Genomic DNA, 115,343 nt, shown 5'->3' with positions numbered 1-115,343 from the left:
CGGTTCTAGTGTAATGGTTGGACTTAGTAGAAACCCCTCTATAACATCACTACCATAAATACCAGTATCAAGTCCAATCTCACTTCTTAAAGCGATTTGGTTAGATAATTTCGCCTCATTATGCACCCAAATGCCTAATAAACCTGTTTGTATTCCATAAACAGATTTCTCCACGCTCGCATTTTGAGAGTGACCAATAAAAGTGATTGCGCAAAGCGCTAGGGTTAATACTATTTTTTTCATAAAGTTAGATATAAAATTTATAAACTAATGTTGAGATAAGTGTTTTTTAAGTTAGGGTGTTGTTTAGGGTGTTGGTGTGTTTATTGTTAGTTGCGGATTAAGCGCGAGCCAAGTAATTAATTAATATTATGTGATGTCAATGGTTAGTTATTTTCGATTTACTTTCGGATACTAATATCCGATTAAGATTCTTCATCCAAATAAGTAATTTTTTATCAAAATATTTATAAAGTGAGAAGCTTTCAATGTAATAAGTTGTGATTTTCTTACTCAAGTTGCTAATAATTTTTTATCCGGAGCTATCGTAATTATTTCTGTTTATGTAATTCAGTTTCTAACTGAATTAGATTATTCAGCACTTCTTCCACAATTAATGAATCAAAATCATCTCGGTCTGACTCCTCGTGTGTCCCCTTGTTAAGGTAGTTCCAAATTTGATTGTTAGATGTTTTAAGACCAGTGAACCACGTGAGAATGTTTAAACTCTCTTCAAAATCAGATACTTTTAAGGCAGTTAATTCTTTTCTTAATGAAGTGACAATTCCCATTAAGTCAGGTGGTAAATATGGTGCTCTTACTTTATAGCTTATTTGAAAAACATATTTTTTTGAAGCTCTACGCCATAAATCATTACTCAAATTTTCAAGAGCTCTTCTACATTCCATTAAACAATCCCTATAAGAATGTTCCTCAATATGTTCAGAAGCCTTATTTAAATATTTCTTCGTTGTTTCTATTTTTCGAACGGTTTTTGAAATTGGCTTTAAAAATGTATACAATTTGCATTCATCTTTGTATCCTTTTTTTGTAAAATGAATATTTTCAATATCCTTAATATACTCTTCTGAATGAGAAGTAATAATAATTTGTCTTTTATTAATAACTGGATTATCAAAAAGCAATTCTCTTATTCTGCCCCTATGATCATCATCTATGGCATTAACAATATCATCAAAGATTATAAATGGAAGTTTGTCTTGAACAACTTTCGCAAGTAATATTGATAGACCAAGACACCTTGTGTGTCCTTCGCTTAAAATATGCATTGCATCTAATTCAACTTCTGGCTTATCCTGAAAAGAAACTTTTACTCTATCTCCTGCATTAGATGGCAAAACAATTTGTTCAATTAACTCAAATTTACTGTCCCCTCGATTTATGAAGTTGTAAAATTCTTTGGTTAATTCATTCAAGTTTTCTACAAGTGATAAGGGTAGTTCTCTTTTGTACTTATTGAGTTTCTGTAGTAACGTGCTGTATGCTTCAATGAACTTTTTATTATCCTCTAATATTATTTTCTCTTTTGCTATGTCATCAATTAAAGCTTTATTCTTGGTGTCAAAATCTGCTACAGCTTTTTTTGCTGTGTTAATTATTTCCTGATGAGATTTTATACTTGATTTTAGGCCGTCAATTTCTTTTTTTAATTTAGTTAAAGCGGTCTTTTCATTTTCTAAGACTTTTTGATTTTCAAGATGTTTATTTGTGTTTGTATTTGAATCCTTGGTTTTTTGGTCAAACACAAGCAAAGAATCTTTTTGTGATTTTATATTCGCAAAAAGCCTTTTCACATCCTGTATATAATCTTTTTGCTCGGACTTTTCCTTTTGAAAATCTTTAAGTTGCTCTGGAACTTCTACATTAACTTGCACTTGTAATTCAGAAGCACTTTTTTTCCGACTTTCAAAGTCATTTGAAAAGCTATAAACATCAGAAACAAGTTTACTCCAAGCATTATCCCTGTCTTGCTGAATTTTCGCAATTCCCTTAAGCTCTTTTAACTTGACTCTTGCATTATTGTATGGATTTACCTTTGTTTGCTCAATAGGCGTTTCACATACTGGACATTTATCCGATATCGTTTCTTCAAAATTCTGAACCAATTTAAAAATTTCTACAAAGCTTACTTTATCCTTCTCTTGCTCAAACTTTGTGTTGTTTTCTTCAAATAGAGTTATGGTTTTTTCAATTTTTGAAACAGATTCTAATAATTCGCTTGTAGTTGTATGATTAAATAATTTCCCTTTTGGTTTTTGCAATTCGTCACCAATAAGTTCAATCCTGCCTTTTACATCTTGATTACCATTGATGTATAAATCTAATTCATCAAAAGTCTTATTCAGTTTGCTATTTTCTGCAATAGATTTTTTTTGCCCTTCAAATTCGGATTTCTTTTCCGTTGAGCTTTCTATATTTTGCTTTTGACCTGTTAATTCTTGGAATTTTCCATCAAGTTCTTTTTGTTTTAATGATTCTACAGGAATTTTCCCCGAAATATTTTCTGTAAATCCATTAATGAATGAGTTAAACTCATCCAAACCAAATAGGGTAGCTAATAAGTTCTCTTGTTGTCCTTGGGTTTTAGAAGAATATCGAGCAAAATCGATAATCCTATTCTTCTCAATAAAACAGAAATAATAACTGTCTGGACTAACTTTGATGTCAACTATTTCTCCTTTTGAATTTGCTCCTGTCAATACAGGTTGCGAAGACTTTGCAGTATGAAGATTTGTAATATATTGTTTTACGTCTATTCGTTTTGCGTCCGCTTCACTCAAATAGCCAAGTAGTGAATATTCCAATGCTTCACAAAAGCTGGTTTTTCCACTTCCATTTGGGCCATACACCAAGACTTTGGGTTTGTCAAGGTTAAATAATTCCTTAGATGCGAATCCTCTGAAGTTTTCTATTTCAATGCTATTTATTCTCGTAATATCATTAGTACTGGCTTTAGTTTCATCTTCTATTTTTGGTAAACTTTTGCTTAGTTTATCTCTATTTTGATTAATTAAATCATTTAACAATAAAGCTCTTTTTCCGGCTGCGGTGCCAACACTAGCAACTGAAACAAAATTGTCTGAAATTAAATTAATCAACTTTATTTCATAAGGTGTTAACTCATCAGGATTTAATGTTCTGATGAACTGGTTATATTGAGATTTTATTTTGTTGAATGACGTCATTGGATTTTGGATTTAGTAATATTAGGGACTTTAAAATCCTCCCATTTTGGCCAATCTTTTAGATTTCCTTTTACCCCGAAAGTTGCTTTAAGGTTGTCATCTGAATTAAAAAACTCTTCGTAGATATTTGGGTTTGTCTCACTATTAAGTTTGCGATTGGATTCCTCTAAAATTTGGAGCAGTTCCATTCCTAAAATTGCAACTTTTGGATTCTCCAATTCTGAATTTTCAGTTGCTATTGACACTTTATTCATCAAATCTTTAATAAAATCTATGTAATAAATTATCCTTTCATTTTGAACCTGGAATAATTCGTGCTTTTTATTTTTAGTAACTTTATTTAATTCAATCTTATTTTTTATTGTTTCTATATTCTTTTGAAATAATTGATAACTTGCTTTCCTGCAAGCTTCTTCATCAGAAATCGATTGACCCTCTTCAAGAAATTTTTTAAATCTGTTTACTATTCCTTTATCAAGTTGGTTCAATAAAGTCTGAAATGAGTCACATTCAATATCGTGCATAAACTTATTTCTTACAATCATTAAAAGGTCAAATTCTGAATTCTCTTCTTTTGATAAAACTTCAATGTCATACAGTAAATCAATTTTATTTTGAAAACTGATTTTACCTTTATTACTGAATAATCTTGTTTTTATCTTTTCATCATAAATCCCAAGATTTAATAGAACTAAATCATTGATTATCTTTTCAATAAATAGAGAGTATATAAGTATCCTGCTCCTTAGTTCAATATTTAACTGTTTTTCCATCTTCATTAGTTTTTTAGAAATCAATTACTCGAAGTGCATCGTTAGTTTATACTTGCTTAAATACCAAATATCAACAACACCAAATCACCACCCATAACCCTTATTCAGGTCATAAAGCACTATTAAGCATCATTAATAAAAAGCTATTGGTTTAGCACCTTTTTAGTGTGGTGCGCTTATTAATTAGTTAGCGGGGCTAATATAAAGAAACAAAGTATATAAAAATTAAAATAACAGCAGCATTTTCTGGGCAATACCGTTAAAACTGTAACAAAGGTTACAGACGGGGTTATTCCTTTTCGTTATGTTTGCTACTTATGAGTATTAAAGGTTACATAGCATTATTTATGGTTACTGTTTTTATGGCGAAATTTACCGCCGTAAATGCTAATGGCCTCAACTTTCTATTTAATGATAGTGGGATTGCTTTTGTAAATTTTCATTGTAAAAAAGACAATGGGTTTCATAAAAAAACCGTAAAACTGCCGGTTATTACCGCTCAAGTCTCTAGTCTGGAGGTGATTGCTTTAAATAGCGATTGTACAACGCCCTTTAAATTGGAATTGTTTACTTGGGAGGCGAAACAACCGCTTTCAATTATGGTGCACAACGATTATCTCACTTCTAAATTACGCTATATGTATTTAGATAGCGTTTCACCGCCTCCGTGCGCTGCCTAAACGTTTTATGATTTAAAACATGCCTATAATTTAGGGAGGAATCCCTTTTCTACGAGAATTAGCAGTATAGCGCGGGCTTAAACTACACACTTTTAGTTTTATTTAAACATTTATTATTTATTAATGACGACAACAATTTCAATTAGTCGTCGCTCTATTCAGTTATTACGTGTTTTTGTTAGTGGTATTTTTTTGGTTGCAGGAACGAATCATTTATTACACATCGACAAAACAGTACAGCGTGTAGAAAGCGCTAGTTTTAAAGGTCTCGCTTATTTTTTTGGCGACCCCAAATGGCTAGTTATTCTATCGGGTATTGTAATGCTAACGGCTGGTTTTATATTCTTAATGGGGTATAAAACAAAATGGGCGGCACTTATTTTGATGGCGGTTTTAATCCCCATTACACTAACGGTTCAAGTGGGACAAATTACCACGCTGGGCCCTTTATTTAAAAACATAGCAATTTTAGGCGGACTTCTATTTTTTATACTGAACGACACCGAAACACTCTTAAAATAATTTATATATGAAAACATACGTTTTAAACGCACTACTATTATTTACTGTACTTTTTGGAAGCACAACACTACGAGCGCAAAAAGCTCAAGAACTTAACACCCAAAACTATGTGGTACTCACCAAGAAGCTACCACAACTAACCCCTATAATTTTAACTGCGGAAGCGCTTAAAGTAGAAGATGGACGCGATTTTGGGAGTTTTAAAGTGATTATCTGCGGAAAAGATATTGGCGAGATTACAACCAACGAAAATATGGAAGATTATATTAAAAGGGCAGAAGCTGCCCGTGTGGAACTGATTGCTTGCGGATTTTCGTTACAGAAATTTAAAATCGATACTGCAAAAGTGCCGAAAGCGATGAAAATAGTAGAAAATGGTATTCTTTATAACTTTCAGCTTCAGAAGCACGGTTATAAAAGTATAAGCTTATAGTGACCGTGCTTTATTCAGGGTATTAAAATTAATTCAGAACAACTAAAAAAACAATTCAAATGAAAACTAATAATAAGAATACAACTAAGAAAACGTGGATTCAATATGGTGTTTTTGCCCTTATTGCTATTACACTTTACGCTACTGGTTTACACACCGAAGTGATTGGTTTTGCACAACGCGGGCTATTGGCTACGGGGGTAATGAATCCAGATGTTAAAGAGTTGGTTATGGCTCAAGAATCTGCAAACACGACCGATGCACCAAACCTTACAAAAGCTGATATGAATTTCAATTTATTGGATAGCGACGGCAACGTGACCTCTTTAAAGGAATTAAAAGGAAAGGTGATTTTTATAAATTTATGGGCCACGTGGTGTCCGCCGTGTATTGCCGAGATGCCAAGTATCAATACACTCTACGATACTGTGGGAGACGATGTTGCTTTTGTAATGTTGTCCTTAGATAGAAAGTTTGAAACGGCAAAAGCTTTTAACGAACGCAAAGGGTACGGTTTCCCTATATATGCACCGGCAGATGCTATTCCGGAAATGTATAACACCAACTCTATACCGTCTACTTATGTTATAGATGCTAAAGGTAATTTAGCATTAACACACCGCGGTATGGCCGACTATAGCGATCCTGAATTTATAGAATTCTTGTATTCACTAAAGTAAAAAGAGTATATTAAACTGTTTCAAGCGCCCTTCACTTTTACTAGGGGCGCTTTTTTTGTGTATCTTGCGTCCGAAAAAAACAGTATATAATGTCTAAAAAAGGACACCCTAAGAATACAAAAAATAAGTCTAAGCACACCAAGCTAATGACCCAGAAAAAGAACAAGCTAAAATCTTCAAAAGAGCTGCGTAAGGAGCGATTAAAAGAGATTATATCTAAATCTAAGGAGGAGTAATTCTATACTAATACACTTTACTAAACGGAGTCCCTTTCCTATTTATTCGAGGTTTTGGCATAAGCCTTGAGTTTTCTATTGCTATAATAACAGGTTTTTTTTTATCTCATCAGGAAAATAACGGTGTATAAAGCCTTTTAAAATAGTGAGATTTAAAAAGACTGTGTGTTTTATCTACACTTAAAAAACACTCGAATACTATGGTTTTAGCCACCCATAAAAAAGGAATTGAAACTATTAAATTTAACAATACTTTACTATTTTTTACTTTATTTTATTCCGTAGAAATATTAGCTTTACGTAACACATTATTTAAATAAAACCATCACATATGAAAACTAAAATCTTTACAGTATTGCTCATTGCCACAGTGATTATGGGTTGTAAATCTGATAAAAAAAACGCTACTGAAATGTCATCACCAGACACTTCAATGGTTGATATTACCGATACACAATGGACCTTAATGACTTTGGAAGGTACTGACTTAGAAAACGCTGAACAGAACGGGCAAGTGATACATTTTACACTAGTTTCGGAAGGGAATCGCGTTAGCGGATTTGCAGGATGTAATACGTTTACAGGAAACTATACTATAGAGGAGGGTAATCGTATTTCTTTTAATGCCTTGGCAACAACGCGTATGGCGTGCCCCGATGCTAAAATTGACGAAAAAAATGTTTTAAGTGTCTTTGAAATGACGGATAATTATACGGTATCAGGAGATAAACTAATGCTGAATAAAGCGAAAAGAGCACCTTTAGCAGTGTTTTCTAAATCGGATTTAAACAGTCAACCAATTACTCAAAAACACTGGAAACTAAAGACTTTACAAGGAAAAGAGGTTACTAGGGTTGAGAACCAAGACAAAGACATCTATTTTATGTTGCAGTCGACTGAAAATAGAGTAGAAGGTTTTGCAGGTTGCAATTCTATAACAGGAAGTTACACTTTAGAGCAAGGTAACAGAATTACGTTTACAAACGTGGCTACCACGATGATGGCGTGTCCCGATGTAAAAGTCAATGAGGCAGAATTTTTAAAGATTTTTGAAATTGCAGACAATTACACCATTAATGGAGACGAATTAAGTCTTAACGTTGGAAGACGTGCTCCTTTAGCAGTATTTGAAGCCGTAAAATAATAATAATTTCGCACATCTTTTAAATGATAAAAAAGGCAATACTTTTAACAGGAGCTTCTGGTACAGTTGGTTACCAAACACTTTTGCAGCTTTTAGAGAGAGATACGTATACTATAACTGTTTTCGATAAAAAAAATGAAATGTCCGTTAAACGATTATCGCCTTTTTCGGATAGGATAGAAATAGTTTACGGTGATATTACAAATACCGTCGATGTTGAAAAAATAGCAGCAAATAAAGATGCCGTAATTCATTTAGCAGCGATTATACCGCCTATCGCCGATGAGCATCCAGAGTTAGCAAAAAAAGTAAATACAGAAGGCACGCGTATTTTAATTGAACAACTTGAACTCCAGTCTCCAAATACCTTTTTTATTTACAGTTCATCAATTTCTGTGTATGGCGACCGACTAAAAACACCATACATAAACGTAGGAGACCGATTACTCCCTAGTAAGGGCGACGCATACGCTGTAACAAAGATTTTGGCGGAAAAAATTATTCAAAATAGTAATTTAGATTGGACGATATTTAGATTGGCCGCTATTATGGGGGGACATAAAATGTCTAAATTAATGTTTCACCAACCTTTAGATACATCTTTAGAAATAGCAACTCCACAAGATACGGCACGGGCTTTTGTGAAAGCAATTAATAAACAAGCGGCAGTCTCTAAACGCATTTTTAATTTGGGTGGCGGGGAGAGTTGTCGTATTTCTTATGAAGGTTTTTTAAAGCGCTCATTTAAAATGTTTGGATTGGGAGCCTTAAATTTTCCCGATAAAGCATTCGCAGAAAAGAATTTCCATTGTGGTTTCTATGAGGATGGAGACACTTTAGAAGCTATTCTTAATTTTAGACAACATACACTAAACGATTATTTCGCATTAGAAAACGCTAAAATTTCTCCTTTAAAAAAAGCAGCGGCTTCTGTTTTTAAAAGGCCCGTAAAGTGGTATTTATTAAAACAATCAGAACCTTACGAATCTATAAAAAATGACGATAAGGATCTTAAAGAATTATTCTTTAATTAAAGTCGTCTAAACGCTTTTTATTATTACTCTCACTTTTTTAATAACTGTACGCCTATAAACTCTTAATGAAATGCTAATACCACGCCTATATTTTTATTAGAGATTAAAATGTAGTACTTTAAGGTATTAAGTAATTAAGCAAGTTAACGTCAGTTTTATGACTGTTTTTTGTGAAAACTCAGGCTTAAATTTAACCAATAATTAAAATTAATTCAACTATGGCAAGTAAAAGGATTTCAGATCAAATGGAGAAGCTATTAAATAAACAAATGACGCGAGAAGCTTATCAGGCGCAAGTGTATTTGGCTTATGGATCGTGGGCAGAAGTTAATAGTTTTGCTGGAATAGGGGCGTTTTTATACAAGCATATGCACGAAGAACGCGAGCACATGTTTAAACTTTTAAAATATATTAACGATCGAGGTGGAACAGCCAAGATAGAAGCTATTAAAGAAGCACCAGCAAACCCAAAAGATATTGGTGATTGTTTAAAGAAATTATTACAACATGAAATAGATAATTCTAAGGCTATTAATGACATAGTAAATTTGGCCCACGAAGAAAAAGATTGGGCGACCTTTAATTTCGGACAGTGGTTCGTAGAGGAGCAAATTGAAGAAGAAACGTTGTTTAATAGTATTATAGATAAGTATAATTTGGCATCTACTGAGATTGAAGGTAACACAAGTTTATATGAAATGGATAGGGATTTAACCACTGCTTCGCAAGAAGGAGATCTACCTCGTGAAGAAACGATTTAAGGGTTTTACTGAAATTTATAAAAATTTGAAAGGTGTTTGTCTTAATGGATAGACACCTTTTTTTTGTTAAAATATGTTTTAGTTCTTTTTAATAGATTACAGTTTTTAATTTTAAAATGCCTTATATTTACTAAGAGCTCAAAACCAGAACTAATGAAATTATTTATATGTTTTTTTTACTTCTGTGATATAGCACACTCCTGGAAGCTCAAGAATGGACTAATCCTGTAAGTAAAGACTACGGAAAATAAAATGTTACCAAGTAGCTGAATTGCAGTCTGATAAAAATATAGAGTATAAATTAATTTTTGTTATTAATTCTAACTTCGAAGGAAAAGGCGTGAACGCGGCTCTTTGAAAAATCGACTCCCTTTGTATCAACCAATGAGACCTATAAATTGCGATTTGAGAATTCCAATAAAAATGTGGACTTATTAAAATCTTTAAAAGAATGGTGCAGAACTTTTTGTATTTGTGGATAGTTGTTAGCGCAAAACGGTAACACTCTCGAAACAGCAATGAATAGCTATTTTGAAATGTCATTACGTGCCACAACGACCTTAGTACATTGTTAAGAACAAAGGCTATAACTTGATTCCTTAAAAATAATATATGTTGAAGATGGTATTAATTTTTGAATGCTATCAGTAGCGGCAATGGTATTATATAAACAACGGATTGAATCCAATAGCGACTAAAAATGTAGTGACTACTTCATTATTAACTAACTAAATATTAAACTAAATATTAAACTAAATCGAAAATTACAATGAAAAAAGCCAATCAATTTTTATTACTCTCAATTATAACTCTCTTTACCAGTTGCGCCTCAGTTAAGGTGGGAGATGTATGGAAATCGGATGATTTTAGCACAGTTATTAATAAACAAATTATAGTCGTATCTAAATCTCAAGAGGGAACAATAAGCGAATCTTACGAGAGAGAAATCGCAAATCATTTACGAGATAAAGGGATCAATGCTGTTGAACTTTACATTAAATACCCGGCTATAGGCGATCATAAATTAAAAAAACGAGAGGATATTAAGGCTGTTGAAAATAGATTTAAAGCAGATGGTATAAGCGGAATTATCGTGGTCGCGTTGAAAGATGTAAAAACGAAGACTAAAGTTATAACGGAGGGTGGTTATACTCCTTATACCAATGAAAGTAACAAGTCTTTTCTCTCTTTTAGAGCTTACAATGCTGATTTTTATAAAGGGGTACCAACACTAGGTGCTTTAGAAACTCCGGAAACGACCATTGTGCAGAGGTCTAAAACTTATTTCTTGGAAGCTGTTGTTTACGATTTGTCTTTAGCAGAAAACAAGCAATTAGTTGGTGTTATTCAGGCCGATGTTACCGACCCAGAAAACGTGGAAGAAGTTTTAAAAGGATTCTCTAAAATAATAGCGAAGCAGTTTAAAACTAAACAGTAGAAATTTAGTGCTTTTAATAGCTCTTATTGCTTGATCACTTTTTTAGTAATCATTCCCTTGTCTGTTGTAATGTTTAAAATGTAAACACCAGCAGAAAGCGTTTGTGGTTGTATTGTATTATTCTGAGACAAGTCACCTTCTAAAACTAAAGCACCCGTTATAGAGTACATAGAAAATGATTTCAGTTGTGCCGTTGAAGACACGGTAATACGATCTGTAAAAACTGTAGGGTAAACCACAGTTTCAGACACTGTAACTGTATTTTGATCCACCGATAAAAGACTTTCTAAAATAGGGTACCCATCGTTAATAGTAGCATCCCTCGTCCAAGGGTTATTTGAAGAACCGGCATTTAAAAGATCTACGATTGCAGAGTTTTTCATATTTGGAGTTGTTCTACCGCTAATATCTGGAGAAGCAGTATTTCCTAAATATCCACCAACACCATTAGTCATTTGCGATGAATCTAAATCGAAATACGTATTTCCAATTGTAATACTTCCTGTACCATACGCACCAATTGTAGCTCCTGCATATTCTGGAGAAGTAACCGTTCCTGTAGAATACGAATTGTTTAATATTAAAGTGTCGTCCGAACCACCATAAATACCACCTGCACGACCGGAATTGGCAGAAACAATAGACCTAGAATAACTATTATTAATACTATTTTGTGTGTTAGGTGTAAACGCAAACGTACAATAACCTACCAGTCCACCAATTAAAAAACCACCAGACACCGTTCCTTCGCTGTAGCATTCAGAAATAGTCGTATTATTCCAAGCAGTTCCTGCTAAGCCACCCACTTGATTTACGCCAATAACATCTCCCGTTATCGAACATTTTGTCATATGCGAATCAGATAAAACACCACCCACTAAACCACCAATATTGTAACTGGACGCTGTTATAGAAATATTTCTAGCGTGGCAGTTATCCATATTAGAACTTAGTGATAAATTTCTCACTAAAGTACCTGCGGTATCTTCAGCAAGAATATTAGAATTCTCAATAATAATGTTTAAAAAAGAAGCTCCAGTTGTTTGTCCGAATAATCCAACGAAGTCATCATTAGGTAAATTAATCCAAAGGTTACTGATAGTAAAATTGCCTCCATCTACAGTTCCAGAAAAAGGAAAGTCTACTCCAGTGCCTATTGGTGTCCATAAATGCGCATCCAGATCGATATCTGCCGTTATGTTTAAAGTCTTTCCATCGAAAGTAGTACCTTGTTCTACTAACATTGAAAGTCCAGCAAGTGCCTGTTCAGTACTAATTGTAAATTGATTTTGCGTGGCATCGTACCAAGTGACATCTGTGTTATCCGACCAAGAAGTGGTAGGATATACTTGGGCCTCGGCCCCAAAAGATAATGTTAAAATTAACATTAAAGACATGTAAAGTTTACTCATAGTTGTATATTTTTTATAACTAAGTGTAAATATATCGCTTTGATGTTGATATATATAATTAAATTTAAACTATGTTATCAAATTTTTTGAAATGAAATTTATGTTTAAATTTTTTAGATATTATTCGCTTTTATATCTAAGCAGTGATTTTTTTGCACAAAATAATTATTTTTTTGTTGTTATCATTGGTGGTGAAAAACAAGTAATTTTCGCCGCCATCGCTTAATTTTAATTTATTACGAATAGTACTCACCGAATCTGGAAAATTACGTGTTGTAACATTCGCTTTCTTTTCTTTGAAAACTCTTTTAAATTGTTTTAAGTTGTAGTCTAAAACGGTTTCAATCTTAAACGAACGACCAGGAAAATCTATTAAATGCGCGCTAGTATATAAATGGGAATGTTTATGAAGTTTCTTTAACTGCAATTGGTTAGCCACACTATTAAATGCTCCAGATTTTAAAATAGCAGCATTAGGCTCGTATAAGTAGGTGAGTGGCGCGCTATATTCTACAGTAATAAGCGCTTCGTCTTGTAAAATAAAATTAAAAGTGTGAGGTTTAGCTTTCGTTATATTAATTGTTTTTATCTCAATTGTTCCTTCATAGTCTTTTTCAAGCACCCATAACAGCTCCTTAACTTCATTATTTAAAGCCACGCAATAGATCGTTTTAACGTGTCTTAATTCGTTGATTCCGATAGATAAATCTAATAAAGGAGAGGTTTTTATAAGTATATTTTCAGTGCGATTAAAAAGCAGCGCTAAATGCTCTGGAATATTTGGCAAGCAATCACTTAGCATAAATACTTTTCCTTTACTGTCGTTTCGGCGGGAAGGATCGACATAAATTGCAGTATACTTTGTCGTGTTATTTTTTAAATAAGCAATACCATCGGTTTGTTCGCAGTTTATATTATCGGCTTTTAAAACATTGTAATTATGTTTTACGATGTGAGATAAACTTGTATTAATTTCGCAATGCGTAACATGTTTAAATCGTTTTGAAAAATAATAGCAGTCCACACCAAAACCCCCGGTTACATCGATTAATGAATGGCCAGACAATAAATGAGATTTAAATAAAGCCGTAGCTTCAGAAGAGGTTTGTTCTATATTTAATTTATTCGGATAGTATATATTTTCAGCCAAAAACCAGGTTGGTAATTTTTTTTCTGCTTTCTTCTTAGCTTCAATCTGGGCGATGAGCTCTTTAATTTCAAAGGAGGTGTTTTTAACTTCTTTTAAAAGTAAGGACGTAATATTAGAATTTAAGTTATTATTTATAAACTCTTGGTTTTTAGTATTTAAAATAGATATATTCAAAGCAATATTATAATCCTTTTGTTAGTCTTTTAACAATCCTATATTCAGATAAAAACTCTTTGGCAACAACTTTTAATGCCGTGTAAGCAGGAATAGCAATAATTAATCCTACCACTCCAGAAAGTAATCCCGCTATAATAATTACAATGAAAATTTCTAAAGGATGAGACTTAACACTTTTTGAAAAGATAAAAGGCTGGCTGAAAAAATTATCGACTAATTGCGCGATTATAAAGCCAATCATCACATAAATAGTTTTCGGTAAAATAACAGTACTAAAATCTTCTCCAACGTTGCTAGACATCGTTAAAAGAACAATTAAAAACGCACTGATAATGGGCCCTACATATGGGATGACGTTTAATAAGGCACATAAAGATGCTATTACAATGGCGTTATCTATACCAAATATTAATAGAACTATGGTATAAATAGTAAATAGTATAATGAGTTGCAAAAGTAAACCACCAAAATAACGAGATAATAAATCGCGAATTTCCGCAAACGATTTTTTTAATCGTTTTTCTTGAGATTTAGGAAATAGAGTGACTAAATTATCAGAGAACATCATACTGTCTTTCAAAAAGAAAAACGAGATAAATAACACTGAAAAAAGACCTAAACTAAAGCTTCCAAATCCAGTAATAATGGAGTTTAGGAAGTCGGGGATAACACTAAAATTAAGTCGCGATATTAACTTCGAATCTTTTAAAGACGCTTCTACATCCTCAGTATTTAATCCGAAGTGATTAATACCTTCTAAGTACAAACTTTCTACAGTAATTTGTAGCTCATTAATATCTAAAAGAGAAAGATTATGACCCTGTTCAATAATTAAAGGTATAAATAAACTGACTAAGCCCACTATCGTCGCGAAGAAAAACAGCATGGTAATAATAACGGCTACCAGATTATGAAACTTAAAACGATTCCTTAAAACCTTAACAATAGGTCGTCCTAATAATGAAATAACTCCGGCAATAACAACATATACTATTACGGCTTGAATTTTATAAATAAACCAAAGTCCTATAATTACTCCTGCAATTACAGCTAGTGACCTTAAAATACCGTTAGAGATCGTTTTAGAATTCATAGCGTAAATATACAGATTGCGTTAGACATTTTTTAATTATAATGTAAATGGCACTTATAATAATTGTTTCGTAATTTCGTATAGTGCAATATTAGTGGCTTGCACGACATTCATACTACTATTTTGGCCAAACATAGTAATATGAACTGCCGCCGTACTTTCTTTTAAACTCGTCTCTGAAACTCCAAAATTCTCGTCACCTATAATTAAGGCAATGGGCTGATTTGTTGGAAATTTATAGTGATGAATGGGTGTGCTTTCATTGGTGATTTCCAATGAAATGATACAATACTGTTGTGCTTTTAGCTGCTTAACAACTTCTGAAGCGTTATCGCACAATTGGTAACGCACTACTTTTTCTGTCGCTCGCGATGTTTTCATCATTTTACGACCTAAAGGAATATTTGAGCCACAAAAGATAAGCTCCGTAACACCAAAAGCATCTGCAATTCTAAATAAACTGCCAATATTTGGAGCATTTGTTACATTTTCGCACACAACAGTAATAGGAAATGTTTTAGGTTTAAATGGGGTGGTATCGTGGTTAAGTTGCACACTAGACATAATTAAAATGAAATAAGTTTAATTTTCGAATACGTATTTTAAAATGTTAGCGCCCATTTTAAGCGCTTTTTCTCTCACCGATTCGGGATCGTTATGTACTTCTGCATTTTCCCAACCGTTACCTAAATCAGATTCGTACGTAAATAATACTACTAGTCGTGAGTTATAAAAAAGTCCAAAAGCTTGTGGGCGTTTTCCGTCGTGTTCGTGGATTTTAGGTAATCCCTCGGGAAAATTATATGGGGTATTAAAAATAGGGTGATGCGCCGGAAGCTCAATTAATTCTTGATTAGGAAACACCTTTTTCAATTCTTTAGTAATGTAGGGTTCCATTCCATAATTGTCATCAATATGTAAAAAACCACCAGAAATTAAATAGTTTTTAAGGTTTATGGCGTCTTCATCACTAAAAAAGACATTTCCGTGCCCCGTCATGTGTAAAAAAGGATATTGAAAAATGTCTGTGCTACCCGTTTCTACCACTTCTGGTTTGTTCGTAATTTTTGTACCGATATTTGCATTGCAAAATGAAATTAAATTGGGTAACGACGTTGGGTTACTGTACCAGTCACCACCACCTTTATATTTGAGCACTGCAATTTCTTGCGCAAAACTTGTTGTAGACCACAACAAAGCAAAACTAATTACTGCTATAACGTATAAAGATTTCAAAGCGTGATGTTTCATAATTCGTTACTATATGCCACTGAATGGCAGGCTACTATTGCAGCAGTTTCGGTGCGTAATCTAGTATTCCCCAAAGCTACAGATTGAAAGCCATTATCTACTGCCAATTTAATTTCCTCTGGACTAAAATCACCTTCAGGGCCAATTAAAATAGTAATATCGGTATTCGGCTTGAGTTCGTTTTTTAAAGATTTTTTGTCCGTTTCTTCACAATGGGCAATAAACAAAGTGTCGCTATGTTGTTTGCCAACAAACGATTTAAAGGATTCCGCGGGGTGTAAAGTCGGTAAATAACACTGTAAAGACTGTTTCATAGCCGATTGTACTATTTTTTCAAAACGTTCTGCTTTTATTACTTTCCGCTCGCTATGGGCGCAAATAACAGGGGTAATGCTTTGTACACCAATTTCGGTCGCTTTTTCTAAAAACCACTCGTACCGATCGTTCATTTTCGTGGGTGCCACCGCTAAGTGTAAATTATAATTTGGTTTTGCCTTTAGCGCTTTAGCAATAATGACAGCTTCACAATTTTTAAGGTTGGGTATCGTAATTTCTGCCGTAAAAAGCCATCCTTTGCCATTAGTAATATGCATAGTATCTCCAGTTTCCTTACGTAAAACTTTTACAATATGCTTACTCTCTTCTTTATTAAAAAGAAAATGTTTTGTAGTTTCGGTGAGTTCTGGGTTGTAGAATAATTGCATTATAAATTCTCTTCAATTTTTAAAACGTAAACTTCTTTAATGGTTTTAATTCGGTGTGTTTTTAAAATAATATAATAACCGCGGTCTTTCTCCACAGAAACGGTATAAATATCGCCTACACTATGTTGCAAGTTAGCGGCTTCGTTTTCAATTTCTATAGGCATTTCATTATCCTTAAACCAACCAGAATCACCACCACGTAGCGCATTATCATCCATAGAATAGCGATTTGCTAAATCCTCAAAGGGGACATCGTTTTCGTACTTATATAAAATGGTTTTACGCATATTATAAATAGCACTAATATCTACTTTGCTTTCATCGAAATAAATATAACTAATTCTGTAGTGTGGATCGTTAGATTTTTCAATGATTTTATAAACGGTTTTCTTAAACTGAGACGGTACCGTTTTAGTAGTCCCTATAGGCATTGCCAATAAGGTTTGCGCTAAAGTAGATTTGTGTTTCTCTTCGTTAAAAGCCATTAACTTATTTCTCTTTGAAGTGCTTTTTTCGATATAGAGTTCGGCATCTTCAATATTTACTATGTTTTTGATGTCTTTATCCGCTTCTTGAGCAAAAATCGACAAAGAGCTAAAAAGATACAATAGGAGTAAAGCGTTCTTCATTATAAGTGTAAGATGATTAGATTGGAACAAAAAAACGAAAAAAAGTACTGTTAAAAAATTATTTAAGACAGTTATTAACGCTCGAGCTCATTTCGTTGTTATAAAGTTTCGGATTATTTTGGAACTATATTGAGTTTAGTAAGTAAAACGCAGCAGTCTATTAAATTTTTAATCGGGCTGAGGCCATAACATTATCTTCAGCGAAATCCTTTTCCAAATATTTTAAATAGCCAACAATCGCAATCATAGCAGCGTTATCTGTGGTGTATTCAATTTTAGGAACATACGTTGTCCATCCAAATTTTTGTTCGCCATTTTTAAGTGCTTCACGAATACCAGAATTTGCAGATACTCCACCACCAATCGCAATATGAGTAATACCGGTTTGTGTAGTGGCTAGTTTTAATTTATCTATTAAAATACCAATTATAGTATATTGTATCGCGGCACAAATATCGTTTAAACGTTCGGTAATAAAATTCGGGTTCTTTTTTACTTCCCGCTGAATAAAATATAATACCGCCGTTTTAAACCCTGAAAAGCTAAAATTTAAACCTGCGACTCTAGGTTTTGTAAACGGAAACGCTTTTGGGTCGCCTAATTTGGCACGACGATCTATTTCTGGGCCGGCAGGGTAGCCTAAACCTAAAATTTTTCCGCTTTTATCGTAAGCTTCACCAACGGCGTCGTCTATAGATTCGCCAATTACTTCCATATCAAAATAATGAGAGACTTTCACAATTTGCGTATGCCCGCCAGAAATAGTCATCGCCAAAAAGGGAAAGGGAGGTTTTTTAAAACCATCTTCTTCAATAAAATGCGCTAAAATATGGCCTTGCATATGGTTTACATCCAATAAAGGAATATTTAAACCAAACGCCATAGATTTAGCAAACGAGGTACCTACTAAAAGCGATCCCATTAAGCCAGGGCCACGTGTAAAAGCAATCGCATTTAAATCAGATTTTTTAATATTAGCTTGGCTTAAAGCCTGGTCCACAACAGGTACAATATTTTGTTGGTGAGCTCTAGACGCGAGTTCCGGGACAACACCACCAAATTCTTCGTGTATTTTTTGGCTCGCCACCACATTACTTAAAACACGACCGTTACATATTACCGAAGCCGCCGTATCGTCGCAAGAAGATTCTATTCCAAGGATAAAAATATTTTGTGAAGACATTATAAAAGATTAGGCATAATTATTGTTAATTTTGAAAACTAAATCATCTAAACAAGATGCTTTAGCGTAATACAAAGGTAATTTATTCTATAGAATTTTATAATTTAAAATTAGTATCAAAAAATTTCTAAAAATAGTAGGAAAACTAATAGCAACTCTAGTGCTATTATTCATCATTTTGGTGCTGTTTCTGTCTATTCCTGCTATTCAAACCCAATTAGGAAGTTATGCTACCAAACGCCTTAACGACGATTTTAAAACCAACATAAACATTGGTAAAATTGGACTTCAGTTTAATGGCGATGTAGAACTTAAAGAAATTTTAATTCGCGATTATAAAAAAGACACTTTAATTAGTGCTTCAGAAATTAATACTTCCATTTTAAGTTTTAGAAATCTTATTAATGGTCGACTTAATTTTGGAGATATTGGTTTAGAAAATTTAATTTTTAATATTAAAACCTATAAAGGAGAAGAGAAAACAAATTTAGATGTTTTTGTTGCACGTTTTGACGATGACAACCCGAGAACCAAAAGCAGTTTTTTAATGTCTTCCAGCGATGTGTCTATCTATAACGGTACATTTCGGTTTTTAGATGAGAATAAAGACACCGAAAAAATATTAGAATTTAATAACCTAGATATTAATGCAACTAATTTTTTAATAAACGGAAGTGATGTTAGTGCGCGAATAAACACTTTAGGTTTTGTAGATAGTCGTGGTTTGGTGATGAAAAATATGTCGACCAATTTTAAATACACGTTAACCGAAATGGTTTTTGATGATTTAGAAATTGAAACCCAACATTCTATTTTAAATGGCGATTTACGCTTCGATTATGATCGCTCGGATTTTTCCTCGTTTGCCGATAAAGTAAAGATTACCGCAAATTTTAAAGATTCGGATATTGCTTTAAATGAGTTAAACACGTTTTACAATGAATTTGGAGATAACCAACACGCGGTATTTAGCACCAAATTTTCTGGAACTTTAAACGATTTAACGGCTACCAATTTGCGTTTAAAAACAAGTAGAAGCAGTAAAATTTATGGCGATTTAAACTTTAAGAACTTGTTTAATAGCGATGAAAACAATTTTTCTATGACGGGCGATTTTACCAATCTTACATCTACGTATAGAGATTTAAAAGCTTTGTTGCCTAATGTTTTAGGCGCTTCTCTTCCCACTATTTTCGATAAGTTAGGTGTATTTGTTATTACTGGTAAAACGAATATTACACCTACTATTATTAACGCCCAATTAAATATTACGACCGATTTAGGTTTTATAAAATCGAATTTAAAAATTGCTAATGTAAATAATATTGATGCTGCAAAATATAAAGGAAACATTATTTTTGATGAATTTAAAATAGGTGCGTTTTTAGATGATAAAAATTTAGGTAATATCTCCTCTAATTTAGATGTTGACGGTGTTGGGTTTAAAAAAGATAACCTTAAGTCGCGTTTAAAGGGAGATATCTATGCTTTAGACTACAATAAATACACCTATCAAAACATTGCGGTCGATGGTAAATATGAAAAGAATGTATTTAATGGTAAATTAATTTCGAAAGATAAAAACCTAAAGTTAGAGTTTAACGGATTGGCAAATTTGTCTAAAAAAATTAAAACATTCGACTTTGTGGCAATGGTAGATTATGCCAATTTAAGTGCCCTAAATCTGTATACTAAAGACGAAAAATCTATATTTTCTGGTACTGTAGATATAAAAATGAAAGGCACCACCTTAGACGATGCCGTGGGAGATATTTTATTTAACAAAACCACCTATAAAAATGAAGTTGAAGATTATTACTTTGAAGATTTTGCCATCAGTTCTCGTTTTGTAGACGAAAAACGTTACATCCGTGTAAATTCTCCAGATATTATTGAAGGATCATTGAGCGGTGTTTTTAAATTAAGTGATATCGATAACTTATTCGAAAATTCTATTAAAAGTATTTATACAAGTACACCTCCAAATATTATTAAAACAAAACAATACATAGATTTTAATTTTAAAATCTATAATAAAATTGTAGAAGTGTTTTATCCAGAGTTAAACTTGGGGACAAATACCTTTATAAAAGGTCGGGTAGAAAATGATGAGAAAGAGTTTAAATTTACTTTTAAATCACCTAAAATATCAATATTAGATTATTTTGCCAGCGATATTGAAGTGCAAGTCGATAATAAAAACCCCCTATTTAATACCTATATAGAAATAGATAGTTTAAACACCAAATTCTATAATGTTTCAAAGTTTAATTTAATTAACGTGACGCTCAACGACACGCTTTTTATGAGAACCGAGTTTAAGGGAGGGACGAGAAATGATGACAAATTCGATTTAAGTTTTTACCATACTATTAATGAGAAGGATAACTCGGTAGTTGGTTTTAAAAAGAGTGCTGTTGTATTTAAAAACAATAGTTGGAACATAAATGAAAAAGGTAATAGCCTTAATAAAATAGAATTTAATAACGGGTTTAAAAACATTAAAATCGAAGAATTGGTGATGAACCATTTCAATGAAGAAATTAAACTTTCGGGTGTTTTAAGAGATTCGACCTATAAGGATTTAAAATTGAATTTTAAAGACGTCGATTTACAAAAAATCACCCCACGAATAGATAGTTTATCACTGGCAGGTACCGTAAATGGGAAGTTAGATTTGCTTCAAAAGGATGGTGTCTATTTGCCAAATTCTACAATTACTATAGACGATTTAGAAATAAACAGACAGTATTTAGGCTCTTTTGATGCTAAAATCACCGGAAATAACTCATTAACCAATTATAAAGTAAACGCGAAAATTAAAGACGATGTTTCTAACTCTTTTGAAGCCATTGGAGATATCGATTTTTCGGGCGAGAATTCGCAAATCAATTTAGAGTTGCTTTTTAATAAATTCAGTTTAAATCTTTTATCCCCACTTTTAGAGCCTGTATTGTATAATGTAAGAGGAGATATGTCTGGTAAAGCTACCGTGACTGGAAATTTAAAACAGCCTAGTTTTAATGGTGATGTCACCGTTAGTAATGGTGGTTTAGGGATTTCAGAATTGAATGTAGATTTCGATTTTAAAAACACAGCGTCTGTTACCTTAAAAGATCAAAGTTTTGTATTTAATACGGTAAAAATTTCTGATACAGAATACCAAACAAAAGGGATTATAGATGGTACGTTGAGCCATACAAATTTTTCGAAATGGAAATTAGACCTAACCTTAAGTACCGACCGACTTTTAATTCTTAATACCAAATACACCGAAGAATCGTTGTATTACGGTACTGGTTTTATTGGTGGTTATGCTGAAATTAAAGGCCCTACCGAAGCACTTCGTATTAGCGCGGTCGCAGAAACTAAAAAAGGAACAGAGTTTTATATCCCGCTTAACGATTTAGAGTCTTTTGGAGATAACTCGTTTATTCATTTTTTAACGCCCGAAGAAAAGATTGAAAAACAAAAAGGGAATGTCGTTAAAGCTAAAAAAGTAACGGGTTTAGAGTTAGATTTTGAGCTCGATGTTACTAATGATGCCTTAATAGAAATTGTAATGGACAGACAAACGGGGAGTTCTATTAGAGGTCGAGGCGTAGGGAGTTTACTGTTTAATATTAATACCAACGGAAAATTTAATATGTATGGCGATTTCGTGGTTTGGGAAGGATCTTACAACTTCTTATTTGGCGGATTTGTACAAAAAGAGTTCACTGTAAAACCCTACGAAAGTTCGTTACAATGGAATGGCGACCCGCTAAACGCGCAGATAAATATTAAAGCGATTTATAAAACAAGAACGAATCCTTCGGCGTTATTAGATAATCCTATTTCTCAAACTATTCCAGTCGATTTAGAGATTAATTTAACCGGAGAATTAGAAAAGCCAGAACCCAATTTTGAGTTTGAGTTTCCTAACGTGAGCTCAACTTTAAAGTCAGAATTAAGTTACCGATTAGAGTCTAAAGAAGATAAAGACAATCAGGCGTTATATTTGTTGGCAACGGGTAGTTTTAACAGACAATTTAAAGATTTTAATGTCACCGGAACCTTAACCGAGCGTTTAAACGGATTGGTTAATGGCTTTTTCTCAGATAGTGATAGTAAAATAAACATTGGTTTAAATTACGAAGCAGGCCAAACCAGCCCCGATTATCAGTCGGATGATCGTCTGGGGGTAACGCTACAAACTAAAATCACCGATCGCGTACTTATTAACGGTAAAGTGGGGGTGCCAGTTGGTGGCGCTTCAGAATCGGTTATTGCTGGAGATGTGCAAATCGATTTCCTTTTAAATGCCGATGGAACGCTTACTGCTACCGTATTTAATAGAGAAAATAGTATTCGTAACTTTGGTGAAGAAATAGGCTATACGCAAGGTTTAGGAGTCTCTTACTCTGTGGATTTTGATACTTTTGGCGAGCTTATTCGAAAAGTCTTCGCTAAAAAAGAAGAAGAGGCTATAATTGAAGAGGATGAAGAAAACTTGGAAGCTAAAACGGCGCCACTTCCCGAAGGAATGGGGATGAAAAAGAAAGAATAACTGCCTTTAGTTTCTATAGAATACAAACAGGGTCTTACTACTATTCATACTTTTATACTTTCTTTTTTAAAGTGTTCGATTTTTATAAAAACCTTTCATAAATTTCACTTAAACACTACGCTATATAGATTTTCTTTATTAGATTTACTATTCACAATACGACATAGATGACTAATAAAATAAAGAAAATCGCGGTGCTTACTTCTGGTGGAGATGCTCCTGGAATGAATGCGGCTATTCGTTCTGTAGTAAGAACCTGTGCTTTTTATAATGTGGAATGCGCTGGCATTTACCGTGGTTTTCAAGGATTAATTGAGGGCGATTTTAAGGCGTTTAATGCTCGAAGTGTAAAAGATATCATCAACAAGGGCGGTACAATTTTAAAAACAGCGCGCTCTAAAGAATTTAGGACTCCTGAAGGACGACAAAAAGCCTATAACGCACTTAAGGAAGCTCATATTGATGCATTGGTGATTATTGGTGGAGACGGTAGCTTTACGGGAGCACTTCAATTTAATAAAGAGTTTAACTTCCCAGTAATGGGTATTCCTGGAACTATAGATAATGATATTTTTGGTACTACGCATACATTGGGTTACGATACAGCACTAAATACAGTGGTGGAAGCGATCGATAAAATTCGTGATACGGCAAGTTCTCATAATCGCTTGTTTTTTGTTGAAGTAATGGGTCGAGATGTGGGGCATATCGCTTTAAACGCGGGGGTTGGAGCAGGAGCAGAAGAGATTTTAATTCCTGAAGAAAATATAGGTTTAGACCGCTTATTAGACTCCTTAAGACGCAGTAAGAAATCTGGGAAATCGTCTAGTATTGTAGTCGTTGCTGAAGGTGATAAAATAGGAAAAACCGTTTTCGAACTTAAAGACTACGTTGAAGAACATATGGAAGAGTACGAAGTGCGAGTATCTGTTTTAGGACATATGCAGCGTGGTGGTTCGCCATCTTGTTTCGACCGCGTCTTGGCGAGTAGAATGGGAGTGAAGGCGGTAGAAACCCTTTTAGAAGGGCAAACGAATTTTATGGTGGGCTTACTAAATGATAAAATTCAATTAACGCCTTTGGAGAATGCGGTAAAAGGAAAGTCTGAAATAAATAAAGAATTAATGCGTGTGTCAGATATTATGACCACTTAAAAGAAATTATATATGTCGAAATTAAAATTAGGAATTAACGGTTTTGGAAGAATAGGTCGTGTGGTATTTAGAGCGACTATGAAACGAGAAGATGTGGAAGTCGTTGCTATCAACGATTTATTAGATGTTAATCATTTAGCGTATTTATTAAAGTACGACTCGGTTCACGGTCGTTTTGACGGGACTATCGAAGTGAAAGACGGTCATTTAATTGTAGACGGAAAAACAATAAGAACAACCGCTGAAAGAGATCCTAAAAACTTAAAATGGAATGAGGTAAATGTCGATGTTGTTGCTGAATGTACCGGTCTATTTAAATCACACGAAAAGGCAAATTATCATATTATAGCAGGGGCAAAAAAAGTAGTGGTTTCTGCACCTAGTAGCGATGTGCCAATGTTTGTAATGGGCGTTAATGATCAAGATATAAAAGCAACAGATACTATTATTTCTAATGCGTCGTGTACTACAAATTGCCTAGCGCCACTAGCAAAAGTGATGGAAGATAATTTCGGGATTGAAGAAGGTTTAATGACGACTATACACTCCGCAACCTCTACACAATTCACCGTCGATTCACCATCAAAGAAAAATTACAGATTGGGTCGCTCCGCTTTAAATAATATTATCCCTACATCAACGGGGGCAGCGGTGGCTGTTGGTAAAGTAATCCCGACGTTAGATGGAAAATTAACAGGAATGGCGTTTCGCGTACCAACAGTAGATGTTTCTGTTGTAGATTTAACTTTGCGAACAAAAAAAGCAACGTCGCTTAAAGAAATTAAAGCGGTCTTTAAAAAAGCGGCCGAGGGGTCCTTAAAAGGAATTGTGGGCTATACTGAAGATGCCGTAGTGTCACAAGATTTTGTGGGAGAAGCTAGAACCTCTGTTTTTGATGCCGATTCTGCTATCGAATTAAATCCCAATTTCTTTAAATTAGTGGCGTGGTACGATAATGAGTTTGGATATTCTAACAAATTAGTAGATTTAGCTGTAAAGGTTCACAGTTTATAAAAGATTTCAGTTATTTTTGAATACCATTTTAAAATGATCTAGGCATACCATCTAGATCATTTTTATTTTTAATATTTTATAACGCTTATGATTTTAATTGCCGATAGCGGATCGACTAAATGTGACTGGATTGCCGTAGATAAAACAGGAGTTTTACCAGTGCAAAAAATAAGAACCAAAGGGCTAAATCCAGCGATTTTAAATGCGGAAAATCTTCAAGGAATACTTAATAACTCCGAAGCTTTAAAGGCTTTACAGCGCACTGTTACAGAAATCTATTTTTACGGTGCAGGTTGCGGAACAGCCATTCCTAAAGCGCTATTAAAAGCTGTTCTAGAAGCGGTATATATAAAAGCGACTGTTAGTGTTAATGAAGACACAATGGCTGCTGTTTACGCTACAATTACAACTAAAAATGAAGCGGGTATCGTTTGTATTTTAGGAACGGGATCCAATTGTAGTTTTTTTGATGGCAATAGTGTGCACCAAAAAATAGCGTCGTTGGGTTATACCCTAATGGACGATGCGTCTGGTAATTATTATGGTAAGCAATTATTGCGCGATTACTATTTTAATAGTATGCCCGAAGAATTAAAAGAGGTGTTTAAAAACACCTACGATATCACACCAGATACAATTAAATTTAATCTTTATAAACAACCAAATCCAAATGCTTATTTGGCAGATTTTGCGGAGTTTATGGTTAATAATAAAAGCACTGACTACTGCAATAACCTTATTATAAAAGGAATGCGTTTGTTCGCTGAAACTATGATTTTACAATACAAGGAAGAACTAAAAATATATCCTGTACATTTTGCGGGCTCGTTAGCTTATTATTGCCAAGACGAAATACAAATAGTCGCCAAAGAATTTGGTTTTAAAACAGGCCGCTTTGTAAAGCGACCTATCGAAGGGTTGGTGGCGTATCATACTAAGAAATAATTACATATTATTTCACGGCAATCATACTAATTTCAACATTTACATATTTTGGTAAATTTGCAACTTCTACAGTTTCACGCGCAGGAGCCGTTGCTTCATTAAAATAAGCACCGTAAACGTCGTTTATTTTAGAGAAATTGCCCATATCGCTAACAAAGATCGACGCTTTAATAACGTTTTCGAAAGTCATATCGGCAGCAGCTAAGACAGCTTTCATATTTTGCATTACTTGTTCTGTTTCCGCTACAATATCACTAATAATAAGCGCGCCGGTTTTAGGATCGAGTGCTATTTGTCCGGAAGTATATAAAGTGTTTCCGGTTAAAATAGCTTGATTATACGGTCCAATTGGAGCAGGCGCATCCGTTGTATTAATTATTTTTTTCATTGTAATAAAGAGTTTCAGATTAAATTAATAATTATAAAAAGAGCAGGTCAGTAAAAGGATAAATACGACTACAAACGGTCGTCTGGTTGTCTTCTTTTTTCATATTTAATATCCTGCAAAATATTAGATTTTATACCTATAAAGAAGTTCCAAGAGGTTCTTGCACTAAAGGGTATCCAACTAAAATTCATTTTCCAACTCAATAAATCTCTTTGAAAACGCAATTGCGTATAAGAGAATCCATTATTTTTAAAATCGTATCCAGAAGAGGCTCCAATCGTCCAACGTGGTGCTATTTCTAGATCCCCAGAAAACATTAGTGAATGAGACGAGATTTCGTTTTGTCTTGCATTATTACTGTAGTTAACGGCGTAGGCTAAGCGTACATTCCACGGAATTGAAAAATTATATAATTTACCCGGTGTTTCTTCTTCATCTTCTTCGTCATCGTCCTCATCGTAGGCATTAAATTGGTCGTCTGCAAAATCTTGGGAACGTCCAAATAAATCATCGTCACGACCACCACTTTGTAGGGTTTCATTACGGCTACTATCGCTGGTGTCATCTCCTTTACCATCGCTACTAAAACTATATCCCATAGTTAAGTTAGCGCTAGTCATTCTAAATAGACTCCCACCGTTATTAACGTTAAATTTATCTATTTTTTTGTTGTTATTATCTAAAGCATAAGGATCTAAAATGGCACCAAAATTAATATTCATTTTATTATTGAATATTTGAGTTCCTCCGGTTACTCTTACAGGATCCCACCTTAAAGAATCACCGGCTAAATTGTAAGATGTAGAAAAATTTAAATTATTTAATATAATTATCTTTTTAGCCTCTACTTGTGTGGTATCTCTATCGCGCACTTTTGCTTCAAGATTATTGGATAAATCGAAACCGACGCTACTTCTATACGTTTTATTAGGAGCGCCATATAAGGTGTTTTGAAAACGAGAATATTCTACTTCATCTAGCGTGGTACCGTCCGCATCAATTACTTCATAGGTGTCATAATACTTATCGAAAGATGGGTTGATGTTATAACTAACAGAGGGTCTCATAACATGGCGAATAGCTTGTATTGATTTTCCTTCGTTATTCTTATCAAAATTAAATAAACCGTAAATAGTGGTACCAACACTTGTATTAAAATTATAAGTACGGTAGGCATCAAAACCATTATTTTCGGTAATAACCACCTCTTCTTCTAAGGGGTCGTAGCTACGCTCGAAGCTTTTAAAGGTCCAGTTTTCTTCAAAGTTGCTTCCTGCGGTAACGCTAAAATGTTTAAAAACCTTAAAGTTGGTACTTAACGGAATCGAGTGTTTCAATCCTATTTTAGCCTCATCAAACATCTCCTTTTTAAAGAATAAAGTGTCTGTTGTTCTAATTCTGTTTTCCCCTCTTAGATTATATTGAAAGTTAATGTTTTTTATAATTCCTTTTTTAGTGCCATCGGAAGGCGCAAAGGGATAAATTCTTCCTACACTTCCTTGAAAGGTTGGAAGTGTCATATTAATTTCTTGAGTTTGCGTATTTTGAGAATGTGTTGCGGTGACACTTGTATTTACTTGCGGCTCACCTTTAAACGTTTTAGAGTAAGAAACGGAAGATGACAACGTGTTGTTTAAATAACTAGCTGCATTTACTTGGTTAACCGATTCTTGATAATATTGACTACTCCCTAAGTTTACAGAGGCCGAAAAACGAGAACTTGGGTTCGCCTTGGCATCTTGTACATGCGACCACCGTAAGTTATAAATTGTATTCTTAGAATAGTCAGGAAACCCACGTTCACTATTGATAATATTTTCGTATCGAAACCCAAAATTACCACTAAAATTATAACGTTTATTGTATTTAGATTCCAAACGGAAACCATAACTACCATTGGTATAATAATCTCCTAAAGTAGCGAGGTCAAAATAATCGCTAATAGCAAAATAGTAGCCCCCATTTTGTAAAAAATACCCCCGCTCATTTTGTTCTCCAAAACTTGGAAAAATAACTCCTGAGGTTTGTTTTTTGGTTAACGGAAAATAGGCAAAAGGCATACCTATAGGCGTTGGAACATCGTAAATAAAAAGGTTTGTTAAACCAGTGACAACCTTTTTATCAGGCACTATTTTTGCTTTACGCAATAAAAAATAGTATTCGGGATCGTCTAAGTTCTTGGAGGTTGTAAACTTCCCATTACGAATAAAAAAGACCGAATCATTTTCTTTTTTTGTTAATTCGGCAATAATTGTTCCGCCGTTTTGTTCGGTTCTCGAATTCCAAATCAATGCTTTTTCTGAGTCCAGATTAAACCGAATAGAGTCGGGTTCGATAATACTTTCCCCTTGTTTAAAAATGGGTCGCTGCGTATATTCTCCTAACGAATCCTTTATGCGTCCGGCATAAACTTCATTTTTACTATAATCTATAACAATTGTTCCGGCATTAATCTGCATATCTTGATAGATAATCTCTGCTTCATTATAGAGGTATAGCTTTTCATCTTTTTGGTTAAAAGAAGTATAGTCTTTCGCTTTATAGCTTACAATGCCTTCGAGAAGGCCTTTTTTCTGTTTTGTGGAATCGGTTATAGTAGAGTCTAAAATTTTTTCGTCTATAATAAGCACTTCCTCAGAATCAGGAATCGAATCGTTATCGGCTTGCTGTGTTGCAGTTTCAGGTTTAGGGGTAATAGGTATTCCCGAACCGGGTCTATCTTGTGCAAAGCTTAACGTGTTAATAAACACTGTAAAACTTAAGGCAAAAAGTATATGAAATCTATTTGTATGCAATGCTTTTAAATGTATTTTTGCTAAAGTATGGCTCGGTTTTTGAATTCCCAAAACTACATATATTTTTTATGAATTGTTTATTATTCAATAAAATTTAAGAAACTATACTAAAAGCTTTAAAAATAGGTTACAATTTATATGCAAACGAACAGTAAAACATTTTTCGTATCTCTTATAACAATATTAACACTTTTTGTGTTCTCTACTGCTAATGCACAGCATAATAATGACACATTTGTAGTCGTGTTAGATGCTGGCCACGGGGGAAAAGATCCTGGTAAACCTTCTAAACACGGTTTTAAGGAAAAAGACATCGCGTTAAAAATTGTTTTAGCGGTAGGTAAAGAACTAGAAAAGAATAAAGATATTAAGGTCGTATATACCAGAAAAACAGACATTTTTGTCGATTTATTTAAACGGGGTAAAATAGCCAATAAAGCGCACGCCGATTTATTTGTATCGGTACACTGTAATGCGCATACTTCTCAAGCTTACGGTTCTGAGACGTACGTTTTAGGTACACATAGAAATGACACTAATTTTAATGTAGCGAAAGCCGAGAACGAAGTAATTTTTTTAGAGGATGATTATGAAGAGAACTATGAAGGTTTCGATCCTAATTCACCAGAATCTTTTATAGGCTTAACCCTTATGCAAGAGGAATATTTAGACCAAAGTATTCAGTTAGCAAAACGTATTCAGGATAATTTCACCTATTCGTTAAAAAGAAAAAATAGAGGCGTAAAACAGGCTGGATTTATTGTATTACACCAAACGATCATGCCTAGTGTATTGGTTGAAACTGGTTTTATTACGAATACAAGCGAAGGGCGCTACTTAAACTCGTTAAAAGGTCAAATAGAGTTAGCTACCGCAATGAGTAATGCTATTGCAGATTATAAAAATGCCATCGAAAAGAATTTTGTAGATACCTATTTTATAAAAGAAGTGGACGAGGTGTCGTTAGCCATTCCAGAAAAAATAATTAACAATACTGTTTTTAAAGTGCAAATAGCCGCGAGTTCTAAAATTTTAGAACTTAAACCGTATAATTTTAAAGGACTTCAAGATGTTGCAAGAGAAAAGGAGAATAACCTTTATAAATATTTCTACGGCTATACATCCGACTATAATAAAATAAGACTGTTGGAAACTGAAGCAAAGAAAAAAGGCTATAAATCTGGTTTTGTCGTGGCTTACAGAGATGGAAAACGTATTAGTTTAGAAAAAGCCTTAAAACAAGACAATAATTAAGAGTATTCTTTCTAAATTTATTTTATTTTTGTTTCTTACAAATTAAACTAAATTTACTTTGAAAATATCAAGAGAAGTTAAAACAGCCCTTTTAGTTATTTTAGGAATTTTATTTTTCATTTTTGGATTTAATTATCTTAAAGGAGAAAATATTTTTAAAACTAAAAATTCTTACTACACCAATTTCGAGTACAATGCCTTAACTTTATCTTCCCCTATAACTATTAGAGGGAATAAAATAGGTAAAATCGACGCCATTAAATATGATTTTGAAACAGGAAAAACACGTGTTGAAATTTCTATAGACAACGATTTAAGATTTCCAAAAGATAGTAAAATTCGTTTATATGAAACGGGTTTAATGGGCGGAAACGCTTTGGCCCTTGTAGAAGGTAAAGGAAGTGAAATTGCAGAGTCTGGCGATTTTATTGCTTCTGAAGTTGAAGAAGGACTAATTACAAGTTTAACAAAAAACTTTTCAGATATTAGTACCGGTTTAGATGGCGCTCTAAAATCTGCCGATTCTTTATTAGTTAACTTAAATACTATTGTAAATGACGATACAGATAAAGGTCTTAAAAATGCCTTAGGAGAATTTAATAGCACATTAAAATCTTTTCAAACGCTATCCGCATCTTTTAATAGATTAATAACGACCAACGAAAAGAATTTAGACGGAGCAATTACAAATTTTAATAAAATTAGTGAGGATTTATCGGTGCTTTCTGGAGGTTTAAAAGAAGTTGATATCGCTCAAACAGTAGGTAATTTAGATCAAACTTTAAATAAAGTGAATGGCTTACTAGTCGGTTTAGAAAACGGAAACGGCTCAATGGGAAAACTTCTTAAAGATGAAGATTTATATAACAATCTTGAGATCGCTTCAGAGCAATTAAGAGAGTTATTGCAAGATTTTAAACTCAATCCTAAACGTTATATTCATGTGTCTGTCTTTGGTAAAAAAGCCAAAGAGTACACAGAGCCAGAAGATCCTAGAGAATAACTAAAAGACCAATTACAACTAACTAATCATAACTATGGATTATATACCAAATATTTTATTTGCATTCGTACTAATAGCAGGTCTCGGTTATTTTGCGTTTAATGTAAGAAAACTGATTCGTAACATTAATTTAGGAAAAGCTAAAGAGGTTAACGATAATAAACCTGCACGTTGGAAAAACGTAATAATGATTGCTCTTGGGCAGAGTAAAATGGTAAAACGACCAGTATCTGGTTTCTTCCACGTTATTGTTTACGTCGGCTTTGTAATTATTAATATTGAGGTTTTAGAAATTATTATCGATGGACTATTTGGCACGCATCGTATATTCTCTAGTTTAGGAAGCGTTTATGGTGTTCTTATAGGAAGTTTTGAAGTATTAGCAGCGCTAGTTTTTATAGCTGTTGTAGTGTTTTGGATACGCCGAAATGTGATTAAGATTAAACGTTTTATGAGCGCCGAAATGAAAGGTTGGCCAAAAAGCGATGGAAATATTATTCTGTATTTCGAAATGGTTTTAATGGCATTGTTTTTAATTATGAATGCTACCGACCTCACCTTTCAACAAACGGAATCTGGTAATGTAATTAGTCAATACATTGCACCGTTTTTCAGTAATTTTTCAGAGAGTGCGTTACATATCGTGGAGCGTTCTGCGTGGTGGCTGCATATTGTTGGTATATTAATATTCTTAAACTACCTCTATTTCTCTAAGCATTTACATATTTTATTAGCATTCCCAAACACCTATTACGGTAATATTAATCCAAAAGGACAGTTCGAAAATGATGCTGCCGTAACTAAAGAGGTGATGTTAATGATGGATCCAGATGCCGATCCGTTTGCAGCTCCAGCCGAAGACGCGCAAGATGAAACGCCTGCAAAATTTGGAGCGAGCGATGTGCAGGATTTAAGTTGGGTGAATTTACTAAACGCATACACGTGTACCGAATGCGGTCGTTGTACAAGCGAATGTCCTGCAAATATTACGGGTAAAAAGTTATCACCGCGTAAAATTATGATGGATACCAGAGATCGTCTGGAAGAAGTAGGGAAAAATATCGATGCTAATAAAGGTGTTTTCGTAGATGATGGAAAGCAATTATTAAACGACTATATTACGCCCGAAGAATTATGGGCGTGTACTAGTTGTAACGCTTGTACAGAGGCTTGCCCTGTAAGTATCGATCCATTAAATATTATTATGGAAATGCGTCGTTATTTAGTAATGGAAGAATCGGCGGCACCTATGGAACTCAATAATATGATGACCAATGTTGAAAATAACGGTGCACCTTGGCCTTACAATCAAATGGATCGATTAAACTGGAAAGACGAATAGTATTTCAATCTGAGTGAAGGATTAAAATCCGTTTTAAAAATGAGTAGATAATAATATGCAGAATGAATAACTCTTAATTTCAAAATAGAAAATGAATATATTTAAGAAGAACATAGCACCTCTAATTATACTATTCATACTCTTTGGATTAGGCAAAAGTCAAGCACAATCGTACACTGAAGATTCATTACAAATAAAAGCGTATACCGAAATAAAGTTTATAGAAAGTGTTGCAGAGCATATCACTTTAAAAAAAGTGTTTTGCGATTACTGTTCAGAATTTCAGACACAGAAAATAGGGGAAGAGGCATTACGACGTGCAGACCTCGAAAAATACGATTCCCAAAACAGATTAAAAAATGGCTATAAAAAATTAGCTGTTTATATAAGGATTTCGAAAGACGATTTCGCTTCAATTGTACCAGAGACAGAAACCGATAAATGATGAAAAGAGAAGATGCAGATCAGTTTTTACACGAGAAAGTCGCAGCTGGAGAAAAAATAAGCCCTGTATTACCGGAAGGTGTAAAAAACTATTTAATAGATATAGACGGTACCATTACAGACGATATCCCAAATGAAGAACCAGAGCGAATGGAAACGTGCTTACCCTACCTGGATGCCTTGAAAACATGCAACAAATGGTACGAACAAGGCCATATGATTTGTTTTTTTACCTCTAGACTTGAAGATCACAGAGCGGTAACAACCCAATGGTTAAATACACACGGTTTTAAATTTCATAGTTTATTAATGGGGAAACCCCGTGGTGGCAATTACCATTGGATAGATAATCATTTGGTGAAAGCGACACAATATAAAGGACAGTTTACAGATTTAATAGAGAAAAAAGTAAGAATTCAAGTCTTTAACGATAAGAAGTAAACAATTAATTATATCCGTTTTTACGGCTTAACATTTATAAAACTTAAACCTCATAGATATGAGCGAACAACTTAAAGTGCCAACAATGGCAGAATACATGGCAGAAGGTAAGCACCCAGAGGTTTTATTTTGGGTAGGATGCGCTGGAAGCTTTGACGATAGAGCAAAAAAAATAACAAAAGCGTTTGTTAGAATATTAAATAAGGCCAATGTAGAATTCGCAGTTTTAGGAACCGAAGAAAGTTGCACAGGAGATCCTGCAAAGCGTTCGGGGAACGAATTTTTATTTCAAATGCAGGCTGTTACTAATATAGAAGTAATGAATGCTTACGAAATTAAAAAAATAGTAACCGCTTGTCCGCATTGCTTTAATACTATTAAAAACGAATATCCGGGATTAGGTGGTAACTACGAAGTGGTGCACCATACCCAGTTTTTAAAAGGACTTTTGGACGACGGACGTTTAACCATTGAAGGTGGACAATTTAAAGGAAAGCGCATTACTTTTCACGATCCGTGTTACTTAGGTCGTGCCAATAATGTTTATGAAGCACCTAGAGAGTTAATTAGAAAGTTAGACGCCGAACTTGTAGAAATGAAAAGCTGCAAATCTCGTGGGTTATGTTGCGGAGCCGGTGGTGCGCAAATGTTTAAAGACGCTGAAAAAGGCGATAAAGAAATAAATATAGAACGTACCGAACAAGCTCTGGAAACGAAACCGGAAATTATTGCAGCTGGTTGTCCGTTTTGTAATACTATGATGACGGATGGCGTAAAAGGTAAAGATAAAGAAGGTGATGTAGAAGTAATGGATATTGCCGAACTTATCGCTAATGCTCAAGATTTATAAGATGGAACCAATCGATAAGAAGAAGTATTTGTATCCCGGAGCATTTGCTGGTTTAGTTTTTGCGGGTGTTATGGCGGCTTTCGATTATAACGATGATATTTTATTTTCAATTAGTAAATTTTTAATGAACTTCATCCTTTTTGGCGGTTTTATGGCAGCTATAAATTACTTTTCATTACGAAAAGCGCGTAAAAACAAAAAGTAATCTTTCACTTAAAAAAAAACGTAAACACAACAATGTTAGTAGATTTTAATACATTACCAGAGACCTCAAAAATTTGGATATACCAAGCAAATCGTTCTTTTTCTGATGTAGAACTAGAAGAAATAAAAGAGAAATTAAAAATTTTTATTTCTAATTGGGCTGCGCACGGTACCGATTTACAAGCGGGTTTCGAGATAAAGTATAAACGCTTTATCATTTTAGCGGTAGACCAAGGAGTACAAGCAGCAACAGGTTGTAGTGTGGATAGTTCGGTGCATTTTATTCAGCAACTAGAAAAAGAATACAATGTTGATTTAATGGATAAAATGAACGTATCCTATAAACAAGGTGAATACGTTGCTTATAAAACATTAACCGATTTTAGAAAAATGGCGAAAGATAAAGCCGTCTCTAAAAAAACGATTGTTTTTAATAACTTGGTAACCAATATTGCCGAATTTAACGAGAACTGGGAAGTTCCGGCGAGCGAAAGCTGGCATAATCGCTTTTTAAAATAATATAATTACTGCTAATTTTTATTGGCAGTAATTTTTTTCTCCACTTACTAATAAAACTGTCTTAAAGTCTTTATTTAATAATAAGAAATACACTAATTTGTCGTTGTCTAAAATGTTGCGCTTCTGTAACAGCTTTATAGATTATTATTTTATGCGAAACCTATTATATTCCCTCATATTCTTTATTTTTTCTATCTCTTTATCTGCTCAACAGTCAGGTAATCCGCTTTTGGCAAAAGATGTAAATGGTCAAAAACAATGGGTCGATAGTGTGTACAATGCCTTGACTTTAAAAGAAAAGATTGGGCAATTATATATGGTTCAAGTGTTTTCTGATCAGTCAGAAGCTAATAAAAATAAAATAATCGGACTTATAAAGGACCAAAAAATAGGAGGCATTATATACTCTAAGGGAGGCCCTGTACGTCAAGCTAAATTAAACAACGTACTACAAGCAGCTTCACAAACCCCTTTACTTATTGGTATGGATGCCGAATGGGGATTAAGTATGCGATTGGATTCTACATTTTCATTTCCTTGGAATATGACTTTAGGAGCCATTAAGGATCCCAAACTTATAGAACAAACCGGTCGCCAATTAGGAGAACACAGTAAACGTTTAGGTGTTCATTTTAATTTCGCTCCTGTGGTAGATATTAATACCAATCCTAAAAATCCTATTATTGGAAATCGTTCGTTTGGAGAAGATAGAGATAACGTTACCGAAAAAGCGATGGCCTTAATGAAAGGAATGCAAAGTGTAGGTGTATTGGCTAGTGCAAAACATTTTCCTGGTCACGGCGATACGGCAAGCGACTCTCATAAAACATTACCTACAATTACCTTCAATAAAAAACGAATAGATTCTATTGAATTATATCCCTATAGAAAATTAATAAAAGAAGGGCTATCGAGTGTTATGGTTGCGCATTTAAGCGTGCCTAGTTTAGAGGCTCGTGACGGATATCCTTCATCATTGTCAAAAACTATTGTCACAGATATTTTAAAAGAAAGATTAGGGTTTAAAGGGTTGATTTTTACCGATGCGCTGACTATGAAAGGTGTTGCCGATTTTGTAAAACCTACGTTTGACGGCGTAAATTCTGGATCAGTGAATGTTGGTGGTGAAATTGATTTAGCAGCTTTTTTAGCAGGAAATGATGTAATGCTAATGTCTGAAGATGTTGAAAAAGGCATTAATAAAATTGCTGAAGCTTACGAACGCGGTGCGATAACAGATGAACGATTACAACTTTCTGTAAAAAAAATATTGCTTGCAAAATATAAAGTAGGATTAAATAAGTACGAACCTATTGGTACAGCTAATTTAGTAGAAGACTTAAATCGTATTAAAGATTACGCCCTTTACGAAACGTTGATGGAGCAAGCTATAACAGTGGCTCACGACGATAAAAAACTATTACCTCTAAGACATCTAGAAACTAAAAATATAGCGTATGTTTCTTTAGGCGATGATGATGGCACTCCATTTTACGAGGAATTAAAAAAATATGGGAAAGTACATAAAATAGAAGATAACAATTTAGATGTTTTAATTGAAAAACTTCAAAATTATAACACGGTGATTGTAGGATTTCATAAATCTAATGACAATCCTTGGAAAGGCTACGAGTTCACCAATAAAGAACTAACGTGGCTCTATGAAATAGCACGAACAAACACTGTAATTTTAAACATTTTTACGCGTCCTTATGCCTTATTAGATTTGGAATCTATAACGAATATAGAGAGCGTTGTGGTGAGTTACCAAAACAGTAAAGTGGCGCAAGAGAAATCAGCACAACTTATTTTTGGTGCCTTTCCGGCAAAAGGGACTTTACCTGTATCAGCAGGGCCGTATTTTACAGTAGGCGATGGGATTCAGAAAAATAGTTTGAATCGTTTAGCCTATACTATTCCGGAACGGGTGGGTATGAATTCAGAAAAACTTAATAAAATAGATGCTATCGCACAATATGCCATAGATCAAAAAATGACGCCTGGAATTCAACTTCTAGTGGCTAGAAAAGGAAAAGTAATTTATAATAAAAATTTTGGAAAACACACTTACGATGGTACCAAAGTTGTAGAATCAGACGATATTTATGATATCGCTTCACTTACTAAAATTGTAGCTACTTTACCTTTGTTAATGGAGTTGGAAGACCAAGGAATTGTGTCTTTAGATAGCAAGTTATCTGATATTCTACCTTATTATAAGCATTCGAATAAGAAGAATATGACTATTAAAAAAATGCTCTCCCATTATGCCCAACTGAAACCTTGGATACCTTTTTATTATGCGACTTTAGATTCGGTCACTAATAAACCATCAAGCAAATACTACAGAACATCCAGAAAGCCAGGATTTACTACGGAAATTGCACCAAATTTATTTATGCGTGACAGTTACCAAGATTCTATTCCTAAAATTATTAAAGACACCGAGTTATTAAGTCACTTACGCTACCGTTACAGCGATTTAGCGTATTATATTATTAAGCAATACATAGAAAAACATTACGACCGACCGTTAAATGAGGTTGCTCAAGATCACTTTTATAAGTCGTTAGGCGCAAATCATACTTTATATAATCCTTATAAAACCATTTCGAACACCAAAATAGCGCCAACGGAAGTAGACGATTATTACAGATTTCAAAAGGTACAAGGTTATGTTCACGATATGGGAGCGGCAATGCAAGGCGGTGTTGGCGGACACGCGGGTGTGTTTAGTAACGCCAATGATATTGCTAAAATTATGCAAATGTATTTACAAAAAGGATACTACGGCGGTGTGCGTTATTTAAAACCAGAAACTATCGATAAGTTTAATACCTGTTATTTCTGTGAGAAAAATGTAAGGAGAGGCGTTGGTTTCGACAAACCCCAATTAGGAGAAGAAGGGCCAACGTGTGGCTGTGTATCTATGACAAGCTTTGGGCATTCAGGATTTACAGGAACTTACGCTTGGGCAGATCCAGATGAAGAAATAGTTTATGTGTTTTTAGCCAATAGAACGTACCCAAGTTCGAAAGCAAAAAATATGTTGTTAAGAGAAGATATTAGAACAGACATTCAAAAAGCTATTTACGAGGCGATTAACTAGATACTAGACATAAAAAACATTAAAAAAGGTGAAAATAGGAATAGTATGTTATCCAACGTTTGGAGGTAGTGGCGTAGTTGCTACAGAGTTAGGTTTAGAGCTTTCTAAGCGGGGCCATAATATTCATTTTATAACGTACAATCAGCCAGTTCGTTTAGAGCTCTTAGGTAATAATGTACATTATCATGAAGTGAATGTGCCAGAATATCCATTGTTTCATTACCAGCCCTACGAGTTAGCTTTATCAAGCAAATTGGTAGATATGGTGAAACTACATAAAATTGAAATACTTCATGTACATTATGCTATTCCTCACGCTTATGCAGCATATATGGCGCAAAAAATGTTGCAAGAAGACGGTATTTATATACCTTTTGTTACCACCCTTCACGGTACCGATATCACCTTGGTTGGGAGTCATCCGTTTTATAAACCAGCGGTCACCTTTAGTATCAATAAATCGAATGCTGTAACGGCAGTTTCAGAAAGCTTAAGAGAAGATACTTTGCGGTTATTTGATATTAAGAATGATATTAAAGTGATAACAAATTTTATAGATTTAAATAAATTCGATCATACTTTTACCGACTGTCAGCGTGGTATGATGGCCACCGAAGATGAAAAAATCATCACCCATATTAGTAATTTCAGACCGGTTAAACGCATATTAGATATTATAAAAACCTTTTATAATATTCAAAAAACCATTCCAGCTAAATTAATGATGGTTGGAGAAGGGCCGGAGCGCGAACCTGCCGAACGTTTATGCAGAAAATTAGGTATTACAGATAATGTCGTATTTTTCGGGAATAGTAATGAAATCGATCGTATTTTATGTTTTTCAGATTTGTTCTTATTATTAAGTGAGACCGAAAGTTTCGGGTTATCGGCTTTAGAAGCTATGGCTTCGGGCGTTCCCGTAATATCAAGTAACACGGGAGGTATTCCGGAAGTTAATGAACAAGGTTTTTCAGGGTTCTTAAGTGAGGTGGGGAATGTGGAAGAAATGAGTAAAAATGCCATTAAAATTCTTCAAGATGAAACTACGCTAAAACAATTCAAAAATAATGCTAAAGAACAAGCACGGAAATTTGATATTGCTAATATCGTTCCTCAATATGAAGCGATTTACGAAGAAACACTTAGGAATTGTAAAGAGTAAAGCTATCAATTATTACGTTTAAGACACAAAAAAAGCACTTCAATTGAAGTGCTTTTTAATTATCTGTATTTTCTGTTTTTAGAATTGGTATCTCACACCCAGCGCAATATCAAAATCGAGGTCGTTATTATCAAAACGGTCATCTCCAAACCCAAGTTCTGGTCTAAAGTCTAATGACACTAATAATGGGAAATCGAAATTATACTCGATACCTATATCACCTGCTAAGAAAACAAAAGTGTCACTATCGTCATCGTACTTATCGTATTTTTTGTAATCATCGTCAATACTATAAGCACCAAAACCAGCGCCAGGACCTGCGTACCAGTTAAAACCACCGTCAATATTCCAAACCCATTGGTAAATACCAGCCAGTTTAAAACCGTCGTAGTAGTTTCCGTCTCGCCAACCTAAATCAAGTTCTAATCTATTATTGTCTGATAACGCACGCTGATAAGAAACTTCAGCCCCAAACCCATCACTATCACCTAAACGTAAACCTATTGCATTTTTTGAAATGGTCTGTGCAGAAGCAGCAAAACCAAACCCTAAAACAGCAACAGTTAATAAAATTAATTTTTTCATATTATAAGTTGATTTTAAAATTAGTCTATCAAATTTAACCTTTAAAGTAATTGGTTGTTATGAAATTACTACTAATTTTTTGTTAACAATAGTTAGGTAATTACTGAAGAAAAACTACGATATTCGTAGTGGTAAATTAATTATGGAAGGAACGATACACAAAGCTCTCGATACATTACAACAGCAATTAAAAGGCGATTTACATTACGATAAGTTAATGCGCGTTTTGTACGCTACAGATGCTTCTGTTTATAGAATGTTACCCTTAGCTGTTGCTTTTCCTAAAACGGAAGATGATATTAGGTCACTCATTTATTTTGCTAAAACTCATAACACCTCGTTAATACCAAGAACAGCTGGTACGTCGCTCGCAGGGCAGTGCGTGGGTAAAGGCATCGTGGTTGATGTCTCTAAATATTTTACAAAAATCATCAGTTTTAATGAGACTGAAAAAACAATTACCGTGCAGCCCGGCGTAGTTCGCGATACGCTGAATAATTACTTAAAACCTTTCAATTTGTTTTTTGGCCCGAATACATCGACGTCTAATAGGTGTATGATTGGCGGAATGGTAGGAAACAATTCCTCTGGCACTACGTCTATTCAATACGGAGTGACCCGAGATAAAGTGATAGCGTTAAAAACACTATTAAGTGATGGAAGTGCTGTTGAGTTTTTTAATATGACTGCGGAAGAATTTGAAACTAAATGTAAGTTACAAACGTTAGAAGGCGCTATTTATCTATCAATTTATAATGAATTACACTCTGAAACGGTACAAAATGACATACTATCTCAGTTTCCAAAACCTGAAATACACCGAAGAAATACCGGTTATGCTCTTGATGAGTTAATTAAAACGGAAGTGTTTTCAGAATCTGATATCCCTTTTAATATCTGCAAATTATTAACTGGAAGTGAGGGCACGTTGGCCTTTACAACAGAAATTACGTTACAATTAAATGATTTACCCCCACAAGAATCTATTGTCATCGCGGCACATTTTGACAGTATTGAAAAGTGTTTAAACGCTGTGGTTCCTGTTATGAAACACCAATTGTATACCTGTGAAATGATGGATAAAACCATTTTAGAGTGTACTAAACAAAATAAAACGCAAACAGAAAATAGAACTTTTATACAAGGAGACCCAATCGCTATTTTACTCTGTGAAATAAAAGCCGAAACGCCTGAAGCCGCACAAATAAAAGCGGACGCACTCATTAAAACCATAGAAGAATCACAATTAAGTTACGCCAATAGTGTTTTATACGGTGATTCTATAAACAAAGCCGCTAATTTAAGAAGCGCTGGTTTAGGTTTGCTAGGAAATATTATAGGTGATAAAAAAGCTGTTGCTTGTATTGAAGACACTGCGGTGGCTATAACCGATTTAGCAGATTATATAGCAGATTTTACAGCGTTAATGAAGCACTTTAACCAAAACGCTGTGTATTATGCACATGCCGGTGCCGGCGAATTACATTTACGTCCAATTTTAGATTTAAAGCAATCGGATGATGTTGTTCTATTTCGAGAAATTACAACGCGTGTTGCTAATTTAGTAAAGAAATATCAAGGGTCTTTTAGTGGTGAGCACGGCGATGGCATTGTAAGAGCTGAGTTTATCCCTATTATGATTGGAGCGGCGAATTACGCCATATTAAAAGGTCTTAAAACCGCTTTCGATCCTCATAATATTTTCAATCCCGGGAAAATAGTAGATGCCTTTACAATGGATGATAATTTACGTTATGAAACCAATAGGGAAGAACCTGAGATTGAGACTTTTTTAGATTTTTCTGCATCGCAAGGCATTTTACGTGAAGCTGAAAAATGTAATGGTTCTGGCGATTGTAGAAAAACGTCTGAGTTTGGTGGTACAATGTGCCCTAGTTTTCGTGCGACTTCAAATGAAAAAGACACCACAAGAGCACGAGCAAATGCATTACGTGAGTTTTTAACCACATCTACAAAACCAAATAAATTTAATCACAAGGAACTAAAAGAAGTTTTCGATTTATGTATAAGCTGCAAAGCCTGTGCTAGCGAATGCCCAAGTAGTGTGGATGTTGCTAGTTTAAAAGCTGAATTTTTATACCAATATAATAAAGACAATCCCGTAGATTTAAGGACAAAATTATTTGCTTATAACACAAAATATAATGCAATAGGGCAACAGTTTTATCGCGTCACAAATTTTATGTTCTCAAATTATATAACGTCTTCAATTATTAAAAGCGCTTTAGGTATTGCTCAAAAAAGGTCTCTGCCATTACTATCAAAAAAGAGTTTATATAAAGAGTATCAATCTCTTGTAAATAAGAGTGTTGCTATTAAATGTATTAAAACCGTTTATCTATTTAATGATGAATTCACTAATTACTTAGACACCGAAATTGGTCGCGACACAGTAACACTTTTAAGAGCGTTGCATTACGACGTAAAGCTTATTAAAAATGAAGAGTCTGGTCGGACTTTTTTATCGAAAGGGTTTCTTGAAGAAGCCAAAGTAATTGCTAATAAAAACATTGCTTTATATAAGGATATTATTACTGCAGAAACGCCGCTTATTGGTATCGAGCCATCGGCGATTTTAACCTTTAAAGATGAATATTTAAAGCTTGCTGACGATCGTGTTTTAGCAAAAAAAATCGCCGATAAAACCTTTTTAATTGAAGAGTTTTTAAGTCAGGAAATCACTTTAGGTAATATTTCAGCAGATCAATTCACCTCACAACCTAAAACTATTAAGTTTCACGGCCATTGTCACCAAAAGGCTATGAGCAATCAAATTCACAGTTTTAATGTTTTAAATTTTCCTGAGAATTATAAAGTCACTTTAATTCCTAGTGGTTGCTGTGGTATGGCAGGTAGTTTTGGTTATGAAAAGGAACATTACGATGTGAGTATGGCAATAGGAGAGCTAACGCTATTTCCAGCCGTTCGAAAAGCACCAAAAACTACTGAAATAGCAGCAAATGGTACCAGTTGTAGACATCAAATAAAAGATGGAACACAGCGCATAGCTAAACATCCCATTACTATTTTAAAAGAAGCGCTTCTTTAATAAATGCGCTAAATAATAGAAACTTCTTAATTATTGTAAACCGAATCCTATTAATTCTTGTATGTTGTTAGAAGATCCAGTAGCAGGAATGCCTAAATCTATTCCTGAATTAGCCAAAGCAGCAATAGCCGTGGCATTAATTTCGTAGTTAAAGTAAGATTCTGCTTTTATTAACCCAACGTTTTCAGCATAATAACTCGTTACAACGAACAGGTCTTGCGGTGCTAAAATAGCAACGTTAATTGGGATGCCTCCAAAATCGATAGACGTTGCAGCACCAAGACTTAAAACAATTTCAGTCGCTACGACATTAGTATAGGTTTCATCATTAACTGTTACCGAATTATAAAAACCTAAAGATTTTGTATTGACGTCATAATTAATGGTTACCGGAAAACCCTGAATATCTTGGGTAACTTGCTCACTTACAGAAAATAAATTAGTATTATTTGAAGCATTGATATCATATAAAATAGCAGAGTTTAAAGCGATATCAAAATCTATTAAATCAGTTATTCCAGCGGGTAACTCTAAGGTTCCGTTTAAGCTTAATGTGGTATTAGAACTTGTTAAAGTACCACTAACTAAAATGCCACTCATTGTACCGTTTGCAGGTAAGCCATCGTTTGCAGTAAGCGTAAAATTGTTATTATTTATACTCTCAACAGTAAGTTCGTCGGTTGAAATGATAGGATCTGTCGTTATAGAACTTTGTGCTTCTACAGTATAATTCCAATAACTATCTAAAAATGTCGGAAAATAATTGCCATATATGGACGAATTCTCAGTAGTATCAACAGTCGTATTATCATCGTCGGAACAGGATGTAGCCAAGAATAGTGCAATAAAAAGTATAAAATAATGTGTTTTTGTAGGCATATCAGTCTATTTTTTAGAATTTGTTAAATTTATAATAAAAAATAAGAATCTCATAAAATTAAACTACTATTTTTGTTTCTGTGATTTTACAATTACATTAGCACAAAAATAAACTATGGCTGGAAATTCCTTTGGAAAACTATTTAATATTACGACTTTTGGCGAATCTCATGGTGAAGCAATTGGCGGAGTAATAGACGGTTGTTTGCCGGGCATTATATTAGATCTTGAAGCGATTCAAAATGAAATGAATCGAAGAAAACCTGGGCAGTCTTCCATCGTAACCCAGCGAAAAGAACCCGACACGGTTCAGTTTCTATCTGGTGTTTTCGAAGGTAAAACAACGGGAACCCCTATTGGTTTTAGTATTAAAAATGCCAACCAGAAATCTAAAGATTATTCGCATTTAAAAGACGCCTATCGCCCAAGTCACGCCGATTATGTTTACGATAAAAAATATGGTCATCGCGATTATCGCGGTGGTGGTCGTAGTTCGGCACGAGAAACGGCTTGTCGCGTTGTAGCAGGTGCTATAGCAAAGCAAATGCTAGGGAGTATTCAAATTAATGCCTTTACCTCTTCAGTCGGTGATATTTTTATAGATAAGCCGTATCAAGACTTAGATTTTTCAAAAATAGAGTCTAACGATGTGCGGTGTCCAGATGTGGCCATTGCAGAGAAAATGATTACCCGCATAAAAGAGATTAGAAAAGAAGGCGATACCATTGGCGGTACAATTACTTGCGTATTAAAAAATGTCCCTGTTGGATTAGGAGAACCTGCATTCGATAAATTACATGCCGAATTAGGCAAAGCAATGCTATCTATAAATGCGGTAAAAGGCTTTGAATATGGTAGCGGCTTTTGTGGTGCAAAAATGAAAGGCAGCGAACATAACGATATTTTTAATCCCGATGGCAGCACCAAAACCAATTTATCTGGTGGTATACAAGGTGGTATAAGTAATGGAATGGATATTTACTTTCGTGTAGCGTTTAAACCTGTAGCCACCATTATGCAACCACAAGAGTCTATTAATGCTGAAGGTGAGAACGTTACCATTCAAGGTAAAGGCAGACATGATCCTTGTGTGGTTCCTAGAGCTGTTCCTATTGTAGAAGCAATGGCAGCCCTCGTTTTAGCAGACTACTTCCTACTTAACAAAATGTATAAATAGAAGATTACAACTACTACAAAGAAACACTAAAAACACATATGAAATTAGCATTACACTGGAAAATAATTATTGGAATGGTTTTAGGAGTCCTCTTTGGGTTTTTTATGAATACCATCGATGGGGGAAAAGATTTTGTTACTGATTGGATAAAACCGTTTGGTACCATATTTATTAATCTACTAAAACTTATTGCTGTACCTTTAATTTTAGCGTCGTTAACTAAAGGGATTTCAGATTTAAAAGATATTTCTAAAATTAAAAAAATGGGACTGCGAACCATAGGTATTTATATGGGAACAACCATTATCGCAATTGTTATCGGGTTAACTATTGTTAATACTTTAAAACCTGGTGTAGGAATGCCACAGGATACGATAGAGAAAATTAAAACGAGCTATCAAGGTTCCGCAGATATTATGATTAGCAAGGCTAATTTGCAAAAAGAAGCGGGACCATTGCAACCTTTGGTAGATGTTTTTCCTAGTAATATTTTTAATGCATTTTCTAAACCAGAAATGCTACAAGTTATCTTTTTCGCAATGTTTATGGGAATATGCCTTCTGTTAATCCCTGAGAAAAAAGCAAAACCATTAATTAAATTCTTCGACTCCCTAAATGAGGTTATTATGAAGATGGTAGACTTAATAATGCTTTTTGCTCCGTATGCCGTTTTTGCTTTATTAGCCAATGTTATTATAGCGTTCGACGATATAGAAATTTTAGTAAAATTATTGTTCTATGCAGGATGTGTACTATTAGGATTGCTTTTAATGATTGGTTTTTACCTTTTATTAATATACATCTACACAAAAAAATCACCAATGTGGTTTTTAAGTCGTTTTAGTCCTGCGCAATTACTAGCCTTTTCTACAAGTAGTAGTGCCGCGATTTTACCCGTTACAATGGAGCGCGTGGAAGAGCATTTAGGCGTCGATAAAGAGGTTTCTGGATTTGTTTTACCGGTTGGAGCGACGGTTAATATGGACGGTACCAGTTTATACCAAGGTATTGCCGCTGTTTTTATAATGCAGGTTATTTGGCCCGAAGGCTTAACATTTACCAACCAGCTGGTTATTGTTGCTACAGCACTATTAGCTTCTATTGGTAGCGCTGCGATACCTAGTGCAGGAATGGTAATGCTTGTTATTGTACTAGAATCTATAGGGTTCCCTAAGGAATTATTACCTATAGGATTAGCCTTAATTTTCGCTGTCGATAGACCTTTAGATATGTGCAGAACAGTAGTGAATGTTACAGGAGATGCAACCGTATCGATGCTAGTTGCTAAGTCTTTAGGGAAATTAAAAGATCCTAAACCTAAAGAATGGGATGACCATTATCCAAAAACTAAGAAGGCCAACTAATTCCCATTTATTTAGTATTTTAGAGTAGGGCATAAGCTTGTTTTTAATATAAAATCACACAGAGTATCTATGTTTAAAGTAACACTTTCCGAACCTGTCGTTTCAGTAGATTGGCTTTACCGGCAGTTAAAGGCTGAAAACCTCATTATTTTTGATGCCAGCATTCCTAAAATTACGGAGACTAATAATACTGTCTCTAAAGACATTCAATTACCCAATGCTCAATTTCTCAATTTAAAAGAGTGTTTCAGTGATGTTTCTAGTGCGTTTCCTAACACGATTCCTTCAGCAGAACAATTTCAAACTGAAGCTAGGAAACTAGGCGTTAATGCGGACAGCGCGATTGTAGTATACGATGATAAAGGTATTTATTCTAGTGCTCGCGTGTGGTGGTTATTTAAAACTTTTGGACATAATAATATTGCTGTTTTAGACGGCGGCCTGCCAGAATGGTTAGCACAAAATTATCCTACGGAAACGTCGAATAGTAATGCAAAACCAATAGGTGATTTTGAAACACATTTTAACCCAGATAATGTCACTTATTTTAAGGATTTAGAAAAGCTATCGCATAGTGAGAAACACACGATTGTAGATGCAAGAAGTGCGGCTAGGTTTTATAGCCAGATACCAGAACCTAGAGCGGGCCTAAGAAGCGGTACTATTCCAAATTCTAAAAATATGCCGTTCGAGGTATGTTTAGAGAATGGTAAATTAAAGCCTAAAGTAGAGCTCCAAGAAGCCTTTAAAGCGTTGTCTACAAAAGAAAACACAGTCGTTTTTAGTTGTGGATCCGGCTTAACTGCTTGCATCTTAGATTTAGCAGCAAATGTTGCAAATTATAAACACACAACAGTGTACGACGGTTCGTGGACCGAATATGGCACTTTAACACAATAAAGACTATGATAACACCTAACAATTGGTCAAAAAAAGAACTGCTAGCTTATATTCTATTATATATCGCAAATATCGATTTAGAAGAATCTAGCAACGAACGTGAATTTATTCTGAATAAAATTGACGTACAAACTTTTAAAAATATCCATAAAGAGTTTGAAGCGGATAACGATTATCAGTGCATTCAGAAAATATTAAAAAGTATCAAATCGCACGATTATTTTAGAGCGGATTATCGCGATTTGTTCGTTGATATTAAACTGATGATTTTTGCAGATGGTGACGAACATAGTATTGAAACAACGATATTTAATACGCTTAAAAAAATTATTAAAGCTGAATAGTTAATTGTCTACTAAAGGCAATATCATTTCAAAGCTGTAGCTACAGCTATTTCTACAGTCTACAGTAAACGTCTTTTTTGCTGTAAAGTAAAAAGTCTCAAAACATCACATAATTTTTTCAAATAAAAATGATTTGAACCTTATAAAGAGTAGACTACAATCTTTATAAGAACTTAATTCATTCCTAATTAATAGAAATTAGGGTTAAGCTAATTAGTGGTGTTTTGAGACTTTAATACTTTAAGATAGGGTTAATATAATGGTAAATATAAGTATTACAAAGTTATACTTCGTAAACTATATCAGTTAATACGTAAGGTGTAGAAGGTTTTAAGTAAATACTTTTTAAAACCTTCTACACCTCTTGTTTCAGACTACTATTTTATGCTTTTTTTTAACGAACGAACAGTTTTTTGTAGGATGAGATAATCTGTTTATCAGAATGTAACTCATCGATTAAATCTGCATTTTTTAGGGGTTAATCAAATAGTTTTGTGTTTCAACGATTAAATTGTATCCTCTTGTAGAACGCCCATATCTTTGCAGTATTAAACAACAATAACACTTGTATTTATGAAATTATTATCGACAGTATTTTTCTTATTATTTGTTTCTTTCGCTTCAGCTCAAGATGCACCAAATGATTTGAATAGTAGTAATAGTTCTATTGAAACTGAAAAAGCTAGCGACGCTAAAAGTAATACAGTTGTAATTAGTGTTAGAGGTATTAAGACTATGGAAGAGATCGATATTGAGAACTACAACAAGTCTACATACATAAAAATGATTTCCACTCAAAAAAGAAAAAGTAAGATAAGTTAGTTTATAAAATAGTGCCAATCTAAGTAAACTATAATAAGAAAAGCCTAAATTTTAATAATTCAGGCTTTTTTTATGCGTTAGTTTTTCCAATGAATTTCGATTGCAATTCGGGAGAAGGTATCATACATTGCTCTTTTTTACCGTACCATTTGTATCTGTTTTTTGCAACAAAATCATAAACCATATTGCGAATACAAGCGGGGAAAATTAAAAAGACAGGTAACACATTTACAGGGAAACCAAGATGTTTTGCAATTCGTAAAGCGGCTGTAGATTTTGTGTACATTCCCTTTCCTGGACTATATAGTAATATGGAGTCGGTTTTTAAAGGGTCTATATTAAATTTCGTTATCATCTCTCTACCAACATCGCTCTGTAGCGTTGCGAATAGAAAGGTATTGTTTTTATCACGACGAATTACATATTGAATAGAAGTATTGCACAAATTACAAACACCATCAAATAAGATAAGTTGTTTATGTTTAGGAATTGATATCATTTTTTAAGTGTTACAGCTTCAACTAATTCTAATAAATCCATACTAACAATCGTAGTAAATAAACCGTAATTAACAGTGGCTTTATTTTTCTCAATCCTATCGATACTACCCACCGATCGGCCGTCTTGCATTCTTACACGATAGCCTACTTTTAAAATGGGTTTTGGTTTCTCTACAACAATGGCTTTTTCTTTAGCTTTCTTTTTCTTTTCACGAATAACGTCAACTTTCTTTTCTGCTTCCTTTTTTACTTGTGTTACTTTTTCTTTAGTAATTTTTTTCTCTTTGGCTGTTACTTTCTTGCGTTTAGAATTTTCTATTTGAACTAATTTAAATAGCTCACCCATTAGTTCTTTCTTACGATTGTTTTCGAAGAAGCTTTCAGCAATATCATTTACTTTCTGACCTAAATAAATTAAACGCTGATTATCGTCGTATAATTCTTGATAGCTTTCTAACTTTTTCTGAATCTTCTCATTAATACCTTCTAGTTTATCAGCTTCTGTTTGTTTTTTCTTTTCGTTAATTTTTAAGGATTCCGAGGTTTTCTCTAAACGCGAACGTTCCTTTTGAAGCTTTGCAATGGTGGCATCAAAACGTACTTTACTCCGTTCAATTTTCTTTTTCGCCCTATTAATTAAGCCATAAGGAATACCATTTTTTTGTGCGACTTCAAAGGTAAAAGAACTACCGGGTTGCCCTAAAGCTAAACGGTACATAGGTTCTAAAGTACGCTCGTTAAACATCATATTTGCATTAATCATTTCTGGCTTTTCACTGGCTAGAATTTTTAAATTAGCGTAATGGGTAGTAATTATACCGAAAGCATTTCTAGCATAAAACTCTTCTAAAAACGTTTCAGCTAAAGCCCCTCCGAGTTCAGGATCGGATCCGGTTCCAAATTCATCAATTAAAAACAAAGTGTTTTTATTACATTTCTTTAAAAAGAAATTCATCTGTTTTAATCGATAGCTATAGGTACTTAATTGATTTTCTATGGATTGATTATCGCCAATATCGGTTAAAATACGATCAAAAACACTCACTTTACTACGTTCATGAACCGGAATTAAGAGTCCGCTTTGAAACATTAACTGTAATAATCCCACCGTTTTAAGCGTGATACTTTTTCCGCCTGCATTTGGGCCAGAGATTACGATAATACGACTCTCTTGGTCTAATTCTATAGTTTGCGGGTACGTTTTCTGTTTCTTCTTTAAATTGTTTAAATAGAGTAGTGGGTGATAAGCATCTCGAAGATAGACGTTTTTTTCTTCGGTAATTTCGGGTAAAATCCCATCTATAGACCTTGCATATCTCGCTTTGGCTGAAATAACATCCATCTCAGTTAGAAACAATTGATAATTTTCAATTAGAGGTAAGTAATCGCGTAAAAAGTTCGTTAATTGCTTTAAAATTCTGACGATTTCTTCGCTTTCTTCATATTCTAAATTGTTTAATTCTCGCGTATGAAGTAAAGTCGTTTCGGGTTCTATATAAACAATACTACCCGTTTTGCTTCCACCCATAATAGCGCCTTTCACCTTGCGGCGGTGCATTGCTTTTACAGCTAAAACACGCTTATTATCGACTACAGATTCTCGAATATCGTCTAAATACTCAAGATTATGATACATATTTAAAGCCGATGTAAAACTTGAATTTATTTTACCTTTAAGCTTATTTATATTTTGACGAATAGCGTTTAATAATGGCGACGCATTATCTTTAACATCATTAAATCGATCAATGACAGCGTCTATAGATTCAATAAGCGCTTTAGTGATTTCTATTTGAGAGGAAAAGGCTTTTAACCCCGGATAGTAAATTTCAAACTTCTTTAAGAATTTTACAATCTCGTTACACGTAAGCGAAATGGAAACTATTTTTTTAAGACTGTGAGGTTCTAAAAATGTGTTTTCAATTTTAAGTAATTGTAATTCCTTAGAAATGGTATCGAAACCGTGATTTGGGATGCGATTATCGTTATAAAAAGAAGAGAGGTATTCGTTGGTGACTTGTAACTCTTTAAGAAGCTGTTCTTTGTTCTTAAACGGCGCAATATCTAAGGTTTTTAAATGACCCAGATGCGTAACACAGTGCTCGCTCACTTGTTCTAAAACCGTTGAAAACTCTAAATCTTGTAATGTTTTTTCGTGAATACTTATCATTAGTTTCTTCGCATATGCGGTACATTCGCTTTGTTAATTTCTTTTTTTTAAATAATAACAAAGTTACGTATTCCTATTTAAATGATACACTTTTAGAACAGTTTGCTTTACTTAGTTTTAGCCTCCATATTCTCCATTTTATTAGATTTCTTAAATGTTATGTTTTATAGATACACCGATACCGTCATTACTACTAAAGTAAATACAATTAAAACAATAAATAACGGCATAATAAACTTTAACCATTTATTAAAGCCCACTTTTACAACCGCTAGAGACGCTAAAATTAATCCTGTTGGGTTAATTAAATAGAATAAACCCAATCCATATTGGTAAGCGTTAACCACTATTTCACGACCAACATTTACGGTATCGGCAAGAGGTGACATAATAGGCATAGTTAATACCGCCATCCCAGAGGAACTCGGGATAAAAAATGAAAGCCCGGCGTAAATAATAGTAATAACACTGGCAAACAAACCTTTAGACATTCCTTCGGTTATACCGCTGGCATAATACAACATCGTGTCACTAATTAAACCATCGGCCATAATGACTGTTACGCCACGTGCAATACCAATTATTAAGGCAACTCCCAATAAATCGGCAGCTCCTTTAACAAATGTTTCAACAAAATCAGATTCGCTAATTTGAGTTATAATACCAATTAAAATAGCACCAACTAAAAAGGTAGATGTCATTTCTAAAAACCACCAGTCTAACAACGATACACCAATAATCATTACTAAAAAGCAAAGCGCGAATACTAATAGCGCTAAACGTAAACGTAATGTAAAAGTTACTGTGTGGTCTTTTTTCTCTCCAAAAAGAGCTTCAATTTGCTCCTTTTGATCGTAAATTATAGATTTTGTAGGATCGTTTTTTACACGTTTGGCATAACGCATAATGTAAAAAATGCAAATCGACAAGCAACTTACTAACATAAACACACGACCAGGCAACCCAGTTGTCCAACTTATTCCAGCAGAATCGCTCGCAATAATTGTGCTAAAAGGGTTTATCGTCGAGCACATTGTACCAATTGAAGAACCTATAAAAATGCAAGCAATTCCTACTAAAGCGTCGTATTTAGCGGCGAGAAAAACAGGAATTAAAATAGGGAAGAAGGCAATGGTTTCTTCGGCAAGCCCAAAAGTAGTTCCTCCTGCAGCCACCAAAGTGGTTACCAAAATGATTAAAATGAATTCTCTACCTTTTAAAATACGCGCTAACCAAGAAATTCCAGCATCGAAAGCCCCGGTACTATTAATAATACCAATTAAACCTCCAATAATTAAAACAAGGAAAATAATATCGGCAGCTTCAATAATTCCTCTAATAGGCGATTTAATAAAATCGGTTATTCCTTGTGGTTTCGCTTCTAATTCTCGGTAAGTATTGGGTATATTAATGGCTTTGTAAATGTCGCCACTCGTAAATTTTTCTAATGGAATTTTTATCGATAATCCGTCTAAAGTTGCTTGGGTTGCAGGTAAGGTCTTCGTTTCATCTTTAGCGACTTCAATAAATGTACTTGAAGCGGAATCGTAAGCTAATGTATTGTATTTTCCGGCAGGAATTAACCATGTTAGTAAGGTTACCAAAGCAGCAATAATTAATAAAATAGTTTGTGCTGTAGGAAATTTTATATTTTTCATATTCAAAATACTGATAGAACGACGTCGTTAATTAATCTGCAAATTTAAAATTCTAAAAAAGTAAAGCCCTATAAAAAGCAATAATTATTTTATAATTTTAAAGATAGTACTATTTTAGAGTTTTATAATTTACAACCCGAAGACCTTATGCAATTAACACTACCAGAGAGTTGGAGTTTTTTTCTAAAAGATGAACTGCAAAAGCCATATTTTCTTAATTTAATAGCGTTTATTAAGGAACAATATGCAACAACAGATTGTTTCCCTGCGGAAGAAGACGTTTTTAAAGCGTTCGAAATATGTACGTTTAGCGCGGTTAAAGTAGTTATAATTGGTCAAGATCCTTACCATAATTTTAATCAAGCGAATGGATTGTGTTTTAGCGTAAATGATGGGGTATCGCACCCACCGTCTCTAATTAATATTTTTAAAGAAATTAACACCGATTTAGGAAAGGCGTACCCCGTATCAGGAAATTTAGAACGTTGGGCGCAACAGGGCGTATTTTTGTTAAATGCAACGTTAACAGTTCGTGCTCACGAAGCAGCAAGTCACCAAAAAAAAGGATGGGAACCATTTACCGATGCTGTGATTAAAACAATAAGTACACATAATAAAAAGGTGATTTTTTTACTTTGGGGTGGATTTGCAAAGAAAAAGGCTAAATTAATTGACGCTAGCAAACATACTATTTTAACGTCTGGTCATCCGTCTCCACTTAGCGCCAACCGTGGCTATTGGTTTGGAAATTCACATTTTAGTCAAGTGAATACACTCTTAGAAGATCAAGGTAAGACAACGATTGACTGGTAATTTGCGACTAGTTCACTCGTTAATTGATGGTAAATATATAGCGCCCTTCAGTATTTGAATTCACAATTTTAGTGGTGATATTTAGTGTTCCAAATTCGTTAGTTGTGTAGATTCCAATTTTTCCGTTATAAGTGTTAAAATCACCTCCAATATAATACGTTCCTGCCTCCAACACTGTTACACCGAATTTATTTTTATACGTGTTTTCTGTAAGCACAGTTTTTAATTGTAGATAGGGGTTGTTCGGGTCTTCAACAACAAAGACAGAACCTTCAATTGTTGTTATGCTATCATCATTTAAGGTTATCCTATCAAAATTCCCGTAACTATTTAGTTTATAAACCAAAAGGCTGTAAGTTATAGGTTCACCGGATTGTGTGAAATCGCTAATCGAAATATTTTCATTAGTGGTCGTACTTTGCGTATCGCTAATTGCAGTTTCAAAATATAAAGTGTCTCCTAGATTTAAAGTACTCACGTTGCCTTCCACAGAAAGTAAAGCATCATTTTCTACGGTGTAATTATGACCGTTGTAATCGTCTTCTTCCGGGCAACAAAGGCCCGCGCAAAGTGCGATAGTCGTTAGTAGGATTGCAGATGTTATTTTCATAGCCATTTATGTGTTGTTAGCGCACTATGCAGCTCGCTTTTTTTAGTATAAATGTATTATAATTTCTCTACTAAATCTTTGTAATCTAATTTTTTAGGAATAATATCTAAAGCTAATAATTGATCTTGAACTTTATTAATTGTAGGCTCATCGATAAGCGTTTGTGACCACTCGGTAAGCGACAACCATTGCTGTACATCTTCAATCTCTTGTTTATAACGCTGAGCAATCATTTTATCAATATTCGGGATATTTTTAAAATCTACAGTTGTGTTATTAATAATATCTAAAATAGTTTTAACGACGTCGCGATTGGTTTCTAAAAATTCTTCGCGTACGGCAATTACGAAACAAGGCCAAGGAGTAGGGCAGTTACCGATGCGCTTAAATGTACCGTTATCTACTAATGGTTTCGTGGTAAATTTCTCCCACATAAAATAATCGGCGGTACCTTCTGTTAAACCTTCTACAGCACCATCTAGATTTTTTATAACTTCAAAATCTAGATCTTCTTCTAAATTCCAATCGTTGTTTTTCGCATTAACGTAAGTCATTAAATGTGAGCCAGAACCATATCTACTTATTGCTGCTTTAGTACCTCTTAAGTCTTTTATGGATTTAAAACCTGATTGATCGGCAACGTGAATTCCCCAAATTAGAGGTGTTTGAATAAACGTTTGTACAATTTTACTTCTATTTCCTGCAATAATATCGGCGATAATACCTTCGGTTAAAATAACCGCCATATCAATGTCTCCATTTCTAAGCGCATTATTCATTTCACCTGTGCCACCAAAATAGTTATGCCAGCGCAAGTTAATATCCGCGTCCTTGTACTCTCCATTTTTTAAACCTAAATACCAAGGCAAATTAAAATGTTCCGGAACCCCTCCAATTTTTACTTTTTTCATTATAATGTGTCTATTCCTTTTCTACGGAATTCTGTATTAAATATTAGTCTACTAATTTATCTAAAGTATAGTGTATTAAACTATCAATGGTGCTTTTAGCATTTTTTGTAAACTCTCCATTGGCGCGATTGGCAATTATAGCGTTCATAGACACGGCACGATGACCTAAAAGCTTCGATAATCCATAAATACCGGCAGTTTCCATTTCTAAATTTGTAATGGCTTGTCCTTCAAAATTAAAGTTAGCTAATTTATCGTTTAAAGTATCATCTTGCAAGGCTAATCGTAATACTCGGCCCTGCGGACCATAAAAACCAGCGTTGGTTGCGGTAAATCCTGAATGTGTTTTATCTGAATTTAACTGTTTAAATAATATGTCATCGCATTTTACGACATACGGACTCGATTTTTGATCGCACCATTGGGTGTGTTCTATTAAAGCTTCAGAAATATTTTTATACTGTACCGCATCACTTTTATAGAAATGAAGTAAGCTGTCGAACCCTACAGCGTACTCACTTATTAAAAACGAATCGATAGGAATGTTATTTTGAATAGAGCCCGAAGTACCTATTCTAATAATATCTAACGTCGTTAATTCTTTTTTAATTTTACGCGTTTCAAAATCTATGTTAGCTAAAGCGTCTAATTCATTTAAAACAATATCAATATTATCTGTGCCAATACCTGTAGAAATTACAGTTATCGGTTTATTTTTATACACCCCCGTTTGCGTATGAAATTCACGTTTACGTGTTTTAAAACGCACACTATCGAAATACTTTGTCACGTCATCGACACGATCGGGGTCGCCAACAGTAATCACCGTTTTAGCCAAATGTTCCGGACGAATATTTAAGTGGTAAACGCTACCATCTGGATTTAAAATTAATTCTGATTCTTTAATGGGCATTTAAGGTTGTTTTTATAAGTTTATTCTGATCTTTAAAATAGGTAAATTCGCATTTTCTAACGCCGCCGTATTCCATATCTGTATCGATAGTATTAAAGACATTTTTTTGATGCTCTATAAGCAAATAACCATCTCTGTTTAGTATTAATTCATCTTTCGTTTCTGTATAAAACGACTCTAAGCTATTAACAATACGTTCTATTTGCAAATCACTATAGCCATAAAAGCCTTGATAATGCAGTACATAACCAGAGAGGTGATGCCTTGAATTGATAGTATGGGTATTAATTAATTTAAGAATGTTATACTCCAAAGTATTTAAGCCACTTCTTGTATCTGCAAAACGCCTTAAATGTGCTTTTAGACAGTTACTTAAATATATAAAATTAGACGGTCTAACAATTAAAGGAATTAACAAATTATGATTGTTCCCACAATATATGGACCACGCCTTTTCGGCAAGTGAAATGTCGTCTACCGTTAGTCTTATTTTATTAGTATAATGTTCTTTAAGTAGCTGTGGCGTTAATTGCGACAATCCTTTCAAGACTTTTTCGTTATCAATGCGCCCGCTACAAACCAGATATAAGGGAATAATCGCTTTTTTTTGCATTATCAGACTGATAATGGCTATTAAATTTATATGGCAAAATAAATCGTATTCAAACCAAAGAACGACACGTTTATAAGTGTTAATATGGTCTAACCGGTGTATTTCAGAAATAAATTCGTCTTCCTTATAATCGAAACCATACGTGTTTTTAAAAAACGCTTTACGTAAGTCTAAAAACTTAGCAGAGGTAACATCTTTTACCGTTGGACCTTCACATAACATTTCGTCCCACGATAACATATCACCTTCAAAATTAAGTTTTTGAAGATATTTAGTTAAGATTTCGCCATTTGTGATATGTAATGTGTTCTCTGACATTTATTAACCGCCAACGCGTTTTACATTAAATCCTTTATCTTTTAGTATAGACATTATCTTATCGCGATAATCACCCTGAATAATTATCTTATCATCTTTAAAACTCCCTCCAACACTTAGCGTTTGTTTTAATTCTTTGGCTAACATTTTAAAATCCTCAGTAGCTCCGGCATACCCATCTATAATCGTGGTGGGTTTTCCTTTACGCTTTTCGTATTTACATAAAATAGGATCCTCTTGAATCCAAATATTAGAAGATTCTTCAACTGATTTATCTTCAGTTATAGAAGCCTCGTGCTCTGGAAAAAGTGATTTCAATTGGTCTTGTAAATCCATTGTATTTTCAATAGTGAATTGTAATTGCTAAAAGCGATTACATTTCGGTTTTAATTATTTTTTAATCAATCCTAATTCAATAAGGCGTTCATTCAAAAAATCGCCAGCAGTAATATTCTCAAATTGCTTCGGATGTTTGTCATCGATACAACCGTCTAAAACATCCAATTTCATTTCACTAATAGGATGCATAAAAAACGGAATCGAATAACGCGATGTTCCCCATTGATCTTGTGGCGGATTAATGACTCTATGAATGGTCGATTTTAATTTATTATTAGTGAGTCGCGATAACATATCTCCCACATTAATCATTATTTCATCGGGCCCTGCAATAGCATCTATCCATTCGCCATCGTTATTTTTTACTTGTAAACCGCGACCTTGGGCTCCCATTAAAAGGGTAATTAAATTAATATCTCCGTGTGCTGCTGCACGTTCGGCTGCCTTAGGCTCTTCAGTAATTGGTGGATAATGTATAGGTCTTAAAATAGAGTTTCCGTTGTGTATATATTGGTCAAAATAGGTTTCTTCTAGCTCTAAATATAAAGCCAAAGCCCTAAGCACATATTTTGCGGTTTTTTCTAACCTTCCGTAGGCTTCTTTTCCCACGTCATTAAAGTCTTCCAGCTCCTTTACGTAAACGTTATCGGGGTAGGCATTCGCGAGTTCTGGGTTATCCTCCACGTATTGTCCGAAATGCCAAAACTCCTTTAAATCGCCTTCTTTTTTACCTTTAGCACTTTCTTTCCCAAACGACACATAGCCACGTTGCCCACCAATACCTTCAATTTCATAATTGTGTTTTACTTCTAACGGTAATTCGAAAAAGTTTTTTATCTCTCCATAAAGTCTCTCTACAAGAGTTTCATCTAAAAAATGTCCTTTTAGAGCCACAAAACCAATGTCTTGATACGCAATACCAATTTCATTTATAAACTGCTGCTTTCTTTCAGGATCTCCCGAAATAAAATCTTCTAAATTAACGCTAGGTATACTATTCATTTATGCTCGTTTTTAATGTCAATTATTAATACAAATGTAAAGAAAACATAGCAAAGTTTATAATCCATATTTTTAACGCCCTTTTAATAGTATTACGGCAAATATGCTATATTTGAAAAACGATTAGTATGAACACAATTTCAGAAATGAAAAGCAAAATAGAATATAAAAGGGCGTCTCTAAGCAACGCTACACTTTTAGAATTATACAAAGCAATGTTAAAACCTCGCGTGATCGAGGAGAAAATGTTAATTTTATTACGGCAAGGTAAAATTAGCAAATGGTTTAGTGGTATTGGCCAAGAAGCCATTTCTATAGGAGTCACGTTGGCTATGAACGACGACGAGTATATTTTACCAATGCACCGTAATTTAGGTGTGTTTACCGCGCGTAACATTCCGTTGCACCGTTTATTCTCACAATGGCAAGGTAAGGCCTCGGGGTTTACAAAAGGTCGCGACCGTAGTTTCCATTTTGGAACCCAAGAATTTAAAATCGTAGGTATGATATCTCACTTAGGGCCACAATTAGGGGTTGCCGATGGGATTGCATTAGCGAGTAAACTAAAAAATAAAAATCAAGCCACAGCTGTATTTACAGGAGAAGGCGGAACCAGCGAAGGCGATTTCCACGAGGCTTTAAACGTCGCTTCAGTATGGCAATTACCCGTTTTGTTTTGTATCGAAAATAACGGTTATGGTTTGTCTACACCAACAAGTGAGCAATATAATTGTAAGGATTTAGCTGATAGAGCTATTGGGTATGGTATAGAATCTCATATTATTGATGGAAATAATATTATTGAAGTCTATACTAAGGTTTCAGAATTAGCAAAAAGCATTAGAAGTAATCCACGACCAATTTTAATTGAATTTAAAACTTTTAGAATGCGTGGTCACGAAGAGGCGAGCGGTACAAAATATGTCCCACAAGATCTTATAGATATATGGGCAGAAAAAGATCCAATAAATAATTTTAAGCATTTTTTAATTGAAGAGCAAATTTTAACAGAAGCGGTAGACTTGCGTTTAAAAGCTGAGTTTAAAGCGGAAATTGATACCGCTTTAAAGCGTGCAGGAGCCGAAGAAGAAATTGAAGCTTCTGAAACTAATGAGTTAAATGATGTTTATAAAAAATTTGAATACCAGGAGTTTAAAGAAAATTCAATCACTGAAGAATTACGCTTAATTGATGCCATCTCTCAAGGTCTGAAGCAATCTATGGAACGCCATGAAGATTTAGTGATTATGGGTCAAGATGTTGCCGAATATGGTGGTGTTTTTAAAATTACCGATGGTTTTGTCGAACAGTTTGGAAAAGACAGAGTGCGTAACACGCCCATTTGTGAGTCGGCAATTATTGAAACGGGAATGGGCTTATCTATCGCCGGAATTAAAAGTGTAGTCGAACTGCAATTTAGTGACTTTGTAACCTCAGGATTCAATCCGGTGGTTAATTATTTGGCAAAATCGCATTACCGCTGGAACCAAAATGCGGACGTTGTTTTACGTATGCCTTGTGGCGCAGGAGTTGCGGCCGGACCGTTTCATTCGCAAACCAATGAGGCCTGGTTTACAAAAACACCGGGTTTAAAGGTTGTTTACCCAGCATTCCCCAGAGATGCTAAAGGATTACTTGCTACCGCTATTAACGACCCAAACCCCGTATTATTCTTCGAGCATAAAGCCTTGTACAGAAGTATTCGTCAGGAAGTACCCACCGATTATTTTACAATTCCATTTGGTAAAGCTGCGTTGTTAAGTGAAGGAGACGAGGTCACCGTTATTGCTTATGGCGCCGCAGTACATTGGGCATTAAACACACTAGAAAAACACCCAAATATAAAGGCCGATGTTCTCGATTTACGAACGCTTCAGCCTTTAGATACCGATTCTATTTATAGATCGGTTAAGAAAACAGGTCGCGCTATTATTTTACAAGAAGACTCGCTTTTTGGTGGTATCGCTAGTGATATTTCAGCATTACTAATGGAACATTGCTTCGAGTATTTAGACGCTCCGGTAAAACGAGTGGCTAGTTTAGACACGCCAATTCCTTTTATTAATCAATTAGAAGATCAATATTTATCACGCGATAAATTCGAAGCTGAATTACTAGCACTTTTAGATTATTAAAAAGCGAGACATAAAACAATTTTTTAAACAGCCTTTAAATATAGATTTATAGGCTGTTTTACTTTTCATAAATCCTAAAAATACGAGCCAGAAACCAATTTTATGTTTTTATTTACAGTTAGGTATGGTTTTTGGTTTATTTTAGTTTCAAAGATGTAATTAATTAATGAAATTTAGATTTGCTTTTTTATTTATAGTAGTGTGTGCGTTCCGTTTGAGTGCGCAGGTGGATCGTGAAAACACCTCTATTATTATTCCAGCTGAAGCGGTTGAAGACCCAAAGGAAGACAACGAGCTTATTATAAATCCTGAACCTGTTTTTGGGGCGACACCAGCCGCGTCTAATACTGAGGTAAAAATCCCTAAGAAAGAAGAACTACCAGTGGCAAGACGTCGTAATTTTTCGATTACAAATGAAACTAAATTTAGAAACCCTGCCGAGTTATACCAAGACCAATTAAAGAATGCGCTAAAATTGCGACCAGACGATGAGCGCCGTCAAAACGGAAGCACAGTTACGCAGTATTTAGGCGAATTTAGTACCAGTGCAGCGCGTGTTAACATTGTATATCGCGATCATCAATACCCTGATGGCGATTTAATTCGGGTATATGTAAATGGAGAAATGGTTAGAGAACGCGTGTTATTAGAAACACACTTTAAAGGATTGTTTTTAACCTTAGAACCAGGATTAAATGTTATTGATTTTGAAGCTCTAAACCAAGGCTCTAGCGGGCCAAATACAGCACAGTTTGAAGTGTTGGATGACAAAGGAATTGTGATCTCTTCAAATCAATGGAATTTAGCCACAGGAGTAAAAGCAACTATAACGCTTGTAAAAGAAGAAGATAGCGTAAAAAACGAATAAAATATTTTTTTTCGTTTTAACGCAACAAATTCGTACTTTTGTAAATAATAGATTATCAATTTTTAATTTTAAGTAACAAATATTCAAAAAAAATAATGGCAAAGTCGCAACAGACATTTAACAAATTAGAAAAAGAAAAAAAACGCCTCAAGAAGAGAGAGGAGAAAAGAAAGAAGATGGATGCTCGTAAAGCTGAATCTACTGAAAATGGAACTTCGGGAATACCTATGGCCTATGTAGATTTTAATGGTAACCTAACGGATACACCACCAAATCCAGAGGACAAAGTAAAGGTGAAAGCGAAAAACATCGTTTTAGGAGTGCCTAGAAGAGAAGAAGGAGATGAGGAAGAAGTAGATCCAATCCACAAAGGAAAAGTGTCGTTTTACGACTCTTCTAAAGGATTTGGTTTTATTATTGATGCACTAGATAGTGAAAAATACTTTTGTCACGTTAGCGGATTAATCGATGAGATTGCTGAAAACGATAAAGTACAATTTGAACTAGAGAAAGGAATGAAGGGCCTAAATGCCGTTCGTGTTAAGAAAATATAACAATAACAACCATAAATTAAAAAACCTCGATTTTATATAAATCGAGGTTTTTTGGTTTTGAATGATAGTTATTATTGAGGATTTAAATTATTATAATCTAAGCCCTTATCCGTTTCTTTTTTTGTGTTCTTTCTCTCTTTTTTATTATCTCTAGTATTTTCTTTATCAACGGCTTCAGCGTTTGTCTTGTCTTCGCTAAAATCGTCCTTTGCATCATCAGTTCTTGGTCCCATTTTTTTACTTCCATGAGAGCTCGGTAATTCAAACAATTCTAAATCGAAATATGGTACAGCTGCTAAAAAGTGATCGAATAAATCCGACATAATATATTCGTAATTTTTCCAACGTTTATCACTACTAAAGGCATAAATCTCCAGTGGAATACCTTGCGTTGTAGGTTGTAACTGTCGCGCCATTGCAATCATCTCTTTATTTAAAGCTGGATGATTTTCGAGCGATGTTTGTATGTACTTTCTAAACACACCAATATTCGTTAAGTTTCTTCCGTTTAGCAATAACTCTTTATTAATATTGTTATCGGTGTTATACGATTTTATTTTATCTTGACGTTGTGCAACATAATCAGAAATTAACTGAATTTCCTTTAAGCGTTCTATATCAGCATCTGTTAAATACTTAATACTACTTTGCTTAATTAACATATGCCTTTTAATACGTCGACCACCAGAAGTTGTCATTCCTCTCCAGTTTTTAAACGAATCAGAAATTAAAGCATAAGTGGGTATTGTAGTGATAGTTTTATCGAAATTCTGGACCTTTACCGTCGATAGATTTATCTCTATTACATCCCCATCAGCTTCAAACTTTTCGAAGGTAATCCAGTCACCAATGCGGACCATATCATTAATAGCCACTTGAATACTCGCTACGAAACCTAAGATAGTGTCTTTAAAAATTAATAAAATAACAGCCGAAATAGCTCCCAACCCCGTTAAAAACCTCCATACATCTATACCGCTTACAACGGCCAAAGCAAAAATGATTCCGCTAAACCAAGCGAAAATCATAAATACCTGAATGTAACTATCTATGGGCTTATCTCTTAATCGTGGTAAGGTTTTAAAATAGCTATTTAACGATTGCAAAATACTCCTCACAATCCATAAAACCATTATAATCCCTAATACTAACAGAGCTCTTAAAAAGAAATGATTAGCATCGTCAAAATGATAAAAAACAACCGGAACAAATTTTAAGGCAACAATAAAGGGAATAATATGTGCTAAATTTCTTGGCACGTGGTGACTCAACAAAATATCATCAAAATTGGTTTTTGTTGATGAAGAAAAGCGCGAAAACAATGAAATTAAAACGCGTCGCGTTATTCTATCGATCACATACAATAGCAAAAGTAAAATAACTATCATTGCTAATAAGTTTAAATACAACGCCAGTGTTTCTGGAATATGAAATTTTATAAAGTAATCGTAAAAAAAAGTAGCTAGTGTTTCTTTCATTGAAAATTATTCTTTAAACGTAAAAATACTGCGTTTTATAGAGATTATAGTGTTTTACACCTTAAAGATTAGTTAAAACACTGTGTAAACACCCTAACTTCAAGCTTTTATTATTTTAATAAATAGTTAGGCATTTTATCGTTGTTTTATGTTATGAAATTAGTAAGATCTAAATCTTCCACGGCACCTATAGGGAGTGTTTTTAAATGAATATTGCCAACACGTATGCGCACCAAACGCAAAGTAGAACAACCAACAGCACTCGTCATTTTTCGTACTTGTCTAAATTTACCTTCGGTTAAAGTTACTGATATCCAAGTGGTCGGACCGTGTCGCTCGTCACGAATTTTCTTTTGTCTCTCAGGAAGGTTGGGAGCGTGGTCTAGTTTAAATACGTTGCACGGTTTTGTTTGGTATTTTTTACCATTAAAACCTATTTCGACACCGTTGCATAATTGGAGTATGTCTTCCTCAGAAATTGCGCCATCTACTAACGCATAATATTCTTTTTCGATGGACGAACTATTTATAAAATTACTTAATTTACCATTGGTTGTAAGCAATAGTAGGCCTTCGCTTTTCTCGTCTAATCGCCCAATAGGCATAGTATTTTCTGGAAAATCACTGAGCTCACCTAAAAATCGTTTGCGCTTTTGTTGCGTAGAATTACTAGCAAACTGACTAAGCATTCCGTAAGGTTTATACATTTTAAAATGCTGATGTTTACGCGCCATTTAAAATACTGTAAACTAATGCTTTTGTTAATGTCTGTCCGTTTGCTTTTTCGCGAATAGCAGCGTACGAAAATCTAAAATCACATCCCGCTTTGTAGGCACTACACCCATACGCTGTTTTCCCTTTTATAATGATCCCTGTTTTACATTTCGGACAACTATTTACTTCTAACGATTCTTTTGAAGTGGTTTTTGAAACACTTTTTTTCGGTTCTAGTTTTAATTTGAATGCCTCATCAAAGCGCAACAAACCTTCAACTAAAGCCTCATTTACCTTAAAACCTTTCAAATTTACCGTCGATCCCTTGCTTAATAATCTTAAATATTGATTGGAAGAAATTTTCTTTTCACCAAAACTAAAAGGCAATACAAAATCGCAACTTTTACCATATAAATTACAGCCGTAAGCACTTTTTCCTTTTACTAATTGTCCGTTTTTACATTTCGGACATTCATAACCAACAATTCCTTTTTGCGAAGGTTTTGCCGTTGTTTTTGATTCTGACTTTGTTTTTATACCCAGTTTCGTTATCGCATTATTGGTATAAGAAATATTGGCTTTAACGGTTTCACTGCGCACATCGTACACCAAGCGGTCTACCATTTGCTTCATATTTTTAATGAACGCTCCAGCACTGTAGGCCCCTTTTTCAATATCTTTTAATTGTTTTTCCCATAAACCGGTTAATTGAGCCGATTTAAGCATATCATTTTGAATAATATCAATTAACTGGATACCCGTAAGCGTAGGTAGGACTTGTTTTTTATTGCGCTTTATGTATTTGCGTCTAAAGAGTGTTTCTATAATATTGGCACGTGTAGACGGCCGGCCAATACCGTTTTCTTTCATTAAATCCCTGAGCTCATCGTCATCTACTTGCTTACCTGCAGTTTCCATTGCTCTCAATAATGTGGCCTCGGTAAACTGTTTTGGTGGCTTGGTTTCCTTTTCTAAAAACGACGGTTCGTGCGGCCCTTTTTCACCTTTAGTAAAACTCGGTAACAGTCCCGCTTCTTTGGTTTTAGAATCGGCAGATTCAAAAACAACACGCCAGCCTTTACTCAATATTTCTTTTCCAGTGGTTTTAAAGTTAACCGTATCTGCTTTACCTATTACCGTTGTATTTGCTACTTTACAATCGTCATAAAACACAGCAATAAAACGGCGCGTAATGATATCGTAAACCTGTTGTTGGTTGTATTGCAAATTAATCTGAACTCCTGTAGGAATTATTGCGTGGTGATCGGTAACTTTAGAATCGTCAAAAACCCTTTTCGATTTCTTTATTTTTTTTCCTAAAAGCGGAGCAGTTAACGCACTGTATTTTGTAATGTTTCGCAATGTGCTTTCAACTTTTGGGTACACATCATTAGGTAAAAATGTAGTATCAACTCTCGGGTAGGTTACCACTTTCTGCTCGTATAATTTCTGAACGATTTTAAGGGTCTCATCGGCCGAAAAACCAAATTTCGTATTACAAAACACTTGTAAACCGGTTAAATCGAACAGCTTAGGGGCGTATTCGTTACCATTCTTTTTGCTAATAGAGACAATTTCAAAATCGTGAGCTTTTACCTTGTCGGCAAGAACTTGACCCGCTTCGACATTGGTAAAACGCCCTTCTTCGTAACTAAATAAAGTGTCGCGGTATAAGGTTTGTAATTCCCAATACGGTTGTGGTTTAAAGTCTTCAATCTCTTTAAACCGGTTTACAACCATGGCTAGAGTGGGGGTTTGCACACGACCAACAGACAATACTTGCTTATAACCACCATGTTTTACCGTGTATAAACGCGTGGCATTCATTCCTAATAACCAGTCGCCAATAGCACGCGAAAATCCTGCATAATATAAATTGTCATATTTTGAAGACGGTTGTAGATTCTTAAATCCTTCTTTAATAGCTTCAGTGGTTAAGGACGAAATCCATAGACGTTGCACTTCGCCTTTATAATTTGCTTGGTCTAAAACCCAGCGCTGTATGAGTTCTCCTTCCTGTCCCGCATCGCCGCAGTTTATTACCACATCGGCTTTATCAAACAAGCTTTTTACAATTTTAAACTGTTTTTGTATTCCAGAATCTTTGGTGACTTTCGTCTCAAATTTATCGGGCAACATTGGTAAGTTGTTTATATCCCAACTTTTCCAGTGCGGTTTATAATCGTTGGGTTCTTTTAAAGTGCATAAGTGACCAAAAGTATAGGTAACTGCATACCCATTGCCTTCGTAGTAACCATCACGCTTGGTGTTGGCTCCTAAAACAGAAGCAATTTCTCTTGCTACACTAGGTTTTTCGGCGATACAAACTTTCACTTATAGTATAATTTTTGAAGACGCAAAGTAAGTGTTTTTAAGGTTTTTTTAAAGCCGAAAGGTGAGGAGTTATTAACGAATATTTTTTCGTTCTAAAGTTTTGTAAATATATTCTATTAAAAAGCACATTACAATAACCGAAAGGGAGACAATTACACCCGTTTTATTAGCGGTAAATTGTTGAAAAATAAGCGTAACTAATGCAATGGAACAAAAAAGACATCCTAATAAAGGGATCATTTTATTCGCTTTTATTTGTTTTGAAAATCTAAAGGCTATATAATTAACGATTGCGAAAATAAGTAAAAAGCCCACGCTTCCTGCGGTCGAAATACTTTCTAAATGCATCGTATTGGTTAATATTAACGTTAAAATAGCCGTTATAAACAACCCGATAGGTTGGTTCCATAATTGTCTAGTAAATTCTGATGGAAGCTCGTCGTCTTCAGCAATTTCGAAACTAACACGACTTCCTCCATACAACGATGCATTTATTGCTGAAAATGTAGAAATAAGCGCAGCTACTGTTATAATTGTAAAACCTATTTTCCCCAATAATGGTTTGGCAGCTTCGGCTAAAACGTAGTCTTCCGCTTTCGCAATCTCACTAAAAGGTAACGATCCTACCGTTACTATGGCAATTATTATGTATAATACAATTACAAATACTACCGAGTATAGGTAGGCTTTCGAAATGTTTTTTTTAGGATCTTTAATATCTGGAGCGGCATTGGCAATAAGCTCAAAACCTTCATAAGCCACAAAAATAACCATTCCTCCCGTTAATAAATTTACGGGAGTTTCCCAATTTGAAAAAGCCAATTGCGTTACGTTAGGGTTTTCAAATAAACCATAACCTCCAATAAAAATAAAAGCAATTAAAATAATAAGTTTTATAACTACCGCATACGATTCTATTTTGCTAACCACCTTAACACTATAATAATTTATGGCGGTTGCGAGAATGATAATCGCACTCGAATAAAGATGTGTGTCTAAAGAATAACGACCGGTAATTTCTAAAAGATTTGGTGCGTAAGACCCAAAAGCAGAGGCATACAAACCCAACATAATAACATAACTCACCCAAAGCAAGTTATTTATACTACCACTAAATATAGTTTTCCCAAAACCTTCATTAACAAAGCGTACGGTGCCGCCTTTATCAGGAAATGCCTGAGACAATTTAGAATAACTATATGCTGTAAACAATGCCAACACACCAGCAATTAAAAACGCGATTGGCGTGCCTCCTTTAGCGAGCGAAACAGCAAGACCTAGAACAGCAAAAATACCACCGCCAACCATTCCTCCAATTCCAATAGCTATTGCTTCTCGTAATTGAATCTTTTCGTTATTTTTATTTTTGGTGTTTTTCATTACTATTACTCATCCTTATCAATAACACTTAATGCTAAACGGATTTTAAAATAGTCCATTTGCTCATTAAAATAGTCGAAATAATCTTTTAAAGCGTTAGGTGATTCTAATTCTATTTTTGCTTGATGAACGGCTTCAACATCACTTTTTGATACAAAATCGTAAATATTAATATCTTTTCCGTCGGAATATAACTTGGCGATATGAGAATACACTGTGGGTGCTTTTAGTTTTCGCTGAAGTGATATTTCTTCAATAGATAATCCTGTTTTATACAATTCGTAGGTCACTAAATGTGTGTCCGTTTTTTTAGGTTTCTTAATTTTAGAGCCTATAAAATCAAGTATTTCGGCTATAAACTCATCACCATAGACTTCCATTTTTCGCTGTCCGACACCAGAAATGGCTAAAAATTCACTCTCAGACATTGGGCGAACACGTTCCATTTCTTTCAACGTCGCATCGTTAAAAATAAGATAAGCTGGCAGGTTTTCTTCTAGAGAAATACGGTATCGTAACTTTCGTAAACGTTCGAATAAGCTATTGCTATTTACTTTTTTCGAGGCAACGGCTGCTGTTGGAGTTTTCGATTTCTCATTACTATAAACAGGATGCGTTAAGTGTACTTTTAATCCTTTAAAGAGTACTTTCTCTGAAAAATCGGTCAGTTGTAATGCGTTATTTCTATGAAAAGCGATTTCACAAATCCCTTGATTTATCAATTGTATTATGTATTGTTGCCAGTCTTTCCAAGAGATTTCGTGACCAATTCCAAAAGTTTTTACACCATTTAAACCTTTGTCTAAAATATTGGCATTGTTGGCACCACGAAGCACATCTATTATGGTTCCTGTTGCTTCTTTTTGATCCACGCGTGTAATGGTAGATAGAATTTTTTGAGCAATTACGCTACCATCAAAAAACGTTGGCGGGTTTTTACAGACATCGCAGTTACCACAATTATCAGCTAACAATTCACCGAAATAGCTTAATAAAATTTTTCGTCGGCAGGTAGTGGCTTCACTAAACTGCTTCATACGTTCTAATTTTGCAATTTGAACGTCTTCATTAGAAGCTCCAGTAGCAAATTTCCGTAATTGAATAACATCGGCATAACTATGAAACAAGACGGCTTTTGCTTTTAGCCCATCTCGTCCCGAACGTCCAATTTCCTGATAATAGCCTTCAATATTTTTTGGCATATTATGGTGAATTACCCAGCGCACGTTCGATTTATCAATTCCCATCCCAAAAGCAACAGTAGCGCAAACGACTTGCGTTTTATCGAAAATAAAATCTTCTTGTACTCGGGTTCTATCCTCAAAACTCAATCCGGCGTGGTAGCAATCACTATTAATACCGTTATCGTTTAATTTTTTTGCGATTTGCTCTGTGTTTTTTCTACTTAGGCAATACACAATACCCGATTGCCCGGGATGTTTTTTAATAAAAGTGACTATTTGTTTTGCACGAGCATCTGCTGGGCGGACTTCTAACTCTATATTTTTTCTATCGAAAGACGAAATAAATTGCTCTGCTTGTGGCATTTCAAGTTGCTCTACAATATCTTGTCGCGTAGCTTTATCGGCTGTTGCAGTTAACGCAATAATTGGCGTATTCGGTAATTTTTTCTTCAAAAATCCTAATTGCTGGTACGACGGTCTAAAATCGTGACCCCAACTAGAAATACAGTGTGCTTCATCTATGGCGACACAACTAATGTATTTTTCATTCACTAAATTTTCAAGTCCCGAAAGACTTTCAGGAGCGACATATAATAGTTTTATTTCTTTAGTGATTACTTTTTCAATTATGCTTTGTTGCTCTTGCGACGACTGGCTACTATTATAGAAAGACGCCTTAATACCGTTGGCATTTAGGCCATCCACTTGGTCTTTCATTAACGCAATTAACGGTGAAATAACGAGCGTTAATCCTTCTAAAACAACAGCTGGTATTTGGAAACATATCGATTTACCTCCACCCGTTGGCATAATTACAAGCGTGTCCTTTTTTTGTAATACGTTTTGGATAATTTCCTGCTGCTGACCGCGGAAAGTATCGTACCCAAAATAGGTTTTTAAAGCAGAATGTAATTGGTATTGTGAAGCTGTTTCTGTCATAGTCAAGAATTAATCAAAAAGTAATACTGCAAAGTAAAGAAGAATAGTTAAGTTTTCAGGCTTTGATTTTACTTAAATATTTAGAAATACACAGGATTTATACTGATGCACTCTGTTATAAATTAAGGTAAATTCAATTCCTTTACCACGCCACTACAAAACATTTAGTCATTTCCCCATTGGGCTGTTTTAACCATAATAATGGCGCATAGTTTTCATCTTTATAAGTATTTAATTTTGGAAGTATCTGTGCGTAGGTTTGCCAGTTCACGGCGGCTGTGAGGTCTAGCAGCCAGTCGGTTTTTTTAGGACAATAAAATTTACAGTCTTCAAATAACGGCAAATCTTGGTATTTAAAATAAAAGCCATAAACGCAATCTGGGTTTAAATTAGTGAGCGTAATAGAGGCGCCAAGCGGTAAAAATAATTGTGCTTTAAAGTATATTTTTTGTTCAATAGTTTCCACTTGTAACCCTAAACTATCCAGCAATGGCTTGGTTTCAGGAGAATAGAGTAGTGGTAGCTGGTGTGTTTTTAGCTTGTGTAGTTTTTTAGTTAACGTATCGCGGCGCATAGGGCCAATGCAATGGTCTATTTCTGTGGTACCCAAAGACGGGTCGTACAAATAATATTTAAATTGAATTTCTAAATGAATCGGAGTGCCTTCCTCTAAAAACAAGCAATCGAGCTCGCCAATAGTACGTTCTTCATTTTTAATTTGACAATTTTCAGCTAAAATATTAAGATTTGAAATCTGTAACAACTCCGCAGAAACAAAACGCTCCACACGATGTCCTAAACGCACTTTCGGGTTTATTGGCGCATCGAAAACAAAGGTGTTTACGGGGCTTTTAACATAAGGCTCTAAGCCAAAAACGGCTGATTTAAATAGATGTGGTGTATTAAAAAAACCACTAAATTGTTCCTGATAATCGTTTGTTTTGTAAGTCATATGTACAATCAAAAATACAAATTTTAAAATTTTTATGGGATTTATTCGTAAAAAGGCTACAAAACGTTGTATTTTTGCCCATTGTAAAATCGGAATTTATTAGATGTCAGTAACAGCTTTAGAATTAGAAGAACGCACGGAAGGGAAGAATTTATATAGTTACCAAGAAGGGGCTATAAATAAGATTTTCAAATGTTTTGAAGACGCGCCAGAAGATTATCACCTCTTGTATCAATTACCTACTGGTGGTGGTAAAACAGTAATATTTTCTGAGATTGTAAGACAATACTTAAAAAATCATAAAAAGCAAGTTTTGGTGATGACGCACCGAATAGAATTGTGCAAACAAACCTCGAACATGCTTTCTGAGTTTGGGGTGTCTAATAAAGTAATTGATAGTAAAGCCGATTTATCTGATCAAGGTAATTACAATTGTTTTGTGGCGATGGTAGAAACCTTAAACAATAGGTTAACGGATGATAAACTAGATATTTCGGACATTGGTTTGGTTATTATTGATGAGGCGCATTATAACTCCTTTACTAAATTATTTAAGTTTTTCGAAAAATCCTTTATTTTAGGAGTAACAGCAACACCTTTAAGTAGTAATATTAATCTACCAATGAAGGATAACTACAACGAATTAATTGTAGGAGAAACGATTCATTCGTTAATAGAAAATGAATTTCTGGCACGTGCCGAAGTCTTTTCTTATAACGTAGGATTAACCTCTTTGGTTGTTGGAGCTAACGGTGATTATACGGTAAAATCTTCTGAAGATTTATACACCAATACAGACATGTTAACGAAGCTTATTCAAGCTTACGAAGAACGCTGTAAAGGACGAAAAACGTTAATATTTAACAACGGTATTAACACCTCGCTACACGTTTACGACACCTTTAGACGTGCAGGATACCCAGTAGCTCACCTTGATAATAATAACAGTAAAAAAGAACGTAAAGCCATTTTAAAATGGTTTAAAGAAACACCAGATGCGATCCTTACATCGGTGAGTATTTTAACCACAGGATTCGATGAGCCTACGGTAGATTGTATTGTACTAAATAGAGCCACAAAATCACTGACATTATACTACCAAATGATTGGGCGTGGATCGCGTATTTTAAAGAATAAATCTAAATTTACGGTTATTGATTTAGGTAACAATTTACATCGTTTTGGACCTTGGGGAAATGATTTAGATTGGCAAAAAATATTTAGATCGCCAAATTTCTACTTGGATGGTATTTTAAATGATGAAGATTTAGAAGAAAACTTTAGATATGAAATGCCTGAAGCCGTTCGTGCTGAATTTGCAAAATCTGAAGATGTTTATTTCGATGTAAAGAAAAATTATATTGCATCGATTAGAAACGGAGAATCCTCTAAAGTTATTTTAGAACGCTCTATACAACATCATGCAAAAATTTGTATTGAAAACAGTGAAGACTTGTGGGATGCTTTGGCTCTTGCAAAATTATTAGTAGACGATATCGATTTTAGAATTCACCGTTATACCAAATGTATTAGTAAAAGTACCTTTAATTTTGTGGAATGGTTAAAAGACGATTACCGCAAGAAATTAAACTCGTATTTACGTACTAATTTTGATGAAGTTTTTGAAGAAATCAACGGATTTCCGCCTGAAGATTAGTGTTAATTACGCTATTTTACCGTTTTTTATTCTAATCGTTACCAATTATTATTTCTAATTACATTATATATTATGAGTACATTTAAAGATTTAGGAGTTCATAAAAACTACGTCAAATCGTTAAAAGAATTAGGAATTAAAACACCTACCGCTATCCAAGAGCAAGCCATACCTATGTTATTGGCGTCTGCTAAAGATTTTATAGGTTTAGCCCAAACAGGAACGGGAAAAACAGCTGCCTACGGTATACCGGCATTGCATAAAGTAAACCCGAGTTTGGACGCTATTCAGGTATTAATTTTATCGCCAACACGCGAATTGGTTCAGCAAATTAAAAAACAACTCTTTAAATTCACGAAATACAATGATGCACAAGTCTTTGTTGAAGGTGTTTATGGCGGTGAAAAAATAGATATTCAGATTAAAAACCTAAAGCGTACCACACACATAGTGGTAGCAACACCTGGGCGATTAGTCGATTTATTAGATAAAGACTGCATTGATTTAAAACAGATAAAAACCATTGTTTTAGATGAAGCAGACGAAATGCTAAGTATGGGCTTTAAGCAAGATTTAAACACCATTCTTAAGGCGACTTCTGGAACCAGAAATGTCTGGTTATTTTCGGCCACTATGCCCGAAGATTTAAAAGACATCGTAAAACGTTACGTGTCTAAAGATGCGATGCGTATTGAAATAGACAGAGATAGTCTGGTGAACGCGAATATCTCTCATTATGTTGTAGAAACCACTATTGCTAACAAACCTGAAACTTTAATTAGATTACTAGAAGATAGGGAAGAGAAACGCGGTATTGTGTTTTGTAAAACTAAAGCTGGCGCACAAGGATTAAAACAATTACTTCAAAAAGAAGGATTTAATGTAGATGCATTAGAAGGCGATATGACACAAAAAGACCGCGATAAAGTGATGCGTGCGTTTAAGAATACTAATCTTCAGATTTTAATTTCTACCGATGTTTCGGCACGTGGTATTGACGTTGATAATTTAGGTTTTGTTATTCACCATCAATTACCTGAGCATTTAGAATATTACACGCACAGAAGTGGTAGAACTGCACGAGCGGGCAAAAAAGGCGAGTCGATTGCTTTAGTACTTTCAAATGAAATGTCGCAATTAAAAGCTCTAGAAAAAAAGTTAATGATCTCATTTAAAACACTAACTTTATAAACGTTAGCTGTTATTAATTGCCACAGAGAGGTTATGAAGGTGAAAAATCTTATTTGTATTATTTTTAGTCTTCAACTGGGTTGTAAACCTATTGTAACAGCGACTGATCGTTCCACAAGAACAAACAAGAACATTTTAAAAGAAGTACCTCAAGTACCAGATAATTATATTGTAAACGCCAGTTTTAGTATTAAAAAAATCAACTCCAATTATGTGGTTGATTTAGTAGATCTTCAAAAACAAAAAGGCCGTTTAAAGACACCTCATACCGCTACAGTAACACCGTCTAAAAAGCATTTAGTGTGTTCTATTTTAGATAAAAACGATACCGTTTTACAATCGTTTACGCTGCCAGATCCTCTATTGCGAGAGGTAGAATATGTAAACGATACCAATCATTTTATAAAGCGTACGATAGCATTAGATAGCGCAACGTTTACTGCGCGTTTCCCCCTTAAAAAAGCTTCGAAATTTATAAGTATTCACTACGTATTAGAGAATTTAGATGCCCTTCATCTTAAAAAAATAAAACTATGAAAACCATTTTTATAACCTTACTGATTGTTTTTAGTTGCTTTACTATGCAGGCCCAAGTGTTTCCTGTCGAAAATATTTTGGTTAATGGTGCGGTCGATAACCATATTAATTTAGTACTCATTGGCGACGGCTATACAGCTGCCGAAGAGGGTTTATTTATAAGCGATGCTCAAGCCTTTACCACCGGAATTTTTAATCAAACCCCCTTTAAAGAATATAAAAATTTCTTTAATGTGTATGCGATAAAAGTGGCTTCAAACGAAAGTGGCGCAGATCATCCCGGAACGGCAACAGACGTTACCGAGCCTTATCATCCTATTCAAATGGTAGACACCTACTTCGATTCGACTTTTGATAGTTATAATGTACACCGCTTGTTAACCTGTAACAACCTATTGGTAAGTCAAGTGGTATTTGCAAATATTCCGTCGTACGATCAAATTGTGGTGTTAACAAATTCGCCACATTACGGTGGGAGTGGAGGTGCTATTGCAATAGGAACAACGCATTCCAGCGGTTCTGAAATTGCTTTGCACGAAATCGGACATTCGTTTTCGGAATTAAAAGATGAATATTGGGCGGGAGATTATTACGCAGAAGAAGGGATTAACTTAACGCAAAATAACGATCCGACCACCGTAAAATGGAGTAATTGGATGGGTGTAAACGGTATTGGAACGCATCAGCATTGCTGCGGTGACACCTCTGGTACTTGGTATAAACCACACACAACGTGTAAAATGGAAGTTTTAGGAAATGCTTTCTGTTCGGTATGTAGCGATGGTATTATCGAAAAGATTCACGACTATGTTGCGACCATAGAGTCATTTTTACCAGATAATTCAATCACTTTAGAACCCGATACCTATCCGATACCTTTCAATTTAAATGTAATTTATCCAATGCCGAATACGTTAGCGATTAGTTGGCATTTGAATGCAACCACTATTGCAGGAAATACTGATAGTTTACAGCTAGACGAAAATGATTTCGTTATGGGTTCCAATACGCTGACAGCAACTGTAATAGATGATTCTAATTTGCAAGCCATTAATGACCATACTACGATACACGTAAATACAGTAACGTGGACGATAGATAATAACACTTTAGGTATAGATCTTGTTGCTGCTTTTTCGGCGACGACAACACTAAAATTATATCCAAATCCGGCCTCTAAAGCAATTACCATTTCTTTAGAAACTCCTCAAGATGAGTCCGTTGCACTCGCTATTTATGCTTTAGAGGGTAGACTAATAAACAAAACCAATTTTACGTCTAATACAGCATTTGTGTTTCCGGTAAATACACTATCTAGCGGTACTTACGTGTTTACACTAACTACCGAGAACGGAACACGTATTGATAAACGTGTTGTTATTGATTAACGGATAATTATTATAAACGAGAAGCCTTTGAGTGTGTTTATAATATAAACACAGAGGAGATAAAAGGGAGACTCTTATAAAACAGTGGACGTTCGCTATAGATCAAAAAAAAACTACTTTTTTAAAAGTAGTTTTTTTGTTTTATTACGTTTAATTACGACTTAATGTGTTTTCATTTTTCCTTTTCGCTTTTCTAACTGGCGTTCTAATTGGCTAACGGCTTCAGTAACACTCTTATGGTAAGACTCACTATTATCTTCGGCAAATAGGCGAGGGCCAGGAGCACTTAAACGTATCCCAGCTATTTTTCCTGTATTATCAGAAAAGTTTTGAATTTTAAAAAAGACATCGGCGCGTACTATAAACTCATATTTATTAAATAGTTTGTTTAATTTCTCTGTGACAAAAGTTTCTAGTGACTCACTAGGGTTTACTTCATGGTATTCAAAATTTATGTCCATATTATTTGATGTTTAATAGTTAATGATGTTATTAACTAAAGATACTAAAACACTTCGCAATTAGAATCTAATTTAGGAAAAAATTAAGTATTACCAAGGCAAAAAAAAGAGAGCAACCCCGTAGGATCGCTCTCTTTAATAATTAGTGTTTTACGCTAATTGAATAATTGTTAAATTACATATTTTTAATTTCATCAGAGATTTGTTCCTTTGTTTTTCCTGTTTTTTCCTGAAGTTTCCCCATCATTTGGTCAAATTTTCCTTCAGAATAAGTTACATCGTCATCGGTAAGATCTCCGTATTTTTGTTTGAATTTACCCTTAACTTGTTTCCATTTTCCTTCTAATTGATCATTATTCATAATTTTAGATTTTAAGATTAATAATTTGTTCTTATCAAATTTATACTATTTAAGAATGCGCGGTGCGCTCAATCCATTTCTTGATTTGCTTAAATGAAACAATAGCGTTAAATTTTTATTAAAGGAAAGCGTGGACATACCAAAAGGATCAATTACTATAATAATCCTATTTTACATAATATTAATTATAGTACATTTTATAAATAGGTTTATCCTGTGGTTCAAGTTTTTTCAATTACACGATTGTCATAGACTGCCGCAAACGTATAAATAGCCTTAGAGATACAGTCTTTTTTCGGAATTAGAGAAACGCTTTCAATTTTACTGTCAAGCTCTAGATATTACTATTCCAGATGAGATTTCTTTTTTTTCATTTAGAATATTAATTTGGAAGTATTGATTGAGATAATTTATCTAATGCATCTTTATTTAAATAATTGTTATTAAAAAAAACACCGTCTACAGTCTTTAAAGCATTAATATTCTCTAGTGGATTATCAGTTAAATTGTTTTATTCTTTGCTTGTCCGCAAGCGTAGAAAGACTGCATAACGACAACTAGTACTAAAAATATTTTTTCATTTTATAGATGTATTTAAATAAAAAAACAGAAGCTATTTAGAATACAATGTTTCATTTTATTTTTAGTTTTATGGGTTTTTCAGGAGTTTTATGATCACCTTATAAAAAATAAAAAAAATAAGTAAAGATGTGAGTAAAAATAAAGTTTTAGCACTTGTTATATGTAATCATAATTTATCCCCCATCGTAAGTATTGCAGTAATATTACTTTCAGAATTAAATATATGCACTACTATTACATCGCCAAAATAAAAGCTCTCCTTTTAGCTCTGTTTATAAGAAACTGATTAAATATAATTATCCGGTTAATCCAGAGCAATTGTTTCGTTTTCTAAAATCCACTTTCCATTAACTTGCGCACTGCGTGTTACCGTAATTTTATTAGGGCCGGCATTTTTAAAAACGTCGATAAGATTAAGGTTTTTATGGACGGTGGTGTTAATTACAACAGGCCCACTAAGTAAAGCGCCATTGGTAGCATCAAATACATAGAAACTCTTGGTTGTGGGTTTTATATCCCAGAAACCAATCTCGTCTGCACCATCACTATTAAGGTCTTTAAGGTTTTCTAACTGCGATTTGTATGCCCCTTTAATGGTTATAGCCTTAAGGTCTTTATTACTAAAGGTGATTACGCTGTTGCATTCTCCTTTACATACCACCGTATCGCCACTTTGCGCCATGGTTGTCGTTGGAGAGATCACAGTTGCATAGTCCGATAGACCATCGCCATTAAAATCGCCGAACAATTGTCTGTTATTAGTAAAGAAAGCGATATCTGCGCGAGCACTCGGAAAAATAGGAGCATCTAGATCTTTAGAGTTTTCAGCAACACCTTCTCTTAGTATTTGAAAATCACCATTTCTTATCATCATGGAAAGATAAGAGGTGTAATCGGCTTCTATTCCATTGTAACTAACGCGTTTTGTAAACGTAACTAAATAAACTCCAGCCTCTTTGGTAATAGTAAGTGGGTCATTTAAAATACGTTGTGTATAATTCGGAAATTGCTGAAATAACAGTTTCTTATCTTGTTGCACCTGAGTTCTAGTACGCTCTTCTCCGTAATACGTTACAACGGGCATATAATCGCGTTCTAAATACGGTGCCTTTAATGCTGTATGTGATGCGTTCCATTGTTTTAAAAACTCACGCACCTCTTGTTCACTTTTGGGATTGACCTCATTGCAACTAGAGAATAGTAGAACAAGCAGGCAGGACATAAGTGAAAGATACTTCATAAATCTAATAGAATTTTAGCTTAAAATTTGAATGTTAAAGATACATGAATTTTGATGAATTTAGGTTCCAAGTGTGTACATAATACCACTGATTTAAGCATTTCTTTATAATGTGATCTCGTATATATTCTTAGTTAAATAAAATTTGAAATGACCTAAACGCTTTCTCATAACTTCTATTTTTTGAAAATAGAGACACGCAACCCTCTAAATTTGGTTACCATCTTTGTCGTTCTTGTGTTAAGAATAGATGTGTTTGTTAAGAAGTGTCTTTAAGTCTCCTAAAACCATAATTGTTAACACTAACCGGCGCCACAACCCTTTTTTATATAAAATTTTAACGTATTCTAAAGATGAAAGATTTTGTACAGGAGTAGTATTGCATTAAATTAAAGTATATTGCCGAAAATAAATTTTAGAACGGAATTACCGTTACACAAACTCTTATTAAAACTATTACTAAATGGATTTTACAAACCCGTTAGTTTATGGAGTTCCTTGTTTTTTAGGCTTTATCGCAATAGAGCTTATCTACAGCAAAACTTTGGATGACAAACAACTATATAAATGGAAGGATTTATTAACAAGCTTATCACTTGGGTTAGGATCTGCAGTAGTCGCTGCACTAATAAAAACAGTGGCCGTAATATTGGTGTTTAACTTAGCTTACGAATTCTTCAATCCAATAATAGATGGGGTTAGAACGAATATTATGGGCTGGGAGTCCTTTGGGTATGTGTGGTATATTTGGATAATTTGTATGCTTTTAGATGATTACTCCTATTATTGGTTCCACCGTCAAAATCATATGATCCGCTTTTTATGGGCCGCACATATTGTGCATCATTCGTCAGACAATTTTAATTTGGGAACCGCTGTGCGTAACGGTTGGTTTACTATTTTTTATAAACCTTTTTTTTATGTTTGGATCGTAGTAATTGGATTCCCACCAGAAATGCTTGTGGTTTGTATGGGTATTGAAGCGCTATGGCAATTTCAACTGCACACACAATATGTAAAAAAATTGGGGTTTATAGAAAAATTTCTGAATACTCATACTATGCACCAAGTCCACCACGCTCGGAATATTGAATATATGGACAAAAACCACGGGGGAATCCTCAATGTTTTTGATAGGGTTTTTGGAACTTGGAAACAACTCGATGAGTCTATCGCTATAGAATACGGGGTGTCTGTACCTCCAGATTCTTACAATCTATTTGTTGTTTTAACTCACGAATACAAAAACATTTGGGAGGATATGAAAAAATCAAACAACTGGTACCACAAATTTAAATATGTTTTTGGACCACCCGGATGGAGCCATGATGGCAGTACGCTTACTATTAAGCAAATAAGAAGCGAAATGGCAAAGACCTCTGATAGTAGCGTTGTAGATAAAAATAGCGTTGTAGAGATTGCCGAGCCCCAAATGTAAGCTATATCTAAGATCCCTTTACAAAATAGTGAAGCAACGCCTAAAATAGTATTTAAGAGATTTGCTTATAAACTATCTATGCCATCTGTACTTATTGTCCGTTTGCGCCCATTTACGACGTTTAGAAGAATAACACTAAAGTATAGACTTCTTGGGATTCCTTTTTATCACTTTTAAGAGACAGCTAGCCTGCACGCCGTGGGAACTGTTGAGTGTTTTTAAAAAGTTTCTATTTATATAGCATTTTACGCTTTAATGCAACCCGTATTCTTTAAGAATATTTTCTTTTAGTGCTGAATTGTATCTTAGGGTTTTAATTCTTTCTTCCAACTAATACAACCCCATAACTGTTGTGGATCACTTTCGCAAGTGTTGTAGACGTCTTAATTTTCAAACATTTGGAATAGGGAATTTGATGTCATTCTTATTAACCGATAAACCCCTATAACTACGCTCAGGATAAACAAAAGCCGCGGTGTGGTGGTATAAGCAATTCTTTTCTATTTATGACTTGATAAGGAACCTTTCGAATGCGCTTGAGGGGACAAATTTAATACTTTTAAAGGCTGTTTTTATAAACAATTTCACGCTTTAGGTTACTGTAGCACTTACCAAATAAAGTTGCTTAGATACAACAATCTAGAAATGCTTTGCTTCTGTAATTGCTCTATATTTTATTAGTCACATCTTGCTAACATATAAAACCAAAAAAGCCCATCAATAAATTGATAGGCTTTTAAAAAACTTGAAATATATAATTAGATAACTTTTACGTTTACTGCATTTAATCCTTTGTTTCCTTCTTCTAAATCAAATTCAACTTCGTCACCTTCACGAATTTCATCAATTAATCCTGAAATGTGTACAAAATGATCTTTGTCTACTCCTTCTTCAGTGATAAATCCAAATCCTTTGGCATCGTTGAAAAATTTTACTGTTCCTTTACTCATAATAATAATATTGTAATTAATAATTTGATAATAATAATACAAATATAGTGCCAAAATATTTATAAAGCCTCATCGTTTTCATAAAAAATAAATTTATTTTTAGTGGAAGTCAAAATATTAACTCCCAATGCTTTGCGGCTCACATTTAAGTCTTCCTAAATAGTATTTACTTTTCGACCTGCAAAACTATTATTAATACCGCTTCCATCCTGCCCTACTTTAGCTTTGGTCGTAATCGGCGCTATAATAAGCCGTTTTTTAAAGTGACTTTTAATTCGATTTCTGTATTTATCACTTTTGAAATAGGACAAACCTCTTTCGCTTTATGCGCTATCTGCTGAAATCTCTCGGCATCAATTTCTGGCACCTCTCCTTCTAAGTTTAACATAATGTTTGTAATCGCCCCATCAATGAAAGTCACGGTAGCGCTTACGTCTAGCGTTGTTGCTGTAAAATTAGCGCTACTTAATAACACGCTTAATTGCATTGCAAAACAGCTTGCGTTTGCGGCGCCTATTAACTCCTCAGGGTTAGTTCCTTCTTTTCCATCTTCAAAACGGGTGTGAAACGAATAGCGTGCCGTATCTAAAACGTTACTTTTTGTAGTAACCTGACCTTGTCCGTCTTTTCCAATGCCATTTCATACTGCACTTCCTTTTCGTGTAAATTTCATAGGGTCTGTTTTTAGTTACACTCTTTATTCTGAAGCTTTAGGATAATCTGTATATCCTTTTGCTCCTGTGGTGTAAAATGTATCTTCATTCCAAGCTGCTAGATCTAGGTGGTTTGTAAATCGTTCTACCAAATCCGGATTAGAAATATAGGGTTTACCATAAGCGACTAAATCGGCGTAGCCTTCTTCAATTACTTTATTTCCTTTGTCTTGAGTGAATGCTGTATTAATCATTAAAGTTCCGTTATATAGTGGACGGAAATGTTTAGCGATTTCTGTTACAGCATAAGGGATTTCTGAAACATCTGTAAAGGGTTCAGAAAGGTGAACGTAAGCTAAATTATAAGCGTTTAATTTTTTAATAATATATTCAAAAGTCGGAATCGTCTCCGCATCCAGCGTCATTCCGAATAAACCATTTAACGACGGATTAAAACGGGCACCAATTTTTTCCTGCGGAATTACCTCTTTAATCGCATCGAGCACTTCAAAAAAGAAACGCGTTTTGTTCTCTATACTTCCACCATATTCATCGGTTCTTTCATTAGAAGCATTATTGAAGAATTGATGAAATAAATAGCCGTTTGAAGAATGTATTTCAACACCATCAAAACCTGCTTTTACCGCATTTGCTGCCGCATTTTTAAAATCATTAACCGTCTTTTTAATGTCTTCAATGGTCATTTCTTTTGGCGTAACCGTGTCTTTAAAACCTTCTGCAGTAAATGATTGCGCATTCGGGTTTATAGCTGACGCCGACAATGGCAATTCACCATTATGAAAATCGGGATGCGACATTCTACCCACATGCCATAACTGAATAAATATTTTCCCCCCTTTATTATGCACACGCTGGGTTACTTCTTTCCAACCTTCTACTTGCTCATCAGAATAAATACCCGCAGTATGTATATAACCAACGGCTTCTTTAGACACTTGAGAGCCCTCTGTAATAATTAAACCTGCCGATGCGCGTTGCTCGTAATACAAGGCGTGTAGATTGTTAGTTGGCACGTTGCCTTCATTATCGGCTCTACTACGCGTCATAGGTGCCACAACAACTCTGTTGTTTAAGTTAATATTGTTGTTATATGGTGTTAATAAATGTTGTTTGCTCATCTGTTTTTCTTTTGATTTGTTAGTACTAAAATCTAGCCAATGTGTCCGTTCTTTTATAATTTCGAGACGTACAAAGTTACAATTACAAAATGCTAATAAAATTGACGCATATCAATTAAGACTGTTTTAACTTTTTACTTGGCGCCTAACGCGACTTAAGTTTTCTGCCGAAACACCCAGGTAATTTGCAATGTCGTAATTAGGCACTCTGTTTTCAATATTTGGATACGACGCACAGAACTCAGCATAACGGTCTTTTGTATTCTTTTCTAGTGTCGATAAAATGCGTTTACGTTGAGAAATAAAAGCTTGAGTAGTTAAAATTCTAAAGTAGCGCTCAAAAATGGGAGCTTCCTCATAAATCTTTTGAAGATTGTTATAATTAATGGATAATAGCTGTGAATCATCAATAGCTTCAATATATAATTTTGAAGGGACATGATTATAGAAGGCATCAAAATCTCCAACCCACCAATTTTCGACGGCAAATTGAATAATATGCTTATTGCCTTTGTCTCCTATATAATAAGCCTTTAAACACCCTTTTATAACAAAATATTCGTGCTTTATATGTGTGCCAGGCTTGAGTAAAAACTGACCTTTATCGACATTAATTTCATTTAAATAAGAATTAAATAATTGTTTGTCGGTTTCTGTTGGACTAATATGATTATTTATGTGTTTAATAATAGACTGATACATTAGACAAAGATGCGAAAATCAATAGCTTTTTGCAATACTCTTTTTTACGAATGATTTCGTTGTAATTAGATACTATCTAAGACTCTACTTCTTAACACCACATAGTATTGAGTTTTACGGTAATTACTCTTTAAATATTTTTATAGTGTGTTCATTTGCTAATTTAAAGTCTTTGTTCTTTCTTATTTCTACGCAGTGATCTCTGGCTTTACCTAGTAATTACACTTGTTTTTTTATGGCCTTCAAATGTTGAAACAATTCTCTAAATAGCCCGCGGGCTATTAATAGTTTCATAATCTCATTAGTGCCGGCATAAATTCTAGCTACCCTATTATCTGCATACATTCGGGCAATTGGGTAATCCCAGATATAACCATAACCTCCAAATAACTGTAGGCATTCGTCCACTATTTTACTGTGCATTTCGGTTGCAGAATACTTCGCCATTGAAGCGCTTTCCGCCGTAAGTTGATGCTTTGTTAATAACTGTGTACAGCGATCTACAAACGTTTGATGCACTTGTAGTTGTGTAGCACATTCGGCCAATTTAAATTGTGTGTTTTGAAATGCGGCAATAGGCTGCTTAAAAGCGGTTCTTGTAGAGGTATAGTCAATAGTATTTTCAATAGCGCCTTCTGCACCACCAATAGCATTTAGTGCTACTGTTAAACGCTCTCTAGCCAATTCTGTCATCATAATTTTGAAACCACTCCCTTCTTCTCCTAATAAATTTTCTTTTGGCACTTTGACATTATCAAAAAATAACTCGCACGTATCTTGGGCTTTCATCCCAATTTTTTTGAAAGGAATTCCTTTTTCGAAACCGTCATAGGCGCTTTCTATAATTAATAAAGACACGCCTTCTTTCTCTGTTCCAATATTAGTTTTTACAGCAACGATAGCCATATCGCACATATACCCATTGGTGATAAAAGTTTTTTGTCCGTTAACCAAATAATGGTCTCCTTTATCTACCGCATTTGTTTTAATAGCTTTAAGATCACTACCACAATTGGGCTCGGTCATTCCAATGGATGTAATGAGTTTTCCGGTCGCCATTTGAGGTAGATATTTTTGTTTTTGGGCTTCGGTACCATACTTTAAAAGATAGGGCGCCACAATATCTGAATGTAAAGAGAAACCTGGCCCACTGACTCCTTTTTTACCCAATTCTTCAATAAATAAAGCACTAAAGCTGAAATCTAAACCACTACCACCATAGTTCTCTGGCATATCAATGCAAAGCAATCCCAATTTTCCGGCGCGTTCCCAGATATCCCGACTAACCATTCCGTTTTTTTCCCATTCTTCAGTGTGCTCAATAATTTCGTTGTTAATGAAATCCTGAATCATACCTTGCATCATTTTATGCTCTTCTGAGGCGTATATTTCGCGTTCTAATAAAACAGTGTGTAACATATATATGGAGCTTTTAAGTATTGATTATTGTAAACTGTATCACTCGTTCTCGTTTTTATACTTGAAATAAAGCCGACTATTTATTGACATTGGCAGTTCTTATGCGTTAAGTATTCTGCCCAATGTCGTTAAATTTTTAAATACGCAATCCTCAGCGATGCTTTATCTTTTTATTAATGCCGCACGACTTTAAACCGTAATAACCGTTTTCATAAATATATAAAAAAATAGACTCATAAAATTTCTTGTTTGCAAAGGTTGTTACAATATTTTACAGATATCTTTTAACCAAGCCTTTTCATCGGTATTCAATAATGGCGATAAGTGCTCAAAAACCATTTTATGATACGCATTAAACCATTCCTTTTCAGAATCTAACAATAACGTTGTGTTTATGAGTTGTCTGTCTATAGGGAATAACGTAATTGGTGTAAAGCCTAAAAAGTCTCCAAATTCGGTTTGTTGTTTACCTACCGAAAGCACTACATTTTCAATACGAATACCATAAACATCTTTTTTATAACACCCAGGCTCTATTGTTGTTAATTGATGTGCAGCGTGTGCTGAACTACCACTACTCGTTGCTGGATTGGTTGTAAACCCTTGCGCCGGTTCATGCACCATCCCAAAACTTCCTATACCGTGACCAGTACCGTGCGCATAATCTAACCCTTGTTTCCATAAATGGACTCTCGCAAAAGCATCCATTTGCATACCGACTGTGCCTTTAGGGAATTGTAATTTCTCGAGTTCTATATAGCCTTTTAACACAGCGGTATACGCCGTTTTCAATTCGTCTGTAGGTGTCCCGCCTAGCCAAACGGTGCGGGTAATATCTGTAGTACCGTCCTTGTATTGCGCACCACTATCGACTAAAAGAATATCTTCGTTTTTTACGCGTGCAGAGCCATTTTTTGGTGCTGTATAATGAATAACCGCTCCATTGCCTTTATAGCCTACAATAGCAGCAAAAGATTCGCCCATATACAAGGCTTGTTCTTTCCGGAAACTCTCTAACTTTTTACCAATCTCGTACTCTGAAAGAGATTTTGTTTTAAGTTCTTTTTCCAACCATATAAAAAATTTGGTAAGCGCGATACCATCCTTAATCATACAGTTTTTTGCACCCTGGATTTCGGTTGCATTTTTAATAGCTTTCCATTCTTTAGCTACTGAATTCTGAACTATAAATTGACTTTTTACAGCATTATAAACGGCATAATTTAAAGAGGATACATCTGCAATTATTTTTTTATTCGCTTCTATTTCTCCTAATTCATCAATTGCTACATCATAATTAACGATGTTAATATTCAATTTTAAAAAGGTCTCGATAGCTTGAGACGTAAATCGATTCCTATTGCAGAATAGGACTGTGTTTTCCAACCCTACCATGGCGTAAGCGGTAACTAAGGGTGTGAAATCGATATCTTGAGAACGGATATTAAACAACCAAGCTATTTCATCTAGACTTGAAAACAAATAGTAATCGGCTTTGGCATCGGTAATTTTACTTTGAACTTTTTCTATTTTTGAAGCTGTTGTTTCACCGCTATATTCCAAGGGATGTAAATTGACTGAAAAATTAGGTAGTCCAGGTCTATCAGACCAAATATCATCTACTAAATTTGGGATATTTTGCAGTTTAATATGTTTCGTTTTCGCTATGCTCTCTATATAATCAAGTTGAGCTTTCGAAAACTGCAAAAAATCTATTCCTATAACCGCCTTTTCTTTTAAACTATCACATATCCATTGTACGTGTTCGGGTGCATGAGGAACCGACTGTTTATGTAAGTTGATGTTATAAGCAGCGCATTCATCTTCAAATTGTATAAAATAACGAGAATCTGTCCATAAGGCAGTTTCATTGTGGTTAACGACTAACACCCCAGCAGATCCTGTGAATCCAGTAAAATATTCCCTTACTTTCCAGTGTTCTGCGACATATTCTGATTGGTGGGGATCTGTTGATGGAATAATTACGGCGTCTAAATTGTATTTAGATAGTGTTTGGCGAAGTTTTTCTAGCCTTTTATTAATCATTTGTAGTAAATTATTATGTTTAGATAAATCGAAGTTTAAACTATTTTCTTCAAGTTCCCTGTTACCTATTAATAATGTAACAGGGTTCGAAATTTAAAAATAACACTATATATTTGATTGTATATCATAATTTATGAGAAAGTGAAAGCAATAGATCGGTGCTATTTTAAAATAGTACACCTTATAGCTCCCGCATTCGTTACCCAAGTTAAGTTTAGGCGTGTAGCGTCGTATAAAATTCTCAGAAAAAGGGAAAAGTTTCGCTGTACCATTTCATGATAGCCAAATCACAGAACGAGAGGGATAATAGACCCTAAAACATCAGTTTTTACGGTATATAAAAGTAATACTACTTTATAAGTCAGAATTAAAACGCTTTAAAATAATGTTTTTTTCTACTACCAATAACCCATTGTATAGTTTAGGATTTAAAATTCTGGTGATATCTCCTTTTTTTGCTAAACGTTTACGGCATAATTTTGTAAGTAAATAGTCATCATTAAATAAGAAACTTTCTAAAGCATATTCTTTATGTAATGGTACTTTGATAATAGGAAACAATTGTTTTAGAATTTTGTAACGTCGGTCGTTTCCGGGTATAAAGGTGAAAAAAGTGTAGCGTCCATCAGCATCCGTTTTTATCCAAGCGTTATGCTTTACGTAACGCTTACCGTTCTGTTTTTTTAATTCAAAATCACCAAATTCATTAGGCTGTTCTATATATAGTAAAACATTTACTGCAGGAGTTATACCATCGCTGTTATAAATGGTTCCTGAAATTTTAAGCTTATCACGCTTTGAATCGTAATCTGGAATAGTATCGATATTATTTAAATTAAGTTCTGTATAAACGTAGATAGAGCTGCGTTTTAAATAATTTAAAGTGGTTTCGTGCGAAACTTCTTGGTAATCTTGAGAGTAGCTTAAAAAATTAGAGCTCAAAAAGGATACAAATAGTAAAAAAGTGGTTAGAATTTTCATAATAATAGCGTTTGATTACTATTAAAATAGGGGGTTTTATTTTTAATTTCACTAAAAATCGCACGAACGCTTAAAATTTACGTTGAAATGTTATTTAAAGTCAATTACCTCGATGAAATGCAGTCGATAAAGAAGAAATGTAATTATGTATTTTAGGTTAAAATAAATAAATTTTAAATTTAAATGGTCACCATATTTCGTGCTTAATAACAAGTAAATGAATGGAGTACAAATAAAAATAAAGTATTAATTTTCTTACAAATAAATTTTATAAGGATAAATGAGCACTAAAGAATGATCTCTTTAATAGAAATAATTTCTATTAAACTGAAGACCTATTTGGTATTTTAACTGTACAGCTATTTGTCGTATAAATATGCCCTTTACCCAATGTTTATACAGTTTAACTGATAAAAAGAATAGTTGCTCGATAAAATTATCTTAAAATATTTAAGAATAGAGTTGTTTTTTTCAATAATTTATATAGATTTGTTAAATAAAACTTAAAGCCCCTCAAATGAAAGCAAAAACTACTTTTTTTACCATTATTTTTTTTATGATAGTGAGTATTAGTTCAGCACAGAAAAATAAACAATCTCTTCAATTGATCAATGGTAAAGTCGGCATTGCTAAATATCACAGTCAAGATGAATTAAGTAGATTATCAAAAGGAGCTATATTAACTCTATATATACGTCGTATAGAGGTTATTGTAAAAATATTACCTAATATCGCCTTTGCAACTACCCCAAATGTTACTATGGAAACTTTAGGGATTCCTGAGACTAAAGAAAATATTAAAGCGTTGCAAGCAAACCTTGATGCTACTACAAATTATTTTGATAGTACCGTAGAATTTCAGAGATCAATATTGCCGTATTCAGATTCCAGAGATCTTATATCTGCTATATTATTTTATGAAGAAATATTAAAATCTCTTCATACTTACAACGATTTTAAATCAAATTAGTTCTATTCAGGTGTATTCAAAATCTTTAATAAATACCTAAATCCATTCACTATTTAATTAACAACCTTCGTTATTGTTAAATTTGTAAGAAAAGTATTATATTTTTAAATTATTTATGCATTTTAGCGTCATTATTTGCATTTAACGTGTATTTATTCATATAAATTTTTATATTCGTCCAAGATATTATTCCCAATAATTTATAAATTGATTTAACCGCTATGAGAAAAATCACTATCAACATCCTGCTTTTAATAGTTACACTTAGTTGTACCTGTATTTATGCGCAACAAGAAAAGGGAATTACTGGTTTTGAGAACTGGTTAAATAATTGGACACAGTTTAAAGCCAATAAGGTTGTGTATGGAGAGCCTACTCAAATACTGAGTGGTAATATTATTAAAGACACAAAATTATATAAAAAAGATGTCTACCTCCTACTTGGTGACGTATTTGTTAAAGACAGTACAACGTTAGTTATTGAGCCCGGAACAGTAATAATCGGGGATTTCAAGACTAAGGGATCACTTACTATTAGTAATGGCTCTACCTTAATTGCTAATGGTAAAAATACAGATCCCATTATTTTCACATCAAGCCGTAGCGTAAAAAAACCAGGAGATTGGGGAGGTCTTTTCATTCTTGGTGATGCACCAATTAATAAAAATGGTGGTACCGCAGTTTTAAATTTTGGTTTAAATCCAACAGATTCTAGAAGTATTAGCTATGGTGGCGATAATCCAAATAGTAATTCTGGAATTTTAAGGTATGTTAGGATAGAATACGCTGGTAAAAGAACTAAAGACTATGGCTATTTTAACGCACTTACTCTCGCTGGCGTTGGTAAAGACACAACACTAGATAACTTAATGATAAGTTATTGCGAAGGAAACTCATTCAGTATTTTAGGTGGCAATGTAACTTTAGACAAACTAGTATCTTATAGATCGAGTAGTAATGATTATCAAATAAATTATGGTGCTCAATGTACAATAACGAACTCTTTGGCAGTAAAATCTCCTTATGTTTCTAAGGCAGGAGCTTCCAGATGTTTAAATATATTAAATCATGATCCAGATACAACTCCCGACTTATCGAAAACGCAAACCGTAGTCGAGGCAGAAAACCTTACTTTAATTAATATAAGTAATGACTTAGAGAATGATATCAAAATTGGTTTAGTAAACGAAGCTATCTTTATAGGAGACGCCGTTACCTTCAAAATTGATAAAAGTGTAATTTCGGGATTTAATCCTGCTGTTATATTAGGTAAGAAGATTGAAATAAATAATGAAAGCCTTGAGAAAATAGTGTTTACTAGAAATTATTTTAACAGTTGTAATGGAAATATTTTTGTCAAGGATAGAAGAAGTAATGACGATTTAGAAAACTGGTACGGAAGCAGGGCTTTCAATAATGTGTATTCAAAAGGCACAGATACGGAAACTTTTATAGATGCTAAAAACGTAGATAGCCCAGATTACAGATTACGAATTAACCGTATAATTGCTACCAATAACGAATAATAAATAATAAATGATGAGAGTGTATAAACTCTGAATATAAATTTAAAATATTAGTTATAGAATAGAAAACTACAAGCCATCCAAATGTACACCAACAAATTAAACTACAAATCATACCTCCTACTATGCTTTTTAATTTTTGTTTCACAACAAAAAGTTAATTCGCAAATAGTAATAGGAACTCCGAATTTAGGCTTTACTCAAGCATGTGCTAATGCGGATTTTAATACCTACTCTACTACTTTCGTGTTTTCTCCAGAAAATGGATTAAGTGCATCAAATCAATTTTCAATTGAATTGTCTGATGCTAATGGTGATTTTTCTAATGAAACTACCCTATATACGTCTAACGCAGGAACGATTACAACGTCTCCAGCAACCATAAACTTCTCTTTACCAACTACAACGGCCGGAGAAAATTATAAAATCCGGATAAAAAGTAGCGCACCTATGGCTACTAGTTCTAGTTCTAACTCTTTTGCCGCTTATTACAAAATTCAGGATGCACCATTCACTATTAATAATTTAGTGTCCACAGGTGTTTACTGTTTAGGTGGTAGTTACTTATTGTCGATAGACAATCCGGGGTCTGGTAATAACAATTCTCCCTTAAACTATTCTCAACTTACCTTTAAATGGTATAAAGAAACGGGACCGACAACTTCAATTTTTGTTTCTAATGGTGCATCATTATCAGTAAATCAAGAAGGCACCTATTTTGTAGAAACAAATTATGGCACGTGTACTTCCAATTCATTCTCTAATCGCGTAACTGTTAGTTCGGTGGCTTCGGGAGAGACCGACGCAGGTATTGCTTCTAGTTTAGGAAATCAGTTTTGTCCAGATCAAGGGGCTACAACTTTAAGTACCATTCAAGGTAACAGTTATCAATGGTATAAAGATGGTGAAAGTATTTCTGGGGCTACAAATCAAATGTACGATACTATAGAATCGGGTACTTATGCCGTGCAAGTAGACTTAGGAAGTTGTTTTGCATCGGGTGCTATTGCAATAATGAGTGAGCTTTTTGAAAGCACTATTAATGTTGATGAAACGAATAGCATTGAAGAAGATGAATCTCTATTAGTACTCATTTCTTCTACTGCTAACAATCCAGAATTTGAATGGTATTTAGATACCGTTTTAATTCCTGATGCCACCGAAGATAATTTTGAAGCTACCGCTTATGGTAATTACAAAGTGGTAGTTACCGAAACTATGGGCTGTTTAGGATCTCGCGAATTCTCATTTGAGATCACTAAACCTTACGATCCTTTTCCAGAGGTCGAAAATATTCCTAATTTAATAAGTCCAAACGGCGATAGCATTAACGATATATGGATGTTACCGGCAAAATATGTAACTGGGACAGATACCCATATAGTAATTATGTCTAACAGAGGAGAAATAGTTTTACAAACCACCGATTATCTTAATAATTGGCCAGAAAACGATTTAAATCTTACAAGTATTAATCAGGTGTTTTATTACATAATAACAACGTCCGATAATGAAATTAAAAAAGGATCAATAACATTAATTAAATAATATGAAACAACATCTTCTGGTTTTAGTTTTATGCATCTGCTCTATTCAGGTGTATTATTCTCAAGAAGATAACGGCGTAGTTGCACTTAATATTCCCTTAAGGAATTCACTAACTTTTAACCGTTTTACTATAAACCCAACATTTAGTTTTGTGCGTGAACAGGATAAATACATTAGTCTTTCTAATAAACGAGAATGGGTAGAGTTTGAAGATGCACCACTCACCTATTTAGCAAGCTATTCAGGGCGTTTTGGCGAAAATATGGGTGCCGGAATTGCCGTATTTCAACAAAACTATGGTGTTTTAACAACGTTTGGAGGGCTTCTAAATTTTGCGTACAATGCGAGACTAGATAGAGACAGTAATCTAACTTTTGGCCTTAATATTGGCGCTTATAAGAGTGGTTTAAATACAGGAAAAGTAGTCACTAATTTCGATGATCCTTCATTAGAAAACGTTCCAGAAAATTTTTTAATCACCGTTAACCCAGGTATTAATTACGGCACCGGTTTTTTCGATTTCGGCATATCCCTTAAAAATATAGTTGCCTACAATTTAGAATCCTCAATGCTAATTGAAGAAAATCCTGAACAAGGTATACAAGGACATATAATGTATACAGGATATTTAGATACGCGAGATTTTTTTGACGAAAGTAAATTTACAGGTTTGCTAAAATCTGAATTTAGAACAGAGGAAACCATTATCTCTGGTTTGCTTATGATTACTGTTCCTAAAGGAATTTGGGCGCAAGTGGGTTATAATACTATTTACGGTGCTTCCGGAGGTCTCGGTCTTAATATTTCTCCACAAATTGCTATTGAATATAATTTTGAAAAAGCACTCGGTGATTTAACAGAGTTTGGTCCTTCTCATGAGATTTCTCTTGCTTATAGGTTTAAAAGCACAGAAAATTATGAATATAGCAGTGGTGATGAAATCGCTGGTTTAATTTCTGGAAATAATAAAAACCGTAAAAAGAAAAAGGCTACAAAACCACAAATTGATAGAAAAGCGATTGCAGAACAAAAAGCTCAAGAACAAGCTGCCGCCGATGCCAAACGATTAGCCGAACAGAAAGATAACGATAAAGCTGCTGCTGACGCCAAACGATTAGCAGAACAAAAAGCTCAAGAACAGGCTGCCGCCGATGCCAAACGATTAGCCGAACAGAAAGATAACGATAAAGCTGCTGCTGACGCCAAACGATTAGCAGAACAAAAAGCTCAAGAACAGGCTGCCGCCGATGCCAAACGATTAGCCGAACAACAAGCTAATGATAAAGCTGCTGCTGATGCCAAACGATTAGCAGAACAACAAGCTAAAGATAAAACTGCTGCTGATGCCAAACGATTAGCAGAACAACAAGCTAAAGATAAAACTGCTGCTGATGCTAAACGATTAGCAGAACAAAAAGCTCAAGAACAAGCTGCCGCCGATGCCAAACGATTAGCAGAACAACAAGCTAAAGATAAAACTGCTACTGATGCTAAACGATTAGCCGAACAACAAGCTAAAGAGCAAGCTGCTGCTGCTGCCAAACGATTAGCAGAACAACAAGCTAAAGATAAAACTGCTGCTGATGCCAAACGATTAGCAGAACAACAAGCTAAAGATAAAGCTGCTGCTGACGCCAAACGATTAGCGGAACAACAAGCTAAAGAGCAAGCTGCTGATGATGCTAAACGATTAGCCGAACAACAAGCTAATGATAAAGCTGCTGCTGATGCTAAATTATTAGCAGAAGTACAAGATAAAGAAGACGCTGTTTTAAATCCTACCGACCAAGTGGGAAAAGCTATGCTTACTATTACAAAAGAAACAGAAGAATTGAAAACGACCCAAAATGAATTATTACAAAAATTTGATAACATCGTTGAAATTAAAAACCAAGATCTTCAAGATTTAAAAGAAGAATATGAACTAAGTCTAAAGGGTATTGTCGCTAAACCAAAACCTTTTAAAAGTATAGCAGAAGAAAACAATACTTTAAACGCTATTAAATCTGATTTAGAAGCGATTATTGAAACACGAAATGAAGAAATTGAAGCTCTAAAAAAATTATATGATGATAATTCAGACAATGATTTTGTAAAATTAGAAGGCGTTAATCTTTATTATAGAAAAGCTATCGAACGCTTAGAATTGGAACAAAAAGAAGCTGAGATTACTAAAAACGAATTAAATGCACGATTAAAAGACATTAATATAGCGACTGAATTCGAACGAAAAAGAAGAATTAAACGTGCTGCATACGACAATGACGAACAACGCTATTTACAAGATAGAACAACACTACAAAATCTAAAGAAAACGACTACTGTAAGTACTACTTTACTGACCTCTGATGATTTTGATTTTGGAGAAATACAAAATAAAAACATTCAAATTCTTAAGGATATTAAAAATATAGATGATGGATATTATTTAGTATTAGCGGTACATAGTGATACCAATAAAAGAGATGACTTTGTAAAAAAAGTGATTAAATCTGGAAGTTCAGATGTAGATTTCTTTTACGATTTAAATTCAAGTACATACTATATATATATAAATAAATATGACAATATCCAGGCGGTAAACAGAGCGCTAGAATCTAAAGAAAATAAGCCCTATAACATTAATATGTCTGTAGTGAAAATAGAAAATTAATAAACTAAATAATCTTCGTTTTGTTATCAATTCCCCCTAAAGTTGATAACAGAATGAGCGTAAAATTAAAATTATGGAAAGTCCTACTATTTCTAAATTAACCATTGCTGTACTACTATTCTTCATAGGTTTCGCATCCTATGCTCAAAATTATGAACCATTTGCCCCTAGATTCAACGAGGATTTAAAAGGAGACATCATACTTATTGGTAACAATATTCTTGGCCCAGATAATAATGCCTTTAATGACGATGATGAATATAACCACAATGTGGATATGCGTTATATTGACATTGACGGTGATAATACAACGTTTAGTTCTTCAAGTGCCGATTTGGATATCCCGAATCCGAATTGCTATGGTATAATATATGCTGGTTTGTATTGGGGGGCGGTTAATCCTGGTAACGAACCTATAACAGACGTAAAGTTAAAAGGACCAACAGGTGCCTATAATGATATACAAGGAACCATTATTTACAACGCTAATGGTACATCTGTAGACGGGGGGAATAGCTTTTCTTATGCGTGTTATGCAGATGTTACAGATATAGTTACAACTCTAGGTACCGATTTGGGTACTTATACGGTCGCTAATGTCTCTTCCGGCGAAGGTGAAACTTCAACTTTTAATCCGTACAACGGTACAGGTCAATCTGCTGGATGGTCTCTTTTTGTAGTTTATGAAGATCCTACTCTACCGGGTAAATCCATTACAAGTTTTGATGGTTTTAGTTCCATTAATGTCTCTGGTAATGCAAGCTTAGATATTCCTATTAATGGTTTTAGAACCGTTCCTGCTCCTGCTCCAGTACGCGCAAATTTTGCTTTTGCAACTCTAGAAGGAGACAAAGCAATTACGGGTGATAGATTATTGTTAAATGGTGTAAGTTTATCTGCAACGGATCGTCCTGTAAATAATTTTTTTAATAGTTCTGTAACACAATTAAATGCGCTACCAGTTAATAACAGAGTGCCTAATAGCACCAACACCTTAGGTTTCGATACAGGCGTTATGGAAATACCAAATCCTTCCAATGGTGTAATTGCGAATGATGCAACATCAGCGACCATTAGTCTAGAAACAAGTGGAGATACTTATTTTCAGTATTTTTTCGCTTTCGCCGTAGAAATAATTGAACCCACTATAGTACTAACCAAAATTGTAGAAGATGATGCTGGTAATGATATTGGCGGACAAACCGTTGGTTTATCTACCCCTTTAAATTATGTTATAGGTTTTCAAAATATAGGGAACGATAATGCCACTAATTTTCAGATTAGGGATATTCTTCCTATAAATATTGTATTTAATTATCCTACCGATCTAGTACTTCCACCTGGCGTAACAGTAGTAAGTTACAATCCTGTTACTCGAGAGCTAATATTAAATATTGAAGATTATTTGGTTGAAGAAAACGATCCTGTTTATGAAATTAGGATAGAAGTTGAAACAGTAGAAAGTTGCCAACAATTGGCAGATGCGTGCTCAAATATTATTAACAACCAAGCGTATGCAACATACAATGGTTTTTTCAACCCTACATTTCAAATTTCTGACGATCCAAGCCTTAATAGTAACACAGGTTGTTTACTAACGCCGCAAGCAACTAACTTTTTAGCCAATCTTGATGATTGTGTTTTTACCCAAAACGAAGTGCTTTGTGGTTCTAGTTTAGAAATGACTGCTGCAAACGGTTACGACACTTATTCTTGGTCTACAAGCGCAACTGGTTCTCCAGTAATTGGAACAGACCAAACAGTTACTGTTACAGAAACAGGAACCTATTATGTGTTTAATACTGCTATAGCGCCTTGCCAATCCATTGTACAAGAATTTGTTGTGACGCTTTATGGTGGCGATGTAGAAAATCCTATCATACCGTATGCAGATGAAGTCGTTACCTGTCCCAACGACGGTAAATTATTGCCAAACATTTTTCTATGTGGTGCAAATGATACGCGAAATATCCAAACGAACATTTCGGGTGCGTCAACAATGATTTGGGAACAATTAGATGAGTCTAGCTGCACTGCCGTTTCTAATACGGATTGTGCTAATGAAGACGATGCTTGCGTTTGGAATGAAGTAGCTACAGGGCCTAACTTTTTAGCGAATGCGTCTGGGCAGTTCAGACTTACGATTAATTATTCGGGAGGGTGTTTTGTACAGTTCTATTTTAATGTCTATCAAAACTTATTAGATCCAACAGTTATTTCAAACGATATTATCTGTACAACCCCTGGAAGTATTACTGTTAACAATGTACCTACTGGTTACGAATATAGCTTAGACGATATTACCTACCAAAACAGCAATGTTTTTACAGTTAATACTGCTGGAACTTATACAGTTTACATAAAACAAATTGATGTTACAACGAACCCTTGTGTGTTTACAGTACCAGATATTCAAATTAGAGAACGTGACTTTACAGTATCTTCAACTATTACACAACCGCTTTGTTACGGTGATTTGGGGAGTATTCAATTGGCTGCTAATGATGTAGAGCCGCAATATTCATATGCCTTATATGAAAATGGAAGTTTAGTAAATAGTGTTGGACCTATTTTAGAAAATACGTATTCTTTCGATAATTTAAATCCCGGAACGTATACCGCTACAGTAGAAACTGAAGATGGTTGTACCTATTCTGAAGACATCACTATCATAGAGCCTCCATTGCTAACCGTTACCGCTGCTATTACTAGTCCATTAACCTGTAATAATGGAGAGATTACAGTATATCCTGAAGGTGGAACACCACCATACTTTTATTTTGTAAATAGCGCTACCGATTTTCAAACGGTACCAGAAATACTGGTTATTTCTGCAGGTGTTTTTGACATCACAGTGGTCGATTCTAATAATTGTAGCGCAACGACTACCATTACAGTAGACGAATTACCTGAACCAGAATATACCATTAGCCAAACAGATATCTTGTGCTATAATGATAACACGGGAACAATTCAAATTAATGTAACGGAAGCCAACGGATACACATTAGAATTTAGTATAGACAATGGTGCTACTTACAACACTAATTCTTTATTTTCGAATCTTACTGCTGGTAATTATGACGTATTAATTAAATATTCACTTGGTGGTTCAGAATGTTTTACAACAGCACAAATAATTACTATAAATCAACCCGATGAAGCTTTAACAGCTACTGCAGGAATTTCTGAACTGGCAGGTTGCGGTCCGTCTGGAGAAGGTACCATTCGCATTACAAATCCTCAGGGCGGAACACCATTTCCTGCACCAAATTTCTATGAGTATAGTTTTGATAATCAAGCCACTTGGACGACGTCAAATGACGCCTATGTAACCCCAGGGACTTATACTGTTTATGTTCGTGATGCTAATGGATGTGTTTTTGCTATGCAAGATATTATCTTAGATCAAGAACCTCCTGCACCAACAATCGCTTTAGGCGACACTATTTTTAATTGTGATGGCTCAGGAAACGCGACTGTAACAGTCACTAATAATGGCGGCTCCTCTTATAGTTACGATTATTTATTAGACGGTGTGCCTAATCCAAATACAACAGATCCTCAAACATTTATAAATGTTCCTTCTGGTTCTCATACTATTAGTGTAGAGTATACCTTATTAACGGTCTCAACATTTAGTAATTTATTATACGAGACTTTTGGGTATGGTGAAGACACCACTTCTCCTGGAATTAATCCAACTTACTACTGTTTTGAAAGACAGGTTACAGCAACACAATGTGGTAATAGTCCGGCTATTAACGATGGTGAGTATTCTGTTACTTCCAATATAGAAAACCCTTTTGGTTCGTGGATAAACCCTTTAGACCATACACCTGCAACCACTCCACCAACACCAGATGGAAGGTTTATGGTTGTAAATATTGGAGCTTCGATACCGGCATCCGAAATTTTATATCAAAAACAAATTATTGATATCATTCCGAATCAACCAATACAAGTTGAGTTTGCAGCTATGAATTTATTGCAAACAGGAAATAATCAATTCGATCCTAATTTGAGAGTTGCCTTAGTGGATGGTTCTGGTACAGAAATTTCTTTCTACAATACAGGAGATATCCCTAAAACTGAAAATTGGGTTGAATATCCTACAACACCTATAACTCTAGATCCCGGAGCTAATACCAGTTTAACCTTTATATTACGCTCTAACGTACAACAAGTTAGTGGTAACGACGTCGCGATAGATGATTTAAAAGTATATCAACTTCCTGCTGCTTGTGCTACAATTGTAGATTTTCCTTTTGTAGTTCCTTCAGGAAATGCTTTTACTGCTGATGTAACAGGAACTTCAATGGTTAGTTGTGCAGGTGCTTCGGACGGAACGTTTACAATTGCAGCTCAAAATTTTGATCCGACTTTAGGTTTCCAATATTCAACAGATAATGGAACAACGTGGTTTACACAAATGACTTCTCCTTATACCATAACAGGATTGTCTGATGGTAATTACGATATTCAAATACGTTATGATGACACAGCTGACACTTGTCTTTTTACTTTTACAGAAACAATAAGCGCTCCAGATCCTTTAGCTGTTACTACTACCAATACCGAAGTAACGTGCTTAGATGGTGCGACAATTACAGCATCTACAACGGGGGGAACACCTGCCTATTCTTATCAATTAATTGATACAGTCGCTCCTTTTACAGTAACCGATTTTCAAGGAAATGGTACGTTAACTAATGTTGCTCCCGGAACGTATACTGTTGAAGCGACGGATTCTCTTGGCTGTACAGCATCTACTACGGTTACCTTAGATGCGCCAGATATTCCAGAGGCTATTATAAGTGTTACATCTGATTTTTGTTATGATACTACTGACGCTACAACACTTGAAGTATCGGTATCTTCAGGTCAACCACCTTACCAGTTTAGTAGTAATGGTGACGGGTTTCAAACGAGTAATATATTTGATAATTTAACACCTGGAACGTATACCATTATCGTTAGAGATGCTTATGGATGTGAGGTAACGTTACCAGCTCAAATTATAGAACCACAATTAACACTTACTACTGTTTTAACCGAAGATTTAGATTGTACTGCTACACCAGATGCAGAGATTACAGGAACTATTTCAGGTGGATATGCACCTTATACTTATGCGATTTCAATAAATAGTGGTGCGTATACAACTTTAGGTACAACAGGAACTCCTTTTACCTATACCACAGGGACATCGGGAACTTATCAGTTTCAAGTTACAGATGCTCAAGGTTGTACTGCAGAATCCGGTATAACTACGATTTCACCGTTATCAAACCCAACGGCAACAGCAACCTCAGTCGATCCATTGTGTTTTAATGGCGCTGCAGGCGAAGTACAATTATTTGGATCAGGAGGTTTAGGAGGTTACACGTTTAGTTTTGATGGCGGTGCTTTTACAACACAATCATTATACACGAATTTAAGTGCGAATACGTCGTATACTTATCAAGTACAAGATAGCAATGCGTGTTTATCACCTATTTATACAATCACACTAAATAACCCTTCAGAAATAGAAGCCATAGCTTCTGTACCAAATAACACTACGTGTAGTGCGACAACTTTGATTACAGTTGCTGCAACAGGAGGTACAGGAAGTTATACCTATAGTTTTGAAGGCGGTGCTTATTCAAATACGAATACATATACAGTAACTAATACTGCAACGACACAAACTATAACCTATTCTGTAAAAGATACTAATGGGTGTATAGATACAGAAACCATAGTTATTTCACCTTACAATCCTCCAACGGGAATGACATTTGCAGATTCAAATGCAATTACTTGTAATGATGCCACAACAGATGTAACTATAACACCAACAGGAGGTGTAGGCCCATTTGAGTTTGTAATTACTGCTCCTGCAGCAGCAACTACAAATGTATCCGGAGTAAGCACGGGTGTTTTTACAGGGTTAACGCCTGGTAACTACACTTTCGAAATTACGGATGCTAACGGGTGTACAACTAGTGCTTCCCATACTATTGCTCCAGCCATAAATATTGCAGTTTCAGGTACGAGTAGTGATGAAGTGTGTTTTGGCGATGCTAATGGTGAGGCGATTTTCACTATTACGGATGTAAGTAGTTCTGGAAATTTCACTTATACTATTACACCGTCTTCAGGAACAGCTGCACAGACAGGTAACATTGTAAACGTTACAAATCTAGGAGCAGGAACCTATACCATTAATGTACAAGATATTACCACAGGATGTATTGATTCGGCTTCAGTAGTTATTAATGCTGCTACAGAAATTGTCTTCTCAGCATCGGCAACCAATGTGAACTGTAATAACACAATTTCAACGATTAGCTTTCCAACACTATCTGGTGGCGCACCAGCATATACTTATGCTTATGTTGCTTCAGGAAGTCCAGCGCCAGCGCTTGGGACTTATAGTAATGGAACTACTGTAGATACAGCTGTTTTAGGATTAACTATAGATATCTATGTAAAAGATGCTAACGATTGTGTCGTTATGACACCAATAACAATTACTAGTGACCCTACACCTAACGTGACACTAAATATTGATAATCAATGTTCTGTGGGCGGCAATTATACAATAACAGCCTCAGCAAGTTTAGGAGTTGCTCCCTATACCTATAGTATTGATGGAACGAATTTCCAATCGAGTGCCACATTTACAGTTGCACCAGGAACCTATACGGTGACGGTTAGAGATGCTAACGGTTGTATTGCTAATAGTAATACGGTAACGGTTTATCCACAGTTAACATTATCACCTAATTTAGATAAGGAGATTACGTGTAGTCTTCCACAAGACGCTCAAATTACGTTAACAGCTAACGGAGGAAATACACCAGCTTATACTTTTGAATATTCTACCGATGGTGGAACAACCTACTCGCCTATGGTTAGTAACGTATTTAATACATCAACACCGGGTAGTTATACGTTTCAAGTAACTGATGCTAACGGTTGTCAAGCAGTAACAACAACTGCTATCGATTTAACAACACCTATAGATCCAGATATTACAGTTACTCAAACTGCTTTTATTAATTGTAATGGCGAAGAAACTGCGGCTATTTCAATAACTCCAGATACAACGTTAGGTCAAGCTCCCTTTGTTTTTGAAGTTATTAATACAACTACAGGAACAAATTATGGAACACAAACGTCTGGATTAGCAGCAGGAGATTATACAATTACTGTTACCGATGCTAAAGGCTGTACTGAAATAGAGACGATTACTATTTCAGAACCTATCCCAATTGTGGTGAATTACCATGCAGTGCCAATTACGTGTACTACAGGAGGTGTTTCTCAGGGTTCTGTAATTGTAGATAGTGTAACAGGAGGAACAGCGCCTTACAACTATTTTGTAACAGGTACCAATGGTTATGCGGAGTCTGAACTTAACACTGCGGGTACAACTTCTGTTAATTTTGATGTCGTTGATTTTGGATTATACCAAATAAACGTTGTGGATACTAATGGCTGTTCTGTCTTAATTCAAGATGTACTAGTGGCATCACCACCAGACGATTTAGATATTACAATTGATGCAACAGCAGATTGTGCTACTGGAGGAGAAGCCACAATTAGTATTGGTACTACTCTTGGAAGCCCTGGTCCTTTTTACTTTGCAATTTATGATGGTACCATTCCAGCAACTGCCCCAACCCCACCTGCAGGTGGATGGCAAACGGAAACAACTCCAGGATCTAATTCAACTGTTTTTACAGGTTTAACTCCAGGAGTTTTATATACTTTTATTGTGTATGACACGGTAACATCGTGTTACTATTTTGAATCTGCTGTCGACCCTATTCCAACGAATGCAACTGTAACGGCTTCTGCTATAACTTCAAATAATATTACGTGTACTGGTAGTGCCGATGGTAATGTGTCATTCACGTTAAACAATCCTGAAGGAATTGCTATCGATGTAACGTATGAAATATTTAACTCGCTATCATTAGCAACAACCTCTATTGTTGGAAACGGAACTATTCCTGCAGGAGGCACACTATCGGTAACGAATTTAGGCCCTTTAGATTTTGGAAATTATTATGTTCTTATATCTGAAACCTCTGGTCCAAATGCCGGTTGTAGTATAGTGACAGTGCCTTTTAATATTACAGAATCTGCAATAGATTTAAGTCTAACGGCTTCCGTCTCTTCAAATGAAAACTGTAATGACCTTGGTGTTATAACGGCAGTAGCGAGTAATGGTACTGCCCCTTATCAATATCAAATATTATTAGATACAGATGCTGCTCCAATAGCAACTAGTACAGGATGGGCATCGGCTAATACTTTTACAGTGGCAGCAAATGGATATACAATATATGCTATTGATGCTTACGGTTGTATTAGAGATTTTGATATCAGTTTAATAAGAGATGCTGAACCAACAATCGATCCTCTGGTAGCGCCATGTTTTGTAGGTACTCCTATAAATGGTACGATTACAGGAATAGTTTCAGTAGGAACACCACTGTATAGTACCAATGGAACTACTTATTCTTCAGATCCGAACTTTACAATTTATACGCCAGGTACTTATACCTTATATATTCAAGATGGTAATGGATGTGTGGCAACAACACCTTATATCGTCAATGATGATTTACAATTAAACGCTGCACTGATAAAAGCTTTAGATTGCACGGTTTCACCAGATGCAGAAATCACATTAACTGCAACAGGAGGAGACACGACGTCTTATGCTTACGAAGTGTCAACAGACGGAGGTACCACTTATACCCCAATGGCTACAAATGTTTATACAGCCACCACTTCTGGAACATATACCTTTAGCGTTATAGATGCTGCAGGATGTCAAGCAATTGCAACGTATACCTTAGATCCAATTCCGACTATAGTCTTTACTACAGTAGAGACCGATGTTACCTGTAATGGTGGTAGTGACGGTACTATTACTGTAAATGTAACGGCAGGTGTTGGTCCTTTTCAATACCAATTGGATGGCGGAGCTCTTCAGAATTCAAATGTTTTTACAGGGTTATCTCAAGGAACTAACTACGTTATAACTGTAATGGACACGCAATCGTGTACTTTGGCAAGTGCTCCAATAACCATTAATGAACCAACAGTTTTAACAGCTTCTCACACCGTATCTGCAAATACAACCTGTGATATAGAAACAATAATCACTGTTACTGGACAGAACGGAACGCCTACAGGAAGTGGAACAGGTTACTATTACAATTTCAACGGTTTTGGCTTTACAACCAATAACATGTATACAGTTAATAATAATGGAACTGTTCAAATTATTACTTATACAGTACGAGATGCTAATGGCTGTATAGTGTCTGGTTCTGTTACTGTTGATCCATTAGATTCGCCGACAGATTTAGATTTTAGTGCCACGGCGATTACATGTTTAATAAATGATGGTACAGTGACATTAACGGCAACCAATGGTGTTGCCCCGTTAAGTTTCGAAATTCTATCGCCAGCGAGTGCGACGACTAATACAACAGGTGCTTCAAATGGAATGTTCACAGGATTAACACCTGATGACTATACTTTCCAAGTTACCGATGCTAACGGTTGTAATTATCAAGAATTATATAACCTTATAGACGTTGAAAATATAACGGTTGCAGGACAATTAATTAGTGATGTGACTTGTAATCCAGGAGCAAATGGTGAAGTGTTATTTACCATTTCAGATTTTACAGGAACTTATAGCTACTCTATAAATGGAGCTCCACCGGTAACCGGACAAACAAATCCAACAGTAACAGTCTCTGGGTTAACCGGAGCGAGTACACAAACTATAGATGTTACAGATGAAACTACAGGTTGTACTGTGACAACTTCAATTGATGTATCACAGCCAGCTACTTTAGGTTTAACATTAGATACTAATATTAATGCGACTTGTACTATGGGAGCGCAAGTAAGTGTTACAGCTTCTGGAGGTATTACTCCATATTCATATTCTTTTGTAGTGAGTGGTGATCCAGCAGGAACATATTCGTCTTCAAATTCAGCAATTTTAGATCCCGCAATATCAACAACGTGGGATGTGTATGTGCAAGATGGTAATACGTGTGTTATCTCAACGCCATTAACAATTACTATTGCAACAGACCCAATTCCTTCAGGAATAACAATCTCGGGCTTAAGTCAATGTCCAAGTCCATTAAACGACTATACGTTTACAGTAGATGTTGCTAGTGGAATAGCGCCTTATGAATATAGTATAGGTAACGGATTCCAAACGAGTCCAACCTTTACTGTAAATGCACCAGGAACTTACAATGTTATTGTAAGGGATGCTAACGGGTGTACAAATACAGCTCCTTTTACTTTCGATATATTACCAGCAATTCAATTTTCAGCTGTTATTACTACAGCTCCAAGTTGTGATGACGACGACGGTGAGATAACAGTAGCCGGTTCTGGAGGCTCAGGAAATTATACATATTCTATAACTCCGAATCCTTCATCAATCACCTTGAGTGGTGACGTGTTCTTTGGTGTACCATCAGGGACGTATACGGTGACTATGACTGATGCAACAACATTATGTACACAAGAGATCGCCTTAACATTAGACCCTGCGACGCCAGTAAACTTTACACTAGACGCAGATAATGTAACGTGTAATGGAGGAAGCGATGGTATTATTGTTGTCGATTTACCAACAAGTAATGATAACCCAATTTATACTTACGAAATCACTGCGCCTATTATTGTGGCACCTCAAACGTCAAATGTCTTTACAGATCTAGTGGCTGGTACCTATACGGTTCAGGTAAATTCAGGTAAAGATTGTGTAGCTACCGAAACTATTGCAATTTCAGAGCCCGATGCCATTTTAATCTCTGCTCCTACAGTATCTCAATATCTTTGTGCTACTGGTAATACATTAAATTATGCTACAATAACGGTGACAGGTGTTACGGGAGGATCTGGAACGTACACGACTTACGAATTTATCGAGAGTGGTACGGTCGTTCAGTCTGGAAGTAATACTACTTATACAGAATCAGATGCCTCTGGCGGAACCTACACGGTTAATGTGTACGACGATCAAGGCTGTTTGGGTACTACAACTGCGGCAATTACTATTAATCCGTATATAGAATTAGATGCAGTAACAGTTACTGTTGATACTGCAATCTCTTGTACTAACCTTGAAGATATAACAGTAACCGCTTCAACAACTGGTGGAACACCGCCGAATTTAGAATATATTGTGGAGGATGTTGAAGGTTCTATTACAGGAGGTGTCTACAGTCAGACAAATACCACTGGCGTATTTACAGGTTTAAATATTGGAAACTACAGTATCACAGTTACCAATTTGGATACTGGATGTAGTATTGAAAATGTACATTATGTAAACGATCCGAATACTTTCGATCTTATTTTAGATACTGTAATCGATGTTACGTGTTATAACGATAACGATGGTAGTGTAAGTATCACTTTCATCGATCAGGTTATTACAGGAACAAATCCAGATCAGTCTGGACCATTTAACTATACTATAGAGGATAGTTCGGGAGCAACAGCTGCTACTGGTACTACTTCAAATGCGGGGCCTATAACTATAACTGGGTTAACCGGCGATACGTATACTGTAAATGCGACACTAATTTCTAATCCTTTTTGTACAGTAACTAAGAATTTCACGATTACGCGACCTAACGAAGAATTAACGCTTATGGCTTCCGAAGCTTCAAGTGTAACTTGCGATAATAACTCAGGCTCTATCGATGCTAACGCAAATGGCGGCTGGGGAAATTTGGAATATGAATTAGTTTTAGCGGGAACAGTTGTTGAAGCGTATTCTTCAAATAGTTTCTTTTCAGAGTTATCTGCGGGAACTTATACCGTAAATGTTAGAGATTCTGAAGGATGTATCGCAACAACTGATGTTATATTAGACGTACCGACACCTATCAGCGCGACATTTACACCAAATACAACAATGCTATCGTGTTTTGGAGATCAAAACGCTTCAATAACAATTACGGGTGCTGCTGGTGGTCAAGGGAGTAATTACACCTATGTTCTAAACACCCTTTTTCCAACAGTGAGTGGTTCTGGTCCTCAAACAACAAATATGTTTGGCAACTTAGGAGCAGGAATATATTCTGTTACCATAACAGACGGTTATAATTGCGCGTTTACTTCAGTAGATATTACTATCGCACAACCAACACCAATACAAGCGAGTTTAGTGAAGGAAACAACGCAAAGTTGTTTGGTAGAATCTACTTTAACGCTATCAGCATCTGGAGGAAACGGACCTTATACCTATAGTGAGACGGATACCTTTACAACGGTTATAGGATCTTTTGCAACAAATACCACTTTTTCTGTACCGGAAGGAACCTATCAGTATTATGTTCAAGATGCTAACGGGTGTATTGCGAATGTTTCAAATGAAATAACAATAGATCCACTTCCAGAATTAGTAATAAATTTACAATCTCTCAATCCTACAATTAATTGTGCAGGAGATAATAACGGAAGTATTATAGCAACAGCTCAAGGCGGACTAGGAAACTATGTCTATACTTTAGAAGATACTGCCGGAAATACTATTACTGCAACTCAGGATAGTCCGGGCATATTCACAGAACTGGTCGCTGGTACTTACGTGGTAACGGTGGTTAGCGATGATTGTGTTATTACGTCAAATCAAATAACGATTACCGAGCCTTCTGCGCCATTAACCGCTGAATTTGAAATTACCGATATTACATGTAGCGGTAGTAATAATGGTATTTTAGAAATTACTGCTACTGGAGGAACAGGAATTATTAAATATGCGATCTCACCACAGTTAAATCAGTTTTTCGATACTAATGTATTCGAAAACTTAGCCCCTGGTGATTATGAAGTTGTTGTTCAAGATGCTTTAGGGTGTTACCTTACTTTCGATTTTACAATTACGGATCCTTTACCTGTCATCTTAAGTATTGTTCCGAATTCAATTTTCGCAGCAGTGTGTGATGGCGATGCAGATGGAGAATTTAGCATCGATATTGATGGCGGAAGTTTACCTTACAGTGTGAGCCTTGACGACTACAACGGTCCGTATATAACCGGTAATGCTACGCAGACCATATTCGATTTTACAGATTTAAACGGTGGTGACCACATAGTGTATATTCGCGATGCGGTAGGTTGTGAGTCTGAATGGAATATTACGTTCCCAGAATCAGTGATCATTAACCCTACTCTAGAGATCGAATATCTTTGTGAAAATAATACACTCACCAATTCAGTAACAGTTATTATAGATGAAAGCATTACAGATAGCTCTCAAATAGATTATTCTTTAGATGGTGGTGCGTACCAATCAAGTAATGTATTCACAAATGTACCTTCAGGAACAAATCATTATATAGATGTTAGACATACCAATGGATGTATTCAAAACACAGATTTCTTTGTTATTGAAAGCTACCAGCCGCTATCACTTAGTTTATCAGAAGGAAATCAGCCTGGAGAGTTTATTGCAACAACTACTGGTGGCACTGGAGATTACGAGTACACAGTAAATAACCAAAGTTATGGCGCTGTAGATGTGTTTGTAGTAACCGAAACAGGAACTTATTATGTTACGGTAACAGATAGTGCCGGCTGTCAAGCTGAAGCTGTAATAGATATAGACATTGTGGGGCCGTGTATGTCTAATTATTTCACACCTAATAGTGATGGTATCGCCGATACTTGGGCGCCAGGTTGTACAGAAGATTTTCCAAACCTAACCTTCGATATTTTCGATCGCTATGGCCGTAAGGTTGCAACATACCGCGTTGGTGAGTATTGGGATGGGCGTTATAACGGTAAAGAATTACCTACAGGTGATTATTGGTATGTGGTTAAAACAAATAGCGACCTTTTAGATAAGGATTATGTTGGACATTTTACACTTTACAGATAATAGAACCTAAAGCATTTTAAAAAAATTAGTCAAATGAAAAAAATCACACTTTATATCGTTCTTTTTATCTCGTCTTATGGTTTCGGACAAGAATTAAACTTACCGGTGTTTACACAGTACTTAGCAGATAACGATTTTATTATTTCACCCACCTATGCTGGCGTTGGCGATAATTTAAGAATTAGAGCCAACGGATTGACGCAATGGGTAGGCATTAAAAACGCTCCCGATAATCAGGCGCTATATGTCGATTTTAGAATTGCAGATCAATCTGGTGTTGGTGTATCTCTTTATAATGATAAGAATGGAAACACACGACAAAAAGGGGTTAAATTTTCTTTTGCGCACCATATTATTTTAGATTATAAATCGAAACAGTATTTATCTTTCGGACTTTCTTATAATATTAATAGCTTTAGAATTGATATTGAAAACTTTGAAGGTACCGAAGAAATGCCAATCGTAGATCCTAATATTAGAGATGACAGATCCATTTCTAATAATAATTTTGATGTTGGAATTCTATATCGCTTAAAAATGTTTTTCTTAAGTTTTAATGTAAATAATATATTAGACAAAAAGATTGATGCCTTTACAGGAATAGAACCGAGTAAACTATTAAATTTTCAAACCTATGCTGGATATGTTATTAAAAGCAAAAGTATGAGAAATACAGAAATTGAACCTTCTATATTTTACCAAAGGTATAATAGTGATGGACGTTCAAGTACAGATATTAATTTAAAATATAGAAAGTATAACGGCGATGGCGATTATTACTGGGTAGGTGCTTCTTACCGGTTTTTAAACGATCAAGCTTTAAAACCTTTAAACATTGGACCAATGGTGGGGATTAAGAAAAATGAATTTTATTTCGCCTATTCTTACCAAGCCACAATGAATGATTTATCGGGATTTAATTCTGGAACGCACGCGATAACTATAGGTATAGATTTCTTACAAGGAGTAAGCGATTGTCCGTGTACGCAAGGTACAAGCTGGAGACGCTATAGAGAAGCGGGGGTAAATGATAAATAATTAACTATTAAGTGTCTTTAAAGGAAAATGAAAGGAGGATTAAATTGCTGCCAATGTAGCATTTAGACATTCGGGTAAACGGTTCTACTTTATATAAACACGCAGCTTATTGAAAGCTATATCTAGTTAAATTGGTACGAAATATAAACAACTAAGAGACATAATCCTTTATTATTTCTCTTAGTTATGTCTGTATTCAGATCCATATCGATCGCAATTATTTGAAACTTGTTTTTTGGTATTACCGTTTTGGGGTACACTACCAAAAGTTATAAAGTAAACCCTAAAATAGCACTCAAGAAACCAGCTTAAATTCCGTCAATGTAATTTTCAACTATTGTCCGATTGATCGCAGTCGAAATCTGTTTAGCTGCTAAAACACTTCATTTTACAGACAACTTTAGAGTGTGAATAAGCCAATTTTGGATATTTTTATCTTTGAATTTGAGTCATTGATTGAGTTTAATTATTAATCCCTTTAAGGATAAAATATTTTAACCCAATATTAAAACCTCCCCAAAATCAGTTCCTAGTATTCCGTCTTATCCATTTTTTTAACCCATTCTTGAAAAGGTTTTATCGCAATTTCTGGCGCAAGTTGTACAAAAGGAATACTTCTTTTGTTGTAAGGCAAAGGGATTTCTTTATAAATAAATTCATCATCAAAGCCAATATTTGCGGCATCAACTTGACTGCTTCCGTAGTACACTTTATCTGGTCGCGCCCAATAAATAGCTCCTAAACACATAGGGCAGGGTTCGCAAGACGTATAAATTTCGCAACCGTCTAACTGAAACGAACCTAGATTTTTACACGCCTCTCTAATAGCAGTAACTTCGGCATGTGCTGTGGGATCGTTTGTAGACGTAACTTTATTATTACCGCGACCCACTATTTTTCCGTCTTTTACAACGACACAACCAAATGGACCACCTTCGTTATTGTTCATACCTTTCAACGCTGCGTTTACAGCTTCTTGCATAAATTGTTCTTTATCCATTTTTAAAACTATTTTTTAGAAAAATACAAATCATTTCACAATTTCACATAAAAAAAGCCCATCAAAATATTGATGGGCTCTTTTAAAAAACTTGAAGTATATATTACATAACTTTTACGTTAACTGCATTTAATCCTTTGTTTCCTTCTTGTAAATCAAATTCAACATCGTCACCCTCACGGATTTCGTCGATTAATCCTGAAATGTGTACAAAATGATCTTTGTCTACTCCTTCTTCAGTGATGAATCCAAATCCTTTAGTGTCGTTGAAAAATTTTACTGTTCCTTTACTCATAATAATAATAATTGTAATTAATAATTTGATAACTTGAGTGCAAAGATAGTGCCAATTTATTTATAAACCACTACCAATCGATAGGAAAATAATCTTTTAAAAATTTCCCCGACCAATGTTTACCGGTATTTATGCCGTCTATTAGCGGATCCATTACCCTTGCCGCCCCATCAACAATATCTAAAGGGGGTTGAAAATCGTGGATTTCTACTTTTTTCTTAGATAATTCTGCTGGATCTTCGTCTGTTACCCAGCCCGTATCGACAGCATTCATATAAATACCAGACTTCGCAAAGGTTGCTGCAGAAGTATGTGTAAGCATATTTAAGGCTGCTTTTGCCATATTTGTATGCGGGTGTCTGTCTGCTTTTTTAAACCTATGAAACTTCCCTTCCATCGCAGATACATTAATTATATGTTTCTTACCTGTGTTTTCTTTCTTCATTAAATTAGACAAACGGTTGCATAACACAAACGGTGCAACGGCGTTTACTAACTGAACTTCTACCATTTCCGTAGTTTCAATTTCACCTAATTTTAATCGCCAACTGTTGGTTTTTCTTAGGTCTACTTGTTGTAAATCGGCATCCAATTGACCTTCTGGAAATACTTCGGCAGTTTGTAATGAATTATCAAAACTGTATGGAATTTGAGATAATTCGGCCGAATTTCGCAATCCAATTCCTGGTTCTGGCCCGTGCCAGGTCACCGGTAGCACATTATTTTTACTCGTTTTTGAAGTGCTAGCACTAAACGCTGTTAATTCTTTTAGACAGGTATTATGATCTTTTAATAATGGTTGCGCTAATTTTGGCAGTTGGCCGACAGGTAATTTTTCGTTTTCCATTAAATGGGAATAAAAACCTGAAGGGCGTCTTACAGTTTGTGCTGCATTATTGATTAAAATATCTAAGCGATCGTATTTTTGCTCTATATAATTACAGAAAATTTCTACACTTGGTATATGTCGCAAATCGAGTCCGTGAATATGCAAACGATCACTCCAATCGCTATAATCCTCTTCTTTAGAAAACCGAATGGCAGAATCTGCAGGAAAACGTGTCGTAGCCACAACGGTAGCTCCCGAACGTAATAACATTAATGAAATATGATAGCCTATTTTTAATCTAGATCCTGTAATTACCGCTACTTGATCTTTTAAATCGGTCGTCTGAAAACGTTTTGCGTAATTTAAATCACCACAATCCGTACACATTGTATCGTAAAAATGATGCAATTTTGAGAATACAGCCTTGCAAACGTAGCAGTTTCTCGGCGATTCTAACTCTAAAGTGTCGTCCCGATTAGAAGCTTCTGCTAGTAGTTTTGGAGCTACAAATAACGTCGCTTCTCGCGCAGAACGGATACCTGTTGTTTTTCTGGCGTGCGTATCTTTAGCAATCATTTTACGCTTTATAGCCTTCTTAGCGTCTTTTCTTCTCCGCTGAAACTCATCACGATTTGGACGAGACAGCATTCCTGAGGCTTTATATAATGCCGTTCTTTTTTCTTCAGAAAGATTAAATATTTGATTGGTATCGGTTACCAAAAGTTCTAAGACCGAAATACATTGGTCTATTTCCTCCAATGAGAGTTTTCTAGTGGTGTCTGGTTGGTTGTTATCTGTAAGCATATACTTATAAACGTGATATCGAGATCCTATTTAATATAAAAATTATTTTTGGCGAAGATAGTTATACCGTTCTGAGAAAGTGAATAAATAACTAAATTAAAATATTGAGGAGTAAGAACCTATTAACCAAGATCTCACTTTTAAAAAGCTTAATTTCACCAACAAATAGGCGCATAATTTATCTTTTGATAATAAATCATTTAATTAAACTAATGATTATCTTGTGTAAAAACATATCAAAATTATAAGAATCTGATAAATGAAAAAAAAGTGTCACAAAATTTTAAAGCTTATAAAGGAAGTGAAAGCTATCGATATACTCTTTTTTATAGCTTTTTTTGCGTCTGTACTTATCAGTTTAACGATGGATCAAACTCGGCTTGTTTATATATTGCCGCTAGTCATTGTAATCATCATTTTAAAATATTTAAGTTATAAAAATATTACAGTTAATAAGCTGTTTATTTTTGCAGCACTTCTAGTTCTCGTTTCTGATATCTTATCGTTACTAAATTTTTTCAATCACTTTACGTGGATAGCTATTTTAACAGCTTCTTATTTAATCTGTTTAATTATAATACTTATAAAATATTTAAGTAAAAGTAGGCTCAAATCGGTAATGTCACTATCTGTAGTGCTCGGTATGTTATTAGTAACTTATATTATATTTGCCGTCGTCGATTTGTTAATAAACAACATCCCCACTCACTTTGTTATTTACACCGTTTTCGTCGCATTTTGTTTATTTATATTTTCTATTACTTTTGCTATGGTTTATATCAGTGATAAGTACGTTAATGGCCCTGTTCTATTAGCTTCTGGGATTTTTAATATTTTTCAAATGACCTTATCATCTATTAACGAGTTCTTTTTCTATAACAGAACCTTTACAGCAGTAATTGTTATCTGCCATATTTTGTCACTATACCTTTTTATGAAATTTATCGCGGAAGCTAAGGTTGTTGAAATTGAAGATGTTGACGAAAAATATTTTTAATAAAAAAGAGGACAACTATATTAGTTATCCTCTTTTTTATTAAGTGAACTTGCCTTACTAAAACAGCTTGTTTTATAGGTTTAAACGCTATATTCCTTTACAATACCGTAACCATTAATTGGTTTTAATTAAGCGTGAAATATCTAACTGATTCTTATCTATTTTAATCATTATTTTTTCTTATTCTTCTTCGTTGCTTCAACTTTTAGGTGTTCTGTACTCGATTGTGCTATGTAATTCGCTACTATTTTATCGACAAGCTCGTCTTTTGTTAAATGATGAAACACCGTTTTTATTTGCGCTTTAAAATCTTCTGAAACATCGCGATTAGGTTTGGTCTTAAATATTTTTTTAGCCCATATTAAACCATTATTTTCTTCAATACTTTGTGCATCTGCTTTTTTAAAGGCCGTAAAAACAAGACCCAATTCTTTTTCAAAATCGGCAATATCCTCTACTTCTTCTTTTTGTAAAACGGTTAACGACAAGCCTTTTGCTCCTGCCCTAGCCGTTCGTCCGCTTCTATGCACATACGCGTCGTAAGTATCTGGTAAATGGTAATTAACCACGTACGATACTTCTTTTACATCTATTCCACGAGCTGCCAGATCGGTTGCAACTAAAATATCAATATGGCCTTCTCTAAATTGACCCATTATTCGGTCGCGAATACCTTGAGTTAAACTACCGTGAATAGCCCCTGAAGAGAATTTATTTATCGCTAAATTTTTGGCTAATTTGTTAACCGCTGCCTTAGTTTTACAAAATATAATACCGCGTTCCCCTTCTTTTGAATTTAAAAAATGAAGTAATACCTCTAGTTTTTCTATAGGTTCTACAACCACATATTGGTGGTCTATACCTTGGTGTCCCATCGTTGCCATATCTGCTTCAATATATACTACGTGTTTCGACATATAGTTTTGAACTAATTGCTTTATAGTTCCAGGCATTGTAGCCGTAAACAACAATGTTCTTCTAGATTTAGGAATGTCTTTTATAATAGTATCGACCTCGTCTTTTAAAGCACTTATCATTTCATCGGCTTCATCCAATACTAAATACGCTACGTCTTTGATATTTATGGCGCCACGTTTAATTAAATCAACCAAACGCCCGGGAGTTGCTACCACAATATGAGTGGGAGCTTTTAAACGTTCTATTTGAGGTTTTATAGGAATTCCACCACAGACAGAGGCGATAGAAAGTTCTGGACTGTTTTTAGCAAACGATTCTAAATTTGCAAAAATCTGTTGCCCTAACTCTCTTGTCGGTGCTAATATTAAAGCCTGAATAGCAGTATTCTCAACATCAATTAACTGCAGCAAAGGTAAACCAAAAGCCGCTGTTTTGCCTGTTCCCGTTTTTGCTAAAACAACAAGATCTTCTTTTTGATTTAGTATTATAGGAATGGTCTTTTCTTGAATATCCGTAGGAACGGAGATGTCTAAACCAACTAAACTCTCTTGAATTTGTTTATTAATTCCTAAATCTGAAAACTGCTTTAACATAAAAATATTTTTAGGCAAAGATAATCACACTTTTATAAGGAATACCACCAATTTGAGTTGTTATTTTTTTTATTAGTGTTCTAGAAAAAAACACCTATAGAAATAGTAGGTGTTTTATGGCGTTTCGATTTTATTATAGTCCTAACTTCTATTAACTATTCATTTAATTCTTTCATTATTTCTGCAAACAATTCGTAAGAGCGAATGCGGTCTTTAATATCATAAATATTAGTAACGGCAATAAGCTCGTCGGCTTCAGTTTTAGCCATAAAGGCTTTTACTTGGC

At 34.7% G+C, this 115,343-nt stretch carries 90 protein-coding genes (2 of these 90 cut by a window edge); 45 read left to right on the top strand and 45 right to left on the bottom strand.

Annotated elements, in window-relative coordinates:
- The 3 genes from ES677_RS06675 to ES677_RS06665 all read right to left on the bottom strand — a co-directional run.
- Window positions 1–243, bottom strand: partial view of a hypothetical protein gene (locus ES677_RS06675; protein WP_148380816.1) — the start only. Its footprint begins 315 nt before the window's first position; 243 of the gene's 558 nt are visible here — the first part of the coding sequence; its start codon is at window positions 241–243; its stop codon lies off the left edge, out of view.
- 308 nt (window positions 244–551) lie between these two features.
- A complete protein-coding gene (locus tag ES677_RS06670; RefSeq protein WP_148380815.1) occupies window positions 552–3,206 on the bottom strand; it encodes an AAA family ATPase in 2,655 nt (884 codons plus the stop codon).
- Window positions 3,203–3,979, bottom strand: a complete 777-nt coding sequence (locus ES677_RS06665; RefSeq protein WP_148380814.1) for a hypothetical protein — start codon at window positions 3,977–3,979, stop codon at window positions 3,203–3,205. The genes ES677_RS06670 and ES677_RS06665 overlap by 4 nt, the downstream gene beginning before the upstream one ends.
- Before the next feature lie 317 nt (window positions 3,980–4,296).
- Between ES677_RS06665 and ES677_RS06660 the strand changes: the two genes are divergently transcribed.
- From ES677_RS06660 to ES677_RS06625, 9 genes are all read left to right on the top strand, one after another.
- Window positions 4,297–4,659 carry a hypothetical protein gene (locus tag ES677_RS06660; protein ID WP_148380813.1) on the top strand — a complete coding sequence of 121 codons (363 nt, stop codon included), beginning with the start codon at window positions 4,297–4,299 and terminating at the stop codon, window positions 4,657–4,659.
- A 123-nt stretch (window positions 4,660–4,782) separates the two neighbouring features.
- Complete coding sequence (locus tag ES677_RS06655; RefSeq protein WP_148380812.1) at window positions 4,783–5,181, top strand: DoxX family protein; 399 nt, start codon at window positions 4,783–4,785, stop codon at window positions 5,179–5,181.
- 7 nt (window positions 5,182–5,188) lie between these two features.
- Entirely contained in the window at window positions 5,189–5,614 is a 426-nt protein-coding gene (locus ES677_RS06650) for a sulfur reduction protein DsrE (protein WP_148380811.1), read from the top strand.
- Window positions 5,615–5,673: 59 nt separating this feature from the next.
- Window positions 5,674–6,294, top strand: a complete 621-nt coding sequence (locus tag ES677_RS06645) for a TlpA family protein disulfide reductase (RefSeq protein WP_148380810.1) — start codon at window positions 5,674–5,676, stop codon at window positions 6,292–6,294.
- Between the two features lie 89 nt (window positions 6,295–6,383).
- A complete protein-coding gene (locus ES677_RS15270; RefSeq protein WP_170234425.1) occupies window positions 6,384–6,530 on the top strand; it encodes a hypothetical protein in 147 nt (48 codons plus the stop codon).
- A gap of 331 nt (window positions 6,531–6,861) precedes the next feature.
- Window positions 6,862–7,674, top strand: a complete 813-nt coding sequence (locus ES677_RS06640; RefSeq protein WP_148380809.1) for an META domain-containing protein — start codon at window positions 6,862–6,864, stop codon at window positions 7,672–7,674.
- 23 nt (window positions 7,675–7,697) lie between these two features.
- Entirely contained in the window at window positions 7,698–8,708 is a 1,011-nt protein-coding gene (locus tag ES677_RS06635) for an NAD-dependent epimerase/dehydratase family protein (RefSeq protein ID WP_211357865.1), read from the top strand.
- Between the two features lie 218 nt (window positions 8,709–8,926).
- Window positions 8,927–9,469, top strand: a complete 543-nt coding sequence (locus ES677_RS06630; RefSeq protein ID WP_148368834.1) for a ferritin — start codon at window positions 8,927–8,929, stop codon at window positions 9,467–9,469.
- A gap of 769 nt (window positions 9,470–10,238) precedes the next feature.
- Window positions 10,239–10,907: a hypothetical protein gene (locus tag ES677_RS06625; RefSeq protein WP_148380808.1), complete on the top strand. Its 669-nt coding sequence runs from the start codon at window positions 10,239–10,241 to the stop codon at window positions 10,905–10,907.
- A 23-nt stretch (window positions 10,908–10,930) separates the two neighbouring features.
- Here the strand turns inward: ES677_RS06625 and ES677_RS06620 are convergent, their stop codons facing one another.
- The 8 genes from ES677_RS06620 to tsaD form a co-directional block, all read right to left on the bottom strand.
- On the bottom strand, window positions 10,931–12,319 hold the full coding sequence (locus tag ES677_RS06620) for a T9SS type A sorting domain-containing protein (protein ID WP_148380807.1): 1,389 nt from the start codon (window positions 12,317–12,319) through the stop codon (window positions 10,931–10,933).
- A gap of 136 nt (window positions 12,320–12,455) precedes the next feature.
- Window positions 12,456–13,643 carry a THUMP-like domain-containing protein gene (locus tag ES677_RS06615; RefSeq protein WP_148380806.1) on the bottom strand — a complete coding sequence of 396 codons (1,188 nt, stop codon included), beginning with the start codon at window positions 13,641–13,643 and terminating at the stop codon, window positions 12,456–12,458.
- Window positions 13,644–13,650: 7 nt separating this feature from the next.
- Window positions 13,651–14,739, bottom strand: a complete 1,089-nt coding sequence (locus ES677_RS06610; RefSeq protein ID WP_148368838.1) for an AI-2E family transporter — start codon at window positions 14,737–14,739, stop codon at window positions 13,651–13,653.
- 54 nt (window positions 14,740–14,793) lie between these two features.
- On the bottom strand, window positions 14,794–15,303 hold the full coding sequence (locus tag ES677_RS06605) for a TrmH family RNA methyltransferase (RefSeq protein WP_317130606.1): 510 nt from the start codon (window positions 15,301–15,303) through the stop codon (window positions 14,794–14,796).
- Window positions 15,304–15,321: 18 nt separating this feature from the next.
- Window positions 15,322–15,990 carry a DUF4159 domain-containing protein gene (locus ES677_RS06600; RefSeq protein ID WP_148380805.1) on the bottom strand — a complete coding sequence of 223 codons (669 nt, stop codon included), beginning with the start codon at window positions 15,988–15,990 and terminating at the stop codon, window positions 15,322–15,324.
- On the bottom strand, window positions 15,987–16,694 hold the full coding sequence (locus ES677_RS06595) for a 16S rRNA (uracil(1498)-N(3))-methyltransferase (protein WP_148380804.1): 708 nt from the start codon (window positions 16,692–16,694) through the stop codon (window positions 15,987–15,989). Before ES677_RS06595 ends, ES677_RS06600 begins: the two co-directional genes overlap by 4 nt.
- The gene (locus tag ES677_RS06590; RefSeq protein ID WP_148380803.1) at window positions 16,694–17,323 is read right to left on the bottom strand and encodes a peptidylprolyl isomerase; all 630 of its coding nucleotides are present in this window, start codon (window positions 17,321–17,323) and stop codon (window positions 16,694–16,696) included. Before ES677_RS06590 ends, ES677_RS06595 begins: the two co-directional genes overlap by 1 nt.
- A 160-nt stretch (window positions 17,324–17,483) precedes the next feature.
- Complete coding sequence (gene tsaD / locus ES677_RS06585) at window positions 17,484–18,506, bottom strand: tRNA (adenosine(37)-N6)-threonylcarbamoyltransferase complex transferase subunit TsaD (RefSeq protein WP_148380802.1); 1,023 nt, start codon at window positions 18,504–18,506, stop codon at window positions 17,484–17,486.
- 160 nt (window positions 18,507–18,666) lie between these two features.
- On the opposite strand from tsaD, the gene ES677_RS06580 reads away from it, so the two are divergent.
- The 4 genes from ES677_RS06580 to ES677_RS06565 all read left to right on the top strand — a co-directional run bounded on the left by ES677_RS06580 (window position 18,667) and on the right by ES677_RS06565 (window position 26,168).
- Entirely contained in the window at window positions 18,667–23,055 is a 4,389-nt protein-coding gene (locus tag ES677_RS06580; RefSeq protein WP_246124387.1) for a translocation/assembly module TamB domain-containing protein, read from the top strand.
- 167 nt (window positions 23,056–23,222) lie between these two features.
- Window positions 23,223–24,209: a 6-phosphofructokinase gene (pfkA, locus tag ES677_RS06575; protein WP_148380801.1), complete on the top strand. Its 987-nt coding sequence runs from the start codon at window positions 23,223–23,225 to the stop codon at window positions 24,207–24,209.
- A 12-nt stretch (window positions 24,210–24,221) separates the two neighbouring features.
- Complete coding sequence (gene gap, locus ES677_RS06570; RefSeq protein WP_148368844.1) at window positions 24,222–25,223, top strand: type I glyceraldehyde-3-phosphate dehydrogenase; 1,002 nt, start codon at window positions 24,222–24,224, stop codon at window positions 25,221–25,223.
- Between the two features lie 87 nt (window positions 25,224–25,310).
- Complete coding sequence (locus ES677_RS06565) at window positions 25,311–26,168, top strand: N-acetylglucosamine kinase (protein WP_148380800.1); 858 nt, start codon at window positions 25,311–25,313, stop codon at window positions 26,166–26,168.
- Between the two features lie 7 nt (window positions 26,169–26,175).
- Here the strand turns inward: ES677_RS06565 and ES677_RS06560 are convergent, their stop codons facing one another.
- Both ES677_RS06560 and ES677_RS06555 read right to left on the bottom strand, forming a co-directional pair.
- On the bottom strand, window positions 26,176–26,556 hold the full coding sequence (locus ES677_RS06560) for a Rid family detoxifying hydrolase (RefSeq protein ID WP_148380799.1): 381 nt from the start codon (window positions 26,554–26,556) through the stop codon (window positions 26,176–26,178).
- A gap of 68 nt (window positions 26,557–26,624) precedes the next feature.
- Window positions 26,625–29,402 carry a putative LPS assembly protein LptD gene (locus ES677_RS06555; RefSeq protein WP_148380798.1) on the bottom strand — a complete coding sequence of 926 codons (2,778 nt, stop codon included), beginning with the start codon at window positions 29,400–29,402 and terminating at the stop codon, window positions 26,625–26,627.
- 87 nt (window positions 29,403–29,489) lie between these two features.
- On the opposite strand from ES677_RS06555, the gene ES677_RS06550 reads away from it, so the two are divergent.
- From ES677_RS06550 to bshA, 10 genes are all read left to right on the top strand, one after another.
- Window positions 29,490–30,605, top strand: a complete 1,116-nt coding sequence (locus tag ES677_RS06550; protein WP_148368848.1) for an N-acetylmuramoyl-L-alanine amidase family protein — start codon at window positions 29,490–29,492, stop codon at window positions 30,603–30,605.
- A gap of 58 nt (window positions 30,606–30,663) precedes the next feature.
- Window positions 30,664–31,608 (top strand): MlaD family protein, encoded by a 945-nt coding sequence (locus ES677_RS06545; RefSeq protein WP_246124386.1) that lies wholly within the window; start codon window positions 30,664–30,666, stop codon window positions 31,606–31,608.
- A gap of 34 nt (window positions 31,609–31,642) precedes the next feature.
- Window positions 31,643–32,950, top strand: a complete 1,308-nt coding sequence (locus ES677_RS06540) for a (Fe-S)-binding protein (RefSeq protein ID WP_148368849.1) — start codon at window positions 31,643–31,645, stop codon at window positions 32,948–32,950.
- Between the two features lie 91 nt (window positions 32,951–33,041).
- Entirely contained in the window at window positions 33,042–33,395 is a 354-nt protein-coding gene (locus ES677_RS06535) for a hypothetical protein (RefSeq protein ID WP_246124385.1), read from the top strand.
- Window positions 33,395–33,835, top strand: coding sequence for an LNS2 domain-containing protein (locus ES677_RS06530; RefSeq protein ID WP_148369193.1), 441 nt, complete (start codon window positions 33,395–33,397; stop codon window positions 33,833–33,835). Before ES677_RS06535 ends, ES677_RS06530 begins: the two co-directional genes overlap by 1 nt.
- 58 nt (window positions 33,836–33,893) lie before the next feature.
- A complete protein-coding gene (locus tag ES677_RS06525) occupies window positions 33,894–34,685 on the top strand; it encodes a (Fe-S)-binding protein (RefSeq protein WP_148368850.1) in 792 nt (263 codons plus the stop codon).
- 1 nt (window position 34,686) lies between these two features.
- Window positions 34,687–34,890: a hypothetical protein gene (locus ES677_RS06520; RefSeq protein WP_148368851.1), complete on the top strand. Its 204-nt coding sequence runs from the start codon at window positions 34,687–34,689 to the stop codon at window positions 34,888–34,890.
- Between the two features lie 32 nt (window positions 34,891–34,922).
- The gene (locus ES677_RS06515; RefSeq protein ID WP_148368852.1) at window positions 34,923–35,408 is read left to right on the top strand and encodes an ABC transporter ATPase; all 486 of its coding nucleotides are present in this window, start codon (window positions 34,923–34,925) and stop codon (window positions 35,406–35,408) included.
- A gap of 151 nt (window positions 35,409–35,559) precedes the next feature.
- A complete protein-coding gene (locus ES677_RS06510) occupies window positions 35,560–38,517 on the top strand; it encodes a glycoside hydrolase family 3 N-terminal domain-containing protein (protein ID WP_148380797.1) in 2,958 nt (985 codons plus the stop codon).
- A gap of 28 nt (window positions 38,518–38,545) precedes the next feature.
- Window positions 38,546–39,679, top strand: coding sequence for an N-acetyl-alpha-D-glucosaminyl L-malate synthase BshA (bshA, locus tag ES677_RS06505; RefSeq protein ID WP_148380796.1), 1,134 nt, complete (start codon window positions 38,546–38,548; stop codon window positions 39,677–39,679).
- Window positions 39,680–39,757: 78 nt separating this feature from the next.
- On the opposite strand, the gene ES677_RS06500 is transcribed toward bshA, so the two are convergent.
- On the bottom strand, window positions 39,758–40,264 hold the full coding sequence (locus ES677_RS06500) for a hypothetical protein (protein ID WP_148368855.1): 507 nt from the start codon (window positions 40,262–40,264) through the stop codon (window positions 39,758–39,760).
- 142 nt (window positions 40,265–40,406) lie between these two features.
- Here ES677_RS06500 and ES677_RS06495 point away from each other — a divergent pair, with 142 nt between their 5' ends.
- Window positions 40,407–43,334 (top strand): FAD-binding and (Fe-S)-binding domain-containing protein, encoded by a 2,928-nt coding sequence (locus ES677_RS06495; protein WP_148368856.1) that lies wholly within the window; start codon window positions 40,407–40,409, stop codon window positions 43,332–43,334.
- Between the two features lie 30 nt (window positions 43,335–43,364).
- Here ES677_RS06495 and ES677_RS06490 read toward each other — a convergent pair whose 3' ends face one another.
- Complete coding sequence (locus tag ES677_RS06490; RefSeq protein WP_148368857.1) at window positions 43,365–44,213, bottom strand: hypothetical protein; 849 nt, start codon at window positions 44,211–44,213, stop codon at window positions 43,365–43,367.
- Between the two features lie 115 nt (window positions 44,214–44,328).
- Between ES677_RS06490 and aroC the strand changes: the two genes are divergently transcribed.
- The 5 genes from aroC to ES677_RS06465 all read left to right on the top strand — a co-directional run bounded on the left by aroC (window position 44,329) and on the right by ES677_RS06465 (window position 48,820).
- Window positions 44,329–45,390 (top strand): chorismate synthase, encoded by a 1,062-nt coding sequence (aroC, locus tag ES677_RS06485; RefSeq protein WP_148368858.1) that lies wholly within the window; start codon window positions 44,329–44,331, stop codon window positions 45,388–45,390.
- 38 nt (window positions 45,391–45,428) lie between these two features.
- Window positions 45,429–46,754: a dicarboxylate/amino acid:cation symporter gene (locus tag ES677_RS06480; protein ID WP_148380795.1), complete on the top strand. Its 1,326-nt coding sequence runs from the start codon at window positions 45,429–45,431 to the stop codon at window positions 46,752–46,754.
- 69 nt (window positions 46,755–46,823) lie between these two features.
- Window positions 46,824–47,654, top strand: a complete 831-nt coding sequence (locus tag ES677_RS06475; RefSeq protein WP_148380794.1) for a sulfurtransferase — start codon at window positions 46,824–46,826, stop codon at window positions 47,652–47,654.
- Window positions 47,655–47,659: 5 nt separating this feature from the next.
- Window positions 47,660–47,998 (top strand): hypothetical protein, encoded by a 339-nt coding sequence (locus ES677_RS06470; protein WP_148368861.1) that lies wholly within the window; start codon window positions 47,660–47,662, stop codon window positions 47,996–47,998.
- Between the two features lie 573 nt (window positions 47,999–48,571).
- The gene (locus ES677_RS06465; RefSeq protein WP_148368862.1) at window positions 48,572–48,820 is read left to right on the top strand and encodes a hypothetical protein; all 249 of its coding nucleotides are present in this window, start codon (window positions 48,572–48,574) and stop codon (window positions 48,818–48,820) included.
- A 70-nt stretch (window positions 48,821–48,890) separates the two neighbouring features.
- Here the strand turns inward: ES677_RS06465 and ES677_RS06460 are convergent, their stop codons facing one another.
- The 3 genes from ES677_RS06460 to ES677_RS06450 all read right to left on the bottom strand — a co-directional run bounded on the left by ES677_RS06460 (window position 48,891) and on the right by ES677_RS06450 (window position 53,148).
- A complete protein-coding gene (locus tag ES677_RS06460; protein WP_148380793.1) occupies window positions 48,891–49,319 on the bottom strand; it encodes a thiol-disulfide oxidoreductase DCC family protein in 429 nt (142 codons plus the stop codon).
- Window positions 49,316–51,490: an endonuclease MutS2 gene (locus ES677_RS06455; RefSeq protein WP_148380792.1), complete on the bottom strand. Its 2,175-nt coding sequence runs from the start codon at window positions 51,488–51,490 to the stop codon at window positions 49,316–49,318. Before ES677_RS06455 ends, ES677_RS06460 begins: the two co-directional genes overlap by 4 nt.
- A gap of 164 nt (window positions 51,491–51,654) precedes the next feature.
- The gene (locus ES677_RS06450; protein WP_148380791.1) at window positions 51,655–53,148 is read right to left on the bottom strand and encodes a YfcC family protein; all 1,494 of its coding nucleotides are present in this window, start codon (window positions 53,146–53,148) and stop codon (window positions 51,655–51,657) included.
- 147 nt (window positions 53,149–53,295) lie between these two features.
- On the opposite strand from ES677_RS06450, the gene ung reads away from it, so the two are divergent.
- Window positions 53,296–53,961 carry a uracil-DNA glycosylase gene (ung, locus tag ES677_RS06445; protein ID WP_148368866.1) on the top strand — a complete coding sequence of 222 codons (666 nt, stop codon included), beginning with the start codon at window positions 53,296–53,298 and terminating at the stop codon, window positions 53,959–53,961.
- A 19-nt stretch (window positions 53,962–53,980) separates the two neighbouring features.
- On the opposite strand, the gene ES677_RS06440 is transcribed toward ung, so the two are convergent.
- From ES677_RS06440 to ES677_RS06415, 6 genes are read right to left on the bottom strand one after another with little or no spacing between them, the layout of a single operon-like run.
- Window positions 53,981–54,571 carry a hypothetical protein gene (locus ES677_RS06440; protein WP_148380790.1) on the bottom strand — a complete coding sequence of 197 codons (591 nt, stop codon included), beginning with the start codon at window positions 54,569–54,571 and terminating at the stop codon, window positions 53,981–53,983.
- Between the two features lie 56 nt (window positions 54,572–54,627).
- The gene (locus ES677_RS06435) at window positions 54,628–55,482 is read right to left on the bottom strand and encodes a substrate-binding domain-containing protein (protein WP_148380789.1); all 855 of its coding nucleotides are present in this window, start codon (window positions 55,480–55,482) and stop codon (window positions 54,628–54,630) included.
- 43 nt (window positions 55,483–55,525) lie between these two features.
- The gene (locus tag ES677_RS06430) at window positions 55,526–56,395 is read right to left on the bottom strand and encodes a nucleoside phosphorylase (RefSeq protein WP_148380788.1); all 870 of its coding nucleotides are present in this window, start codon (window positions 56,393–56,395) and stop codon (window positions 55,526–55,528) included.
- Window positions 56,385–57,326, bottom strand: coding sequence for a DUF1835 domain-containing protein (locus tag ES677_RS06425; protein ID WP_148380787.1), 942 nt, complete (start codon window positions 57,324–57,326; stop codon window positions 56,385–56,387). Before ES677_RS06425 ends, ES677_RS06430 begins: the two co-directional genes overlap by 11 nt.
- A gap of 3 nt (window positions 57,327–57,329) precedes the next feature.
- On the bottom strand, window positions 57,330–57,662 hold the full coding sequence (locus ES677_RS06420) for a translation initiation factor (protein ID WP_148380786.1): 333 nt from the start codon (window positions 57,660–57,662) through the stop codon (window positions 57,330–57,332).
- A 54-nt stretch (window positions 57,663–57,716) separates the two neighbouring features.
- Window positions 57,717–58,667, bottom strand: a complete 951-nt coding sequence (locus tag ES677_RS06415; RefSeq protein WP_148368872.1) for an isopenicillin N synthase family dioxygenase — start codon at window positions 58,665–58,667, stop codon at window positions 57,717–57,719.
- 128 nt (window positions 58,668–58,795) lie between these two features.
- On the opposite strand from ES677_RS06415, the gene ES677_RS06410 reads away from it, so the two are divergent.
- The 3 genes from ES677_RS06410 (at window position 58,796) to ES677_RS06400 (ending at window position 62,224) form a co-directional block, all read left to right on the top strand.
- Complete coding sequence (locus ES677_RS06410) at window positions 58,796–60,802, top strand: alpha-ketoacid dehydrogenase subunit alpha/beta (RefSeq protein ID WP_148380785.1); 2,007 nt, start codon at window positions 58,796–58,798, stop codon at window positions 60,800–60,802.
- A 166-nt stretch (window positions 60,803–60,968) separates the two neighbouring features.
- Complete coding sequence (locus ES677_RS06405; protein ID WP_148368874.1) at window positions 60,969–61,670, top strand: hypothetical protein; 702 nt, start codon at window positions 60,969–60,971, stop codon at window positions 61,668–61,670.
- Window positions 61,671–61,765: 95 nt separating this feature from the next.
- The gene (locus ES677_RS06400; protein WP_148368875.1) at window positions 61,766–62,224 is read left to right on the top strand and encodes a cold-shock protein; all 459 of its coding nucleotides are present in this window, start codon (window positions 61,766–61,768) and stop codon (window positions 62,222–62,224) included.
- Window positions 62,225–62,295: 71 nt separating this feature from the next.
- Here the strand turns inward: ES677_RS06400 and ES677_RS06395 are convergent, their stop codons facing one another.
- The 6 genes from ES677_RS06395 to ES677_RS06370 all read right to left on the bottom strand — a co-directional run bounded on the left by ES677_RS06395 (window position 62,296) and on the right by ES677_RS06370 (window position 71,217).
- Window positions 62,296–63,702, bottom strand: a complete 1,407-nt coding sequence (locus ES677_RS06395) for a mechanosensitive ion channel family protein (protein ID WP_148368876.1) — start codon at window positions 63,700–63,702, stop codon at window positions 62,296–62,298.
- Window positions 63,703–63,848: 146 nt separating this feature from the next.
- On the bottom strand, window positions 63,849–64,436 hold the full coding sequence (locus tag ES677_RS06390; RefSeq protein ID WP_148368877.1) for a pseudouridine synthase: 588 nt from the start codon (window positions 64,434–64,436) through the stop codon (window positions 63,849–63,851).
- On the bottom strand, window positions 64,426–66,750 hold the full coding sequence (locus tag ES677_RS06385; RefSeq protein WP_148380784.1) for a DNA topoisomerase 3: 2,325 nt from the start codon (window positions 66,748–66,750) through the stop codon (window positions 64,426–64,428). The genes ES677_RS06390 and ES677_RS06385 overlap by 11 nt, the downstream gene beginning before the upstream one ends.
- A 72-nt stretch (window positions 66,751–66,822) precedes the next feature.
- Window positions 66,823–68,130: an APC family permease gene (locus ES677_RS06380; protein WP_148380783.1), complete on the bottom strand. Its 1,308-nt coding sequence runs from the start codon at window positions 68,128–68,130 to the stop codon at window positions 66,823–66,825.
- Between the two features lie 5 nt (window positions 68,131–68,135).
- Entirely contained in the window at window positions 68,136–70,253 is a 2,118-nt protein-coding gene (gene recQ, locus ES677_RS06375) for a DNA helicase RecQ (protein WP_148368880.1), read from the bottom strand.
- 142 nt (window positions 70,254–70,395) lie between these two features.
- Complete coding sequence (locus ES677_RS06370) at window positions 70,396–71,217, bottom strand: DUF1853 family protein (RefSeq protein ID WP_148368881.1); 822 nt, start codon at window positions 71,215–71,217, stop codon at window positions 70,396–70,398.
- A gap of 91 nt (window positions 71,218–71,308) precedes the next feature.
- On the opposite strand from ES677_RS06370, the gene ES677_RS06365 reads away from it, so the two are divergent.
- The 4 genes from ES677_RS06365 to ES677_RS06350 all read left to right on the top strand — a co-directional run bounded on the left by ES677_RS06365 (window position 71,309) and on the right by ES677_RS06350 (window position 75,978).
- On the top strand, window positions 71,309–72,862 hold the full coding sequence (locus ES677_RS06365) for a DEAD/DEAH box helicase (protein WP_148368882.1): 1,554 nt from the start codon (window positions 71,309–71,311) through the stop codon (window positions 72,860–72,862).
- Between the two features lie 72 nt (window positions 72,863–72,934).
- Complete coding sequence (locus ES677_RS06360) at window positions 72,935–74,053, top strand: DEAD/DEAH box helicase (protein ID WP_148368883.1); 1,119 nt, start codon at window positions 72,935–72,937, stop codon at window positions 74,051–74,053.
- Between the two features lie 33 nt (window positions 74,054–74,086).
- Window positions 74,087–74,590, top strand: a complete 504-nt coding sequence (locus ES677_RS06355) for a hypothetical protein (RefSeq protein WP_148380782.1) — start codon at window positions 74,087–74,089, stop codon at window positions 74,588–74,590.
- A complete protein-coding gene (locus ES677_RS06350) occupies window positions 74,587–75,978 on the top strand; it encodes a T9SS type A sorting domain-containing protein (RefSeq protein WP_148380781.1) in 1,392 nt (463 codons plus the stop codon). The genes ES677_RS06355 and ES677_RS06350 overlap by 4 nt, the downstream gene beginning before the upstream one ends.
- Window positions 75,979–76,139: 161 nt before the next feature.
- Here ES677_RS06350 and hpf read toward each other — a convergent pair whose 3' ends face one another.
- From hpf to ES677_RS06335, 3 genes are all read right to left on the bottom strand, one after another.
- Window positions 76,140–76,439, bottom strand: a complete 300-nt coding sequence (gene hpf, locus ES677_RS06345) for a ribosome hibernation-promoting factor, HPF/YfiA family (protein ID WP_148368886.1) — start codon at window positions 76,437–76,439, stop codon at window positions 76,140–76,142.
- A gap of 175 nt (window positions 76,440–76,614) precedes the next feature.
- Window positions 76,615–76,800, bottom strand: coding sequence for a CsbD family protein (locus tag ES677_RS06340; RefSeq protein WP_148368887.1), 186 nt, complete (start codon window positions 76,798–76,800; stop codon window positions 76,615–76,617).
- A gap of 886 nt (window positions 76,801–77,686) precedes the next feature.
- On the bottom strand, window positions 77,687–78,622 hold the full coding sequence (locus ES677_RS06335) for a hypothetical protein (RefSeq protein ID WP_148368888.1): 936 nt from the start codon (window positions 78,620–78,622) through the stop codon (window positions 77,687–77,689).
- Window positions 78,623–79,085: 463 nt separating this feature from the next.
- Between ES677_RS06335 and ES677_RS06330 the strand changes: the two genes are divergently transcribed.
- Complete coding sequence (locus ES677_RS06330; RefSeq protein ID WP_148368889.1) at window positions 79,086–80,060, top strand: sterol desaturase family protein; 975 nt, start codon at window positions 79,086–79,088, stop codon at window positions 80,058–80,060.
- A 758-nt stretch (window positions 80,061–80,818) separates the two neighbouring features.
- Here the strand turns inward: ES677_RS06330 and ES677_RS06325 are convergent.
- The 7 genes from ES677_RS06325 to ES677_RS06295 all read right to left on the bottom strand — a co-directional run bounded on the left by ES677_RS06325 (window position 80,819) and on the right by ES677_RS06295 (window position 87,950).
- Window positions 80,819–81,010 (bottom strand): cold-shock protein, encoded by a 192-nt coding sequence (locus ES677_RS06325; protein WP_148368890.1) that lies wholly within the window; start codon window positions 81,008–81,010, stop codon window positions 80,819–80,821.
- Between the two features lie 241 nt (window positions 81,011–81,251).
- On the bottom strand, window positions 81,252–81,644 hold the full coding sequence (locus ES677_RS06320) for an OsmC family peroxiredoxin (RefSeq protein WP_246124388.1): 393 nt from the start codon (window positions 81,642–81,644) through the stop codon (window positions 81,252–81,254).
- 63 nt (window positions 81,645–81,707) lie between these two features.
- Window positions 81,708–82,802 (bottom strand): alkene reductase, encoded by a 1,095-nt coding sequence (locus ES677_RS06315; RefSeq protein ID WP_148380780.1) that lies wholly within the window; start codon window positions 82,800–82,802, stop codon window positions 81,708–81,710.
- A gap of 126 nt (window positions 82,803–82,928) precedes the next feature.
- Window positions 82,929–83,504 (bottom strand): Crp/Fnr family transcriptional regulator, encoded by a 576-nt coding sequence (locus ES677_RS06310; protein ID WP_148368892.1) that lies wholly within the window; start codon window positions 83,502–83,504, stop codon window positions 82,929–82,931.
- A 219-nt stretch (window positions 83,505–83,723) separates the two neighbouring features.
- Window positions 83,724–84,923: an acyl-CoA dehydrogenase family protein gene (locus ES677_RS06305; RefSeq protein ID WP_148368894.1), complete on the bottom strand. Its 1,200-nt coding sequence runs from the start codon at window positions 84,921–84,923 to the stop codon at window positions 83,724–83,726.
- 261 nt (window positions 84,924–85,184) lie between these two features.
- Window positions 85,185–86,969, bottom strand: a complete 1,785-nt coding sequence (locus ES677_RS06300) for an aminopeptidase P family protein (protein WP_148380779.1) — start codon at window positions 86,967–86,969, stop codon at window positions 85,185–85,187.
- A gap of 354 nt (window positions 86,970–87,323) precedes the next feature.
- Window positions 87,324–87,950: a hypothetical protein gene (locus ES677_RS06295; RefSeq protein ID WP_148380778.1), complete on the bottom strand. Its 627-nt coding sequence runs from the start codon at window positions 87,948–87,950 to the stop codon at window positions 87,324–87,326.
- Window positions 87,951–88,467: 517 nt separating this feature from the next.
- On the opposite strand from ES677_RS06295, the gene ES677_RS06290 reads away from it, so the two are divergent.
- The 6 genes from ES677_RS06290 (at window position 88,468) to ES677_RS06265 (ending at window position 109,621) form a co-directional block, all read left to right on the top strand.
- A complete protein-coding gene (locus ES677_RS06290) occupies window positions 88,468–88,920 on the top strand; it encodes a hypothetical protein (RefSeq protein ID WP_148368900.1) in 453 nt (150 codons plus the stop codon).
- A 221-nt stretch (window positions 88,921–89,141) separates the two neighbouring features.
- On the top strand, window positions 89,142–90,446 hold the full coding sequence (locus ES677_RS06285; protein WP_148380777.1) for a hypothetical protein: 1,305 nt from the start codon (window positions 89,142–89,144) through the stop codon (window positions 90,444–90,446).
- An 84-nt stretch (window positions 90,447–90,530) separates the two neighbouring features.
- Entirely contained in the window at window positions 90,531–91,994 is a 1,464-nt protein-coding gene (locus tag ES677_RS06280) for a T9SS type B sorting domain-containing protein (RefSeq protein WP_148380776.1), read from the top strand.
- A gap of 1 nt (window position 91,995) precedes the next feature.
- Window positions 91,996–94,647, top strand: coding sequence for a PorP/SprF family type IX secretion system membrane protein (locus ES677_RS06275; RefSeq protein ID WP_148380775.1), 2,652 nt, complete (start codon window positions 91,996–91,998; stop codon window positions 94,645–94,647).
- Window positions 94,648–94,720: 73 nt separating this feature from the next.
- Window positions 94,721–108,583: a T9SS type B sorting domain-containing protein gene (locus ES677_RS06270; RefSeq protein ID WP_148380774.1), complete on the top strand. Its 13,863-nt coding sequence runs from the start codon at window positions 94,721–94,723 to the stop codon at window positions 108,581–108,583.
- 33 nt (window positions 108,584–108,616) lie between these two features.
- A complete protein-coding gene (locus tag ES677_RS06265; protein ID WP_148368907.1) occupies window positions 108,617–109,621 on the top strand; it encodes a PorP/SprF family type IX secretion system membrane protein in 1,005 nt (334 codons plus the stop codon).
- A gap of 529 nt (window positions 109,622–110,150) precedes the next feature.
- Here the strand turns inward: ES677_RS06265 and ES677_RS06260 are convergent.
- From ES677_RS06260 to ES677_RS06250, 3 genes are all read right to left on the bottom strand, one after another.
- On the bottom strand, window positions 110,151–110,621 hold the full coding sequence (locus ES677_RS06260) for a nucleoside deaminase (protein ID WP_148368909.1): 471 nt from the start codon (window positions 110,619–110,621) through the stop codon (window positions 110,151–110,153).
- Between the two features lie 103 nt (window positions 110,622–110,724).
- Entirely contained in the window at window positions 110,725–110,916 is a 192-nt protein-coding gene (locus tag ES677_RS06255) for a cold-shock protein (protein ID WP_148368911.1), read from the bottom strand.
- A 70-nt stretch (window positions 110,917–110,986) separates the two neighbouring features.
- Complete coding sequence (locus tag ES677_RS06250; RefSeq protein ID WP_148380773.1) at window positions 110,987–112,549, bottom strand: SDR family NAD(P)-dependent oxidoreductase; 1,563 nt, start codon at window positions 112,547–112,549, stop codon at window positions 110,987–110,989.
- A gap of 259 nt (window positions 112,550–112,808) precedes the next feature.
- Here ES677_RS06250 and ES677_RS06245 point away from each other — a divergent pair, with 259 nt between their 5' ends.
- Window positions 112,809–113,546 carry a hypothetical protein gene (locus ES677_RS06245; protein ID WP_148380772.1) on the top strand — a complete coding sequence of 246 codons (738 nt, stop codon included), beginning with the start codon at window positions 112,809–112,811 and terminating at the stop codon, window positions 113,544–113,546.
- Between the two features lie 170 nt (window positions 113,547–113,716).
- Here ES677_RS06245 and ES677_RS06240 read toward each other — a convergent pair whose 3' ends face one another.
- Both ES677_RS06240 and ES677_RS06235 read right to left on the bottom strand, forming a co-directional pair.
- On the bottom strand, window positions 113,717–115,057 hold the full coding sequence (locus tag ES677_RS06240) for a DEAD/DEAH box helicase (RefSeq protein ID WP_148368917.1): 1,341 nt from the start codon (window positions 115,055–115,057) through the stop codon (window positions 113,717–113,719).
- Window positions 115,058–115,212: 155 nt separating this feature from the next.
- Window positions 115,213–115,343, bottom strand: the 3' portion of a protein-coding gene (locus ES677_RS06235) for an LLM class flavin-dependent oxidoreductase (RefSeq protein WP_148380771.1). The gene runs 877 nt beyond the window's last position; the window shows 131 of its 1,008 coding nt (coding positions 878–1,008); the start codon falls outside the window, past its right edge; the stop codon is at window positions 115,213–115,215.

This window comes from Bizionia gelidisalsuginis (assembly GCF_008086185.1).
GTDB lineage: Bacteria > Bacteroidota > Bacteroidia > Flavobacteriales > Flavobacteriaceae > Bizionia > Bizionia saleffrena.
This window is presented reverse-complemented; position numbering and strand designations above follow the sequence as displayed.

What these genes read in the sequence shown, in the direction of transcription:
- ES677_RS06620 (WP_148380807.1), bottom strand. Translation starts at nt 12,319, where the DNA reads ATGAGTAAACTTTACATGTCTTTAATGTTAATTTTAACATTATCTTTT.
- ES677_RS06650 (WP_148380811.1), top strand. Translation starts at nt 5,189, where the DNA reads ATGAAAACATACGTTTTAAACGCACTACTATTATTTACTGTACTTTTT.
- ES677_RS06430 (WP_148380788.1), bottom strand. Translation starts at nt 56,395, where the DNA reads ATGCCCATTAAAGAATCAGAATTAATTTTAAATCCAGATGGTAGCGTT.
- ES677_RS06495 (WP_148368856.1), top strand. Translation starts at nt 40,407, where the DNA reads ATGGAAGGAACGATACACAAAGCTCTCGATACATTACAACAGCAATTA.
- ES677_RS06610 (WP_148368838.1), bottom strand. Translation starts at nt 14,739, where the DNA reads ATGAATTCTAAAACGATCTCTAACGGTATTTTAAGGTCACTAGCTGTA.
- ES677_RS06350 (WP_148380781.1), top strand. Translation starts at nt 74,587, where the DNA reads ATGAAAACCATTTTTATAACCTTACTGATTGTTTTTAGTTGCTTTACT.
- ES677_RS06540 (WP_148368849.1), top strand. Translation starts at nt 31,643, where the DNA reads ATGGATTATATACCAAATATTTTATTTGCATTCGTACTAATAGCAGGT.
- ES677_RS06670 (WP_148380815.1), bottom strand. Translation starts at nt 3,206, where the DNA reads ATGACGTCATTCAACAAAATAAAATCTCAATATAACCAGTTCATCAGA.
- ES677_RS06335 (WP_148368888.1), bottom strand. Translation starts at nt 78,622, where the DNA reads ATGAAGTATCTTTCACTTATGTCCTGCCTGCTTGTTCTACTATTCTCT.
- ES677_RS15270 (WP_170234425.1), top strand. Translation starts at nt 6,384, where the DNA reads ATGTCTAAAAAAGGACACCCTAAGAATACAAAAAATAAGTCTAAGCAC.
- ES677_RS06360 (WP_148368883.1), top strand. Translation starts at nt 72,935, where the DNA reads ATGAGTACATTTAAAGATTTAGGAGTTCATAAAAACTACGTCAAATCG.
- ES677_RS06465 (WP_148368862.1), top strand. Translation starts at nt 48,572, where the DNA reads ATGAAATTATTATCGACAGTATTTTTCTTATTATTTGTTTCTTTCGCT.
- ES677_RS06255 (WP_148368911.1), bottom strand. Translation starts at nt 110,916, where the DNA reads ATGAGTAAAGGAACAGTAAAATTTTTCAACGACACTAAAGGATTTGGA.
- ES677_RS06490 (WP_148368857.1), bottom strand. Translation starts at nt 44,213, where the DNA reads ATGCCTACAAAAACACATTATTTTATACTTTTTATTGCACTATTCTTG.
- ES677_RS06475 (WP_148380794.1), top strand. Translation starts at nt 46,824, where the DNA reads ATGTTTAAAGTAACACTTTCCGAACCTGTCGTTTCAGTAGATTGGCTT.
- ES677_RS06635 (WP_211357865.1), top strand. Translation starts at nt 7,698, where the DNA reads ATGATAAAAAAGGCAATACTTTTAACAGGAGCTTCTGGTACAGTTGGT.
- ES677_RS06590 (WP_148380803.1), bottom strand. Translation starts at nt 17,323, where the DNA reads ATGAAGAACGCTTTACTCCTATTGTATCTTTTTAGCTCTTTGTCGATT.
- ES677_RS06630 (WP_148368834.1), top strand. Translation starts at nt 8,927, where the DNA reads ATGGCAAGTAAAAGGATTTCAGATCAAATGGAGAAGCTATTAAATAAA.
- ES677_RS06440 (WP_148380790.1), bottom strand. Translation starts at nt 54,571, where the DNA reads ATGAAAATAACATCTGCAATCCTACTAACGACTATCGCACTTTGCGCG.
- ES677_RS06290 (WP_148368900.1), top strand. Translation starts at nt 88,468, where the DNA reads ATGAAAGCAAAAACTACTTTTTTTACCATTATTTTTTTTATGATAGTG.
- ES677_RS06535 (WP_246124385.1), top strand. Translation starts at nt 33,042, where the DNA reads ATGAATATATTTAAGAAGAACATAGCACCTCTAATTATACTATTCATA.
- ES677_RS06435 (WP_148380789.1), bottom strand. Translation starts at nt 55,482, where the DNA reads ATGAAAAAAGTAAAAATTGGAGGGGTTCCGGAACATTTTAATTTGCCT.
- ES677_RS06405 (WP_148368874.1), top strand. Translation starts at nt 60,969, where the DNA reads ATGAAATTTAGATTTGCTTTTTTATTTATAGTAGTGTGTGCGTTCCGT.
- ES677_RS06245 (WP_148380772.1), top strand. Translation starts at nt 112,809, where the DNA reads ATGAAAAAAAAGTGTCACAAAATTTTAAAGCTTATAAAGGAAGTGAAA.
- ES677_RS06380 (WP_148380783.1), bottom strand. Translation starts at nt 68,130, where the DNA reads ATGAAAAACACCAAAAATAAAAATAACGAAAAGATTCAATTACGAGAA.
- ES677_RS06565 (WP_148380800.1), top strand. Translation starts at nt 25,311, where the DNA reads ATGATTTTAATTGCCGATAGCGGATCGACTAAATGTGACTGGATTGCC.
- ES677_RS06240 (WP_148368917.1), bottom strand. Translation starts at nt 115,057, where the DNA reads ATGTTAAAGCAGTTTTCAGATTTAGGAATTAATAAACAAATTCAAGAG.
- hpf (WP_148368886.1), bottom strand. Translation starts at nt 76,439, where the DNA reads ATGGACATAAATTTTGAATACCATGAAGTAAACCCTAGTGAGTCACTA.
- ES677_RS06340 (WP_148368887.1), bottom strand. Translation starts at nt 76,800, where the DNA reads ATGAATAATGATCAATTAGAAGGAAAATGGAAACAAGTTAAGGGTAAA.
- ES677_RS06390 (WP_148368877.1), bottom strand. Translation starts at nt 64,436, where the DNA reads ATGGCGCGTAAACATCAGCATTTTAAAATGTATAAACCTTACGGAATG.
- ES677_RS06460 (WP_148380793.1), bottom strand. Translation starts at nt 49,319, where the DNA reads ATGATATCAATTCCTAAACATAAACAACTTATCTTATTTGATGGTGTT.
- ES677_RS06525 (WP_148368850.1), top strand. Translation starts at nt 33,894, where the DNA reads ATGAGCGAACAACTTAAAGTGCCAACAATGGCAGAATACATGGCAGAA.
- ES677_RS06600 (WP_148380805.1), bottom strand. Translation starts at nt 15,990, where the DNA reads ATGAAACATCACGCTTTGAAATCTTTATACGTTATAGCAGTAATTAGT.
- ES677_RS06520 (WP_148368851.1), top strand. Translation starts at nt 34,687, where the DNA reads ATGGAACCAATCGATAAGAAGAAGTATTTGTATCCCGGAGCATTTGCT.
- ES677_RS06280 (WP_148380776.1), top strand. Translation starts at nt 90,531, where the DNA reads ATGTACACCAACAAATTAAACTACAAATCATACCTCCTACTATGCTTT.
- ES677_RS06605 (WP_317130606.1), bottom strand. Translation starts at nt 15,303, where the DNA reads ATGTCTAGTGTGCAACTTAACCACGATACCACCCCATTTAAACCTAAA.
- ES677_RS06455 (WP_148380792.1), bottom strand. Translation starts at nt 51,490, where the DNA reads ATGATAAGTATTCACGAAAAAACATTACAAGATTTAGAGTTTTCAACG.
- ES677_RS06655 (WP_148380812.1), top strand. Translation starts at nt 4,783, where the DNA reads ATGACGACAACAATTTCAATTAGTCGTCGCTCTATTCAGTTATTACGT.
- ES677_RS06515 (WP_148368852.1), top strand. Translation starts at nt 34,923, where the DNA reads ATGTTAGTAGATTTTAATACATTACCAGAGACCTCAAAAATTTGGATA.
- ES677_RS06330 (WP_148368889.1), top strand. Translation starts at nt 79,086, where the DNA reads ATGGATTTTACAAACCCGTTAGTTTATGGAGTTCCTTGTTTTTTAGGC.
- ES677_RS06300 (WP_148380779.1), bottom strand. Translation starts at nt 86,969, where the DNA reads ATGATTAATAAAAGGCTAGAAAAACTTCGCCAAACACTATCTAAATAC.
- ES677_RS06395 (WP_148368876.1), bottom strand. Translation starts at nt 63,702, where the DNA reads ATGAAAGAAACACTAGCTACTTTTTTTTACGATTACTTTATAAAATTT.
- ES677_RS06665 (WP_148380814.1), bottom strand. Translation starts at nt 3,979, where the DNA reads ATGGAAAAACAGTTAAATATTGAACTAAGGAGCAGGATACTTATATAC.
- ES677_RS06410 (WP_148380785.1), top strand. Translation starts at nt 58,796, where the DNA reads ATGAACACAATTTCAGAAATGAAAAGCAAAATAGAATATAAAAGGGCG.
- ES677_RS06295 (WP_148380778.1), bottom strand. Translation starts at nt 87,950, where the DNA reads ATGAAAATTCTAACCACTTTTTTACTATTTGTATCCTTTTTGAGCTCT.
- ES677_RS06625 (WP_148380808.1), top strand. Translation starts at nt 10,239, where the DNA reads ATGAAAAAAGCCAATCAATTTTTATTACTCTCAATTATAACTCTCTTT.
- tsaD (WP_148380802.1), bottom strand. Translation starts at nt 18,506, where the DNA reads ATGTCTTCACAAAATATTTTTATCCTTGGAATAGAATCTTCTTGCGAC.
- ES677_RS06310 (WP_148368892.1), bottom strand. Translation starts at nt 83,504, where the DNA reads ATGTATCAGTCTATTATTAAACACATAAATAATCATATTAGTCCAACA.
- pfkA (WP_148380801.1), top strand. Translation starts at nt 23,223, where the DNA reads ATGACTAATAAAATAAAGAAAATCGCGGTGCTTACTTCTGGTGGAGAT.
- ES677_RS06285 (WP_148380777.1), top strand. Translation starts at nt 89,142, where the DNA reads ATGAGAAAAATCACTATCAACATCCTGCTTTTAATAGTTACACTTAGT.
- ES677_RS06595 (WP_148380804.1), bottom strand. Translation starts at nt 16,694, where the DNA reads ATGCAATTATTCTACAACCCAGAACTCACCGAAACTACAAAACATTTT.
- ung (WP_148368866.1), top strand. Translation starts at nt 53,296, where the DNA reads ATGCAATTAACACTACCAGAGAGTTGGAGTTTTTTTCTAAAAGATGAA.
- ES677_RS06415 (WP_148368872.1), bottom strand. Translation starts at nt 58,667, where the DNA reads ATGAATAGTATACCTAGCGTTAATTTAGAAGATTTTATTTCGGGAGAT.
- ES677_RS06450 (WP_148380791.1), bottom strand. Translation starts at nt 53,148, where the DNA reads ATGAAAAATATAAAATTTCCTACAGCACAAACTATTTTATTAATTATT.
- ES677_RS06560 (WP_148380799.1), bottom strand. Translation starts at nt 26,556, where the DNA reads ATGAAAAAAATAATTAATACAACGGATGCGCCTGCTCCAATTGGACCG.
- ES677_RS06470 (WP_148368861.1), top strand. Translation starts at nt 47,660, where the DNA reads ATGATAACACCTAACAATTGGTCAAAAAAAGAACTGCTAGCTTATATT.
- ES677_RS06550 (WP_148368848.1), top strand. Translation starts at nt 29,490, where the DNA reads ATGCAAACGAACAGTAAAACATTTTTCGTATCTCTTATAACAATATTA.
- ES677_RS06660 (WP_148380813.1), top strand. Translation starts at nt 4,297, where the DNA reads ATGAGTATTAAAGGTTACATAGCATTATTTATGGTTACTGTTTTTATG.
- ES677_RS06275 (WP_148380775.1), top strand. Translation starts at nt 91,996, where the DNA reads ATGAAACAACATCTTCTGGTTTTAGTTTTATGCATCTGCTCTATTCAG.
- ES677_RS06530 (WP_148369193.1), top strand. Translation starts at nt 33,395, where the DNA reads ATGAAAAGAGAAGATGCAGATCAGTTTTTACACGAGAAAGTCGCAGCT.
- ES677_RS06265 (WP_148368907.1), top strand. Translation starts at nt 108,617, where the DNA reads ATGAAAAAAATCACACTTTATATCGTTCTTTTTATCTCGTCTTATGGT.
- ES677_RS06305 (WP_148368894.1), bottom strand. Translation starts at nt 84,923, where the DNA reads ATGTTACACACTGTTTTATTAGAACGCGAAATATACGCCTCAGAAGAG.
- ES677_RS06365 (WP_148368882.1), top strand. Translation starts at nt 71,309, where the DNA reads ATGTCAGTAACAGCTTTAGAATTAGAAGAACGCACGGAAGGGAAGAAT.
- recQ (WP_148368880.1), bottom strand. Translation starts at nt 70,253, where the DNA reads ATGACAGAAACAGCTTCACAATACCAATTACATTCTGCTTTAAAAACC.
- ES677_RS06425 (WP_148380787.1), bottom strand. Translation starts at nt 57,326, where the DNA reads ATGTCAGAGAACACATTACATATCACAAATGGCGAAATCTTAACTAAA.
- ES677_RS06420 (WP_148380786.1), bottom strand. Translation starts at nt 57,662, where the DNA reads ATGGATTTACAAGACCAATTGAAATCACTTTTTCCAGAGCACGAGGCT.
- ES677_RS06260 (WP_148368909.1), bottom strand. Translation starts at nt 110,621, where the DNA reads ATGGATAAAGAACAATTTATGCAAGAAGCTGTAAACGCAGCGTTGAAA.
- aroC (WP_148368858.1), top strand. Translation starts at nt 44,329, where the DNA reads ATGGCTGGAAATTCCTTTGGAAAACTATTTAATATTACGACTTTTGGC.
- ES677_RS06510 (WP_148380797.1), top strand. Translation starts at nt 35,560, where the DNA reads ATGCGAAACCTATTATATTCCCTCATATTCTTTATTTTTTCTATCTCT.
- gap (WP_148368844.1), top strand. Translation starts at nt 24,222, where the DNA reads ATGTCGAAATTAAAATTAGGAATTAACGGTTTTGGAAGAATAGGTCGT.
- ES677_RS06500 (WP_148368855.1), bottom strand. Translation starts at nt 40,264, where the DNA reads ATGAAAAAATTAATTTTATTAACTGTTGCTGTTTTAGGGTTTGGTTTT.
- ES677_RS06315 (WP_148380780.1), bottom strand. Translation starts at nt 82,802, where the DNA reads ATGAGCAAACAACATTTATTAACACCATATAACAACAATATTAACTTA.
- ES677_RS06355 (WP_148380782.1), top strand. Translation starts at nt 74,087, where the DNA reads ATGAAGGTGAAAAATCTTATTTGTATTATTTTTAGTCTTCAACTGGGT.
- ES677_RS06645 (WP_148380810.1), top strand. Translation starts at nt 5,674, where the DNA reads ATGAAAACTAATAATAAGAATACAACTAAGAAAACGTGGATTCAATAT.
- ES677_RS06325 (WP_148368890.1), bottom strand. Translation starts at nt 81,010, where the DNA reads ATGAGTAAAGGAACAGTAAAATTTTTCAACGATGCCAAAGGATTTGGA.
- ES677_RS06400 (WP_148368875.1), top strand. Translation starts at nt 61,766, where the DNA reads ATGGCAAAGTCGCAACAGACATTTAACAAATTAGAAAAAGAAAAAAAA.
- ES677_RS06640 (WP_148380809.1), top strand. Translation starts at nt 6,862, where the DNA reads ATGAAAACTAAAATCTTTACAGTATTGCTCATTGCCACAGTGATTATG.
- ES677_RS06480 (WP_148380795.1), top strand. Translation starts at nt 45,429, where the DNA reads ATGAAATTAGCATTACACTGGAAAATAATTATTGGAATGGTTTTAGGA.
- ES677_RS06270 (WP_148380774.1), top strand. Translation starts at nt 94,721, where the DNA reads ATGGAAAGTCCTACTATTTCTAAATTAACCATTGCTGTACTACTATTC.
- ES677_RS06250 (WP_148380773.1), bottom strand. Translation starts at nt 112,549, where the DNA reads ATGCTTACAGATAACAACCAACCAGACACCACTAGAAAACTCTCATTG.